Here is a 115343-nt window from a genome sequence, read left to right as displayed (position 1 = left end):
CACACGCGGGGTGTCCGAGCCGTACCGGATGTTCACGAGCCGTGCGGAGTACCGTCTGAGCTTGCGCGAGGACAATGCCGACATGCGGTTGACGGAGATCGGGCGCGAGCTCGGTGTAGTCGATGACGCCCGCTGGGACGCCTTCAGTCGCAAGCGTGACGCTGTTTCACGTGAAACACAGCGCTTGCGTTCAACGTGGGTCAATCCTAAGACTTTATCCGCGGAACAAGCCACCGCATTGCTCGGCAAGCCGATCGACCACGAGTACAGTCTCGCGGACCTGCTGCGTCGTCCGGGTGTCAGCTACGACGGCGTCTGCGCGCTGCGCGATGGTACGTGTGGCGCGCCTGAAGCACTAGCGGAAGACCCCGTGCTGCTCGCGCAGATTAAGGAGCAGATCGAAATCGGCGTCAAATATCAAGGCTATATCGACCGACAGGCCGGTGAGATCGAACGCAACGAGGCGCAAGAGAATACCCGTTTGCCCGAAGGGCTGGACTACACCGAGGTGCGTGGACTGTCGTTCGAAGCCCGCCAGAAGCTGATGCAGTACCGGCCGGAAACGATCGGCCAGGCGTCGCGTATTTCGGGCATCACGCCTGCCGCGATCTCGCTGCTGATGGTCCATCTGAAGCGTGGCCTCGGGCGTCGCCCGTCGAAACCTGCCGAGCCCGGCGCCGACAGCACGCCGGTGGTGCAATGACGGCAGCGCAAAGGGGAATCGACCAGCAGGCGTTGGCGTCATTGCTCGCGGCCGGTGTCCGTGAACTTGGCCTCGAACTCAGCGACGTGCAGCAGCGCAAGCTGCTCGATTACGTCGCGCTGCTCGCGAAGTGGAACAGCGTCTACAACCTGACGGCAATCCGCGATCCGCGGCAGATGCTGATTCAGCACATCCTCGATTCGCTGTCGATCGTGCCGCACCTGGCGCCGCGCGGACCGTCGTCAGTGCTCGACGTGGGTTCGGGCGGTGGCATGCCGGGCATCGTGCTCGCGATTGTGCTGCCCGATTGGACCGTCACGACGAACGACATCGTTCATAAGAAGACGGCATTTCAAGCGCAGGCAAAGGCCGAACTGGGCCTCGCGAACCTGTCGGTCGTGACCGGCCGGGTGGAGACGCTGCAGCCTGGCGCCGAAGTACCGGCAAAGTTCGACGTAATCGTCTCGCGCGCATTCGCAGAACTCGCGGATTTCGTTACACTGGCCCGTCATCTGGTTGCGGAGCAGGGCGCGATCTGGGCGATGAAGGGTGTGCGGCCGGATGCAGAAATCGCGCGTCTACCGGCGGGTGCCCACGTGGAACAGATCATCCGGCTGAACGTGCCGTCGCTCGACGCCGAACGGCACCTGATTGAGGTGCGAGTAGACAGCGAAAGCTAACGGCCGCGCGGCCTCTAGGCACCCCAACGATTTTCACTTCATCCAAGCAGGAAAAGGGACACACCAACGATGGCAAAAATCTTCTGCGTTGCGAACCAGAAGGGCGGTGTCGGCAAGACGACCACCGCAGTCAATCTGGCCGCGAGCCTGGCAGCGCAGGGACAGCGAGTCCTTCTCATCGATCTGGACCCGCAAGGCAACGCCACGATGGGCAGCGGTATCGACAAAGCCGAATGTGCGAACACGGTTTACGAGGTGCTCGTGGACAGCGTGTCGGTGGCCGATGCGCGCGTGCGGCCCGAGGCGATCGGATACGACGTGCTGCCCGCGAACCGTGAGCTCGCGGGCGCCGAGGTCGAGCTCGTCAGCATGCAGAATCGCGAGCGTCAACTTAGGACGGCGCTCGCTGCGATCGAGGGCGAGTACGATTTCGTGCTGATCGATTGCCCGCCGGCTCTGTCGCTGCTGACGCTCAACGGACTATGCGCCGCGCACGGCGTCGTCATTCCGATGCAGTGCGAATACTTCGCGCTCGAAGGGCTGTCCGACCTCGTCAATACGATCAAGCAGGTGCACGCGAACCTGAATCGCGACCTCAAGGTGATCGGTCTGCTGCGCGTGATGTTCGATCCGCGCATCACGTTGCAACAGCAAGTCTCGGATCAATTGAAAGAGCACTTCGGCGACAAGGTGTTCGACGCGGTGATTCCACGCAATGTGCGATTGGCCGAGGCACCCAGCTACGGGCTGCCCGGTGTGGTGTTCGACAGGGCGTCGCGAGGCGCGCAGGCGTACGTGCAGTTCGGCGTCGAAATGATTGAGCGGGTGCGCGCGCTGAATGACGCGCCCCAGGCATCCTAAGCGGATCGAGGAAGCACGATGAACGCAGTAGCAAGAAAGAAGGGACTGGGCCGCGGTCTGGAGGCATTGCTCGGCGGCACCGCGGATATCACCGAAGCAGCGGTGATCGACGGTGCGCCGAACGTACTGCCGCTCGGCAAGATGCAGGCTGGCAAATACCAGCCGCGTACGCGCATGGACGAAGGTGCGCTGCAGGAACTCGCGGCAAGCATCCGCGCGCAAGGGCTGATGCAGCCGATTCTCGTGCGTCCGATCGCGGCGGATCGCTACGAGATCATCGCGGGTGAGCGGCGTTTTCGCGCAGCGCGACTCGCGGGCCTCGATGAGGTGCCGGTGCTCGTGAAGGACGTGCCCGATCAGGCCGCCGCGGCGATGGCGCTGATTGAGAACATCCAGCGCGAGGATCTGAATCCGCTCGAAGAGGCTCAGGGCATCCAGCGCCTGCTGGACGAATTCAATTTCACGCATGAGCAGGCGGCAGAGTCGGTGGGCCGTTCGCGCAGCGCGGTGTCGAACCTCCTGCGGCTGCTGAATCTCGCGACACCGGTACAGACGATGTTGCTCGCCGGCGATCTCGACATGGGTCACGCTCGCGCGCTGCTCGCGGTCGATGCCGCGACGCAGATCACGCTGGCCAATCAGGTCGTCAACAAGCGCCTGTCTGTGCGCGAGACCGAAAAGCTGGTCGCGATGACCACGAAAGTGACGCCGGCGGTCAAGGCGCGCGCGAACCCGGATGGCGGCCGCGACACGCGACGGCTAGAAGAGGAACTGTCGGACCTGTTGTCGGCGACGGTGAAAATCAAGCTCGGTCGACGCGGTCGCGGCCAGGTGCTGGTGGACTTTGGCGATCTCGACGCGTTGGAAGGCATTCTTGTCCGCTTGCGCGGGAACGCGAACGTCTGAGCGCAGAATGGCGCTTAGCAGCGAAGGGTGGTGAGCGGCTGGCGGCGTGTGCGTGAGCATTGCCGCGAGTTGGTTTACCTCAGTGCGAGCAATTATCGTGGATTCCAAACAAACGATGCAAAGATAATCAGGAATCCTAGTTTCAAGCCTTCGACATCGACGCGGTAATCATCCTTACGAGCCGCTATCGCAAAGCGGCTCGATCATCATGAAAATCGCGGCGATTATGGCTCGGTTCAATTGAAGAGCTGTCCCGTTTAGCCCTTAAAAAAGCGGCGTTTGTTGCATTTTCGAGACGTCCGTCGCAGCGTCGAAACGGCCTGCCAAAGAGCTACGATCCACGCGACTACCCCCACGGATTTTGCCGCCCCCCGTCCACCTTACATTTGACGTGATTCGCGTCGTTAGCATATGTTTTACCGCACCGTGAAGGTACGTTGCACCCCATTATAGGTTCGCCTAAAGTCTTGAATTGCCTGCAACTATCGCTTACAATCGCCCGGATTTAATTGCACGGCAACCCCGTAAGCGCTGCGTAAACTCGCGGGCTGAACGAGACTTTCGGAACATTGGGATGGCGGTTAAAACGTCGAATCTGTCGCCGGAAAATGGTGACGACAGACACCGCGCTGAACGCTCCGCACCCGAGACGTCCGCCAGTCGGCAGTTCGATCCGGCCGAAGCGTGGGATGACGCGCAGGAAGATAACAATATCGTTCCGCTCACGCGGGCCGAGGCGGAAAAGCTGTTTGGTCCCGGCGTGGGTCGTCCATCGCGCGTGACGCCGTTCAGGGTCGTCGCAGCGCAAATGGTTTTGTCCCTGGTTGCAACGCTGTTGTGGTGGCTGTTCTACAAGCCGCCGGGCGCTGCTGCGCTGTCAGCGTTCCTGGGGGGGGCGATCTGCTGGGTGCCGGGTGCGTTGTTCGCGGCGCGACTGGAAAAGCTGGGCGGCGCCGAGACCGTGATGAGTTGGATGATCGGCGAAGCATTAAAAATGGGGACAACGATTGCGATGTTTGTCGCAATCGCCTTCTGGTATCACGACGTACGTTGGATTCCGCTGCTGGTGACCTACCTCATCGCGCTGAAGACTTACTGGATCGCCTTGGCGTGGCGCTAAGGTAGCAGCACAAAAAATAGCAGCAAAAAGAATTTATTGCCGGCGCGTAGCGCCGGCACGGGTGTGCGGACGAGACAGGGCCCGCACCCGGCGCGTTCCCGCAATACCGTCTTTGGGTGGAACGGCCTAGAACGATTTTCGACAATTTGGGTGGCTTTAACGATATGGCAGCTAGCGAAGGCACGCGCGCAATGGATCCGTCCGAGTACATCGCGCACCACTTGCAGAACTTTTCCACCGCACACCAGACGTCGATTTTCGACATCCATGTGTGGAATCTCGACACCCTTTTCTGGTCGATCGTGTGCGGTCTCGTCACGATCCTCGTGCTGCATCTGGCAGCCCGCAGGGCGACGTCCGGCGTGCCGGGCCGCTTCCAATGCGCGATCGAAATGCTGGTCGAAATGGTCGAGGATCAATCGAAGGCCATGATCCACGGCTCGCGCACCTTCATCGCGCCGCTCGCGCTGACGGTGTTTGTCTGGGTCGCGCTGATGAACTCGCTCGACTTTATCCCGGTCGACCTGCCGGGCCGCTTGATCGGCTGGCTGGGCCTCTCCGAAGTCATTCCGCACCACCGCCTCGTGCCGACCGCCGACCTGAACGGCACGATCGGCATCGCACTCGGCGTGTTCGTGCTGATGATTTACTACAACTTCAAGATCAAGGGCGCTGGCGGCTTCGTGCATGAACTGCTGTCCGCTCCGTTCGGCGCGCATCCGCTGCTGTGGATCCCGAACCTGGCACTGAACATCATCGAGTTCGTCGCGAAGACGGTGTCGCTCGGCATGCGGCTATTCGGCAACATGTACGCGGGCGAACTGTTGTTCCTGCTGATTGCCCTGCTCGGCAGCATCTGGAGCTTCGGCGCGGACACGACGGTGCTTGGCTTCATCGGCCACGTGGTCGCCGGCACAGTGTGGTCAATCTTCCACATCCTGATCGTTCTGCTGCAGGCGTTCATTTTCATGATGCTGACGCTGGTGTACATCGGCCAGGCACACGACGCGCACTAACCCGCGTTGTCGGCAAAGAATCGTAGTTTTTTAAATCCCAGTTCCAACCAGTTCTAAAAGACTTTTCACAAAGGAGTGATCATGCAAGCTTTCATCGCCAACATCCAGGGTCTGACCGCCATCGGTATCGGCATCATCATCGGCCTGGGTGCTATCGGCGCCTGTATCGGTATCGGTCTGATGGGCGGCAAGTACATCGAAGCATGTGCCCGTCAGCCGGAACTGATGAACCCGCTGCAAACCAAGATGTTCCTGCTGGCTGGTCTGATCGATGCGGCGTTCCTGATTGGCGTTGGTGTGGCAATGCTGTTTGCGTTCGCGAACCCGCTGCTCTCGAAGCTGGCAGGCTGAGGTTCCTCGGAGGTTTGCGCTTGAGCTATAACAAGTAAAGGCGCAGGGCGGAACGGGTACTGGGGCGCTGATCGAGCAGAATCGATGAGCGCCTTGCCGTTTCACTTTCCGAACAAGCAACGTTTAAGGAAACACCGTGAATCTCAACGCAACCCTGTTTGCGCAAATGGTCGTGTTCCTGATCCTCGCGTGGTTCACGATGAAATTCGTGTGGCCGCCGCTGATCAACGCCCTCGACGAGCGCGCGAAGAAGATCGCCGACGGTCTGTCCGCCGCGGAAAAGGGCAAGCAGGAACTCGAAGCCGCTCACAAGCGCGTCGACCAGGAACTGGCCCAGGCTCGCAACGACGGCCAGCAACGCATCGCCGACGCTGAAAAGCGCGCTGTCGCAGTCGCCGACGAAATCAAGGCTCAGGCGCAGGCGGAAGCCGCCCGCATCATCGCGCAGGCGAAGGCCGAAGCGGACCAGCAAGTCGTGAAAGCGCGCGAAGCGCTGCGTGGCGAAGTCGCTGCACTCGCTGTGAAGGGCGCTGAACAGATCCTGAAGCGCGAAGTCGACCAGGCAGCTCACGCTGACCTGCTGAATCAACTGAAAGCCGAGCTCTGATCATGGCCGAACTTGCAACCATCGCCCGTCCGTACGCGGAAGCGCTGTTTGGCGTGGCCGAAGCTGGTGACATCGCCGCCTGGTCCACGCTCGTGCAGGAGCTGGCACAGGTTGCGCGTTTGCCCGATGTGCTGTCGATCGCCTCGAGCCCGAAAGTGAGCCGCGCCCAGGTTAGCGATCTGCTGCTGGCTGCGGTCAAGTCGCCGCTCACGGACAACGCGCAAGCGAAGAATCTGGTGCAGATGCTGGTGGACAACCATCGCCTGCAGCTGCTGCCTGAAATCGCCTCGCAGTTCGAAGAGTTGAAGAACGCCCGCGAAGGCGCGGCAGATGTGCTGATCGTCAGCGCATTCCCGCTCGAAGGTGCGCAGTTGAACGAACTCGTCGCAAGCCTCGAACGCAAGTTCAAGCGCAAGCTGAAGCCGACGGTCGAAATCGATCAGTCGCTGATCGGCGGCGTACGCGTGACGGTCGGCGACGAAGTGCTCGATACCTCGGTCCGCGCGCGGCTCGCCAGGATGCAAACGGCCCTGACGGCCTGAAGCGCTTCGCGCTTTAGCGGCTGGCACGCAACAGAATTGACTATCAGGAGCGAATAATGCAACTCAATCCCTCTGAGATCAGCGAGCTGATCAAGAGCCGGATCCAGGGCCTTGAAGCGAGCGCAGACGTTCGCAACCAGGGCACCGTGATCTCCGTGACCGACGGTATCGTGCGTATCCACGGTCTGTCGGAAGTGATGCAGGGCGAAATGCTCGAATTCCCGGGCAACACCTTCGGTCTGGCGCTGAACCTCGAGCGCGACTCGGTCGGCGCCGTGATTCTGGGTGAATACGAACACATTTCGGAAGGCGACATCGTCAAGACGACGGGCCGCATTCTCGAAGTGCCGGTTGGTCCGGAACTGCTCGGGCGTGTGGTCGACGCGCTCGGCAACCCAATCGATGGCAAGGGCCCGCTCAACGCGAAGATGACCGACGCAATCGAAAAGATTGCACCGGGGGTGATCTGGCGTAAGTCGGTTTCGGAACCGGTCCAAACCGGTCTGAAGTCGATCGACTCGATGGTGCCGATCGGCCGTGGCCAGCGTGAGCTGATCATCGGCGACCGTCAGTGCGGCAAGACCGCAGTCGCAGTCGACGCGATCATCAACCAGAAGGGCAAGAACCTCGTCTGTATCTACGTCGCGATCGGCCAGAAGGCTTCGTCGATCATGAACGTGGTGCGCAAGCTCGAAGAATCGGGCGCGCTCGAATACACGATCGTCGTCGCCGCTTCGGCTTCGGATTCGGCCGCAATGCAATACCTCGCGCCGTACGCCGGTTGCACGATGGGCGAATACTTCCGCGATCGCGGCCAGGACGCGCTGATCGTTTATGACGACTTGACCAAGCAGGCTTGGGCATACCGTCAGATCTCCCTGCTGCTGCGCCGCCCGCCGGGCCGTGAAGCTTACCCGGGTGACGTGTTCTATCTGCACTCGCGTCTGCTCGAGCGTGCTGCTCGCGTCTCGGAAGAGTACGTCGAGAAGTTCACCAACGGTGAAGTGAAGGGCAAGAGCGGTTCGCTGACGGCACTACCGGTCATCGAAACGCAGGCAGGCGACGTGACCGCATTCGTTCCGACGAACGTGATCTCGATTACCGACGGCCAGATCTTCCTTGAAACCGACCTCTTCAACGCAGGTATCCGCCCGGCAATTAACGCTGGCGTGTCGGTGTCGCGCGTGGGTGGTGCGGCTCAGACGAAGGTCGTGAAGAAGCTGTCGGGCGGTATCCGTACCGACCTCGCGCAGTACCGTGAACTCGCTGCGTTCGCGCAGTTCGCATCGGACCTCGACGAAGCGACCCGCAAGCAGCTCGAGCGCGGCCGCCGCGTGACGGAACTGCTGAAGCAGCCGCAGTATCAGCCGCTGCAAGTGTGGGAACTGGCTGTGTCGCTGTTCGCAGCGAACAACGGCTATCTCGACGACCTCGAAGTTGCCCAAGTCCTGCCGTTCGAGAAGGGCCTGCGCGATCACCTGAAGTCGAGCCATGCTGACCTGGTCAAGCGTATCGAAGATACCAAGGAACTCTCGAAGGACGACGAAGGCCTGCTGCACACGGCCGTCAAAGACTTCAAGAAGTCCGGCGCGTATTGATCCGCGAGTGATCCGCAAGGCATAAACGGACCTTGAAGCGGCGCGGGCCGCATGCGAATGCTCCCGCGCCGCTTCGGCCGCTTTGCATGGGACCCGAGTAAGCGCTGAGGCGCTAACTCGGGCCGACAAAGGAGCAAGCAATGGCTGGAATGAAGGAAATTCGCGGCAAGATCAAGAGCGTGCAAAACACGCGCAAGATCACGAAAGCGATGGAGATGGTGGCCGCATCAAAGATGCGCCGCGCTCAGGAGCGCATGCGCGCTGCTCGCCCGTATGCCGACAAGGTCCGCGACATCGCCGCGCACATGAGCCGTGCGAACCCGGAGTATCGTCACCCGTTCATGGTGTCGAACGAAGGCGCAAAGGCGGCCGGTATCATCCTCGTCACGACTGATAAAGGTCTTTGCGGCGGGATGAACACCAACGTGCTGCGCGCGTCGCTGCAGAGGTTCAAGGAACTTGAAGGTCAGGGCAAGACGATCGAGGCAACCGCGATCGGCAGCAAGGGTCTGGGCTTCCTGAACCGTCTGCAGGCGAAGGTCGTGTCGAACGTCGTGCATCTGGGCGATACGCCGCATCTGGAAAAGCTGATCGGCGCCGTGAAGGTGCAACTCGACCTGTTCTCGGAAGGCAAGATTTCGGCGGTGTACCTCGCGTACACGCGCTTCGTCAACACGATGAAGCAGGAGCCGGTGATCGAGCAACTGCTGCCGTTGTCGGCGGACCAGTTCGAGCGCACGGAAGAAGACGGTACGACGCCGAGCACGCAGTGGGACTACATCTACGAGCCGGATGCGCAAGCAGTGGTGGACGAACTCCTGGTGCGTTATGTCGAAGCGCTGGTCTATCAGGCCGTCGCGGAAAACATGGCATCGGAGCAGTCGGCCCGCATGGTCGCGATGAAAGCCGCTTCGGACAACGCGAAGACGGTCATCAGCGATCTGCAGCTCGTGTACAACAAGAGCCGTCAGGCCGCGATCACGAAAGAACTGTCGGAAATCGTCGGTGGAGCGGCGGCCGTCTGACCTCGGTCAGACAGGTCGTTGCGTGTGCGCCCGAGCGGCGCACCCATCGGAGAAACTGCGCCTTTGCGCGAGTGAAGAATTGAGTATCTAAAGGAAAAGCGATGAGTACTACTGCTTTGGTAGAAGGCAAGATCGTACAGTGCATCGGCGCGGTGATCGACGTGGAATTTCCGCGTGAATCCATGCCGAAGATCTACGACGCGCTCATTCTCGAAGGTTCGGAGCTGACGCTCGAAGTCCAGCAGCAGCTGGGCGACGGCGTGGTCCGTACCATCTGTCTGGGTGCTTCGGACGGTCTGCGCCGCGGCACGATCGTGAAGAACACGGGCAACCCGATTAGCGTGCCGGTCGGCAAGCCAACCCTCGGCCGTATCATGGACGTGCTGGGCCGTCCGATCGACGAAGCCGGCCCGATCTCGAGCGAAACCACGCGTGCGATCCACCAGAAGGCTCCGGCGTTCGACCAACTGTCGCCGTCGACCGAACTGCTCGAAACCGGCATCAAGGTTATCGACCTGATCTGCCCGTTCGCAAAGGGCGGTAAGGTGGGTCTGTTCGGTGGCGCCGGTGTGGGCAAAACCGTGAACATGATGGAACTGATCAACAACATCGCGAAGGAACACGGCGGTTACTCCGTGTTCGCCGGTGTGGGCGAGCGTACCCGCGAAGGGAACGACTTCTATCATGAAATGAAGGACTCGAACGTTCTCGACAAAGTCGCGCTGGTGTACGGCCAGATGAACGAGCCGCCGGGCAACCGTCTGCGCGTTGCGCTGACCGGTCTGACGATGGCCGAGCACTTCCGTGACGAAGGCCTCGACGTGCTGTTCTTCGTCGACAACATCTACCGTTTCACGCTGGCCGGTACCGAAGTGTCGGCACTGCTCGGCCGTATGCCGTCGGCAGTGGGCTATCAGCCGACGCTGGCTGAAGAAATGGGTAAGCTGCAAGAGCGGATTACGTCGACCAAGACTGGCTCGATTACGTCGGTGCAGGCCGTGTACGTCCCTGCGGACGACCTGACCGACCCGTCGCCGGCTACGACCTTCGGCCACCTGGACGCAACCGTCGTGCTGTCGCGTGACATCGCTTCGCTCGGTATCTACCCCGCGGTGGACCCGCTCGATTCGACCTCGCGTCAGATCGACCCGCACGTGATCGGCGAAGAGCACTACTCGATCACGCGCGGCGTGCAGCAAACGCTGCAGCGCTACAAGGAACTGCGCGACATCATCGCGATTCTGGGCATGGACGAACTCGCGCCGGAAGACAAGCTCGCCGTCGCGCGTGCTCGTAAGATCCAGCGTTTCCTGTCGCAGCCGTTCCACGTCGCTGAAGTGTTCACGGGTTCGCCGGGCAAGTACGTGCCGCTGAAGGAAACGATCCGCGGCTTCAAGATGATCGTCGAAGGCGAGTGCGATCACCTGCCGGAGCAAGCGTTCTACATGGTCGGCACGATCGACGAAGCCTTCGAAAAGGCCAAGAAGATCCAGTAAAGGTCGGGTGTAACGAAGCGGGCGCGGGCCTCGCGCATCACGACTGCCAAAACGGTAGTGTTGAGCAAAGCCAGCGTCTCTTATTACGCTCAACCCGCCTTGCATGGGACGGGGGTCAGCACAAAGCGCTAACTCTCGTCGACAGGAGTCGACACATATGGCAACCATTAAAGTAGACGTCGTCAGCGCGGAAGAGGAAATCTTCTCGGGCCAGGCGAAGTTCGTCGCGCTGCCAGGCGAAGCGGGTGAACTCGGCATTCTGCCGGGCCACACGCCGCTCATCACACGGATCCGTCCGGGTGCGGTGCGCATCGAAGTTGAAAACGGCGAAGAAGAGTTTGTGTTCGTCGCCGGCGGCATCCTTGAAGTCCAGCCGGGCGCAGTGACGGTTCTCGCCGACACCGCGATTCGTGGCAAGGATCTCGACGAAGCCAAGGCCGAAGACGCACGCAAGCGTGCGGAAGAGGCGCTGCAGAACACGGGTTCGAACCTCGAGTACGCGACCGCACAAGCGGAGCTCGCGTACGCGACCGCACAACTCGCGGCAATCCAGCGTCTGCGCAAGCTGCGCGGCCAGCACTAAAGCAGCACGTAGCAGAAGAAAGCAGCCCACGCGGCTGCTTTTTTTTGATATCTGGTTGACGTTTACGTAAAGGACGGCAAAATCCATGAGGGTGGAGACATAGGCGTCGGTCGGCTCGATGCGGTGCGGGTAAGACTTGATGCCGGCCCGGTACGCGCCGGTGCACAATCGATTTCAAATTCATTTCAATCGAGCGCGCTCGCGCTCACGGAGACAACACCATGGCAACGCATAGCTCGGGCGAAGGTGCGCTCATCGAACCCGCAGATGGACTGTCGTACGTGCGCGGGTCGACTGAAAATCCGTTGAGCGAAGCGACCGTCGGCGAGTTTCTGCGCGACACCGCGGCGCGCTTTCCCGAACGACCGGCCGTGGTGTTTCGCGAGCAGCGCATTCGCTGGACGTGGAGCGAATTCGCGCAAGAAGTGGACGTGCTGGCGTCCGGGCTGCTTGCACTCGGCATCGCCAAGGGCGACCGCGTAGGCATCTGGTCGCCGAACCGCGTCGAGTGGCTGCTGACGCAGTTCGCGACCGCGCGTATCGGCGCGATCCTCGTCAATATCAATCCGGCCTACCGGCTCGCGGAGCTCGAATATGCGCTGAACAAGGTCGGTTGCAAGGCGATCATCACCGCGGAGCGCTTCAAGACGTCGATGTACCTCGAGATGCTGCAGGAGCTTGCGCCCGAACTCGCGACGCAGCCGCCGGGCGAACTGCATGCCGCGCGGCTGCCGGAGCTGCGCTACGTGATCCGCATGTGCGACACGGAGACGCCAGGCATGCTGAGCTTTTCCGATGTGATCGAGCGTGGGCGCGCGTCGTTCGACGTCACCCGGCTCGATGCGATCGGCGCGACGCTGTCGTGCCGTGAACCAATCAACATCCAGTTCACCAGCGGCACAACGGGCAATCCAAAGGGCGCGACGCTGACGCATCGCAACGTCGTGAACAACGCGCGCTATATCGCGATGGCGATGCGGCTCAGTGAGCAGGACGGCCTGTGCATTCCAGTGCCGCTGTACCACTGCTTCGGGATGGTGCTGGCGGTGCTCGCATGCGTGTCGGTCGGGGCGAAGATGGTGTTCCCGGGCGAGGGCTTCGATCCCGCCGCGACGCTCGCCGCGACAGCCGAGGAAAAATGCACCGCGCTGCACGGCGTGCCGACGATGTTCATCGCCGAACTCGACCATCCGACCTTCGCGTCTTACGACTTCTCGCGGCTGCGCACCGGCATCATGGCGGGCTCGCCGTGCCCGATCGAGACGATGAAGAAGGTCGTCTCGAAGATGCACCTGAGCGAGATCACGATCGCCTACGGCATGACGGAAACCAGCCCGGTCTCGTTTCAAAGCTCGACGACCGATCCTCTCGATAAGCGGACGACGACTGTCGGGCGCATCCAGCCGCATCTCGAAGTGAAAATCGTCGATCCACTGGGCAATATCGTCCCGGTTGGCGAAACCGGCGAGCTATGCACGCGCGGCTACTCGGTGATGCTCGGTTACTGGGGCGACGAAGCGAAGACGCACGAGAGCATCGTCGACGGCTGGATGCATACGGGCGACCTTGCGACGCTCGACGGCGAAGGCTATTGCAACATCGTCGGCCGGCTGAAGGACATGCTGATTCGCGGCGGCGAAAACATCTATCCGCGCGAGATCGAGGAGTTTCTGTTCCGCCATCCGAAGATCCAGAGCGTGCAGGTCTTCGGCGTGCCCGATACCAGGTACGGCGAAGAAGTATGCGCGTGGATCGTGCTGCGGACGGGTGAACAGGCAACGGCAGAAGAGATCCAGCAGTTCTGCCACGGACAGATTGCGCACTACAAGGTGCCGCGATATATCCGCTTCGTCGACGAACTACCTATGACCGTGACCGGCAAGGTACAAAAATTCGTGATGCGCGAAAGCATGATCAGCGAATTGAAACTCAGAGAGGACAAGACGGCATGACGCTGCCGCGGCAGGCTCCGCAGCCAAACATGAGCAATGGGCAAGGAGTAGAACCGAAGTTGCGCGGCGGACATTCGTCGCGCGCAAACGTTTGAGCAGACGAAAAAAAAGCGGGCCTGGAGCCCGCTAAAAACCACACGCTACGGGGTTAGCGCGAGGAGACCAATGATGGGACGGTTATGCCGACGACCCTGCGTCGATCACGGCCCCAGCAGGGATGCCCCTTCACAGGGCTTCGGCAACCGCCGACCGGCAAGTGCATCGTATCCGCTCACACCACGCACACAGCCACATCCGTGTTGAAACCGTTGAGGGCATTGTGGGCGAATTAACCTACGAAGGCGGTAACAAAGTGTTTCAGGTTGTAACGCCCGCCAGACAAGGCGTTGCGGGATTTATTGCCAAAATAAAAGCGTATGAAACGTAGTTTTTACCGATGCCTGCGACGCGGTTCCAGAAGCATGATTGACGCCAGCCATGACGCACATCGCAGTATAAATTCGGTCATTCATCAGCGCGAAATAGTTGCATTTGCAGCTTTCGAGCGACGAAGTTCCTGCGGAACAAGCACTGCGACTATGCCCCGAAATATTCGCAAACCGGCGAAAATCCGCGCTGCAATGCAGCGACACGAAGCCGCGTGCGCGACTGATTAAAAAGGGGCGCATGTCTTCCTCATAGAGCTGATCCGGCAGTTATTACAGCTCGAAGACGTCGCCCTTCGTTACATCCTCGCCGATGCGACACCTTCAGGCCCGCGCAAACCGCCCTTGCCGCAATTAGTTAGCAACTGACGGCCCGGCACGGACACGGCCGGCTTACTTCAACCACTTGTCCGAAACAGCCTGATACTCGCCGGTCGCTCGGGCGAGGTGCAGCCACTGATCGACGTATTGCTGGAACGCGACGTCGCCGCGCGGCAGCAGCCATGCCTTCTCGCCGTACTGAAACGGCTTGTCCGGATGCACCGAGCATAGGCCGGGATTGAGCTTCTGCTGTAGCAAGGTCTCCGACGCATCCGTCACCATCACGTCCGCCTTGCCCGCGAGAATCTGTTTGAAGATCGTCACGTTGTCCGGATAAACGGTCACGTTCGCGTGCGTGAAGTATTGCTTCGCGAACTTCTCGTTGGTGCCACCCGGGTTGACGATCACTCGCGTGGACGGTTGATCGATTTGCGCGACCGTCTGATATTTGTTGACGTCGTCGCAACGGACGATCGGCGTCTTGCCGTCGATCATGTAAGCCTGAGTCAAGAACGCATGCTTCTGGCGCTCGAGCGTCGGCGACACACCGCCGATGCCGATGTCGCACTTCGCGACGAAGTCGTTCATCAGGTTCGACCACGACGTCTTGACGAACTCGACCTTCACGCCGAGCGACTTCGCGAGCGACTCGGCCATGTCGATATCGATGCCCTCGAACTGGCCATCGCCTTTGTAGAACGAGTACGGCTTGTAGTCGCCGGTCGTGCAGGCGCGTATCGTGCCGCGGTTGATGATGTCGTCGAGCCTGGACGGCGCGGCCGCGGCGCCTTGGGCGTTGGCCACGCCGACCTGCATCAGGACGCCGGCGAGCGCGCCGAGCATTGCGAGTGCTGCCTTCTTCATCGAGTCTCCTGGTGGTGTGTAGTGTGTAATTCATCGGTAAAGCTGTCGGATAGTAGCTTGGCAGCGCGGGCTTGAACATCGGCCGTTCAGCCAGGGTGACCGGGGCAGCAGAAGACAGCGACCCGAAGCCGTACACGCAGTGGCGGCCGGCAAGTGGCGGAGGTGCGCCCGAGCTGCACTTCGCCCGCTTCCCACGACGCGCCGTCGCAACGTCGATTACCCCGCGATGCGCGATGACCGCGGCCGCCTCCGGTAAAATGCTCTTTTGCCCTCAGCCCTCCAGTCGCACGCAACGTGGCCCATCAACTCCTGAACGACACTTTCCTGCGCGCGCTGCTGCGCCAGCCCACCGACTACACGCCGATCTGGCTGATGCGGCAAGCTGGCCGCTATCTGCCGGAATACAACGCCACGCGCGGCCGCGCGGGCAGTTTCCTCGGTCTCGCGAAGAATCCGGCTTTCGCGACGGAAGTCACGCTGCAGCCGCTCGATCGGTATCCGCTCGACGCCGCGATCCTGTTCTCCGACATCCTAACCGTGCCCGACGCGATGGGCCTCGGCCTCGATTTCGTCAACGGCGAGGGGCCGAAATTTGCCCGTCCGGTGCGCACCGAAGACGACGTCGCGCGCCTCGCGGTGCCGGACATCGACGCGACACTGCGCTACGTGACCGACGCCGTGCGTGAAATCCGCTCGGCGCTAAAGGACGCGCAAGGCCGCCAGCGGGTGCCTTTGATCGGCTTCTCGGGCAGTCCGTGGACGCTCGCGTGCTACATGGTAGAAGGCGGGGGCTCGGCGGACTTTCGCACGATCAAATCGATGCTGTACGCGCGTCCCGATTTGCTGCAGCGGATTCTCGAGATCAACGCGCGCTCGGTCGCGGCGTATCTGAACGCGCAAATCGAAGCCGGCGCGCAAGCAGTGATGATTTTCGACACATGGGGCGGAGCGCTCGCCGATGGCATCTACCAGCGCTTTTCGCTGCGCTACATCGAGCAGGTGGTCAGTCAGCTGAAGCGCGAGCACGACGGCGAAAAAGTGCCCGTGATCGCCTTCACGAAGGGCGGTGGCCTGTGGCTCGACGATATCGCCGCGAGCGGTGTCGACGCGGTGGGCCTCGACTGGACCGTGAATCTCGGTAAGGCGCGCGAGCGTGTCGGTAACAAGGTGGCGCTTCAGGGCAACATCGATCCGTCGGTGCTGTTTGCACCACCCGCCGCTATCCGCATGGAAGCGCGCGCGGTGCTCGACAGCTTCGGCAATCATCCCGGCCACGTTTTCAACCTGGGTCATGGCATTTCGCAGTTCACGCCGCCAGAGCATGTTGCCGAGCTGGTCGACGAAGTGCATCGTCACAGCCGCGCGATTCGTAGTGGTGCACATACGCCCTCGTGAGACTGTAATCGTTACCGTTTCGTGTTGCATTGCAGCGAATTGGGCTCTGGGCCTAAGGACCGTAGTTCCTCGAAGAGGCCGTCAGATGGTGGTCTTACGAAAGTCAAGAGTTGACTTATGCACACTTCGCACGCTGCGGCGCAGTAGAGGCTTTAATCGTGGCAGGACCCTTGCACATAGCCGGCGCATTTAATCTGAGCCTTGTCGGGCAAGGCTTTGCGGCGCGCGGGATGAAATGTGCGGAATCCCACACAAGGCCGTCGCTAGGCCATTTGCGGCCCGCCGAAGCGAAGTTCTCAACAAAGTTATCCACAGGGCCACGCGCCGAGCGGAATTGTTCAGCCGAATCCAAAACTTAGCGGTGAAATTAAGGTTTTACTTTAACTTCGACGGTATCGCCTACCGCGCGAGCCACCGCGCGCCGCGATTTGGCCTCGTGCCGGCTCGTCCTCAGCGCCTCGCCGAGTGAACGAAGTGTTCGTCCGCGTCGCGCTCGATCATCCGCTGCCGACCTTGTTCGACTACCGCTGCGGCACATCCGAGGCGGCTGTCGTGGGCGCGCTCGTCAGCGTTCCGTTCGGTAAACGGCACGTGGTGGGGCTGATCTGCGAGGTGGTCGCTCACAGCGAGGTGCCCGCCGAACGCCTGCGGGATGTGGATAAGGTCTGCGCGTCGTGTCCGCCGGTGTCGGCGCATTGGCTCGCGCTCGCCGGGTTCGCCGCGGACTACTATCAACGCAGTCTCGGCGAAGTGGCGCTGCCCGCGCTGCCGCAGGCGCTGCGCGACGCGTCGCGCTGGTCGCGGCTGTTCGCGCCGGAAGAGCGCTATCGGTTGACGCCTGAGGGCCGCACGGCATTGCCTGACACGTTGCCGGCCCGCGCGACGGCGCTCCGAGCGCTCGCGCAAGCACTCGCGCAAGCCGACTTCCTGCTCGCCGCCGACGCCCGCGCGCTGCATCCGAAAGCGCTGGCGACACTCGACACATGGCAGGCCGCTGGCTGGGTGACGCTCGACGTGATCGACGCCGCCGCGGTGCCCGCCGCCGCTTCGCTGCCGGACGCGCCCGCGCCGGTCCTGCCGACCCTCACCGACGAGCAGGCGAGTGCTGTCGAAGCTATCCGCGCCGCCGACGGCTTCGCGCCGTTCCTGCTGCACGGCGTGACGGGCAGCGGCAAAACCGAGGTGTACCTGCGCGCACTCGCCGCGATTCTGGCCGCCAGGCCGGATGCGCAAGCGCTCGTGCTGGTGCCGGAAATCAACCTGACGCCGCAGTTCGAGGCGGCGTTCCGTGCCCGCTTCGCCGCGCTCGACGCCAGCGCGATCGTCACGCTGCACAGCGGCCTCGCCGAAGGCGAGCGCGCCCGCAACTGGTTCGCCGCCCACACCGGCCGTGCTCGCATCGTGCTCGGCACACGGCTCGCGGTACTCGCGTCGCTGCCGCGGCTGGCGATCATCGTTGTCGACGAAGAGCACGATCCGGCCTACAAGCAGCAGGAGGGCTTGCGCTATTCGGCGCGCGATCTCGCGATTTATCGGGCGAAACAGCTCGGTGTGCCGGTCGTGCTCGGCTCGGCGACGCCATCGCTCGAGAGCTGGTGGCAGGCCGATCAGGGCCGCTACAAGCGGCTCACGCTGTCGCGCCGGGCCGTCGCCGACGCCGCGCTGCCGGCCGTACGCCTGATCGATCTCGAAGACGAGCGCCGCCGCGGGCGGGCGTCGATCGAAGGCTTGTCGGGTCCGTTGATCGCCGCGATCAAGGCGCGGCTCGAACGCGGCGAGCAGAGTCTCGTGTTCCTGAACCGACGTGGCTACGCGCCGCAACTCGCCTGCGACGCGTGCGGCTGGGTGGCCGGTTGTCCACGCTGCAGCGCCTACGTCGTGCTGCACAAGCCCGAGCGCGCGCTGCGCTGCCATCACTGCGGCTGGGAGTCTCGTATCCCGCGTTCGTGCCCGGAGTGCGGCAACGTCGACATCGCACCGCTCGGGCGCGGCACGCAGCGCGTCGAGGAAACGCTCGCCAGCGCGGTTCCGGGCGCCCGCGTGCTGCGTATCGATGCCGATAGCACGCGCCGCAAAGGCAGCGCGCAGGCGTTGTTCTCCGACGTGCACGCGGGCGAGGTCGATATTCTGGTCGGTACACAGATGATCGCGAAAGGGCACGATTTCCAGCGCGTGTCGCTGGTAGGCGTGCTGAATGCCGATACCGCGCTGTTTTCGCATGATTTCCGCGCGAGCGAGCGCCTGTTCGCACAGCTTATGCAGGTGAGCGGCCGCGCGGGCCGCGCTGGTCTGCCGGGTGAAGTGCTGGTGCAGACGCGCTATCCGCGCCACGCGCTGTATCACGCGCTGGGCCGTCACGACTACGTCGGCTTCGCCAACTCGACGCTCGCGGAGCGACGCGACGCGCACCTGCCGCCGTTCGTCTATCAGGCGCTGCTGCGAGCCGAAGGCCGCACGCTCGAAGCGGCGCTCGCGTTCCTGCAGCAGGCCGCCGCCGAGCTTGCGCAGATTCCGGCCGCCGAGCGTGTCACCGTATACGACGCGGTGCCGCTCACGATCGTCAAGGTGATGCACGTTCATCGCGCGCAGCTGCTGATCGAAAGCGCGTCGCGCGCCGCGCTGCAGGCCACGTTGCGTGCATGGCAGCCGCTGTTGCGCGCGCTCAAGGGCGTGCTGCGCTGGAATCTCGAAGTCGATCCGCTCGACATCTGACGCCACGGCCTAGGTGACGCCGGCCTTACTTCTTTGAGTCATATCCATAGAGCGAATGATCGTTTCGCTTTGCGATAGCGCTCGCCTATATTCGCCAAATCGGCGCATTTTGCGGCTAAACGACAATAATTTCGCGCCGATGCCACTCAACTTTCTCGGGGCATCTGCAATGAGCGACACCCATCATCCCGCACCGGCGGGCGCCGCACCGGCTCATCGGCAAGGTACACAAGACGCGCAAACCGCACGAGGCAGCGGCTTTTCGCTGACCGAAGACTGGCTCGCCGCTGGCGTGGGCCTGCTCGTGATCGTGATTGCGTGGGCGCTGTTCGCGTCGGGCAGCAGCATCAAGTGGCTCGCGGTCGCGCCGGCCAAATGGTCGAGCGTCGCGCAGGCCGCGCAGGACATCGGCAAACATCTACCCAACTACGTCGCGCTGTTCGCGACATTCGCGGTGCTGTTCGGAGCGAGCGTCGCTCTGCTCAGGCAGCGCGTCGGCGCGTTTCTCGCGGCGTTCGTCGTCGTATTCGTCAGCTCCGCGCTGATCCTGACGCTCGGCGCGTGGGTCGACGCGTCGAAGTACAACCTCGAGCCGCCGTTGGTTGCGCTCGCGCTCGGGCTGCTCGTGTCGAACCTGTTCACGCTGCCGCAGTGGCTCGGGGCGGGGTTGCGCGTCGAGTTTTACATCAAGGTCGGTATCGTGCTGCTCGGCGCGACGCTGCCGTTCACGTTGCTCGTGTGGGCCGGGCCGGTTGCGGTCGTGCAGGCGAGCATCGTGTCGTTGGTGACGTTCTTCGTGATCTTCTTCGTCGCGCGCGCGTTCGGGCTCGATCGGCGCTTTGCCGCCGTGCTCGGTGTCGGCGGCGCAGTGTGCGGCGTGTCGGCGGCGATCGCGATTGCCGGCGCGGTACGGGCAAAGCGCGAGCAGGCGTCGGTCGCGATCACGCTGGTCGTCCTGTGGGCGATCGTGATGATCTTCGTGCTGCCGTTCGTGTCGCGCTCGCTCGGCCTGTCGACGGCCGTCGCCGGCGCCTGGATCGGCACCTCCGAATTCGCCGACGCCGCGGGCATCGCCGCCGCCCAGGCCTACGGCGATTTCGCGCGGCACGCAGGCGGCGCGATCGCCGGCGCGCCGGAAGCGTCGTTGCAGGCGTTCACGCTGATGAAGGTGGTCGGCCGCGACATCTGGATCGGCATTTGGGCGTTCGTGCTCGCAATCGTCGCGACGACGCGTTGGGAAGCGCAGGACAGCGGCGTCACCGCGCGCGCGAATGCCGGTGAGATCTGGGCGCGTTTCCCGAAGTTCGTGATCGGTTTCGTGATCGCGTCGGCGTTGGTCACGTGGATCGCGAGCCATTATTCGCTCGCCGACTACCGCAAGGTCGTCACGCCGGAGTTCGTCGCGCCGATCACGGTGCTGCGCACGTGGGCGTTCACCTTCTGCTTCCTGAGCATCGGTCTGACGACGCGCTTCCGCTCGCTTGCGACGACCGGTCTGAAGCCGTTCCTCGCGTTCACGGCGGGCGTTGTGGTCAATATCGCGATCGGCTATGCGCTGTCCGCGCACGTGTTCGCGTCGTACTGGAACAGCCTCGGATAATGCCCGTGAAGGTTTCCAAGGATCGTGGCGCGGCGGGCACGCCGTGCTGCGCCGGATGCCGGCATCGCGTGAGGGAACGGGACGCGCTCGAGCAGCGTATTGCAGGGCTTGTCGCGTTTAGTTCGGGGTTCGGCGCGAGCGTCGCCGATAGCAGGCTGTGTCGTCTGCACGACCAGCTGGTTTCCCCCGGCGATGTCTGTACGCAGTTCGAGCCCGTTGCGCCGTCGCTCGGGCCGCGCTGACCCATAAGCGATCTTCAGGCGCCAAGCTCCGCGCACCAATCCAGCTGCACGTTCCCACATCCGCGCGCGTCCGGCTTCATGAGCCGTCGCGCGGGCTCCCCCCGATCTCAGTCGTTCAGCGCGTTTCGCGTATCGCCCGCCGATCCACGCGAGGCCGCGCTTGCCTGTTTGCGCTCGTCTTCGCGCGGATTCGAGCTTCTGGTCGCGCCTCGAATGAAAAACACCGCACAAGCCGCGCACATCATCCAGATGCCCAGTATTACCAGCCACTTTTCCATCACACCAACCCTCGGGAACCCCGTTTATCTTTTCTGCGCGCCCTGAAACCGACGTTTCCGGCCGTCCATCGTCATGCTTCTGTATATCGGCGCGCGAAGTCGTTTGATAAGGCTTATTTCAAAAAGAATCACGCCAGGGAAAGTACCGATCGAAAACACCACGGTCCGACTCGCGCTCGCCGCCCGGAAAGCCCCGTCCCACAAGGCTCGCGGCATGGTGCAACCAATCTGTCGAATTGGTTGCACCTTTTTATTTGTAGGCGTACGATTCGCCCAACTTTTAGTCTTTCGCCAGGCTCGCGCCCGGTATCAAAGAAGGAAACATGGCTAGCACCACCCTTGGCGTCAAGGTCGACGACCTCCTGCGTTCCCGGCTCAAAGATGCCGCCACCCGCCTCGAGCGCACCCCGCACTGGTTGATCAAGCAGGCGATTTTCGCCTACCTCGAAAAGATCGAGCACGGCCAGTTGCCGGCCGAACTGTCGGGCGCAACCGGCACGGCCGATCTCGCCGACGGCGCGGCGGTCGAGAACGAGGAAGATGGCGCGTCGCATCCGTTCCTCGATTTCGCGCAGAACGTGCAGCCGCAGTCGGTGCTGCGCGCGGCGATCACCGCCGCGTATCGCCGCCCTGAACCCGAATGCGTGCCGTTCCTGCTCGGCCAGGCGCGTCTGCCGGCCAACCTCGCGGGCGACGTGCAGGCGATGGCTGACAAGCTCGTCGAAACGCTGCGTACGAAGAGCAAGGGCGGTGGGGTCGAAGGACTGATCCACGAATTTTCGCTGTCGAGCCAGGAAGGCGTCGCGCTGATGTGCCTCGCCGAGGCGCTGCTGCGCATTCCCGATCGCGCGACCCGCGACGCGCTGATCCGCGACAAGATCAGCAAGGGCGACTGGAAATCGCACGTCGGCCAGGCGCCGTCGCTGTTCGTCAACGCGGCGACCTGGGGTCTGATGATCACCGGCAAGCTGGTGACGACCAATAGCGAGACGAGCCTGTCGTCGGCGCTTACGCGGCTGATCGGCAAGGGTGGCGAGCCGCTGATCCGCAAGGGCGTCGACATGGCGATGCGCCTGATGGGCGAGCAGTTCGTCACCGGCGAGAACATTTCCGAAGCGCTCGCGAACAGCCGCAAGTACGAGGCGCGCGGTTTCCGCTATTCGTACGACATGCTCGGCGAAGCGGCCACCACCGAGGCCGACGCGCAGCGCTACTACGCCTCGTACGAACAGGCGATCCACGCGATCGGCAAGGCCGCGGGCGGCCGCGGCATCTACGAAGGCCCGGGCATTTCGATCAAGCTGTCGGCGCTGCATCCGCGCTACTCGCGCGCGCAGCAGGAACGCACGATGAGCGAGCTGCTGCCGCGCGTGCGTTCGCTCGCGATCCTCGCGCGCCGCTACGACATCGGCCTCAATATCGACGCCGAAGAAGCCGACCGCCTCGAACTGTCGCTGGATCTGCTCGAAGCGCTGTGCTTCGATCCGGAACTGCAAGGCTGGAACGGGATCGGCTTCGTCGTGCAGGCGTATCAGAAGCGCTGCCCGTTCGTGATCGACTACATCGTCGATCTGGCACGTCGCAGCCGTCACCGCATCATGGTGCGGCTCGTTAAGGGCGCGTATTGGGATACGGAAATCAAGCGCGCGCAGGTCGATGGCCTCGAGGGCTATCCGGTCTACACGCGCAAGGTCTATACCGACGTGTCGTACCTCGCCTGCGCCAAAAAACTGCTCGGCGCGCCCGATGCCGTCTATCCGCAGTTCGCGACGCACAACGCGCACACGCTGTCGGCGATCTATCACCTCGCCGGCAACAACTACTACCCCGGCCAGTATGAGTTCCAGTGCCTGCACGGCATGGGCGAGCCGCTGTACGAAGAAGTCACCGGCCGCGACAAACTGAACCGCCCGTGCCGCGTGTACGCGCCGGTCGGCACGCATGAGACGCTGCTCGCGTACCTCGTGCGCCGGCTGCTCGAAAACGGCGCGAACACGTCGTTCGTGAATCGCATCGCCGACGAATCCGTCGCGATCAAGGACCTGGTCGCCGATCCGGTCGAGGAAGCGTCGAAGATCGTGCCGCTCGGCGCGCCGCACGCGCGCATTCCGCTGCCGCGCAATCTGTACGGCGCCGAGCGGCTCAATTCGATGGGTCTGGATCTATCGAACGAGCATCGGCTCGCGTCCCTGTCATCGGCGCTGCTCGCGAGCGCGCATCATCCGTGGCGCGCGGCGCCGATGCTCGAAGACAACCAGATCGCCGTCGGCGCTGGGCGTGACGTGCGTAACCCGGCCGACCATCGTGATCTCGTTGGCACGGTCGTCGAAGCGACGCCGGAGCACGTGAGCGCCGCGCTCGGTCATGCGGTGGCCGCCGCGCCGATCTGGCAGGCGACGCCGGTCGAGGCGCGCGCCGATTGCCTCGCGCGTGCCGCCGATCTGCTCGAAGCGCAGATGCACACGCTGATGGGACTCGTGGTGCGCGAAGCGGGCAAGTCGCTCGCCAACGCGGTCGCGGAAATCCGCGAGGCGATCGACTTCCTGCGCTACTACTCGGCGCAGATCCGCGACGAGTTTTCGAACGACACGCATCGGCCGCTCGGTCCGGTGGTCTGTATCAGCCCGTGGAATTTCCCGCTGGCGATTTTCATGGGCCAGGTGGCCGCCGCGCTCGCGGCCGGCAACACGGTGCTCGCGAAGCCGGCCGAGCAGACGCCGCTGATCGCAGCTCAAGCTGTGCGGATTCTGCGCGAAGCGGGCGTGCCGGCGGGCGCGGTGCAACTGCTGCCGGGTAATGGCGAGACGGTCGGCGCCGCGCTGGTCGCCGATCCGCGCACGCGCGCGGTGATGTTCACCGGTTCGACCGAAGTCGCGCGTCTGATCAACAAGACGCTGTCCGGCCGACTCGATCCGGATGGCAAACCGATCCCGCTGATCGCCGAAACCGGCGGCCAGAACGCGATGATCGTCGACTCGTCGGCGCTCGCCGAGCAGGTCGTCGCCGACGTGCTGCAATCGTCTTTCGACTCCGCTGGTCAACGGTGTTCGGCGTTGCGCGTTCTATGTCTGCAGGACGACGTTGCGGACCGCACGCTCGAAATGCTGACCGGCGCGATGCGCGAGCTCGCGCTCGGCAACCCGGACCGGCTGTCGACCGACGTCGGCCCGGTGATCGACCTCGACGCCAAGCGCGGCATCGATGCGCACATCGCGGCGATGCGCGACAAGGGCCACAAGGTGGAGCAACTGCCGCTGCCGGAAGGCGCGACGCAAGGCACTTTCGTGCCGCCGACGCTGATCGAGCTCGACAGCATCGACGAGCTGAAGCGCGAAGTGTTCGGCCCGGTGCTGCACGTGGTGCGCTATCGCCGCAGCCAGCTCGACAAGCTGCTCGAACAGATTCGCGCGACGGGTTACGGTTTGACGCTCGGCATTCACACGCGCATCGACGAAACGATCGCGCACGTGATCAGCCGCGCACACGTGGGCAACATCTACGTGAACCGAAACGTGATCGGCGCGGTGGTCGGGGTGCAGCCGTTCGGCGGCGAAGGGCTGTCGGGTACGGGGCCGAAGGCCGGTGGCGCGCTGTATCTGCAGCGCCTGCTCGCGACCCGTCCGGCTGGTTTGCCGAAGTCGCTCGCGAAGGCGTTGGTGGTCGAAGTGCCGCAGGCGGCGCAGGCAGCAGAAAAGGGCGACAATCCGGCGGCCGCGCTGACTGCGTTGCGCGACTGGCTGATCGCCGAGCGCGAGCCGCAGCTTGCCGCGCGTTGTGACGGCTATCTGTCGCATGTGCCGGCGGGCGCAACCGCGGTACTGTCGGGGCCGACGGGCGAGCGCAATACATACACGCTGGGCCCGCGCGGCACGGTGCTGTGCATCGCATCGACGGCGAGCGGCGCACGCGTGCAGTTCGCGGCGGCGCTGGCTACGGGGAATCGTGCGTTGTTCGAAGGCGCGGCCGGTGAACAATTGGTCTCGCAATTGCCGGCGTCGCTGAAGGCGCATGCGAGCGTGAAGAAGAGCGCCGACGCACCGTTCGACGCCGTGCTGTTCGAAGGCGACAGCGACGAGCTGCTCACGCTCGTGAAAGAGGTCGCGAAGCGCGCGGGGCCGATCGTGTCGGTGCAGGGCGTCGCGGCCCGGGCGCTTGCGAGCGGCGAAGAGGACTACGCGCTCGAGCGTCTGCTGACCGAGCGCTCGGTCAGCGTCAATACCGCGGCGGCAGGCGGTAATGCGAATTTGATGACGATCGGTTGAGCGAACCTCGGCGATTTCTTCAATAGAAAGGAAGCGGGCACGGCGACCCCGACACCGCTTCATCCACACCTGGTATCAAGGAGAAGCTATGCAACACAAAATGAAACAGCTGGCAGGCGCAGCTCTGGTTGCCGCTATGTCGCTGGCGGGGACGGCCAACGCTCAATCGACGGAAGACGTGAAGATCGGCTTCGCTGGTCCGATGACGGGCGCACAGGCGCACTACGGCAAGGACTTCCAGAACGGCATCACGCTCGCGGTCGAAGAGTTCAACGCGACGAAGCCGGTGATCGGCGGCAAGCCGGTTCGCATCGTGCTCGACTCGGCCGACGACCAGGCCGACCCGCGCACCGGCACGACGGTCGCGCAGAAGCTCGTGGATGACGGCATCAAGGGCATGCTCGGCCACTTCAACTCGGGCACGACGATTCCGGCCTCGCGCATCTATGCGAACGCGGGCATTCCGCAGATCGCGATGGCGACCGCGCCGGAATACACGCAGCAGGGCTTCAAGACCACCTTCCGCATGATGACGTCCGACACGCAGCAAGGCTCGGTCGCAGGCACGTTCGCGGTGAAGAACCTCGGCATGAAGAAGATCGCGATCGTCGACGATCGCACCGCTTACGGCCAGGGCCTCGCGGATCAGTTCGAGAAGGCAGCGAAGGCGGCCGGCGCGACGATCGTCGATCGTGAATACACGAACGACAAGGCCGTCGACTTCAAGTCGATCCTGACCAAGCTGAAGTCGTCGAACCCCGATCTGATTTACTACGGCGGCGCGGATTCTCAAGCGGCACCGATGGTCAAGCAGATGAAGCAGCTCGGCGTGAAGGCGCCGCTGATGGGCGGCGAAATGGTCCACACGCCGACCTTCATCAAGCTCGCCGGCGACGCGGCGAACGGCACGGTGGCATCGCTAGCCGGCCTGCCGCTCGATGAAATGCCGGGCGGCAAGGCGTACGTCGAGAAGTACAAGGCGCGCTTCAACGAAGACGTGCAAACGTACTCGCCGTACGCGTTCGATGGCGCGATGGCGATGTTCAACGCGATGAAGAGCGCGAACTCGACCGATCCGGCCAAGTACCTGCCGGTGCTCGCCAAGACGTCGAAGCCGGCCGTCACGACGGCCAACCTCGCGTACGACGAGCGCGGCGATCTGAAGAACGGCGGTATCACGCTGTACAAGGTCGTCGATGGCAAGTGGACGACGCTGCAAAGCGTGGGCGGCAAGTAAGTTTTTTGCTGAACCCGGTTGACCATAAAAAACCCCGCTTCGGCGGGGTTTTTTGATTGACGGCGCGATTCTCACTCCCCCCGCATCTTCCTCCCCTGCTCACGAATCATCTCGAGCGTCGCCGCGGGCGTGCTCGCTTCCTGCGGCATCCGAATCTCGATCACGGCCGGCAGCTGCGATTCGATCGCGCGCTGCAACGCCGGCAGAAAGTCCGCGGTACGTTCAACGGTCTCGCCATGCGCACCGAACGACCGCGCAAATGCCGCGAAGTCCGGATTCGTGAGACCGGTGCCATGCACGCGATGCGGATAGTGCCGCTCCTGATGCATGCGGATCGTGCCGAAATGGCTGTTGTTGACGACGATGAACAGCACGCGCAGGTCATACTGCATCGCTGTTGCCAGTTCCTGCGCGGCCATCATGAAGCAGCCGTCGCCGGCGAGCGCGACCACCGCGCGTTGCGGATACAGCGACTTTGCCGCGAGCGCCGCCGGCACGCCGTAGCCCATCGCGCCGCTCGTCGGTGCGAGCTGCGAACGGAAGTGTCGATATGAGAAATGTCGATGCAGCCACGTCGCGTAATTGCCCGCGCCGTTGGTGACGATCGCGTCTTCGGGCAAGTGCGCGCGCAATTGCTCGACCACTTCCCCCATCTGCACGTCGCCGGGAGTCGGACGCGGCTTGCGCCATTCCAGATACGCGCGATGCGCTTCTTCAGCGGCACCCGCCCAGGCGAGCTTGCCGGACGTCGACGGCTTCAGTTCCGCCAGCATCGCCGTGAGTTCAGGCATGCCGGAGACAATCGGCAGATCGGCCGCATAGACGCGCCCCAGTTCTTCCGCACCCTGATGCACGTGCACCAGCGTCTGTTTCGTCTTCGGGATGTCGAGCAGCGTGTAGCCGTTGGTCGTAGCTTCGCCGAGGCGCGGACCGAGCGTGAGCAGCAGGTCCGCGTCGCGAATGCGCTGAGCGAGCGCGGGATTGACGCCGAGACCGACGTCGCCCGCATAGTTCGGATGCTCGTTGTCGAAGGTGTCCTGGAAGCGGAACGCGAGGCCGATCGGCAACTGCCAGTTTTCGATGAAGCGCCGCAGGTCCGCGCATGCGGCCGCTGTCCAGCCGCTGCCGCCGGCGATTACCATCGGCCGTTGCGCGCCTTCGAGCAACTCGCTTAGTCGCGCGATCTGCGCTGCTGAAGGCGATGCGGCCACGCGGTGATAAGCGGGCGCGCCAGGCACCGCGTCGCAGGCATCGCTCAAGACGTCTTCGGGCAGCGCCAGCACGACCGGCCCCGGCCGTCCCGAGGTGGCCGTATGAAACGCATGGCTCAGATATTCGGGGATGCGCTTAGGGTCGTCGATCTGCGCGACCCACTTAGCCATCTGACCGAACATGCGCCGGTAGTCGATCTCCTGGAACGCCTCGCGATCGAGATGTTCGCGCGCGCACTGGCCGATCAGCAGGATCATCGGCGAGGAGTCCTGAAACGCGGTGTGCACGCCGATCGACGCATGCGTCGCGCCCGGTCCGCGCGTGACCAGCGCGACACCCGGACGGCCGGTCAGCTTGCCGACCGCTTCGGCCATGTTCCCGGCCGCGGCTTCGTGACGACAGACGATCGTCTGGATGCGCTCGGTTTCGTCGTGCAGCGAATCGAGCACGGCGAGAAAGCTTTCGCCGGGAACGCAGAACACACGTTCGACGCCGTGCGTGAGCAACGCATCGACGACGAGGCGCGCGCCGGTCGTGCGTGCGGTATGGGAAGCGGAATGGGCAGCGGGAGCATTCGGCAGCGACATTGCGAAGAAGCCTCCTGGCAGTGCGTGAGTGCGTTGTGATGGAGCCGCATCGGCGGAACCTGCAACAGCGGCCGATGGGCGCTTCGACAGCTTACGCCGAGCACATGGGCGCTGTCATGGCGCAGCGCAACTGTTCGATCGGCGTGGGCGCACGCGGTCGCCCAAATGAAAAACGCGGGCCACAGAGCCCGCGCTTTTCCGATGCGATTGCATGCAATTGAATGCCGCGCTCACCGACTCAACACTCGACGATATTCACCGCGAGTCCGCCGCGCGACGTCTCCTTGTACTTGGTCTTCATGTCCGCGCCGGTTTCGCGCATCGTCTTGATCACCGAATCGAGCGACACATAGTGGCTGCCGTCGCCGCGCAGCGCCATGCGCGCGGCATTGACCGCCTTCACCGATGCCATCGCATTGCGCTCGATGCACGGAATCTGCACCATGCCGCCAACCGGATCGCAGGTGAGCCCGAGGTTGTGCTCCATGCCGATTTCCGCGGCGTTCTCGACCTGCTTCGGCGTGCCGCCCATCACGGCGGCCAGCGCGCCCGCGGCCATCGAGCAGGCGACGCCGACTTCGCCCTGACAGCCCACCTCCGCGCCGGAAATCGACGCGTTCAGCTTGTACAAGATGCCGATCGCGGCGGCCGTCATCAGGAAGTCGATTACGCCCTGCTCGTTCGCGCCCGGCATGAAGCGCGTGTAGTAATGCAGCACCGCCGGAATGATGCCGGCCGCGCCATTGGTCGGCGCGGTGACGACGCGCCCGCCCGCGGCGTTCTCTTCGTTGACGGCGATCGCGTACAGATTGATCCAGTCGACCATCGACAGCGGGTCCTGCAACGCGCGCTCAGGGTTGCCCGTCAACGCGCGATACAGCTGCGGCGCGCGCCGCTTCACCTGGAAGGGGCCGGGCAAGTGACCATCGGCGTCGGGATTGTTGATGCCGCAACCGCGCGCGACGCATGATTGCATCACGTCCCAGATCTTCAACAGACCCGCGCGCGTTTCTTCCTCGCTATGCCAGACACGTTCGTTTTCCCACATCAGCTGCGCGATGCTCTTGCTGCTCGACGCGCACAGCGCGAGCAACTCGTTGGCGGTGCGAAACGAGTGCGGAAGCTGATCGACGGCGCTCAACACCTTCGTGTTCGGTGCGCCAGCCGTCACGACGAAGCCGCCGCCGACCGACAGATAGGTCGACTCGCGCAGCGTCGCGCCTTGCGCATCGAACGCGAACAGCTTCAGGCCGTTCGGATGCTCGGGCAACGCCTGGCGATAAAACGCGATCTGCTCCTTCTGCACGAAAGGCACCTCGTGCGTGCCGAGCAGCGCGAGTTTGCGCGACGTGCGCACCGCTTCCAGCCGTTGCGCGATCGTGTCGGGATTCACGGTGTCGGGCGCATCGCCCATCAGGCCTAGCATCACGCCGCGATCGGTGCCGTGCCCCTTGCCGGTCGCGCCGAGCGAGCCGTACAGCTCCGCTTTCACCGCTGCGGTGGAATCGAGCAGCCCGTCGCGCTCGAGTCCTTGGACGAACATCAGGGCCGCGCGCATCGGCCCGACCGTATGCGAGCTTGACGGACCAATGCCGATTTTGAAGAGATCGAAAACGCTGACTGCCATGTACTGCTCCCTGCCTATAGATAAGAGTTTAGCGCGCCGCCAGCGGCAAGCACACGGCGAGCCACGCGGGCGGCGTCGGTGCGAGCTGCAGCGCGACTGGCGTAAAGCGTCCATCGAGACGCGCCGCCAGGTGAAACATTTCCGCCGCGTTCTTCGGATCCCACCGACCCGAATAGCCGGGCAAGCCGGCCTCGCGACGCTTTGCATCGAACGCGACGTTCGAATGCACGAATTCCTCATGCGTCTGGGTGCCCATCGCAAACGGCACGAGCCAGTTCAGCGCGGCGAGCAGCGTCGCGCCGTTCGCGCCCTTCTCCTGTAGCCAGTTGCGGTTGTGGCGGCGCGCGGCGAGCGCGGCCGTCACCAGAGGTTGCAGATCGTAGGTGACGTAGTGCAGCGCATCGCGCTCGCCGAAGTCGATCGTCGAGCCGTCCGGCGCGATGTTGTCGCCGATATGCTCGACGAACAGCCGTTGCGCGGCGTTGATCATCTTGCGATTGTCGAGCGTGAACGCGGCCATCGAGATCAGCTTGATACGGTGGCTTTGCCAATTGTTACGGAACGTGCCGGTGAGCGGCCGCGGCTGCGCGTCGATCTGTGCGATATAGCCGTTGGCGAACTTCGTCAGAAACGCCATCGCCGCATTGCGCGTTTTGACGGGCAGCGCGCTCGCTGTCATGTCGTAGGCGAGGATCAGCCCTTCGAAACCCGTTTCGTCGATCGGATTGAAGCTCGGCTGATAGGTCGTGACCCATGTATACAGCAGACGATCGACGAGCTTCAGGAAGCGGTCGTCGCTGGTCGCGCGCCACGCGAGCGCGGCATCGCGCAGCAGGTCGAGATCCTTCTGCGCTTCGACGCTCTGATCGTAGATGCCCTCGTGCGGCAGCGTGCCTTCGGTGTGCAGTTTCGCGAGCGCATGGGGCTGCTCGTTCAGATGCGCCTGCACGTTGGCGACGAGCGCCTTGACGCCGGGATCGGCATTGGTGCGCTCGCTCGTTTGCAGCGCCGGCGCCGCGCAGAAATTCATCGCGGCCTGCGCCTCGCGCAGCGGCAGCAGCACGGCCGCGGCGGCCAGCAGCACAGCGTAAGCGGGTCGCCACGGACTGAGACCCGCCGCCTCGTCCCGGCTTTGCATCAATCGCACCTTTCGCGCCATGCGAAACTCCTCGTTAGGCTGATTCGGTGTGTGATGTTAGCCGGTTGCGGCTTTCAACAACAGGATCGCGCGCGGACGCTGACGGACCTTCGCAGCGCCGCGCGTGACTTCCCTTGACTCGCTCTTACTCGTAATCGGCGATCGGCACGCACGAGCAGAACAGGTTGCGGTCGCCGTACACGTTGTCCGCACGACCGACCGGCGGCCAGTACTTGTTCGCGATCAGCGTCTTCAGCGGATACGCAGCGGTCTCGCGCGCATACGCATGCTTCCAGTCGTCGGCGATCACGACCGCCGCGGTGTGCGGCGCGTGCTTCAGCGGATTGTCCTCGCGGTCCGAGCGGCCTTCCTCGACCGCGCGGATTTCCTCGCGGATCGCGATCATCGCCTCGATGAAGCGATCGAGCTCTTCTTTCGACTCCGATTCGGTCGGCTCTACCATCAGCGTGCCCGGCACCGGGAAGCTCATCGTCGGCGCGTGGAAGCCGTAGTCGGCGAGGCGCTTGGCGACGTCGTCGACGGTGATGCCGCTCGTGTCCTTGATCGGACGCAGATCGAGAATGCACTCGTGCGCGACGAGACCGCCGGGGCCCGAGTACAGCACCGGATAGTGCGGCGCGAGCTTGTTCGCGACGTAGTTCGCGTTGAGGATCGCGGTTTCGGTCGCGGCCGTCAGGTTCTTCGCGCCCATCATCGCGATGTACATCCACGAGATCGGCAGGATCGACGCCGAGCCGTACGGCGCGCCCGACACCGCGCCGATGCCGTTCTCCGCGCGCTGATAGCCCGACGAAGTCTGGTTCGGCAGGAACTGCGCGAGGTGCGCGCCGACCGCGACCGGACCGACGCCCGGTCCGCCGCCGCCGTGCGGAATGCAGAAGGTCTTGTGCAGGTTCAGGTGCGAGACGTCGCCGCCGAACTGGCCCGGCGCGCACAGGCCGACCATCGCGTTCATGTTCGCGCCGTCCACGTACACCTGGCCGCCGTGCGCATGCACGATCTCGCAGATTTCGCGGACGTTCTGCTCGAACACGCCGTGCGTCGACGGGTACGTGATCATGATCGCAGCGAGCTTATCGGCGTGCTGCGCGGCCTTCTTCTTCAGATCCTCGATATCGACGTTGCCCTGCGCGTCGCATGCGACGACCACGACCTGCATGCCGGCCATCTGCGCCGACGCCGGGTTCGTGCCGTGCGCCGAAGCGGGAATCAGACAGACGTTGCGATGCGCTTCGCCGCGCGACGCGTGATATGCGTGGATGATCAACAGACCCGCGTACTCGCCCTGCGAGCCCGCGTTCGGTTGCAGCGACACGGCCGCATAGCCGGTTGCGGCGACCAGCATCTCTTCGAGCTGATCGATCATCTCGCGGTAGCCGACGGTCTGTTCGGCCGGTGCGAACGGATGGATCTGGCCGAACTCGGGCCACGTGACCGGCAGCATTTCCGAGGTCGCGTTCAGCTTCATCGTGCACGAGCCGAGCGGGATCATCGAGCGATCGAGTGCGAGGTCCTTGTCCGACAGGCTGCGCAGATAGCGCAGCATTTCCGTTTCCGAATGATGACGGTTGAACACATGATGCGTGAGGTACGCGCTCGTACGTTCGAGCGCGGCCGGCACCGACGCGGTGTTCGATGCGCTCAGCGCGGCGTCGAGCGCGTCGACTTGCGGCACGTCGCTCGCGAAGGCCGCTTGCGCGAACACCGCGAGCAGGTCGGCCAGATCGTGGCGCGTGGTGGTTTCGTCGATCGACAGACCGACTTGCGTCGCGCTCACGCGGCGCAGGTTGATGCGCCTGGCCGTGGCAGCGTCGAGCAGCGCTTGAGTGCGTGCGCCGGTGTCGAACGTAAGCGTGTCGAAGAACGTTTCATTGACGAGCTTATAGCCGAGCTGCTTCGCGCCTGCGGCGAGCAGCGCGGCGACGCGGTTCACGCGCAGCGCGATCGTCTTCAGACCGCGTGGGCCGTGATAGACCGCATACATGCTCGCCATGATCGCGAGCAGCGCCTGTGCGGTACACACGTTCGAGGTCGCCTTCTCGCGGCGGATGTGCTGCTCGCGCGTTTGCAGCGCGAGACGCAGCGCGGGGTTGCCTTGCGCGTCGACGGTCACGCCGACCAGACGTCCCGGCATCTGCCGCTTGAATTCGTCGCGCACCGCGAGGTACGCGGCATGCGGGCCGCCGAAGCCGACCGGCACGCCGAAACGCTGGGTATTGCCGACCGCGACGTCCGCGCCCCATTCGCCCGGCGGCGTCAGCAGAGTCAGCGCGAGCAGGTCGGCGGCGACGACCACATGGCCGCCCGCCGCGTGGATCGCTTCGGTCAGCGCGCGGTAGTCGCGCACGTCGCCGTTCACGCCCGGGTATTGCAGCAGCACGCCGAACGCGTTCGCGTTGGCCGCTTCAGCGGCCGGGCCGACCTTCACTTCGATGCCGACCGGTGTCGCGCGCGTCTTCACCACTTCGATGGTTTGCGGCAATACGTCGTCGGCGACGAAGAACACGTTCGACTTCGGTTTGCCGACGCGTTGCAGCAGCGTCATCGCTTCGGCTGCAGCGGTCGCTTCGTCGAGCAGCGATGCGTTCGAGATCGCGAGGCCGGTCAGGTCGGTGACCATCTGCTGGAAGTTCAGCAGCGCTTCCAGGCGGCCTTGGGAAATTTCAGGCTGGTACGGCGTGTACGCGGTGTACCACGCCGGATTTTCCAGCACGTTGCGCAGGATCACCGTCGGCGTATGGGCGTTGTAATAGCCCTGGCCGATATAGGAGCGGAACACCTGGTTCTTGTCCGCGAGCTCGCGCAAGGCGGCGAGCGCTTCGGCTTCGCTCTTCGGCTGCGCGAAGGGGCCGAGCGGCAGCGCTTCGGTGCGGCGGATCGTCTTCGGAATGACGGCGTCGATCAAGGCCGCGCGCGACGCGAAGCCGAGTGCTTCGAGCATCGCTTGCTGGTCGGCCGCATCCGGGCCGATATGCCGTTCGGCGAAGGCGTCGTGCACTTCGAGCGCGGCGAGCGAGAGAGGAGTGCGGTTCATCAGACGATCCGGGTGTTCGAGCTTCATGGGTGTTCCTGGCGGCGCGGCGCGCGCCGTTGTGCGAGCGCCGCGCCTGACGGTTAAAACGAAAAGTGAATCAGGCAGTAACTCAGGCGCCGATCGACTTCGCGTACGCGTCGGCGTCGAGCAGACGCTCGAGCGACGCGTCGGCGGCCGGCTTGATCTTGAACAGCCAGCTGTCGTACGGCGTGCTGTTGACGGTGTCCGGCGAGTCGCCGACGGCCGTGTTCGCTTCGATGACTTCGCCCGAAACCGGCGCGTAGATATCGGAAGCGGCCTTCACCGATTCGATCACGGCGACGGTGTCGCCGGCGGTCACGGACTTGCCGAGTTCCTGGACTTCGAAGAAGACGATGTCGCCGAGCGCTTCCTGCGCGTGGTCGGTGATGCCGACCGTCAGCGTGCCGTCCGCTTCGGTGCGGACCCATTCGTGCGATTCGGTGTATTTCAGATCGGCCGGGATGCTCATTGGATGCTCCTGAACGGTATGTTCGGTAGTGGTTTGAATGTAGGGGCGTGCGCCGGCCGCTCAGACCGCCAGCACCTTGCCGTTGCGCACGAACGGCAGTTTTACCACGCTTGCGGGGCAGGCTTTGTCGCGAATCTGGACATGCACCGTGTCGCCCGGCTGCACGCCTTTCGGCACGCGCGCGAAGGCGATCGATTCCTGCATGGTCGGCGAGAACGTGCCGCTGGTGATTTCGCCGTCGCCGTGCGGCGTGACGACTTTCTGATGCGCGCGCAGCACGCCGGCAGCCTTGCCGTTGTCCTTCAGCAGGATCAGGCCGACGAACGCGGCGCGCGAGCCGTCGGCTTCGAGGCTGCTCTTGCCGATGAAGTCGCGCGGTGAGGTGAGGTCGACGGTCCATGCGAGACCGGCGTCGAGCGGCGAGATATTGTCGTCCATGTCCTGGCCGTAAAGATTCATGCCGGCTTCGAGGCGCAGCGTGTCGCGTGCGCCGAGACCGGCCGGGCGCACGCCGTGGGCGGCGAGCGCGTTCCACAGCGCTTCGACATGCGCAGCGGGCACGATGATCTCGAAACCGTCTTCGCCGGTGTAGCCGGTGCGCGCGACGGTCAGCTCGCCGAACGGCGTGCCGTCGATGCGCGCGGAGTTGAACGGCTTCAGCGCTTCGGTCGCGGCGCGCGCGGCCGGCACGGTTTGCCAGGCTTTTTCGCGCGCGTTCGGGCCTTGCACCGCGACGATCGCCAGATCGCGGCGCGGCGTGATGGTGAGGCCGAAGCCGCCTTCGGCGTTGAGTTGGCCGAACCAGGCGATGTCTTTGTCGGCGGTGCCGGCGTTGACGACCACGCGGAAGTGATCTTCGCCGAAGTAATAGACGATCAGGTCGTCGATCACGCCGCCGTTCGGATTCAGCATGCAGGAGTAGAGCGCGCGGCCCGGCGTTTGCAGCTTCGCGACATTGTTCGCGAGCGCGTATTCGAAGAACGCGCGGACGCGCTCGCCGGTGAAGTCGACCACGCACATGTGGGACACGTCGAACATGCCGGCGTCGGTGCGCACCGCGCGATGTTCCTCGATCTGCGAGCCGTAGTTGACGGGCATGTCCCAGCCGCCGAAGTCGACCATGCGGGCATTGAGCGCACGGTGAGCGGCGTGGAGCGGGGTGTGTTTGAGTTCGGTCATGGGGCCTCGGGCGTCTCGCGGAACAAAAAAGGCCATGCGGCGCACTGCCTCGCGGCCTTGTGCCTGCGAGCGTGGTTCTGCATGACCCCTCTGTCCTCGATACCTGAGAGATTGCGCCGCCGCGACTGGCTCAATGAGCTCGATTCGTCACGGGGAAACGCGCGCCCCTTCGGTGGGCAGCTTGCCTGCGGTGCACGACGTGCGACGCGGATGGCTACTGCCGCTCTCCAGAGTGCGAAAAAACCGCCGAAAGACGGGTTTTTCGACGCGGTCGGTCCTTTTGCCTGAGAGTTTGCGGGTGTGCCCCTTCGGCGGCGCGGCCTGCGATTTTTCGCTTGCCAGCACGCTCTCCCGACGCGTGCGGCGAATGTACGCGACGGGCCGGGGCTTGTCAAATAAAGGGCCGGGAGCGCTCACTCGCCGATCGCACGAGCCGCATTGTCCAGTTCCTGGTTCAGCACGCGCTGTTCTTCCGCGGACAAACCGCCACCGTGCTGCGTGGCCATGTCACGCGCTTCCTGACGGATCGTCTCGAGGCGGTGATGCAGCGCGGCGCCTTGCGGCGGTGGGTAATAGCCTTGATTCACCCGAGTGTCGATACGGCGCGCGAGATTGTCGATGCGGCCCTCGACCTGATGCAGGCGCTGGTCCGCGATCTGCTGCGGAGTGGGGCTCGGGTGCGGGGCCGGTGGCGGCGTTACCACGCAGGCGGCGACGGAGCCGAGCAGCGCGCATGCAACAAAGGCACGGATGATTCGAGACATGGATTCTCCAGGAGTCGTTGTCGTATCGATTGCTACCTCGCTAGCAACGGATGACGAGGAACGCCCGCTGACTCGGCAGCGGGCGAATTTGTAACGTTATGTTCCTTTCTGGAACGTCAGGAAAGGCCCGCGCCGACGGCCTTTACGGCGCGGAAGGTCATCCTGTTTTCGGTACACAGACCGCGCGAGCACGGTGCCACGCGCAGCGATGCAAGGCTCAGCGAATGCGCTCGAACGGCAGCCGCACGCCTTGCTCGGAGCTGCGCGCGGCCAGTTCGATGATCGTCATTACGTCGACCGCGTCGCGCGTGCTGACCGGAAATGCGACGCCGTTCTGGATCGTGTCGGCCAACGCAATATAGAAGCCTGCGTACTCGCCATTGCGGGTGGGCAATTCACGCTCGACTTCCTGGTCGCCTTCGAGCACGCGCAGCACGCCGGGGGTGTTGCCGGCGCCGAAGCCTGCGTCGCCGGGGCGCAGGCCGGCTTTCAGCTGATCTTCCTGGGTGTCGAGGCCGTGTTTCACATAGCTGCCGCGCGTTCCATGGATCGCAAAGCGCGGTCCCGGCAACGCGGTCAGCGCGCTTGCATGCAGCACGACCTCGAACTCCTCGTAGCCGAGCAGGATGTGCACGTAGTCGGGTGCGCTTGCGTCGTCGCGATGCGTGCGCACCGTCGCCGAGACGGTCTGCGGTGCGCCGAAGAGGGCGAGCGCTTGATCGATCAGATGCGGACCGAGATCGAACAGCAGACCGCCGCCGCGCGTCACGTCTTCGCGCCAGCGCTGACGCACGCTCGGTCGGAAACGGTCGAAATGCGATTCGTAGTGCGTGATGCGGCCCAGTTCCACGCGCGCGAGCAGGTCGCGCACGGTCAGAAAATCGCCGTCCCAGCGGCGGTTGTGAAAGGGTGCGAACAGCTTGCCGCGGGCGAGCGCGATATTGGCAAGGGTGTGGGCGTCGGCGGCGCTCAGCGTGACAGGCTTGTCGACGACCACGTGCTTGCCGGCTTCGAGCGTGCGGCGCGCGAGGTCGAAGTGGGTGTCGTTGGGCGTCGCGATCACGACGCAGTCGATGTCGTCGAGCGCGAGCAGCGCGTCGAGATCGGCGACGATCTTCGCGTGCGGATAGTCGGCGTGCGCGCTCGGATTGTCCGGTCGCAATCGCGGCGACGCTCGCGCGTCCGCAATGTTCGATCACCGGTGCGTGAAACGTCGCGCCGGCGAAGCCGTAGCCCATCAATCCAACCTTCAGCGATGCGGACATGCGATTCTTCCTGGAGGAACGGCGCGCCGCCTTGCCACCGCGGCGGCGGCGCGCAATCTCATCATTGTGGCATTTGTGGGCTGGACCGGGGGCTGAGCATGACCCCCATCGCGCAGTCCATCGCGCTTGTCCATGTTAACATCGCACCTCTCGCGCGCATCGAGCCGCGCAGCATGTCCCGGGCCTTCGGCCGGCGCCTCCCGCCGGTCCGACCTCAGCGGCCCTCAACCGTCTTACCCATCCACAAACGATGTCCGCAGGCCTGAACCCCGCTCAAAGTGAAGCGGTCCGTTATCTCGACGGTCCCTGTCTCGTACTCGCCGGCGCCGGCAGCGGCAAGACGCGCGTGATCACGCAGAAAATCGCTCACCTGATCGAAGCGAAGGGCTTCGAGCCACGCCACATCGCCGCCGTGACGTTCACGAACAAGGCCGCGGCGGAAATGCGCGAGCGCGTCGGCAAGCTGCTCGAAGGCAAGACGCTGACCGCGCCGGGCAAGGAAGGCCGCAAGGTGCCCGTGAACCAGCTGACGGTGTGTACCTTCCATTCGCTCGGCGTGCAGATCCTGCGGCAGGAGGCGGAACACGTCGGCCTGAAGCCGCAATTCTCGATCATGGATTCCGACGACTGCTTCGGCATGATCCAGGAACAGGTCGGCTCGACGGACAAGGGCTTCATCCGCAAGATCCAGTCGATCATCTCGCTGTGGAAGAACGGCCTGATCATGCCCGAGCAGGCGATCGCGACCGCCTCGACCGAGGACGAGCATCAGGCGGCGATCGTCTATCGCAACTACGTGGCGACGCTGCATGCGTACCAGGCGGTCGATTTCGACGATCTGATCCGCCTGCCCGCCGAGCTGTTCGCGAGCAACGAGCAGGTGCGCGATCGCTGGCAGAACAAGCTGCGCTATCTGCTGATCGACGAATATCAGGACACCAATGCGTGCCAGTACGAACTGGTGAAGCTGCTGGCCGGAAAGCGCGCGGCATTCACGGCGGTCGGCGACGACGACCAGGCGATCTACGGCTGGCGCGGCGCGACCCTCGAGAACCTCGGCCAGCTCGGCAAAGATTTTCCGAATCTGCACCTGATCAAGCTCGAACAGAATTACCGCTCGACGGTGCGCATCCTGACCGCCGCGAACAACGTGATCGCGAACAACCCGAAGCTGTTCGAGAAAAAGCTGTGGTCCGAGCACGGCATGGGCGACACGATCACGGTGACGGGCTGCAACGACGAGGAGCACGAGGCGGAGTCGGTCGTGTTTCGGCTGTCCGCGCACAAGTTCGAGCGGCGCGCGAATTTCCGCGACTACGCGATCCTCTATCGCGGCAACTTCCAGGCGCGCATCTTCGAGCAGGTGCTGCGCCGTGAACGGATTCCGTACGTGCTGTCGGGCGGCCAGTCGTTCTTCGACAAGGCCGAGATCAAGGACATCTGCGCGTACCTGCGTCTGATCGCCAATGCGAACGACGACCCCGCGTTCATTCGTGCGATCACGACACCGCGTCGCGGCGTCGGCAACACGACGCTGGAGGCGCTCGGCGCGTTCGCGGGCCAGGCGAAGGTGTCGCTGTTCGAGGCGGTCTACATGGGCGGCATCGAGGCGCGGCTGTCGCCGCGTCAGATCGAGCCGATGCGCGCGTTCTGCGACTTCATGCAGCGCCTGACCGACCGTGCGGAGAAGGACGCGGCGGGCACGCTGCTCGACGAGCTGATGGAAGCGATCCACTACGAAGCGTATCTGTACGACGCGTTCGACGAACGCCAGGCGCAGGCGAAGTGGCAGAACGTGCTCGAATTCGTCGAGTGGTTGAAGCGCAAGGGCACGAAGGAGGAGCCGGCGGGCGGCAGCGAGGCGACCGGCTACGACACCGCCGACGGCCTCGGCGACACCGGCAAGAACCTGCTCGGCCTGATCCAGACGGTCGCGCTGATGTCGATGCTCGAAGGCCGTGAGGAAGATCCGGATGCGGTGCGGCTGTCGACCGTGCATGCGTCGAAGGGGCTCGAGTATCCGCACGTGTTTCTGGTCGGTGTCGAGGAAGGCATCATGCCGCATCGCGGCGGCGCGGACGACGAGCCGATCGACGACGCCCGCATCGAGGAGGAGCGCCGGCTGATGTACGTCGCGATCACGCGCGCGCAGCGCAGCCTGCACCTGAACTGGTGCAAGAAGCGTAAGCGGGCGCGGGAGACGATCGTCTGCGAACCGTCGCGCTTCATCAACGAGATGCTGCTCGACGATGCGCCGCCGCCGACGCCGGAAGAGGCGCCGATGTCGCCGAAGGATCGGCTCGCGAGTCTGAAGGCGCTGTTGCAGAAGGCGTGAGCGGGTGAGGCTTCAAGTGCCGGCCCGGTGCGGTTGCTTGTCGTTGCGCATAAAAAAAATCCCTGCATCGCGTTAGCGCTTGCAGGGATTTTTCGTTTAGCGGCTGATCCCGCCCGTTTTACTTCACAGCGCTGACCATATAGTCGACCGCGGCCTTCACGTCCGCATCCGATGCATTCGAGCCGCCCTTTGGCGGCATCGCGCCCTTGCCGTGCAGCGCGTAGTTGTAGACCGTGTCCATCGAATCCTTCAGACGCGGCGCCCATGCTTCCTTGTCGCCGAACTTCGGCGCGTTCAGCACGCCGGCCGCGTGACAGGCCTGACATACCGACTGATACAGCGCCTTGCCGGCCTGCGAAGCGTCCGCGCTTTGCGCGCCGCCTGCTGCCGGGGCGGGAGTCTGCGGCACGCTGGCCATGGCGGCCATCGCCGCGGCGGCCTGGGCTGCGCCCGCGTCCGATCCGGCTGCCGCACCGGATGCCGCAGCGGCACCCGATGCCGCGGCCGCGCCCGCCGCAGGCTGTGCCGGTTCGGGGAAGCTCGCGCCCGAATTGTTCGCCATATACACGACCGCGCGCGCGATCTCGAAGTCGCTGTAGTCGTCGGGGCTCGTGCCGCCGCGCGGCGGCATCGCGCCCTTGCCGGACAGCGCGGTGTGCCACAGCGTGTCGAAGCCTTGCGCGATGCGGGGCGCCCAGTCGGCGGTGTTGGTGAATTTCGGCGCGCCTGCCGCACCCGACGCGTGACAGGCCGAGCAGACCGCCTTGTAGACTTCCTCGCCGCTCTTGTAGACGCGCGGTGCGTTGGCGTCGCGGACCTCGACATGGGCGAGCGGATGGATGCGGGCGGTGACTTCGGCTTCGGCGAGGGAGTCGGTGCCGGCGCCGGTGCGCGTCGAATTATCGACGTAGACGGCAAGCAGAACGATGATGATGATTGGCACAGCAAACCCGGCGATGACCGCGGCGACGAGCTGTGCTGGGGTTTTGATTGGGGCTCCGTGTGGTGCTTCGCTCATGCTTGTCTCGTCTCCGTGGGTATGTGAGCGGTACAGCGCGACGGCAACTTCTTGTTCTTTATCAGCCACGGACGATTATAGACGCAAGGTTTCGGCGGCGGCGAGGGGGCCTGGATGGTGTTCAGCAGGCGTTTACCCGGATCGATGCGGACGGCGGCGGGGCGCGGGGAAGACCTTGGAGCGGCGTCGGAGGCCGTCCGGTGGACGGTTCGGCCGAAACCGGGTATCCTTGCAGTCTTTCGCGTTGGCGTCGCGTCCGTTGTGGTTGGCGCGCTTTCGTGTTAATTCCCCGCAGTTTGTAGTGATGCGCCCGTAGCTCAATGGATAGAGTACTGCCCTCCGAAGGCAGGGGTTGCTGGTTCGATCCCAGCCGGGCGCGCCAGGATTAGGTATGAGCCGGGTTCGCAGAACGAAGAACCCGAATAAAACAAGGCCCTTTGGCGAAAGCCCGGGGCCTTTTGTTTTTTCTCGTGGCGTCAGAACCAACGTCTTGCGCGCCAACATGGCGTGCTTTCGGCATGAATTGCCGGGATCATCCCACCAGCAACGCTGACGACAAGAAAACATTCTGCGCCAAACCGGAAGCTCACTTCAGCGCAAGCGCGGCGTTGATATCACGCGCCGAACCACGCAGCGCAGGCCTGTCGTACGCGTTCCGCGACTGCGGGCCACGGTTCATCCAGCCCTCGCCTGAACAGCCGAACCGTATCGGGATACCACGGCGAGTCGTCGCGGCCGTGCATCCAGCGCCAGTCCACGTCCCGTTCCGGCAACAACACCCAGCATGGTTTGCCGAGCGAGGCTGCCAGATGTGCTGTCGACGTGTCCACGCAGATCAGCAGATCGAGTTGCGAGATGACCGCAGCCGTGTCGGTGAAGTCTTCGAGATCCGCCCCGAGAGGCAGGATCGGGAGGCTCGCCGGAAATGACAGCGCTTCGTCTTCCCCCGCACCTTTTTGCAGGCTCACGAACTTTACGCCCGGCAGGCTCCAAAGCGGCGCCAAGGTGTTGAGCAACGGTAGCGAACGGTGCACGTCGTTGTGGTGTTTCGGGTTGCCCTTCCAGACGAGACCCACTCGATGTCCCGCGCCCAACGCGGCAAGGCGCGCGCGCCAATGCGCGACGCGCGACCGGGCGAGTGTTAAGCGCAAGGGAGGCGGAATCGTGTCGAGCGTCGTGCCCAGATACAGCGGTGCGCTGAGCACGCTGGTCCAGCAATCGAAATCGCCGGCACGCGCCGAGGCTTCGTCATGACTGAGCACGGCGTCGACTCCATCGACATCGACGAACAGGCGTTGTAGCTGTGCCATACAGGCAAACGCGACGTGCGCGGCGCCCTGAGCCTTCAAGAGGCGCAGATAGCGCCCGAATTGCAGCATGTCGCCGAGTCCATCTTCCTGCCACACGAGGAGTGACTTGCCGGCGAGCGGCTCGCCTCGCCAGCGCGGGCACCGCAGCATCGACTGCGAGGCGTGATGCGCGAACCCAGGCATGTCGTAGCGGCATTCGTAGAGCAGAAAGCCTTCCTCGAAGCGGCCCATACTGATCAGCAGCGTGGCGAGACGGAACTTCGCGTCGCCGTAGTCGGGGCGCAGCGCGAGGGCGTGGCGATAGGCGGCTTCTGCTTGCTCCAGATCGCCGAGTTCTTTCACGATGCTGCCGATGTTGAAGTGCGTTTCGGCGATGTCGGCGCGCAATGTGAGTGCGTGGCGAAACGCCGCGAGGGCCTCGGGCAAGCGCGCTTGCGCCAGCAGCGTACAGCCCAGGTTATTGGCCGCTTCGACACGGTTCGGCGCGAGCCGAAGCGCCTCGCGATACGCGGATTCGGCATCGGCCAGTTTGTCCTGTGCGAGCAGCACGCAACCGAGGTTGTAGTGCGCCTCGGCGAAGGCGGGGCGCAACGCGAGCGTCTGCCGGTAGGCGTTTTCCGCCTCAGGTAGGCGCTTGAGTTCGGTGAGCACGCAGCCGAGATTGTTGAATGCGTCCGCGTAGGCCGGACGGATCTGAAGCGCGAGGCGGCAGGCCAGCTCGGCTTCGCGGAGCCGGCCGCGCGCCCTGTAAAGGGCCCCCAGGTTGTTCAGTGCCTCAGGGTATTGCGGCTGCGCGAGCAGTGCCTGCCGATACGCTTCTTCAGCCTCTTCGATCCGGCCGCGTTCGCACAAAATATTGCCGAGGTTGTTGTTCGCCTTCGCAAATTGAGGATTCGCGGCGAGCGCGGTGCGATAGGCCACCTCCGCCTCGTCGAGGCGGCGCTGTTCCTGAAGGACGATGCCGAAGCTGTAATTCGCATCGACGTGTTCCGGGCGAAGTGCAAGCGCGACGCGGTACGCGGTCTCGGCCGCGTCGTGCCGTCCGAGACGGTGCAGCACGATGCCGTGATTGCTGTGGACGTCGGGGTCATCGGGCCGTATCGCGGCGAGCTGCGCGTAGACCGCTTCCGCTTCGGCAAGCTGGTTGAGGGTCGCGAGCATCGCTCCGAGGCCCAGATACGCGTCGGCGAAATCCGGCTTCGCTCGAATGCAGCGCAACCATAAAGCTTGCGCCTGCGCGGGCTGGCCGGCACCCGTCGCGCACATGGCCGCGAGGTTGAGTGCATCGGCGTGCTCCGCGTCCTCGGGAGTGGCCTCCGTGCCGACGAGAGGTGCAAGCAGCGCCAAGGCGTCGGCGAAGTGCCCGGTCGCGCTGAGGGCGGTGGCTTCGCTCAGAACGTGCTGGCGCGTGGGGGCAAGTGGGCTCGTAGCGGTCACGGTGGTCGTGCAGGGGTGGTGGATTGGCAGCTTAAGGCATGAGCTCGCGCGGTGGCGGCCGGAATTGAGCGGGGAGCGCGGCTCAATTCGAGCGATGACGCGCAGCACGTGCTTTATCTTTCGACGTCGTAAGGCCGGGGGGCATCAGGCGCGATCCGCGACGCATCAGCACTGCGACGCGAAGGAGGTCATCGACGCCCGCGAGCCTCAAACGGCACAACCCGAAGTACGAAGCCCTACGTTCCCCCGATCTCTAATAACGTGTCCCCGCGACGCGCTGGCGCGGGAACGGCGGGAGCGGCATATCAACAAGTGGCTAAAGTTTTTCCAGGTGGGGTCGTAATCACAAACAAGGCGGCCGGCCAACGAACCGCTGCCGTTACTGGGCCAATGGCCACATCAGGAGAATGTCAATGCTTGGAATCAACACCAACATCAACTCGCTCGTCGCGCAACAAAACCTGACCGGCTCGGGTAGCGCACTGTCGCAGGCGATTACGCGCCTGTCGTCGGGCAAGCGCATCAACAGCGCAGCGGACGACGCAGCAGGTCTCGCGATCTCGAACATCATGCAGACCCAGATCAACGGTCTGAATCAGGGTGTGTCGAACTCGAACGATGGTACGTCGATGGTGCAAACCGCATCGTCGGGTCTGTCGTCGCTGACTTCTTCGCTCCAGCGTATCCGCCAGCTTGCTACGCAAGCAGCTAACGGTTCGATGACCGACAACGACCGTGCTGCACTTCAACAAGAAGTGAACCAGCAAGTCTCGGAAATCAACCGTATCGCGTCGCAAACGACGTACAACGGCATGAAAGTCCTCGACGGCACGTTGGGCAATGTGTCGTTCCAGGTCGGCGCAAACGTCGGTCAGTCGATCTCGATGAATCTCTCGCAGTCGATGTCCGCTGCTTCGATTGGCGGCGGCGTTCCGGCAGCGGGCAACACGCTCGGCTCGTTCTCGGTCTCGCTGGATAACACGGGCAAAGCTGCGCCGGCTCCTGGCATCACGTCGATCACGGCTTCGTGGGATACCTCCAAGAACGCGGTCTCGTACACGGACCAAAACGGCAACGCTATCACCGACGCATCCACGATTTCCTACTACAAGGCAACTACGACGGGCACGACCCCGGCTGCAGCGGGCCAGCCTTCGGATACGGTCAAGGTTGCTGCCAACGCCAACGCTACTATCACGCAGATCAACGTGATTGCCGACGGTAAGGGCGGCTTCACCCTCACGGACCAAAATGGCCAGGCCTTGAATGTCACTGCTGCTAAAGCCGTCTTCAAGACCGCAACTACTGCTCCTGCTACGGACGCCAACGGCAATACCGCGATGACTGGCGAAACCGGTGCGCAGATGGTGACCGACATTGAAGCGGTCACGGACGTTGGCGTCACGGCTGACCCGAATGTCGTGGCGGCGGACAAGGTTACAGCCGCAGTGGGCAAGACCATCGACAAGCTGAGCCAGTCGAACACGGTTTCGCAGATCGACATCTCGACCAAGGACGGCGCTTCGGCAGCAATGCTGACCATCGACAACGCGCTGAGCGCTGTCAACAACCTGCAAGCAACGCTCGGCGCGGCACAAAACCGCTTCAGCGCAATCGGCACGACGCAGCAAGCTCAGTCGACCGACCTGTCGAGCGCCCAGGCGTCGATCCAGGACGCCAACTTCGCAGCGGAAACGGCGAACCTCAGCAAGGCCCAGGTCCTGCAACAGGCTGGTATCTCGGTGCTGGCACAGGCTAACTCGCAACCGCAGCAGATCCTGAAGCTCCTCCAGTAAGGCGCTTCCCGCTGCAGGCATCCGGCGCGCGGCTCGATGCGCGTCGGACGCAAACCCGTCGGGAGGCTTGCCTCCCGATTGTCTTTTCCCGCGTTACCCCGCTTGTTAAATCGCTTTAACCGGCATTGCCGACGCACGGAGCCTTCTCATGTCCACCGTAACCGGATCCACCACCAGCGCGATCGCAAGTGCAGTCGCCACCACGACCGCAAGCGCCAACGCCACGGTGCAGGCAGCCGCCCAGTCGATCATTAGCGGCTCGACCAATTCGTCGATGGACACAAATTCGCTCGTCAGCGCGCTCGTCAACGCCAAGACCGCCGGCCAGGCCGCGACCATCGCTGCCGAGCAGACCGCGGACAACACGCTGATCTCGGCATACGGCACGCTATCCGCGGCACTGTCCGCGTTGCAGGCAGCCGCCGGGCCGCTCAGCGACGGCGCGACGCTCAACTCGTTCTCCACCACCCTGAGCGGCAGCGGTGTGACTGCAACCGCCAGCACCGGCGCGGTGGCGGGTTCGTACTCGCTCAATGTGGCGCAGGTCGCCACGTCGCAAGTACTCACCTCGGCGGGCTACGGTTCGTCCACGAACCTGGCTTCCGGCGCGGCCACGATGACCCTGTCGGTCAACGGCAAGAGCAGCACGATTTCCCTGAATAGCTCGAACAGCTCGATCGCCGGCATTGCATCGGCGATCAATTCCGCAAATGACAATCCCGGCGTGGTGGCGACCGTGGTGACGGGCGCGGACGGCGCGCACCTCGTGCTGCAATCGGCCTCGACCGGCGCGTCGAGCGGCATCAGCATCACTGTCAACGATTCGAATAAGGATGCGAGCGGCAACGCCGATGCCCTGAACCAGCTCGCGGTGACGACTACCGCCGGCAAGTCGATCTCCAGTGCGAGCGACCTCACGGGTACCGATAGCAGCGGCAAAGCAATCAACCCAAGCCAGTCGACCATTACCGGCACAGGCTGGACCCAGACGCAGGCCGCCCAGGATGCGTACTTTACGCTCGGCGGTGTCGGCGTAACCAGCTCCTCGAACACCGTGACGGCGGCCGTGTCCGGCGTAACGCTGAACCTCACGGCAGCGGCGGTCGGCACCACGCAGACGCTCACGATCGCGCAGAACACCAGCGCAGAGTCCTCGGCGATCAACAATTTCGTCAGCCTCTACAACACGCTCGTCACGACGATGGGATCGCTGACGGCGTACAACGCGAACTCGACGTCGCAGGGCGTGCTGATCGGCGATTCTACGGTGAACATGATCCAGAATCAGCTCGCCAAGGTCGTGGGCAGCGGCGTGGGCAGCGGCACCTCGAAGACGACGCTCGCCGCGATCGGCATCACGCTCCAGGCGGACGGCACCCTCTCGGTCGACAACACGACGCTCAGCAATGCGCTCCAGAACAACCAGTCGGTCGTAGCCTCGCTGTTCAACCCGACGAACGGCATAGCCGCGCAACTGGACGACAGCATCACGACCTACACCTCGTCCGGCGGCATCATCCAGAACCGCACGGATGCGATCAACAGCGAGCTGACGAGCCTCTCGAATCAGAAGACGACGCTCACGGCGTGGCAGGCCCAGCTCACTAGCATGTACACCGCGCAATTCACGGCGCTCAACACGCTCATGTCGACGATGAGCAACAACTCGCAATACCTCACGCAACTGTTCGGTGGCGCCAACAGCGCAGGCGCGCTCGCCACGAACAAGAAGTGAGCGCAACGAGGAGCGAGTCATGCAGAACGTTGCAACGATCGAGCGCATCTGGCAGATGACAAAAGAGCTCGAACTGGCGGTCGCTGTCGGCGAGTGGGAGCGGGCCGCGCAACTCGCGGACGAGCGCTCGCCGCTCTTGATGGCGCTCGGCGCGCCCCAGCCGCAAGAAGTCATGGCGCGGCTCCAGGCGATCCACGAGATCGACGGCCGCATCGTCGAGGCCGCGCAGGCCGCGCAGCAGGCGCTGGGCGCCGAGTATCAGGCGAGCATGCAAGCGAGCCGCAACGCCGGGCAGTATCTGAGCATGGCCCGGTACTGAAGACGGAACAACGATTCATTGCGTCCTTCGCGACGCAAGCGCGTACCTTGGCCCGCCTTGTGCGGGTTTTTTCTTTTCCGTTTCATTGCCCTGGGAGTGGACAGTTTCCACAATCACTTGTCGACCGCGTTCAGGTGCGATATGTGCCCCGTAGCGTCGTGCCCGGCTGCAACGTAGTGCAAGGCGGCGTATGCTGAACGGTCCCGGCGTCGCCCCGAACAGTTCGCTCACGCCATTCCGCCCACCCTAATCCGGAGCCATCATGGAACTACGCAGGATCGGCACTTCCTCATTGCAGGTCGCCCCGCTGATGTTCGGCGGCAACGTATTCGGCTGGACGGCCGATGAAGCCACCTCCTTCTCGATCCTCGATGCGTTCGTCGAAGCCGGACTCAATTTCATCGACACCGCCGATGTCTACTCGGCCTGGGTGCCCGGCAACCAGGGCGGTGAGTCGGAGACGATCCTCGGCAAGTGGTTCCGGCAGAGCGGCAAACGCGAGCGGATCGTGCTCGCGACCAAGGTGTCGAAGCATCCGCAACGCAAGGGGCTGTCAGCGGCAAATATCCAGGCGGCGGTCGAAGAATCGCTCCGCCGCCTGCAAACCGATTACATCGACGTCTATTTCTCCCACGACGACGACTTCGCGACGCCCCTCGCTGAAACGCTCGGTGTGTATCAGAAGTTGATCGAGGCGGGCAAGGTGCGCGTGATCGGCGCGTCTAACTATAGTGGCGCGCGCGTCGAGAAAGCGCTTGCGGTGTCGCGCGAGAACGGGCTGCCCGAGTATCAGTTGCTGCAACCCGAGTACAACTTGTACGACCGCGCGCAATACGAGAGCGACAACGAACCGGTGGCGCTGGCGAATCATCTCGGCGTGGTGGTTTACTACAGCCTCGCGAGCGGGTTCCTGTCGGGCAAATACCGCAGCGAGGCCGATCTGGCCGGCAAGGTGCGCGGGAGCCGGGTCGAAAAATACCTGAACGGGCGCGGCTTGCGGATTCTCGGCGCGCTCGACCGCGTCGCGCAACGGCACGGCGGCACGCCGGCCGCGATCGCGCTTGCATGGCTGATCGCGCGGCCGAGCGTTACGGCCCCCATTGCGAGCGCGACCTCGGTCGAGCAGCTGAAGAGTCTGGTCGCAGCCGTCCACCTGTCCCTCACCGCCGACGATATTCGTGAACTGGACGAAGCGAGCGCCTGATAGGGCGACCGCCTCGGTGGCCGATCCAGACGCCATCCGCGCCAGGGAAAAGCCTGGCGCAATCGGTAAACCCCTGGTAGGATGGAGAGTTTCCTGATATCATCGGGAGTGAATTGAGATCTTTGCCTGTTTCGTCAGTGTTCTTCATTGATGAAAGGTTGGCGAAACGGCAACAGACGCGGCTTTTGCATTACGTCTGTCCGCGTTCCGCGGTGAACTCCCCACCTCTCTTTTCCGGCCTCCGTGGCCGCTTTGCCTCTCGCTTCATTCGTGGTTTGGCCGGGGTTGTTGATGAGCCTCGCGTTTGCCTGTTACTGGCCATGAATCGAAGCGACCGGAGTGCCGGTGCGTAAGTGGTGACCTGAGCGGTTACTGCCAAGCAATTAAACCCGTATCTAGTGATTGAGTTAGGAATTACATGACGACGATTCTTCTGAAGGAAAACGAGCCGTTCGAAGTGGCAATTCGCCGCTTTCGTCGCGCAATCGAAAAGAACGGCCTGATCGCCGAACTGCGTGAGCGCCAGTCGTACGAAAAGCCGACCACGGCTCGCAAGCGCAAGAAGGCAGCGGCTGTTAAGCGCCTGCACAAGCGTCTGCGCAGCCAGATGCTGCCGAAGAAGCTGCACTAAGCACGCTTTTTACGTACGCCGAACGGCGGTGTGAGCTTCGAAAGAAGCCGCACCGCCGTTTTGCTTTTGCGGCGTCGAATTTGTGCGCCACCGAGCAGCCGTTACGCCGCGTTCCTCAGCAGCTCGGCCGACAGTCCGAATTCGCGCGCAATCGAGCCCAGCCGGTCGTGCCACTCCCATGTGCCGAACACGTCGTGCACGTTTTGCAGGCAACTGAGCAGAGCGATGGTCACCGGGTCATACACGTTGATGCGGGCGCGCAGCAGCGCTTTTTTCAGCGCGGCCACGCCGACATCCATGTAAGCGGGCACTTCTGTCGGTGGTTTGCCGATGAAGCGCACGGGCACGCCTTCCATCGCGGTCACATAGTCGCGCGGCTATCAGGTTGCCGACCGGGCAGCCGCCACAATAGCCGCGGTAAGCGCCGCCGCCCCTCGGCAGCAACGCAGCGCGTTTCTGTTCGAACAGATGCGTGACAGACTGATCGTAAATATCCTGATGGGTCAGGAAGCTAAGAGTTTTCATGGTCGGTCTCCCGCGTCCGAGGCGGTAGTTATTTGTTGTTGAACGCGCATCGGTGAGCGCATGGCGACGAGTATCCACCGTGCGCCGTTCGGCGAAGGACCGACTACGAGCATGAAAGGGCGCCAATTCGCGAGTTTGCGCGTCAGACGGACGCCCCGCCCTCACCCCGCCTTACGACGACGCCCCTTATTGCGCAGCGACGCGCATCGCTCTCGGCACATGCAGGTCGTCTCATGATCGTTGACCATGCCAACCGCCTGCATGAATGCGTAGCAGATCGTCGACCCGACGAATTTGCAGCCGTAACGCTTGAGCGCCTTGCTTAGCGCGTCCGAAACTTCCGTCGACGCAGGCGCATGCTTATACGAAGCCCATTCGTTCTGAATCGGCGTGTCGTCGACGAATGACCACACGAAGTTCGCGAGCGAGCCGTGTTCGGCCTGAATCTGCTGCACTGCGCGCGCGTTCTGGATCGCCGCCTCGATTTTGCCGCGATGCCGCACGATGCTCTCATCGGCGACGAGCGCATCCACCTGCTTCGGCGTAAATGCCGCGACCTTGCCGATGTCGAAGTCGGCGAAAGCACGGCGGTAGCCGGCGCGCTTGTTGAGTATCGTCGACCATGACAAACCGGCCTGCGCGCCTTCGAGCACTAGCATCTCGAACAGGTGCTGGTCGTCGCGCGAGGGTACCCCCCACTCGGTGTCGTGGTACTGTGCGAGCGCTTCGCTCGATACCCAGTTGCATCGTTGTGTCACTGTCGCGCTCCCGCGTGGTCGTATCGATCGCCAGCATAGCGGAAGCGGTGTACGCCGCAAGCTGGCCAATCGGCTAATTGCGCGATTCAAACTGACCTGCCACCCTAAGCGTTATTCACCCACGGAACTGATTCGATTCGATGAACCACGACTTCTTTCTGATCGGCGTCGACGGCGGCGGCACCGGCACGCGCGTCGTGCTCGGCGATGCGCAGGGCCGCGAACTGGCGCAGGCGGCAAGCGGCCCATCGGGCCTCGGGCTCGGCATCCCGCGCGCATGGCAGTCCATTCAGGCCGCCTGCGGCGAAGCGTTCGAGCGAGCCGGAGTCGCGCTGGACTGGTCGCGCTGCGTGCTCGGTTGCGGACTTGCGGGCGTCAACAATCGCGACTGGCTCGCCGAGTTTCGCGAGCAGGCGCCGCGACTGGCCGGACTGGCCGTCGAATCCGACGCCTACACGACCTTGCTCGGCGCGCACGAAGGCGTGCCCGGCGTGATCGTCGCACTCGGCACCGGCAGCGTCGCGGCCTCGCTTGCGAGCGACGGCGAGTTCCGCATGGCCAGCGGCTACGGCTTTCCGTCAGGCGACGAGGCGAGCGGCGCGTGGCTCGGCCTCCGGCTCATCGTGCACGCACAACAGGCGCTAGACGGCCGTGCGCCCGTCGACGATCTCGCGCATGCGTTGCTCGCGCATACCGGCACTCAGGATCGCGACAGCCTGGTCGTATGGCTGTGCGCGGCGAATCAGACTGCCTACGCGCGGCTCGCGCCGATCGCGATCGAACACCGCGCACATCCGTTCGCGGCACGCCTGCTCGGCGAGGCCGGCGTCGAAATCGGCAAGATGATCGCCGCGCTGGACGCGACGGGCGCGCTGCCGGTCGCACTATGCGGAGGCCTCGGCGCGCCGCTGCGCGAGTACGTGCCCCAGGCGTATCAGGCGCGCCTGCGCGAGCCGCGGGCGGATTCGGCGCATGGCGGCTTGCAGCTGGCGCGGCGCGAGGCGCAGCGGCTGGCCGGACGAGACCTGTAAAATATCCGCTTTGACGCTGCCTCGACGGTTCAGCCGCCGGACTCACCATGTATAAAGTCATCGCCACGGATCTCGACGGCACACTGCTCAACGCCGATCACCAGGTAGACCCGTTCACGGTCGCCACGGTGCGCAAGCTCGAAAGCGACGGGCTGCAGTTCGTGATCGCCACGGGGCGGCATTACTGCGACGTCGCGGGCATCCGCGATCTGCTCGGCATCAATCCATACCTGATCACGTCGAACGGCGCGCGGGTTCACGCGCCTGACAACACGGTGATCCACGCCGACGATCTGCAGCCCGCGATCGTCCAGCGTCTCGTGCAGCCAGAAATTGTCGGCGCGCATGGCCGAGTGATCGTCAGTCTGTTTGCAGACGAGGCGTGGCTGATCGATCGCGACGCGCCCCATCTGCTGGAATTTCACCAGGACTCTGGCTTCACGTACGAAGTGACCGACCTGCCGAAGCACGATGGCGTCGACATTGCGAAGGCGCTGTATATCGGCGATCCCGCCGATCTCGCGCAGGTTGCCGCCAATCTGGAACGCGAATTCGGCGAGCGGCTATACGTGACGTATTCGTTGCCGGATTGTCTCGAAGTGATGACCGCGAATGTGTCGAAGGGGCGCGCGCTGCAGATCGTGCTCGAGCGACTCGCTATCGACGCGTCGCAGTGCGTCGCGTTCGGCGACAACATGAACGATATCGATCTGCTCGAGACGGCCGGCCATCCATTCATGATGAACAACGCCAATCCCGATTTGATCACGCGTCTGCCGCATGTGCCGCGCATTGGCAACAATTTCGAGGCCGGCGTTGCGCATCATCTGCGCAAACTGTTTGCTCTCAACGACGAACTGGCGTCCTGAACCGCAATCACTCAAATTGAAGGCCGCCCGCATCCACACTCGCGTGGATGCGGGCCGCAGAAGTTGCTCGCGGAGCGTGATGCACTCCGCTTACGCCCGTCAATCCCGCCAGCCGCGGTGCTCACCGCGATAGTCATGGCCCCAGCGACGATCGTCGTGACCCCAGCCGCGGTCATCGCGGTGATAGTCGCGGTAGTAGTTGCCGCGCGGATAGCGATGATCCCAGCCGCCGTAATACACCGGCTCCGGCGCGGCGTAGACGCGCGCGGGCGCGGCATAAACCGGAGCGCCGAGCGATAGGCCGACGCTCAGATCCGTATGCGCCTGCGCGACACCGCATGCGCCCGCCGCGAGTCCGGCAGCAACCAGCAAGTGAGTGACGATGCGTTTCATGTTGGTCTCTCCTGTGAGGCGACGTAGGTTTGTCGCACAGGACCAATGTACGCACTCGAGCCGGGGCGGACTGCGACCAGATGTTACGGACTGCAAGCATCGTCGAAGTCAGCGAAGGCAGGCATAAAGATCGCGCGGACGTTGCGCGCAGACACCTCACTTCGTTGGCGGCCGCGCCCCACGGGGCTTTGCGGCCGGCCAATTCAAGCAAGCAGGCGGCTCGTCGCCCACGCTTGCCGCTTGATGCACCAGCACACGTAATCGCGGCTTACATCTGTATTACCCTATTAATCCGCCGCAGGCGCCGAAGCGTTCGAACTGGCGGAAGAGGCCGTCCCTGCCGAAGACGCCGGCTCTGCGGGCAACGCCGCACAAGGGCAATCGGTCGCCCGCCCATCGAGCCCTTCGCGATCGTGCTTAAAGCTCGCGCGCGGCGTGCCGTTCTGCCAGTCGAGTCGGACGATGTAAATGCTGTCGAAGTCGTCGCTTTGCCATTTCGGCACGTCGGCCGCGCGACCGCCATGCGCGTTCAACATCTGCCGCAACAGCTTCTCGATCAGCTTGTGCTCCCACGCAATCACAATCAGCTTGCCGCGATTGGCCGGGTCGACGAGCGCGTTGCCGAGCTGGTCGATCTGCGCAAAGCCGTACGGCGTTTGCACCGGCATCTGGAATTGAATCGCGGTCGGCTCGATCGTCGCGAGCGGGCGCACGTAATAGTACGGATGACCGCCGTCGTCTTTTTGCTGGCCGGGGTCGGGCGCGTAGATCGCATCGGGTTTGCCGAATTTGGCGGCGATCACGGCTGGCAACGCGAGCGCACGGTTGAGCCCCTGGCAGTCTAGCTGGCCATAGCCTTGCGCGGGCTTCTCGCCATGGCGAACGAATACGAGGGTTTCGATATTGCCGCCCGCCGCAGCCGTGGCGGGAGCGGCCGCTGCGACGACAGTCGCCGTGCTCGTCGCCGCGTACGCGGCCGGCGACGTCAACGTGCTCGCGCACAAGCCGCCGAGCGACAGGGCGACGCCTTGCAGGAATCCGCGGAAACGGGTCATCGAAAGCACCTGTGCGAGACTGGGAAGTCGCCCGATTCTAGCAGCGGTGCTCTCCGGCACGCGGCCGTCGCGGAATTCATATCGCATTGGCGCTCGCAATGAATAATGGGCGCCGGGGCGCCCATTCATGCGGACTACGCGACCATCACGCTACCGACACGTCGAACCGGCCGTCAGTCGAGCGCCAGCTTGCTCGCATCGTTGCAGCGATCCTCGGCGATCAGCGGATAGACGACTCCCGCGATCACCGCACCGATGATCGGCGCAGCCCAGAACAGCCACAGCTGATCGATCGCCGCGCCGCCGACGAATAGCGCCGGGCCCGTCGAACGCGCCGGATTGACCGACGTGTTGGTGACCGGAATCGAGATCAGGTGGATCAGCGTCAGGCACAGGCCGATCGCGATGGGCGCCAAGCCGGCCGGCGCGCGGCGATCGGTCGAGCCGAGGATCACGAACAGGAAGAAGCCCGTCATCACCACTTCGCAAACGAAGGCGGCGGCGAGCGCGTAGTGCCCCGGCGATTGCTCGCCGTAACCGTTCGTCGCGAAGCCGCTCGCGACCAGATCGAAGCCCGGCTTGCCCGACGCGATCAGCGACAGCACGAATGCACCCAACACCGCGCCGACTACCTGCGCGGCGATATAGGGCAGCAGATCGCGCACCGGAAACCGGCCGGCGACGGTCAGGCCGACGCTCACCGCGGGATTCAAGTGACAGCCCGAAATGTGGCCGATCGCAAAAGCCATCGTCAGCACGGTTAGGCCGAAGGCCAGCGACACGCCGACGAAACCGATGCCCAGACCATGAACGGGCCCGGCGAAGTTAGCGGCGAGGACCGCGCTGCCGCAGCCTCCGAGCACGAGCCAGAAGGTGCCGAACAGTTCGGCAACGAGGCGCTTTGACAACTGCATGTTTGGTGATCCTAAAAAGAATTGGCACTTCAGAAGCACGCATCGAAAAGGGCGAGTACGTACGTTGAGCGCGCAATTCTAGGTAGGCAGCGCCAAATCAGGTGTCAAGGATTGTCAATCTGGACAGAATTTATAAACTATTACGAGATAAAGCGCGTGTTTTACAATTCACACGCTTTAATAATTATCAGAGGAAAATTCGCTAAACCGGTATTAGTGGCCATTGCGAATTTCTATAATTGCAGCTAGTCTGCGGTCGAATGAGTTCTAGAAAGGGGAGAACCGAATGTCTCAATACGCAGACCTCAAGGCGCAGATAGCCAAATTGCAGGCACAGGCAGAAGAAGCGCGACGCACGGAAATCGACAATGTCGTTGCCGACATCCGCCAAAAGATCGCCGAATACGGTCTGACCGCGCAGGATCTTGGTTTCGCGGTCGCCGCCAAGCGCGGCCGCCCGCCCAAGAAGACGCCGCTGCCGGCGAAATATCAGGACCCGAAGTCGGGCAATACGTGGAGCGGGCGCGGCAAGCCGCCCAAATGGATCGTCGGCAAGAATCGCGAGCGCTTTCTGATTGGCTCGGCCTGATGTCCGCCCGAGGTGACGCGGTGCAAGCGGTCTGAAGGGTTTTTGCCGTTTTGGCTTAATCGCCGCGCGCTAATCCGCGGTGGAAGCGCCACCACCGCAGTATTAAAAAAGCCGCCCATACAGGGCGGCTTTTTTTCGCGTCCGGCGGCGAGAATGACTTCGTTTTCCGGTCCCGCAAACGATACCGATGCCGGATTCGTCCGCTATTGGGCGTTATCAGCGAAGGTTCACAGCGCCGCTTCAAAGCGGACCGAAAACGGCCGGCCGTAAAAGCGCCGGCCGTTTTCGAGCGCGCTTAGCCGACCGCGACCTGGCGCAATACCGGGCGCCGCGACGTTTCAATCAAGGCCGAATAGCCGTCGACATAGTTCTGCGCCATCGTTTTCGAACTGAAGCGGCGTTCGAACTGGGCGCGGATTTCGGTGCGCGACAGCTCGTCCAGACGCTGCAGAGCCGCTACCGCGCCTTGCACGTCCTCGACGATATAGCCGGTCACGCCGTGGTCGATCACTTCGGGCACCGAGCCGCGGTTGAATGCGATAACCGGCGTGCCGCAGGCCATCGACTCGATCATCACGAGGCCGAACGGCTCGGACCAGTCGATCGGGAACAGCAGCGCCTTCGCGCCCGACAGAAACTCGGGTTTCTGCGCCTCGTTGATTTCACCGACGAACTCCACATGCGCCATCGACAGCAGCGGCTCGATCTCGCGCTTGAAGTACTCCATGTCGACCTTGTCCACCTTGGCGGCGATCTTCAGCGGCAGACCGCTTTGCGCGGCGATCTTGATGGCTGTATCGACGCGTTTTTCCGGGCAGATGCGGCCGAGGAACGCGAGGTATTCGGGCTTCTTGTGCGGCTGCGGCGTCAGCAGCTGGTCCGGCAGACCGTGATAGACCGTGCTGAGCCAGTTGGCCTGCTGCAGCGGCAGACGCTGCGAATCCGAAATCGACACGACCGGCACATGCGAGAACGCGTCGAACACCGGCTGCAATTCCGGCAGGTCCAGGCGCCCGTGCAGCGTGGTCACGAACGGAGTGTCCATCGTCGTGAAGAGCGGGAACGGCATGTAGTCGAGATGGAAGTGGAGCACGTCGAACTCGTGCGCGACCTTGCGGACCTTTTCCATCATCAGCACGTGCGGCGCCAATGCATCGCGAATCGTCGGATCGAGGCGCAGCGCGCGCGGCCAGCACGCCTCCAGATTGGCGGACGTGACCGAGTCGCCGCTCGCGAACAGCGTGACGTCATGGCCGAGGTCGACGAGCGCCTCGGTCAGATACGACACGACACGTTCGGTGCCGCCATAGAGTTTCGGTGGGACAGCTTCGTAGAGCGGCGCGATTTGTGCGATTCGCATGCGTTTTCTCCTGTATCGATCGGAGTTAGCGCGAGGGGCGCTGACCCGAATCCCATGCAGATTTTTGACACTCACCGGGGCTTCGCACGACGGCGGGATCGCTCGAGGTACGTTGGCCTAACGGGCGCTTGGGCGCGGTTTCTCCCCGCCCGAAGGGTGGTCCGAAATAGGTGTCGGGTAATCCCTTAGCCTCCATTATCGGGATCGACCGCGGTAATTCGAGTTATTTTTCAAACGCTTAATGTTGTTACAGCGCGAAACATGGACCGTTACAGCTTGATAATCGGCAAACGCATTGCGCCGGCTCAATCGAACGGGCAAACACGCGAAATGGACCGTAGCAAGCGGCGGACCCGGGGGCAAATGAAGGGGAAAAGCGGCTGACCGAGCCTGATGGCAGGCGGGTGAAAACGTCTTATAATTCTTTCTCACCGTTTCACGGTGCGGCGGTGAAGTTCTGAAAACTCACCGACCGGTACACGCCGCAACCGTAAAAACTCCCAGCGCGCATCATCAGCCCCGCCCAGCGCCTCAATCCGCCCCAATCTCGGCTTCGGCGCACCCTGCGTTGTAGGAATAATTCCTACACAAATGACGGATTAATCCGTCATCCAGGTGGGGTGTCTCTCCGATTTTCGGGTGTGCCCCCTTTCGAGACAATGCTTGCAAGACCAAAGACGAGGCGAATCGCGCGGGTTCAGCGCGCGCGTTCGAGCAAACGTTTCCGCAAAAAAAATCGGCCTGACCAGCCGGGCATACGAACGGGGGAATCATGAGCACGACTAGCCACATGCTCAGTGAGATCAGGGAAGTCAACCTGTCCTATCTGCTGCTCGCCCAGCGTCTGCTGCGCGAAGACAAGCCGATGGGCATGTTCCGCATGGGTATTTCGGACCAGCTGGCCGACGTGCTCGCCAATCTGTCGTTGGCGCAGACCGTCAAGCTCGCGGCGTCCAACCAGATGCTATGCCGCTTCCGCTTCGACGATCACGCGGTGCTGTCCGCCCTCGCGGACAAGGACAAGCCGAGCGCGATCGCGCAGGCTCATTCGGCGATCCTGATGGCGAGCCAGCCGCTCGAGCAGCTCGGCTGATGGCCAGCAAGAGCGTCGTACTCGAAGCCCGGGAAATCACCCTCGCGATCGAGCTGATCGAACTGGGCGCGCGTCTGCAATTGCTGGAGGCGGAAACCAGCCTGTCGCGCGACCGGCTCATCAAGCTGTACAAGGAACTGAAAGGGGTGTCGCCGCCCAAGGGCATGCTGCCGTTTTCGACCGACTGGTTCATGACCTGGCAGCCGAACTTTCATTCATCGCTGTTCTACAACATCTACCGTTTCATGGCCGGCTACGGCGGCTGCCGCGCGATCGAATCGATCGTGAAGAGCTACCGGCTATATCTGGAACACGTGCAGTTGCACGACGACGAGCCGGTGCTCAGTCTCACGCGCGCGTGGACGCTGGTGCGCTTCTTCGACTCGGGCATGCTGCAACTTAGCGCCTGTCGCCGATGCGGCGGCCACTTCGTCGCGCACGCGCACGATCCGCAGCACGCGTTCGTTTGCGGGCTGTGTCAGCCGCCGTCGCGCGCGGGCAAGACGAAAAAGGCAGCACAAACGCGGGCCGAGCGGCAAACCGCCGTCGCCGGAATCCCGGCCGAGGTGCCGCAAGTGGCCGACACGCGGGCTCACGAGGTCCGCTGCACCGCTCCCACGCTCGACATCCTCGTCACCGCCGAAGTTTGAGCGGCACACGTTGAGGCAGCGCAAGCCTCTGGTTTACACCGGACGCGAGCGCCGTCTTTTTCCCCAAAGTTTTCCGCCTCGGTGCCGTAAACCTGACTAACGACGGTGACCGTCGCATTTTTGTGAGGGCTCGGCAGTGCTGATATTCGTGGGAACACTCGTGACGCTGTTGTCCGTCTTCGGCGGTTACGCGCTGGAAGGGGGCCATCTCGGCGCGCTGCTGCAACCCGTTGAGGTGCTGATGATCGCCGGCGCCGGACTTGGCGCGTTCATTCTCGGTAACGGGATGAAGACGATCCGGGCGACACTGCGCGTCATTCCGACCCTGTTCAAGGGCGCGAAGTACAACAAGGACGTCTACATGGAGCTGATGGGGCTCCTGTACGTGCTGCTCGCGAAAGCGCGCAAGGAAGGCACGCTGACGCTCGAGGCCGACATCGACGATCCGTCGAAGAGCCCGATCTTCACGCAGTACCCGAAGATCCTCGCCGACAAGCACATCATCGAGTTCCTGACCGACTACCTGCGGCTGATGGTCGGCGGCAACATGAATGCGTTCGAGATCGAAAGCCTGATGGACGAGGAGATCGAGACGCACCACCAGGAAGGTGAGGCGCCCGCCCAGGCGCTGAGCAAGGTTGGCGACGCGATGCCGGCGTTCGGTATCGTCGCCGCGGTGATGGGCGTCGTGCACACGATGGCCTCGGCCGACAGGCCGCCCGCGGTGCTGGGCGAGATGATCGCGCAGGCGCTGGTCGGCACCTTCCTCGGCATTCTGCTTTCGTACGGGCTGATCGGACCGCTCGCGAGCGTCGCCGAACAGCGCGTGACCGAGTCCACCAAGATGTTCCAGTGCATCAAGGTGACGATCCTCGCGAGCCTGAACGGCTATGCGCCGGCGATCGCGGTCGAGTTCGGCCGCAAGGTGCTGTTCTCGACCGAGCGCCCGTCGTTCGCCGAGCTCGAAGAGCACGTGCGCCGCGTCAAGGCGAAATAAGGCGGCGACGGGAACCGAATCGATGAGCAGCAAGGACAAAGACCGCGCAATCGTTGTCAAGCGCTCGGCGCCGAAGAAGCATGGTCATCACGGTGGCGCATGGAAGCTCGCCTACGCGGACTTCATGACCGCCATGATGGCGTTCTTCCTGCTGATGTGGCTGCTGAGCTCGGCCTCCACCGTGCAGTTGAAGGGCATCGCCGAGTACTTCAACCAGCCGCTGAAGATCACGCTGTGGGGCGGCGACCGCAGCGCCGAAGACTCGAGCATCCTGAAGGGCGGCGGGCGCGACATCTCGACCGACGCGCAGGGCGTGACCCGCTCGACCGACGGCAGCAGCAACCGCGCCGAGCGCACCGCGTCGCGCAACAACGAGGAAGCGGTGAAGCAGCTGCAGGGCGAGCTCGAGCGCCGCGAGCAGGTGCGCCTGCACGATCTGCAGGTCAAGCTGATGGCCGCGATCGAGGCGAACCCGGTGCTGCGCCAGTTCAAGCAGCAGATCCGTATCGACTCGACCTTGACCGGCCTGCGCATCGAGATCGTCGACTCGCAGAAGCGGCCGATGTTCGCGACCGCGCGCGACGTCGTCGAACCGTACATGCGCGACATTCTGCGCGAGATCGGCCACACGCTGAACGACGTGCCGAACCGCATCATCGTCCAGGGCCACACCGACGCCGTGCCGTACGCGGGCGGCGAGAAGGGCTATAGCAACTGGGAGCTGTCGGCCGACCGCGCGAACGCGTCGCGGCGCGAGCTGGTCGCGGGTGGCATGGACGAAGCGAAGGTGATGCGCGTGCTCGGTCTCGCGTCGACGCAGAACCTGAACAAGGCGGACCCGCTCGATCCGGAGAACCGTCGCATCAGCATCATCGTGTTGAACAAGAAGTCCGAGGCGGCGCTGGATCACGACGATTCGACGACGACCACGCTGTCGGACGACGCAGCCGGCTCGAAGCCGCTGCTGCAAAAACTTGCGCAGCCGGTGACGGTTGCACCGAAGTTGCCGGCGGCGGCGCCGCCGGCAAAGTAACAGACCGCGGCCGCCGGGCTGGGACCCGCGCCCGAGCGGCGCACCCCGGCAGGCGGCCCAGTGTTTAGCGCAGCGAGGTTTTCATGATCAGGCACATCCTGGCAGTCGACGATTCGGCATCGATGCGGCAGATCCTCGCCGCGACGCTGACGGGCGCCGGCTATGAGGTCACGCTCGCGGCGGACGGCAACGAAGGGCTCGAAAACGCGCTCGCGATGGCGTTCGATCTCGTGTTGACCGACCAGCACATGCCCGGCAAGACCGGTCTCGATCTGATCACCGCGCTGCGCGGAAATCCAGCCTATCAGGCGACGCCCATCCTCGTCCTCACGACGGAATCGGGCGAACCCTTCAAAGAGGCGGCGCGCGCAGCGGGCGCGACCGGCTGGATCGAAAAGCCGCTCGACCCGGACATGCTGACCGAGCTGGTGGCGGCGCTGGCCGAACCGGAGCCGGATTGATCCGCGCATCAATACCTTTAGACACAGTACAGATAGCTCTCGACGCGCCTCTCCGGCAACTCACGCCAGACAGGCACTCTCGCGGTGAACCAGGCATGACACTCGACATCACACAGTTCTATCAGACGTTCTTCGACGAAGCGGACGAACTGCTCGCGCAGATGGAGCAATTGCTGCTCAATCTCGACGTGGCCCGCCCGGACCCCGAAGACCTCGCGGCGATCTTTCGCGCCGCGCATTCGATCAAGGGCGGCGCGGCGACGTTCGGCTTCACCGCGCTCACCGAGACCACGCACATTCTCGAGTCGCTGCTCGATCGCGCGCGCAACAACGAGCTGGTGCTGCGCAAGGACATGATCGACACGTTCCTCGAGACCAAGGACGTGCTGTCCGGCCAGCTCGCCGACTACCGCGCGAGCGCCGAGCCCGACGCCGAGGTGGCGCGCGCGATCTGCGCGAAGCTCGAGCAGCTGCACGCGGAAAGCCGCATGGGCGGAGCGCCGGCAGCGGCAGCCGTCCAGACCGCGCCGGTCGTGGCGCAGGCGGCAACCCAAACAACAACAGCAACAACCGCGGTACAGCAGCAAGGCGGCACCCCGCCCGAGCACGTCGTCGAACAGGCGGTGCAAATGGCGGGCGAATGGATGGACGGCGAACCGGCACAGACTGGGCAGGCCGCGGGCACGGACGACAGCGCCGGCCCACATCTGAAAATTACGCTACGGGGCGTGGGAGAGAAAGACCAGGAACTGCTCGCCGAAGAGCTGGGCAACCTGGGCAATATTGTCGGGCAGGTCAAGAGCGGCGGCGATCTAATGCTGTGGCTCTCGAGCGACGTACCCTCCGACGACATCATCGCCGTGTGCTGCTTCGTGATCGACGAAAGTCAGATCACGATCGGCCGTGGCACCGCGCCGGCGGACGACGCGCAGCAGGGCGAACCTGGAACGCCCGCCGCTGCCAGCGCTCCGACACCGGCGCAAAGCGCGCCTGTCGCCCCCGCCGCCCCCGCGGCGCAAGCGCAGGCGCAGCCGGTGGTTCATGCGGAGCAGGCGCCATCGTCGGCTCCGGCGGCTCACGCCGCTGCGCCCGCAAGCGCGGCCAGTCACACCGACAGCATCGAGCCGCCGCCAGCGCCACCCGCGGCGGCTCCGGCGGCAGCCAAACCGGCTTCGGCCGGGTCCGCCGAACCCGACCGCAAGGCGACCCGCCCGGCCGCCGCTGCGGCGGCCGGCGAAGGCAGCTCGATTCGCGTCGGCGTCGAGAAGGTCGATCAGCTGATCAACCTGGTCGGCGAACTGGTAATCACGCAGGCGATGCTCGCGGAGACCACCAGCACGTTCGATCCGGCGCTGCACGACCGGCTCTTCAACGGCATGGCGCAGCTCGAGCGCAACGCGCGCGATCTGCAGGAAGCGGTGATGTCGATCCGCATGATGCCGATGGATTACGTATTCAGCCGCTTCCCGCGTCTGGTGCGCGATCTCGCGGCGAAACTCGGCAAGGAGGTCGAACTCGTCACCTTCGGTCAGGCGACCGAACTCGACAAGAGCCTCATCGAACGGATCATCGATCCGTTGACGCACCTCGTGCGCAACAGTCTCGACCACGGCATCGAAACCGTCGAGGCACGGCGCGCGGCGGGCAAGGATTCGACCGGTCAGCTGGTGCTGTCGGCGGCGCACCACGGCGGCAACATCGTCATTGAGGTCAGCGACGACGGCGCGGGCCTGCGCCGCGACAAGATTCTCGCGAAGGCGATCAAGCAGGGCATGCAGGTCAGCGAAACGATGACCGACGAGGAAGTCTGGAACCTGATCTTCCTGCCGGGCTTCTCGACCGCCGAGCAGGTCACCGACGTGTCCGGCCGCGGCGTCGGCATGGACGTGGTGAAGCGCAACATCCAGTCGATGGGCGGTCACGTCGAGATCACGTCGCACGCGGGCAAGGGCAGCACCACGCGGATCGTGTTGCCGCTCACGCTGGCGATTCTCGACGGCATGTCGGTGAAGGTCGGCAACGAGATCTTCATCCTGCCGCTGAACTTCGTGATGGAGTCGCTGCAGCCGCAAGCCGAAGACATCTACACGGTCGCCAACGGCGAGCGCGTGGTGCGCGTGCGCGGCGAATACCTGCCGCTCGTCGCGTTGCATGAAGTGTTCAACGTGTCGGACGCGAAGCAGGAGCCGACCCAGGGCATCGTCACGATCATGCAGACCGAGGGACGGCGCTTCGCGATGCTGATCGACGAACTCGTCGGCCAGCAGCAGGTGGTCGTGAAGAATCTGGAAACGAATTACCGCAAGGTGCACGGCATTTCCGCGGCGACCATTCTGGGCGACGGCAGCGTCGCGCTGATCGTGGACGTCGCGGCGCTGAACCGCGAAACGCGTCATGCGCATGGGCATGCGCAGGCGATGAGCCTCGCGTGACGCATGCAGCAAACGCCTCAATGACAGACATCGCAACACAACTTCAACTCAATTTATCCCAACCGTTTGGGGGCTAACGTGGCAGAAGTCCAATCCATCAATTCGAGCGTCGCAAATGCGAGCGGTACGAATGGCCGCCGCGACGCGCAGGCGGACGCCGGCGGTCAGGAATTCCTCGTCTTCACGCTGGGCGCGGAAGAGTACGGCATCGACATCCTGAAGGTGCAGGAAATCCGCGGCTACGACAACGTGACGCGCATCGCCAATGCGCCCGAGTTCATCAAGGGCGTGATCAACCTGCGCGGCATCATCGTGCCGATCGTCGACATGCGGATCAAATTCCATCTGGGCCGCGTCGAGTACGACCATCAGACCGTCGTGATCATCCTGAACGTCGCGCATCGCGTGGTCGGGATGGTTGTGGACGGCGTCTCGGACGTGCTGACGCTGGCGGTCGACCAGATCATGCCGGCGCCGGAATTCGGCGCGACGCTGACGACCGAATACCTGACCGGCCTCGGCACGGTCGACGGCCGCATGCTGATCCTGATGGACATCGAGAAGCTGATGACCAGCTCCGAGATGGCGCTGACCGAGACGCTCGGCATCTGACGGCAGGCAGTAACGGAACCCGGCACAAGGAGCATCAACATGCTGAGCAGGTGGTCGATCCGCACATCGCTGACGATGGTGGGGATTCTTCTGGTGACGCTGACCGTGGCGGTCGGCGCGCTCGGGCTGACCGCGCTGAATCGCGCGAGCGGCTCGCTCGATCGCATCGCGCGCGGTGAACTGGTCGCGATTCATGCGCTCGATGACGCATCGGCGTATCTGCTGCGCTCGCGCATCGCGATCGAACGCTTCAACACGCTGACGGCCGCCGGCAACGTGGACGAGGCGAAGAAGGCACTCGATCGTGCGCAGGAGCTGCTCGGCAAGAGCAATCAGAGCTGGCAGGCATATCTGGACGCACCGAAGCACGGCGTCGAGCAGCCCTTGCTCGACGATGTGCTCGCGAGGCATACGACGGTGATGCACGACGGCGTCGACGTCGAATTCGCCGCGTTGAACGCGAACAATCTCGACGCATATCACGCGGTCGCGGACACCAGGATCAGCCCGATGTTCATCGCCTACGATGCCGCCGCCGCCGCGGTGATCCAGGCGCTGCAGCAGAGCGTAGCCGATCAGGAGGCGAGCGCGCAGTCGAACACATCGCTGATGATCACGCTGATCAGCGTGATCACGGCGTTCGCGCTGCTGGTGGTGGTCGGCATCAGCTTCGCGCTGCGCGGGCTCATCGTGCAGCCGCTGAAAGACGCGACTGCGTGCTTCGAGCGGATCGCCGCGGGCGACCTGTCCACCCCGGTCGAGGCATTCAGCAACAACGAAATCGGCCGCCTGTTCGCGGGCATCAAGCGGATGCAGGAAAGCCTCGCGACGATGCTGCGCGCGGTGCGCAGCGGCACCGAATCGATCGACACCGGCGCGCGCGAAATCGCGATGGGCAACACCGATTTGTCGCAGCGCACCGAGCAGCAAGCGGCGTCGCTGCAGGAAACCGCGTCGAGCATGGATCAGCTGACCGGCACCGTGCGGCAGAACACCGAGAACGCGCGCCAGGCGAGCCAGCTCGCCGTCAACGCGTCGGACATCGCCACCCGCGGCGGCGAGGTGGTGAGCCAGGTCGTCACGACGATGCAGGAGATCGCGACCAGTTCGAACAAGGTCGTCGACATCATCGGCGTAATCGAGGGCATCGCGTTCCAGACCAACATCCTCGCGCTGAACGCGGCGGTCGAAGCCGCGCGGGCCGGCGAACAGGGCCGCGGCTTCGCGGTGGTCGCGGGCGAAGTGCGCAGCCTCGCGCAGCGCAGCGCGAGCGCCGCGAAAGAGATCAAGGAGCTGATCGGCGATTCGGCCGACAAGGTGAAGAGCGGCTCCGAGCTGGTCGGCCGCGCCGGCACGACGATGGACGAAATCGTCCAGGCGGTGCGTCGCGTGACCGACATCATGGGCGAGATCAGCGCGGCGTCGGAAGAGCAGTCGAGCGGCATCGAGCAGGTCAATCGCGCGGTCGTGCAAATGGATTCGGTCACGCAGCAGAACGCGGCGCTGGTCGAACAGGCGGCCGCCGCGGCGGCGTCGCTCGAAGATCAGACGCGGCAGTTGCAAGCGGTGCTGAGTGGCTGGAAGGTGGCCGGCGGCACCCCGGCGCGTCAGAGCGCACCGGCGACGCCGCGTTCGCAAGCCTCCGCGCAGTTCGCCAAGGCGGCACCGCAAGCAGCGAGCGCGGCGACTCCGGTGCACCCGGGCGGCGCGAGCAGCGAAGCGAAGGCAACTGCTGCGGCCCCGGCGGCCCCGAGCCAGCACGATGCAGCCGCACGCGTCGAACCGGCCTTGAAGTCCAGGCCGGCCGCGGCAGCGGCTCGCGCGACGACCGACACGCCCGCGCGCGCCGCTCCGGCGAGCACGGCGAAGGCAAGCTCGGACGCGGACTGGGAAACGTTTTAGGCAACGGCAGAGTGATATGTGGTCAACCGGCATCGCGCCCGCGGATGGGCGAAGCATCGAAGCACGCGCAGCACGCGTGTCGCGAGCCGGCCGTATGTCGATGGTACTCGCGGGAGGGCGCGACCCCGCGAAGACAATTCCTACCACCCAGCCAGTGCGGCTGGGCGGCGAGCGTGATGGCTCATATCGCAGACAGGAATTTTGATGATGGCAACGCGCGCAACACAACGCCCCGTGCGGGCGGCACCTGACGGCATGGAGCCGGCCAGGTCCGTCGAGACGGGACGCGATTTCGAATTCACTGCGGCGGATTTCGCCCGCATCCGCGATCTGATTCATCGCGTGGCGGGCATCTCGCTGTCGGACCACAAGCGCGACATGGCGTATAGCCGCCTCGCGCGACGCTTGCGGGCGCGCGGCATCGATACGTTCCGCCAGTATCTCGATCTGCTCGAAGCGGAAAACGATCCGGCCGAGTGGGAAGCGTTCACCAATGCGCTGACCACCAACCTGACCGCGTTCTTCCGCGAAGCCCATCACTTTCCGATCCTCGCCGAGTTCGTGCCGCGCCGTTCGCAACCGGTGTCCGTGTGGTGCTCGGCGGCATCGACCGGCGAGGAGCCGTACTCGATCGCGATGACGCTGATCGAAGCGCTCGGCGAGACCGGCGCGCGCCAGGCATCGGTGCTCGCGACGGACATCGACACCCAGGTGCTCGCGAAGGCCGAGGCCGGCGTCTACCAGTTCGATCAGGTCAAGCACCTGTCGCCCGAGCGCCTGAAGCGCTTCTTCCTGAAGGGCACGGGCGCGCACGCGGGGATGGTCAAGGTGCGTCCCGAGGTGCGCGCCCTCGTGCGCTTCGAGCAACTGAATCTGACCGATCGCGATTACCAGTTGCGCACGCAGTTCGACGCGATCTTCTGCCGCAACGTGATGATCTATTTCGACAAGCCGACGCAGGCGCAGGTGCTGGCGCGCTTCGAGCCGCTGGTGAAGCCGGGCGGCCTGCTGTTCGCCGGCCATTCGGAAAACTTCACGTACGTGACGCAGGCGTTCCGGCTGCGCGGCCAGACCGTCTATGAACTCACGCGCGACGCCAGCGGCGCGCGCGCGCCGTCGCGCGCCCACGCGCATGACGCGCTTCATTCGAGCGGGGTGGCCGCATGAGCAGCACGCTGCCGATCGCTACCAACCTGTACTACGACAACCACTTCCAGCGCCCCGGCGTGAAGCTGTTGCCCAACGAGTTCTACACGACGAGCGAAGACATGGTGCTCGTGACCGTGCTCGGCTCGTGCGTCGCGGCCTGCATCCAGGACCGCACCGCGGGCATCGGCGGCATGAATCACTTCATGCTGCCGGACGACGGCGCCGACCTCGCGCAGGCCGCGTCGGACTCGATGCGCTACGGCGCCTACGCGATGGAAGTGCTGATCAACGAACTGATCAAGGCGGGCGGCCGGCGCGAGCGCTTCGAGGCCAAGGTGTTCGGCGGCGGCGCGGTGCTCGCGGGCATGACGACGATGAACATCGGCGATCGCAATTCGGAGTTCGTGCGCCGCTATCTGGCCACCGAAAAGATCCGCATCGTCGCCGAGGACCTGCAGGGCTCGCATCCGCGCAAGGTCGCGTTCATGCCGCGCACCGGTCAGGTGATGGTGAAGAAATTGCGCTTGCAACAGGAAGCGGGCGTCGCCGAGCGCGAACAGGCGCTCGTGCGGCAGAGCGCCGAAGCGCGCGCCGAGCGGCTCGCCGCGGCGCGCAGCCGGGTCGAGCTGTTCGCGAAGCCGGCCGCCGCGCGGCCGAAAATCGAACTGTTCGGCGCGAGCCCGCGCCCGACTTATTCCAACAACGCCAGAACCACAGAGGAGGCGTGAGCGCTGTGCAAAAGATCAAGGTATTGTGCGTCGACGATTCGGCGCTGATCCGCAGCCTGATGACCGAGATCATCAATGGCCAGCCGGACATGACGGTGGTGGCGACGGCGCCCGATCCGCTCGTCGCGCGCGAGCTCATCAAGCAGCACAACCCGGACGTGCTGACGCTCGACGTCGAAATGCCGCGCATGGACGGCCTCGATTTTCTCGAGAAGCTGATGCGTCTGAGGCCGATGCCGGTCGTGATGGTGTCGTCGCTGACCGAGCGCGGCAACGAAATCACGCTGCGTGCGCTCGAACTCGGCGCGGTCGATTTCGTGACCAAGCCGAAGGTCGGCATTCGCGACGGCATGCTCGACTACGCGGAAAAGCTCGCCGACAAGGTTCGCGCGGCGGCCCGCGCGCGCGTGCGCCAGGCGGCGCCCGCGCAGCAGGCGGCCGCGCAGGCGACGCATGCGCCGGTCGGCGCCGCGCCGCTCTTCAACAACCCGCTGCTCAGTACCGAGAAGCTGATCATCGTCGGTGCGTCGACGGGCGGCACCGAGGCGATTCGCGAAGTGCTGGTGCCGCTGCCGCCCGATGCGCCCGCGGTGCTGATCGCGCAGCACATGCCGCCGGGCTTCACGAAATCTTTTGCGCAACGCCTCAATGGTTTGTGCCGGATTACCGTTAAAGAAGCAGAGCACGGCGAGCGGGTGCTGCCGGGGCACGCATACATCGCGCCGGGCCACGCGCATCTGTTGCTCGCGAGGAGCGGTGCGAACTATATTGCGCATCTGTCCGACGACCCGCCGGTGAACCGGCATCGTCCGTCGGTCGATGTGCTGTTCCGCTCGGCCGCGCAGCATGCGGGCAAGAACGCGGTCGGCATGATTCTGACCGGCATGGGGCGCGACGGCGCGGCCGGTCTGCTGGAGATGAGAAAGGCCGGTGCCTACACGCTGGCGCAGGACGAGGCGAGCTGCATCGTGTTCGGCATGCCGCGCGAGGCGATCGCGCTCGGTGCGGCCGACGAAATCGCCTCGCTGCCGGACATGAGCCGGCGCGTGATGGCGCGTTTGTCGTCGATGGGTGACCGCGTTCAGCGGGTATGATGCGTGCCGGATGGAATGACGCGGTTCAACGCCGCAACATGGATCAAGCAAAGGGAAAGAAATGGACAAGGGAATGAAGATTCTGGTGGTTGACGATTTTCCGACGATGCGCCGGATCGTCCGCAACCTGCTGAAGGAACTGGGCTACTCGAACGTCGACGAAGCGGAAGACGGCCAGGCCGGTCTCGCGCGTCTGCGCAGCGGCAGCTACGAGTTCGTGATCTCGGACTGGAACATGCCGAACCTCGACGGCCTCGCGATGCTGAAGGAAATTCGCGCCGACGCGAGCCTCGCGCATCTGCCGGTGCTGATGGTGACGGCCGAGTCGAAGAAGGAAAACATCATCGCGGCGGCGCAGGCCGGCGCGAGCGGTTACGTCGTGAAGCCGTTCACGGCCGCGACGCTCGACGAGAAGCTCAACAAGATCCTCGAGAAGATGGCGAAAGCCGGGAGCTGACGTGACGCCGCCGACCCAAACGCCTGGCGCCGAAGCGGGCAGCGATAGCGGCGACTTCGCGTCGGACCGCATCCTTGCGCGCATCGGTCAACTGACGCGCACGTTGCGCGATTCGATGCGCGAACTCGGGCTCGACAAGCACGTCGAGCGCGCGGCCGAAGCCGTGCCCGACGCGCGCGACCGGCTGAAGTACATCGCCAACATGACCGAGCAGGCCGCCGAGCGCGTGCTGTCAGCGATCGACATCGCGAAGCCGATCCAGGAGCAGTTGCAGAAAGACGCATGCACGCTCGACGCGCGCTGGGAGCAGTGGTACGCGGCGCCGATCGAACGCGAGGAAGTGCGCGCGCTGATGAACGACACGCGCACCTTCCTGCGCGGCGTGCCCGACTCGACCAGCGCGACCAACTCGCAGCTGATGGAGATTATGCTCGCGCAGGACTTCCAGGATCTGACCGGCCAGGTGATCAAGAAGATCACCGAGGTCGTCTATCTGATCGAGCAGCAGCTGCTCGGCGTGCTGGTCGAGAACATCGCGCTCGAGAGGCGCGAGCAGTTCGCGGCGCACGCGGCGGCTCTGAAGGCCGAGGTGTCGTCGACGGGCAGCCCCGAGCATCTGCTCAACGGTCCGCAGATCAATCCGGAAGGCAAGACGGACGTGGTCCAGGATCAATCGCAGGTCGACGATCTGCTCGCGAGCCTCGGTTTCTGAGCGAACGATTCGGCCCGGCAGGCGCCGGGCTGGTGCTTTCTCCGCGATTTACGCCAAACACGCGGTCAATCGGCACCGACTCCCCATCTTCCTTACGATTTCCTGCTAGTAGTAGTCGGTAAGTCGCACGTGCGGGCGCACCTTGCGCCGGCTGTAAGAATCCGCAGGCATACTACGAGGTCAAAGCGGTACGGCACCCGGCCCGCGCAACGCCGGGCAGTCGCGTGGCGAGGAGATCCCTCGGCATTGCGGCCGCGGTGGCGCCGTATCATCTGCCTATAAGCGGCCGCTTCGTGTAACCGGCGAAGCGTGCCGCGGCCCGGAAGGAGCTTCTCATGTGGAGTCGTATTGGTCGCGCCGGAGTCACGGCGCTCGTGTTGTCATGTTCGTTACTGGCCCTGACGGCCGCGCAATCAGCCCATGCGGCGCTGGGCAGCGCGCCGCTTATCCCCCCGTCCGACGCGTCGGTGTCGTCCCGCGTGGTGCAGCCCGCCAGCGGATCATCGCAAAGTGTGATGCGTTCTCAAGCGAGCGGGGCATCTTCCACCTCTTCCACACCCGCTTCCTACACGGTACGCGAGACCACGTTCGGCAACGGCACCGTGGTGCGCGAATATCTGAGCACGAGCGGCGCGGTATTCGGCATTGCGTGGCGTGGTCCGCAAATGCCCGATCTCAATGATCTGCTCGGCAGTTACTTCCCGCAGTACGTGGCCGGCGTGAAGGCCGCGCGAGCAGCGCGCGGCAACGCGCGGGGGCCGGTCGCCGTGAACGACGGCAACATCGTGGTGCATTCGGGCGGCCACATGGGCGCGTTCAGCGGCGTCGCGTGGCTGCCGTCAGCGCTGCCCGCCGGCGTCAGCGGTTCCGACATCCAGTAACGGCGAGGACGACGATGCGAATCATGCTCACGACCGCGAATCTGAAAGGCTGGATGCAGGCCATGCTTGCCGTGCTGCTGGCGGCGACGCTCGTCGCCTGCGGTGGAGGCGGCGGTGATGACAACTCCAGTTCCAACAATGGCGGCGGCACGTCGAACGGACTGAACGGCGGTTCGCTGCCGCCCAGCCCGACCCAGCAGCCGATTGCCGCGAACGCGTCGAACACGGTGCCGATCACGGTCGGCCGGGGCGTGGCCGGCGTCATCAACATTCCGACCGTCAGCGTGACGATCTGCGCGCCGGGCTCGACCACCAACTGCCAGACCATCAACAACATCCAGCTCGACACCGGCTCGTTCGGCTTGCGCGTGGTCAGCTCGGTGCTCAATTCGACGCTGCTGGGCGCGCTGCCAAACAGCACACTCGGCAGCGGCGGCCCGCAGCTCGCCGAGTGCGCGACGTTCGCGGACGGCTTCACGTGGGGCTCGGTGCGCACCGCGCTCGTGACGATCGGCGGTGAAACGACGACCGGCGCCATCCCGCTGCAGATCATCGGCGACAAGCCCACGAGCACGGTACCCACGAGCGGCTGCGGCAGCGGTTCGCCCCAAAACACGGTCAGCGATCTGGGCGCCAACGGCATTCTCGGCGTCGGCACCGCGCTGACCGATTGCGGCGGGACCTGTGCGAACCCGGCGACCGCGGCGATCTACAGCAACTACTTCGCCTGCCCGAACGGCACGTCGTGCACGCGCACCGCGGTGCCGCTCAACCAACAGGTGGCCAACCCGGTCGCGAACTTCCCGCTCGACAACAACGGCGTGATCGTACAGATGGCGCCCGTGTCGAACTTCGGGCAGGCGTCAGCGACCGGCACGCTGGTGTTCGGCATCGGCACGCAGGGGAACAACCCGCTTGCGGCCGCGCAGGTCTTCACGACCGGCCCATTCGGCGATCTCGACAACAGCAGCTTCAACGGCGCGACGGTCCAGGCGTTCCTCGATTCCGGCTCGAACGGCTATTTCTTCACCGATGGCTCGATCACGCTGTGCGGCAGCCAGTTCCCGGGCTTCTATTGCCCGTCGTCGGCGCAAACCCGCACGGTCACGCTGGTGGGATTGAACAAGGTGTCGGCGGTCGCGAGCATCGGCATTCTGAGTGCGCAGACGCTGTTCGCGAACGGCAGCAACTTCGCGTTCAACAACCTCGCCGGTCAGATCGGCGGCAACGCCAGCTTCGACCTCGGTCTGCCGTTCTTCTACGGCCGCCACGTGTACTACCACCTCGATCAGACCGCGAGCGGCGGTCCTTCCCCGTTCGTCGGCTACTGAAGCCGCACGTCTATCCGATGCCGGACGGCGCGCGTGAAACACGCGCGAGCCGTCCGGTCATCTGTCGAAATACCCCGGTTTCTCCTTCTTTATCCGCCGATCGGCGCTTGCGTCGAGCAGGAATAATCGCTCTCACTGGAAAGAGGCGCCGTGCCTCGGCCGACTGGAGAGCTTTGTGGCAGAGGACAGCGACCTCGAAAAAACCGAATCAGCCACCCCTCGGCGCCTGCAGAAGGCGCGCGAGGAGGGGCAGATCGTGCGTTCTCGGGAGCTGTCGACCTTCGCGCTGCTCGCAGCCGGGTTCTACGGTGTATGGGGCATGTCGGGCAACATAGGCGAGCATTTGCAGAACATGGTGCGTGCGTCGCTGATGTTCAACCACGCGAGCGTGTTCGACACCAACCGCATGCTGATCGGCGCGGGCACTGCGGGTCGCGAAGGGCTGTACGCGCTCGTGCCGGTACTCGGCGTCACCGGACTGGCCGCGCTGCTCGCACCGATGGCGCTGGGCGGCTGGCAGCTGTCGGCGAAGGGGCTCGAACCCAAGTTCAACCGGCTGAACCCGATCGAGGGCTTCGGCCGCATGTTTTCGATCAACGGACCGATCCAGCTCGGCATGTCGCTCGCGAAGACGCTGGTGGTGGGCCTGATCGGCGGCACGGCGATCTGGAATCGCCACGAGGAATTCCTCGCGCTCGCGACGCAGCCGCTCGAAGTCGCGCTCGCCAACTCCATGCATCTGATCGCGGTGTGCTGCGGCATGACGGTGGCCGGCATGTTCGCGGTGGCCGCGCTCGACGTGCCGTATCAGCTGTGGTCGTTCCACAAGAAGCTGCGCATGACGAAGGAAGAAGTGAAGCGTGAGCATCGCGAGAGCGAAGGCGATCCGCACATCAAGGGCAAGATTCGCCAGCAGCAGCGCGCGATCGCGCGGCGCCGCATGATGGCGCAAGTGCCGAAGGCCGACGTGGTCGTGACGAACCCGACGCACTTCGCGGTCGCGCTGCAATACACGGACGGCGAGATGCGCGCGCCGAAGGTGGTCGCCAAGGGCGTGAACCTCGTGGCCGCACGGATTCGCGAGATCGCCACCGAAAACAACGTGCCGCTGCTCGAAGCGCCGCCGCTCGCGCGGGCGCTGTATCACAACGTCGATCTGAATCGCGAAATTCCGGGGCCGCTCTATGGCGCGGTCGCCGAAGTGCTCGCGTGGGTCTATCAGCTGCGCCGCTTCAAGGCCGAAGGCGGCGACGTGCCGCTCGCGCCGACCGAACTCGACGTGCCGCCGGAACTCGACAAGGGCGCCGTGTCGGACGAGGACGCCGCCGAAGAAGCCGCCGACACGCTGAACCCGACCGCCGACAACGCCAACGACGCCACTAGCGGCGACAACAACGGAGCCTCCGCATGAACGCTCGCGCCGGTTTCCTCGCCCGACGGCCGGATGCGCTGAGCAGCACCAACCTGCGCGCCCTCGCCGGGCCGGTGCTGATCTGCATGATCCTCGGCATGATGATTCTGCCGTTGCCGCCGTTCCTGCTGGATCTGCTGTTCACGTTCAACATCGCGCTGTCGGTGATGGTGCTGCTCGTCAGCATGTACACGATGAAGCCGCTCGACTTCGCGGCGTTCCCGAGCGTGCTGCTGTTCTCGACGCTGCTGCGGCTGTCGCTGAACGTCGCCTCGACGCGGATCGTGCTGCTCGAAGGCCATACCGGCCCCGATGCGGCCGGCCAGGTGATCGAGTCGTTCGGCCACTTCCTCGTCGGCGGCAACTTCGCGGTCGGTATCGTCGTGTTCGTGATCCTGATGGTGATCAACTTCATGGTGATCACGAAGGGCGCGGGGCGGATCGCCGAAGTCTCCGCGCGCTTCACGCTCGACGCGATGCCCGGCAAGCAGATGGCGATCGACGCCGATCTGAACGCCGGCCTCATCAACGAAGAGCAGGCGCGCAAGCGTCGCACGGAAATCTCGCAGGAAGCCGAGTTCTACGGCTCGATGGACGGTGCGAGCAAGTTCGTGCGCGGCGATGCGATCGCCGGTCTGCTGATCATGGTGATCAACATCATCGGCGGGCTGATCGTCGGGATGGTCCAGCACGACATGAGCTTTGCCGCGGCGGGCAAGAACTACACCCTGCTGACGATCGGCGACGGCCTCGTCGCGCAGATTCCGTCGCTGGTGATTTCGACGGCGGCCGGCGTGATCGTGTCGCGTGTCGCCACCAACGAGGACATCGGCACGCAGCTGACCGGGCAGCTCTTCACGAACCCGCGCGTGCTGATGATCACGGGCTGCATTCTCGTGCTGATGGGCCTGATCCCGGGCATGCCGCACTTCGCTTTCCTGATTCTGGGCGGCGGCCTGATCCAGCTCGGCCGCACGATGAAGAAGCGCAACGAGGAGCGCAAGAACGCGCCGGCGCTCGTCGACGTCGCGCCGGCCGCGCTCGCGCCGGTCGAAAACGCCGAGGCGAGCTGGGACGACGTGACGATGATCGACACGCTCGGCCTCGAAGTCGGCTACCGGCTGATTCCTCTCGTCGACAAGAACTCGGACGGCGAGCTGCTCAAGCGAATCAAGAGCATCCGCAAGAAGTTCGCGCAGGAAATCGGCTTCTTGCCGCCGGTCATTCATATCCGCGACAACCTCGAATTGCGGCCAAACGGTTATCGGATCGCGTTGAAGGGCGTCGAGGTCGGTTCGGGCGAGGCGTACCCGGGCCAGTGGCTCGCGATCAACCCGGGCCAGGTATCGGCCGCGCTGCCGGGCACGCCGACGCAGGACCCGGCGTTCGGCCTGCCCGCGATCTGGATCGATACGAATCTGCGCGAGCAGGCGCAGGTATACGGCTACACGGTCGTCGATTCGAGCACGGTGGTCGCGACGCACCTGAATCACCTCGTCGTCACGCACGCGTCGGAGCTGCTCGGCCGCCGCGAGGTGCAGTCGCTGGTCGAGCGGATGCAGAAGGACACGGCGTCGCTGGTCGACGATCTGGTGCCGAAGATGCTGCCGCTCACCACGCTGCAAAAGGTGCTGCAGAACCTGCTCGAAGAAGGCGTGCCGATCCGCGACATGCGCACGATCCTCGAAGCGCTCGCCGAGCACGCGACCAAGATCACCGACCCGCACGACCTGACCGCCGCGGTGCGCCTCGCGCTGGGTCGTGCGATCACGCAGCAGTGGTTCCCCGGCACCGCCGACATGCAGGTGATGGGCCTCGACGCGAACCTCGAACGGGTGCTGTCGCAGGCGCTCTCGACCGGACCGAACCCGGGTCTCGAACCGGGTCTCGCGAACACGCTGCTCACCGAAACGCAGAAGGCGATGATGCGTCAGCAGAATCTCGGCCTCGCTCCGGTGCTGCTCGTGCAGCACGCGCTGCGGCCGATGCTCGCGCGCTTCCTGCGCCGCAGCCTGCCGCAGCTGAAGGTGCTGTCGTATGCGGAAGTGCCCGATACCCGCAACGTCAAGGTGGTGAACCTGATCGGCGCACAGGGCTGACGCAGGCCGCTCGCTCGTGACTGTCGATACGACGAAAACCGGCGCTCCAGTGGGGCGCCGGTTTTCGTTTGCACGCGCCTTTCAGCGCTCGTCGAACGATGTGTCTGCCGTCTGTCCATCGCGCGAATTACCCGCCTTTAACGGTCTTTATCCATCGATCGTGGCCCGACGCGTTTCGCAATAATTGATCGCAATGGGAAGCGGTGTATTGCCGGTCCTTCAGTCCGTATACCTCACCGGGGGTCCAGCTTGAACATTCGTAAATTTGTCGGTGCTACCAGTCGCGATGCGTTGCGTCTCGTTCGCGAAGCACTTGGCCCCGATGCGGTCGTGCTGTCGAATCGCACGATGGACGACGGCAGCGTCGAAATCGTCGCGCTCGCGGATAGCGATCTCGCCGCCATCACGCCGAAAGCGCGCGAAGGCGCGGCATCGACGGCGGGGCCGCGCGGCTTGTCCACAGCGCCGATGAATCCCTATGCGAGCGCCATGCCGGACGTGTTTTCGTCGGTGTTCGGCGCGAGCCCGGAAGCGGGCGCCGAAGCGATGCCGGCGATCGTGCCGGCGAATGCGGCCGCGGATTCGATGGCCGGCTCGCCGAACGAGACGGCGCTCGGTTCTGCGGTCGGCCAGGCGGTCGACATGCTGTCCGCGAGTGAAGCAGCGCCGGCCTCGTTGCCCGCCGGTTCGCAAGTTGGTCCGGCGATGCTGGCCGCGAGCGGCGCGTCCGCGCCCATCGCGACAGGCGCCGCACCCATCGCAAGCCAGCCCGCTTCCGCCGCGCCTTCCGGCGCGAGCGCCCGCGCCGCATCCACACGCCTGTCGAAAGACATCCGCGCGGATCTGCTGAAAGCCGCCGGCGTGCCGGTACCGCCGGCCGTCGCATCGAGCGAGGTCGCCGCGCCGCGCACGATGGCCGAATCGAATCCGTGGCTCATCGATCACGCGCGCCGCATCGCGGCCGAGCAGCAGCAACAACAGGACGGCCAATACAGCGCGCGTCCCGCCGCCATGACGCCCGCCGTCGCGACCGCCAAAGGCCTCGGCAACGCGGTCGACGCGCGGCCGGTGATCGACACGCCCGACTGGGCGCGCGAAGCGGCCGAAGTCGCCGCGCGCCGCACCGCGCAGAAGATCGCGCCGGCGTCTTTCAGCGACGAGGGCCGCACGCCGGCCGCCGTCGCCGAAGCGATCAAGGGGCGCATGGAGCAGGTCGTCAAGGACACCGTGATGAACGAGCTGTCGTCGATGCGCGACATGATGGAAGAGCAATTCGCGGGTCTGCTGTGGGGCGATCGACAGCGCCGCAGTCCCGCACGCGCCGCGCTCACCAAGCATCTGTTCGCCGCGGGCTTTTCCGCGCAGCTCGTGCAGATGCTGGTCGACAACATGCCCGAAGCCGTCGACACGATGGACGGCGGCATGAACTGGGTGCGCTCGGTGCTCGAATCGAACCTGCCGGTGATGGAGAACGAAGACGCGCTGATGGAGCGCGGCGGCGTGTTCGCGCTGATGGGGCCGACCGGCGTCGGCAAGACGACGACCACCGCGAAGCTCGCCGCGCGCTGCGTGATGCGCTTCGGCGCGAGCAAGGTGGCGCTGCTGACGACCGACAGCTACCGCATCGGCGGTCATGAACAGCTGCGCATCTTCGGCAAGATTCTCGGTGTTTCGGTGCACGCGGTGAAGGACAGCGCCGATCTGCAACTCGCGCTCTCGGAATTGCGCAACAAGCACATCGTGCTGATCGACACGATCGGCATGAGCCAGCGCGACCGCCTCGTGTCGGAGCAGATCGCGATGCTGAGCCGCGCCGGCCAGCCGGTGCAGCGTCTGTTGCTGCTCAACGCGACGAGCCACGGCGACACGTTGAACGAAGTCGTGCAGGCCTATCAGCGCGCGCCGGACCAGCAGCCGCTCGCCGGCTGCATCCTGACCAAGCTCGACGAAGCGACCAACCTCGGCGGCGTGCTGGATACGGTGATCCGCTACAAGCTGCCGGTGCATTACGTATCGACCGGACAGAAGGTGCCGGAGAACCTGTACGTCGCGACGAAGAAATTCCTGATCAAGAGCACCTTCTGCATTCCGCGCGACAACTCGCCGTTCGTGCCGCACGACGACGACATCCCCGCTTTGCTGTCCTCGCTTTCCGCACGTTCGACGGCCGAGCTGCATGAGGTTCGCTTTGGATAAATTCGGTTCAGATCAAGCCGAAGGGTTACGGCGGCTGCTCGCGCGCGGCGGTGCGCGCGTGATCGCGCTGGCGGGTGCGTCGTCGGGCGTCGGCAATACGACCGCGACGGTCAACCTCGCCGCGGCGCTCGCGCAGCAGGGCAAGGACGTGCTGGTGATCGACGAATGCGTCGGTGAGAACTCGGTGAGCGCGATGCTTGGCGGCTTGCGCGGCGCCGGCAACTTCGCGGCGGTGATGCGCGGCGACACCCCGGTCGACTTCGCCGCCGCGCGTCACGCGCTCGGCTTTTCGGTGCTGGCCGCGTCGCGCAACAACCGCGAGGGGCACACGGAGGCCGAGCTCAGCGTGCTGCTCGGCGGCTCGGCCGACATCGTGCTGATCGACGCGCAGCTCGACGTCGAAGGGCATCTGTCGCCGCTCGCGAAGCAGGCGCACGACGTGATGATCGTTGCGCGCATGTCGGGCGAGGCGATCACCGACGCGTATGCGTGCATCAAGCGCTTGCACTACGCGCACGCGATTGCGCAGTTGCGCGTGCTCGCCAATCACGTGCAAAGCGCCAACGACGCGCAAGCCGCGTTCGCGAAGCTCGCCGGCGTGGCCGGCCGTTACCTGACCGTCGCGTTGGAATGCGCCGGCTGCATCGCGGCCGACGTGCGCATGGCGCGGGCGCTGGAGCTGTCGCGATGTGTGGTCGACGCGTTTCCGTCGACACCGGCCGCGCGCGACTTCCGCCATCTCGCCGCCGAATTGCAGTACTGGCCGATGCGGCCAGCGATGTCGTCGCAAACGCCCTGGCGGGCGCCTGCGACAGTTACAGCGGCGCACCACGCCGACCAACCGTCCGCGCATCACGCTTAAAAGGCGTGCACGAAGGATAAGGGGAGCACGATGTACAACGCTCAGGGAAAGATTTCTCAGGCCGACGTTCTGACCAAGTACGCACCGCTCGTGCGTCGACTCGGCTTGCAGCTCGTCGCGAAAATGCCGGCGAGCGTCGACCTCGACGACCTGATCCAGGCCGGCATGATCGGCTTGCTGGACGCCGCCGGCCGCTACAAGGAAGACCAGGGCGCGCAGTTCGAAACCTACGCCAGCCAGCGGATTCGCGGCGCGATGCTCGACGAGTTGCGCAGCAACGACTGGTTGCCGCGCAGCCTGCGCCGCACCTCGCGCGAAGTGGAAACCGCGGTGCACAAGGTGGAGCAGAACCTCGGCCGCTCGGCGAGCGAGGCGGAGGTCGCCGAGCACCTGCAGATGCCGCTCGACGAATATCAGTCGATGCTGCAGGACCTGCACGGCAGCCAACTGATCTACTACGAAGACTTCGACCGCTCCGCCGACGACGAACCTTTTCTGGACCGCTACTGCGTCGATCATTCCGATCCGCTGTCGGCGCTGCTCGACGACAGCTTGCGCTCGGCGCTCATCGAAGCGATCGACCGCTTGCCGGAGCGTGAGAAGCTGCTGATGTCGCTCTACTACGAGCGCGGCATGAATCTGCGCGAGATCGGCGCGGTGATGGAAGTCAGCGAATCGCGCGTATGCCAGTTGCACAGCCAGGCCGTGGCACGCCTGCGCGCCCGGCTGCGCGAAATGGCCTGGGCGAACGCCGAAACGAACTGACGCCACTGCGGGGCAGGCCGCCGATCGTCAAGCGCTGCCGTTCAGATGCGGCGGTGCGGCGATACCGATGCACGCCGGTGCCGCCCGCCGTTGCTCAATCGTCCGCCATCTCATGCTCGGCGGCGAGCGCGAGAAACGCCGAGCGCGACATGCCGCGCGCCTGTGCATACGCGTCGATCTCCTGCACCAGCACCTCAGGCAGCGAGATATTGATGCGAACCGCCTTCTTCAACGCCGGAATATTGCGCGTTGTCACGAAACCCCATGTGAACCCCTCGAACTCGGGATTGCGCCGATGCTCGCCGAGCGTGAGCGGCTCGGGCAGCGGCAACCCTTCGTCGAGCAAGGTTTCGAGATGCGATTCGATTGCTTCCTTCGCGTTCGCATACGCTTCTTCGAGCGTGTCGCCCGCGGAGTAGCAGCCCGGAATATCGGGCACCACGACGGCGAACGCGTGCATGTTGTCTCCGGGTTCGATGGCGATCGGAAAGATCAGATGCTTCATTTGAGCCCCGCCTGTTTCAGAATGCTGTTCAGGGTGCCGGCCGGCAAATCTTTTTTCGGATGGGGGACGGTGACGAGCCCCGTTTTCCCGCGTGCCTGAAATGATGGTGACTGCCCGCTATGCGGACGAGCTGCCAGCCATTTGCTTGAATCAATTTGACGACCTCGGCACTGTTCATACATCATACCCTCCATTATACACACGCATACACAATCCAGCCAGCAAACAAGATTTCGCCTGTCGATGCGCGGCCCCGTCGAAGTCGCGGCGTCAGTGAAACCTTGAACGAAGTCATCATTTCAACGTGATGAGGTGGATTAGCGCCAGCTAGCCGAACGGCTAACGCGGCGTGGAATGCGGAGGGACGTGGATGAAAAAGCGGTGGCGAAAAATGAAAAGGCCCGTCGTCGACGGGCCCTTTCATTCATTTCGGATATTGCTCGATTGCGGGCCAGACAGGCGGGCCGATCAAAGTCCCGAATAAGCCGGAATTCGTCCGTCCGGCCCATACAGATTCGTCTTGCGCGGCACGTTGACTTGCAGCGCTTTTAGCGCGCGCTGGTTGTAGTCCATCCGCACGCGGATCAGCTCGCCGTTGTTGGTGTTGACGCGCCGAGCGCGATCCGCGGCTTTCTGCAGCAGCTTCCATTGCGTCGCGACGCGCGCGTCGGTGCTCGCCGCGAGTTCCATGCCGGACCAGCCGGTCGGAAAGCCGAGTTCGGTCAGATGTGCATCACGCGCGGCTTCGAGCCTCGCGAGCACGCCGATGAGTTCGGTTTTCTTCTCGACGATCGCTGGCAACTGCTCCATTGGCGAGACCGCCGTCAGTGCTTTGGTTTCGAGAGTGAGGATCGAGGCGAATGCCTCGACGGTCGAATATTCTTCGATCAGGGTAGCAACCAGGGCGTCTTTCATGTCAACAACTCGCTACGCACACCGGCTCGCGCACGACGCGCGAACCGCGTTGGTCGAACGCCGCCCGGCTGGTCACCGCGCGGCGCAATGCCGATCAGTGGCCGGTCGACGAGGTTTTGTTCCGCAACAGATCGCGCGCCGTCTGCAGTACGCCGTCGGCGATCTTGCCGGAGTCGATCTGCAACGTGCCGTCCTTGATCGCCTGCTTGATCGACTCGACGTGCGCGGTGTCGATGTCGGCCGAGCCGGAGGCCGCGAGGCTGCGCAGATGCTGCGACAGACCCGACAGGCTGACGCTCGTGTCGCCCGACGCGCTGCTCGCGGCCGGCGCGGCCGTGGCCGTCGCGCCCTGCGTGGCGCTGGTTGCCGGCGTGGCTTCGTCGCTCTGCTGCGAACGGGACAAAGCGTCTTTCAGCGACGGCAGATTCGAAGAGGTGGTGGGATCGACTTTCACGATTGGCTTCCCTTACGATTTGATCCTGATAACGGCAACTGCTGATCAAAACTTTAGCGCAATCGCTCGACCCCGGCCCGCCAGCGGGCGGCCATCTGCCCCTTTCAATATCCGTTTGTCATTCCGCTCACATCTGGATCTCGACCGTACCGCCGTCCTTGACGATGCCGGAGATGATCTGGCCGTTTGCGGTCTTCACACGCACCTGCTGGCCCGGCGACGCGTTGTTCATCGCGCTGCCCTCGGACGAAATCGAGAACCCGTCGCCGGCCGCGACGACCCGCACGGTCTGGCCGAACACCACCGCCGACGCGCTCTTCAGCATGTCGCGGCGCAGCGGCATGCCGCCCGAGATCCGCACCAGCGAGACTGAACCGACCGCCTGCGACGGGTCGGTGACGATCGCCTGCGGCAGGCCGGTCAGGTCTCCTTCGCGCGCCACAAGGTCGGCGGCCGTGAGCACTTCGCCCGGCGCCATCGCGCGGGCGGCGAGGTAGTAGGTTGCATGCAGCGAGATGCGCGCCTGCAGATAAATGGTCCACGGGCGCTCGCCCGCGCAGCGCACGCCGACGGTGAGCCGCCCCCACAAGCGGCTGCCGCTCGGCATGAACGGTTCGAGCGACGTGCACGCGGCGAGGCCGCGCGGAAACGCGGACGCGACCGTGATGTCCACCTTGCCGGGCAGGCCGACGGCCTGCTGTTTCAGGAACGCGAGCGCGGTTGCGTGAATCGCTTCCGGGTCCTGCTGGCCTGGCAGCGGCGCGGGTTGGGCGGGCGTCGCGGCGGCAGCGGTCTGCGGCGTTCTCTGTGCGACGGCGGTGGCGGTGTTGGCAACTGGTTGGCGCGCGCCGGGCGACGTCGCGGGCGCTTTCACACTGGGCAGACGCGGCTGCGCGGCAGCCGCCGCGAGCGGCTTGCCATTCGCGCCGAACTCGGGCGGCTCGCCGCGTGCCGCGAGGCTGTCGAAGCCATCGCCTTGCGGCGCATTGGCGGCGATTGCGGGCGAATTCGCGGCGCTGGCGGCCGGGCCCGCTTCGACGTTGACGCGCGCGACGCCCGATGCTCCCGTGCTGGCAGCCGGCGGAATCGTGACGACGCCGTTGGCGTCCGGTTTGAAGTTGGTGCGGATGATGGCCGGCGCGGCGGCTGCGGGCTCGCCCGCGCCCGGAATGACGATCGCGCCGCTTGCGCTCGCCGCACGCCCGAAGGTATCGGTGTCGCGCGACGCCGATGCGCGGCCGAGCGACTGCGCGGTCGCCGCCGCGAGCGACGCCGCCGACGCGCTGCGCTGTGCTGGCGTCTGAATCCGCTGCGCAAGATCGTTCAGCGCGGCGGGGTTTTTCTCGGCGGGCCCTGGAATCACGATCGGGCCACCCGCGTCCTGCGCCTTGGTCGTAGCCGGCAGCAACACGATGCCGCCCGCAACCCATACGGCGACGTTGATCACCACCCGCGTCAGGCAACGCGCCACGCACCGCGAGATAGAGCGCGGCAGCGGCTGCGCGAGCGCGCCCTCCGAACCATCGACACGCTCGTCGACCCCGCCGCCACCCACGCGACGCCTCGTCGTGCCGCCCGCAAGCTGCGGCAAGGGGTTGGTGGGCTGGTCCATCGCGGGTCTCCATCGAATGCATCGGTACGCCTTGCATTCTAGTGAGCACCCCTGTCGCGCAAACGTTGAATAGAAGCCCCCTTTCCCGGTTATTCGTCCGATTGCCGCTTGCGCCCGACCCATAAGATGCATCACATGCAAAAAGGCCTTTGCCCCCGCCGCGTGTCTTTCACGATGCGCATACGGGACGGCCTTGGAAACGTTCTCGGGAGATTCCGATGCTGGACAAACTCGATGCCGAATTCGCGTTCGGCCGGCAGGCGATGGATGTGCGCGCATACCGGCAGGAACTGTTGTCGTCGAATATCGCGAACGCCGACACGCCCGGCTATAAGGCGCGCGATATCGACTTCGCGTCGTCGCTCGCCGGCGCGCTGAAGAAGACGGGCGGCAGCACCGCCGGGCAGGGCGCATCGAACAACTCGACGCTCGCGATGGCGCAGCCCGCCGGCGTGACGAGCGGCATGTCGATGAACACGACCGAGGCCGGCCACATGAGCGGCAAGGCCAGGCTGAGCGCGACGGGCGGCAGCCCGGACGACTACGGCAACCTGCAATACCGCATGCCGCTGCAACCGGCGCTCGACGGCAACACGGTCGACGTAGACGTCGAGCGTGTGCAGTTCGCCGACAACACGGTGCACTTCCAGTCGGGTATGACGGTCGTGTCGAGCCAGATCAAGACGATGCTGTCGGCGATCACGTCTGGCTCGTCGTAAGCCGGGCACGAGTACGCCGCGCGAGCAGGGCGCATAGCAGCTGAACACAGGCAGCATGCACGCACGAACAGAAACGCTACGGGACTTAACGTGAAGCCGGTGCGAACCGGCAGGAGAGGTCAGGAAACATGCCATCCCTGATGAATATTTTTGGTGTCGCGGGTTCCGCGATGTCGGCGCAGTCGGAGCGGCTCAACGTGACGGCGTCGAACCTCGCCAACGCGGACAGTACGACGGGCCCCGACGGCCAGCCGTACAAGGCCAAGCAGGTCATATTCGCGGTGAACCCGATCGGCGGCGCGCGCACGCGCTCCGGCCAGCAGGTCGGCGGCGTGCAGGTGACCGGCGTGGTCGACGATCCGTCGCCGATGAAGACCGCGTACGACCCCGGCAATCCGGCCGCCGACGCGAACGGCTACGTGACGCTGCCCAACGTCGACCCGGTGCAGGAAATGGTCAACATGATCTCGGCCTCGCGCTCGTACCAGGCCAACGTCGAAACGCTGAACACTGCCAAAACCCTGATGCTGAAAACGCTCACGATCGGAACCTGAGGAGAGAGTCTTGACCACCAACACCACGATCGGCAGCAACGGCACGACCGTTTCGCAGACGCTGCTCGACACGATGAACGGCACGAGCAGCACGAGCTCGACGAGCGGCACCTCGGGCACTTCGGCTTCGGACCTGCAGAACACCTTCCTGCAACTGCTCGTCGCGCAGCTGAAGAACCAGGACCCGACCAATCCGATGGACAGCTCGCAGATGACCTCGCAGCTTGCCCAGATCAGCACGGTGCAGGGCATCAGCAACCTCAATACGTCGCTGACCTCGCTGTCGACCCAGCTGTCGGCCAGCCAGCAGGCGCAGTCCGCGCTGCTGATCGGCTCGACCGTGCTCGCACCGGGCAACTCGGTCACAGTGTCGAGCGGCAAGGCGAACGAGTTCGGCGTCACGCTAGCGAATGCCGTCAGCGACCTGCAGATCGTCGTGAAGAACTCGGCCGGCACGATCGTCAACACGCTGGATCTCGGCAAGCAGTCGGCCGGCACGATTCCGGTTGGCTGGACGCCGACCGACTCGGCAGGCAACACGCTGCCCGACGGCACCTACACGATTAGCGCGACCGGCACGATCAATGGCCAGCAGGCGACGGCCACCACGCTCACCAGCGCGACGGTCCAAAGCATCGTCCAGCAGAGCAGCGGCACGCCGGGCCTCGTGCTGTCGAACGGCACGACGGTCGGCCTGACCAGCGTCGCCGCGATCCTGTAGTCCGGATCCATCCAGTTACGACTTTCCAGATACGGAGTACGTCATGAGTTATCAAACAGGTTTGAGCGGTCTGTCGGCGTCGTCGAGCGATCTCGACGTGATCGGCAACAACATCGCCAACGCCAACACCGTCGGCTTCAAGAGCGGCACCGCGGAATTCGCCGACATGTACGCCAATTCGGTCGCGACCGCGACGAGCCAGCAGATCGGCATCGGTACGAAACTCTCGGAAGTGCAGCAGCAGTTCTCGCAAGGCACGATCACGACGACGAATCAGGCGCTGAACGTCGCGATCAACGGTAACGGCTTCTACCAGCTGTCGGACAACGGCACGCTCGTGTATTCGCGCAACGGCGTGTTCCAGCTCGACAAGAACGGCTTCATCACGAACGCGCAGGGCTTGCAGCTGATGGGTTATGCGGCCAGTAGCTCGGGCATCATCAACACCGCGCAGACCGTGCCGCTGACCGTGCCGACCGCGAACATCGCGCCGCAGGCGACCACCTCGATCACCGCGGGCCTGAACCTGAACGCGCAGGGCGACATCATGCTCGGCGCGCCGACCGTGAAGAAGGGCGCCACGAACGCCGGTACGCTGAACACGACCGGCGCGACGATCACGGACGCGAGCGCAGGCACCAACACCGACAAGTACACGATCGACTTTACGAGCCCGACCACCTACACGGTCACGGACAACACGCTCGGCACGACCACGGCGTCGCAGACCTACACGGCCGGCACCGCGATCACGCTCGGCAACGGCGAGAGCATCACCTTCAGCGGCGCGCCGATTGCGGGTGACAGCTATACGGTTGCGCCGAACCCAACCGCGTTCAACCAGGCCAGCTCGTCGACCTACAACTACTCGACGAGCACGACGGTCTACGATTCGCTCGGCGGCTCGCAGACCGTCAACATGTATTTCGCGAAGACGGGCGCGGGCACGTGGAACGTGTACGCGGGCCCGTCGAACGGCACCGCGACGCTGATCGGCACGGCGAACTTCAATTCGTCGGGCACGCTGGTCAGCACGACCGACGCGACGACCGGCCTCGCCACCGCGACGCTCGGCGCGTTCACCATGTCGCTGCCGAACACCGACGGTTCGAGCACGCCGCAGAGCGTCACGCTGAACATGGCCGGCACCACGCAGTACGGCGGCAAGAACGGCGTGAACAGCCTGTCCACCAACGGCTACGCGGCGGGCCAGCTGACCAGCTTCACGGTTGGCTCTGACGGCACGCTGACCGGCAACTACTCGAACGGCCAGACCGCGGCGCTCGGCCAGATCGTGCTCGCGAACTTCGCGAACCAGAACGGCCTCGTCAATCTCGGCAACAACGAGTACGGCCAGACGTCGGCCTCCGGCGTCGCGCAGATCTCGACGCCGGGCTCGACCAATCACGGCGTGTTGCAAGGCGGCGCGGTCGAGAACTCGAACGTCGATCTGACGAGCGAGCTGGTCAACCTGATCACCGCGCAGCGCAACTATCAGGCGAACGCGCAGACGATCAAGACCCAGCAGGCCGTCGACCAGACCCTGATCAACCTGTAAGCGAACGGGACCTCTTCATGGATCGGCTGATCTACACCGCGATGTCGGGCAGCGCGCAAGCGCTCGAACAGCAGGCGATCGTCGCGAACAACCTCGCGAACGCGTCGACCACGGGCTTTCGCGCGCAGCTCGAAACCTACCGCGCCGTGCCGATGTCGTTCGGCGACGGCAGCACGATCAACGACAACACGACCCGCACCTTCGTGCTGTCGTCGACGCCGGGCGCCGACTACACGCCGGGGCCGATCCAGCAGACCGGCAATCCGCTCGACGTCGCGATTCAGGGGGCCGGCTGGCTGTCGGTGCAGACCGCCGACGGTAACGAGGCCTACACGCGTGCGGGCAATCTGCACATCGACGAAAACGGCCAGCTCGTGAACGCGACCAATCAGGTCGTGCTCGGCAACGGCGGGCCGGTATCGGTGCCGCCGGGCGCGCAGATCACGATCGGCAAGGACGGCACGGTGTCGGCATTGACGCCCGGCGATCCGCCCACCGCGGTCGTCACCATCGATCAGCTGAAGCTCGTCAATCCCGATCCGCAGTCGATCACGCGCGGCGATGACGGACTGTTTCGCACCGCCGACGGCAACCCCGCCGACGCCGATCCGACCGTGATGCTCGCGCCGGCGTCGCTCGAAGGCAGCAACGTGAATCCGGTCAGCGCGATGGTCTCGATGATCACCAACGCGCGCCAGTTCCAGATGCAGACGCAGTTGCTGCAAAACGCCGACAAGAACGATCAGTCCGCCAACCAGATTCTCAGCTTCAGTTAACGGATTGCCACGGGGCGCCCTACGAGGCTCGCCCCGAGACCAGGAGAACCATAAGTGAACCGCTCACTCTATATCGCCGCCACCGGCATGAATGCGCAACAGGCGCAGATGGACGTGATTTCCAACAACCTCGCGAACGTCAGCACCAACGGCTTCAAGGGCTCGCGCGCGGTGTTCGAGGATCTGCTGTACCAGACCATCCGCCAGCCGGGCGCGAACTCGACGCAGCAGACCGAGCTGCCGTCCGGCATTCAGCTCGGCACCGGCGTGCAACAGGTCGCGACCGAGCGTCTGTACACGCAGGGCAACCTGCAGCAGACCGGCAACTCGAAGGACGTCGCGATCAACGGCGCGGGCTTCTTCCAGGTGCAGATGCCCGACGGCCAGACTGCCTACACGCGCGACGGCTCGTTCCAGACCAATGCGCAGGGCCAGCTCGTCACGTCGAGCGGCTACCAGGTGATTCCGGCGATCACGATCCCGAGCAATGCGACCTCGCTGACGATCGGCAGCGACGGCGCGGTGTCGATCACCGTGGCCGGCTCGAGCAATACGCAGCAGCTCGGCACGATGCAGCTCGCGACCTTCATCAACCCGGCCGGCCTCGACTCGAAGGGCGAGAACCTGTTCGCGGAGACGGCTTCGTCGGGCGCGCCGAACGTGGCGCAACCGGGTCTGAACGGCGCGGGCACGCTCAACCAGGGTTACGTGGAAGCGTCGAACGTGAACGTCGTGCAGGAGCTGGTGAACATGATCCAGACGCAGCGCGCGTACGAAATCAACAGCAAGGCCGTGACGACCTCCGACCAGATGCTGCAGACCTTGAGCCAGATGCCGGTTTGAGGACTGGAAATTTAAGGCGGTAAACGATGATGTCGCATTCCACTCGCACTCCGGTTCATTCGCGCACGGCCGTGGCGCTCGTGCAGCTCACGCTGCTCGCCGCGCTCGGCGGCTGCGCGCTCGTGCCGAAGCAACCGATCATCCAGCAGCCGATGACCGCGCTGCCGCCGGTGCCGCCGCAGGCGCAGGCGCCGGGCTCGATCTACAACCCGGGCTTCGCGGGCCGTCCGCTATTCGAAGATCAGCGGCCGCGCAACGTGGGCGACATCATCACGATCGTGATCGCCGAGAACATCAACGCGACCAAGAACTCGGGCGCGAATGCGAGTCGCAATGGCAGCACGAACTTCAACGTGCCGACCGCGGGCTTCCTCGGCGGACTGTTCGCCAAGACCAACCTGAGCGCGACCGGCACCAACGGCTTTGCCGGCACCGGCGGCGCGAATGCGTCGAATACCTTCAACGGCACGATCACCGTGACCGTGACCGGCGTGCAGGCGAACGGCAACCTGATCGTGAGCGGTGAGAAGCAGATGCTGATCAATCAGGGCAACGAGTTCGTGCGCTTCTCGGGTGTCGTCAATCCCAACACGATTTCCAGCCTGAATGCCGTGTACTCGACCCAGGTCGCCGACGCGAAAATCGAATACTCCGCGAAGGGCTACATCAACGAAGCGGAGACCATGGGCTGGCTGCAGCGGTTCTTCCTCAACGTGGCGCCGTGGTGATCATGGGTACCGTTTTCAACACGCTGTCGCGCGCGGGCCGCGCACTGATGTTCGTCGCGCTCGCCTGCGCGGCGCTGCCGGCCGCGACGCCCGCGCATGCCGAGCGCCTGAAGGACCTCGCGCAGATCCAGGGCGTGCGCGACAACCCGCTGATCGGCTACGGCCTCGTGGTCGGCCTCGACGGCACCGGCGACCAGACCACGCAGACGCCGTTCACGACGCAGACGCTCGCGAACATGCTCGCGAACCTCGGCATCTCGATCAACAACCAGGCGGCGGGCTCGAGCAACTCGCAATCGTCGCTGTCGAACATCCAGCTGAAGAACGTCGCCGCCGTGATGGTGACCGCGGTGCTGCCGCCGTTCGCGCGGCCGGGCGAAGCGATCGACATCACCGTGTCGTCGCTCGGCAATGCGAAGAGCCTGCGCGGCGGCACGCTGCTGCTCACGCCGCTCAAGGGCGCCGACGGCCAGGTGTATGCGCTCGGCCAGGGCAACGTCGCCGTGGGCGGCGCGGGCGCGAGCGCGAACGGCAGCAAGGTGCAGGTCAATCAGCTGGCCGCGGGGCGCGTCACCGGCGGCGCGATCGTCGAGCGCGCGGTGCCGACCGCGGTGTCGCAGGCTGGCATGATGCAGCTCGACCTGAACGACATGGACTACGACACCACGCAGCGCGTCGTCGCGGCGATCGACAACGCGTTCGGCAGCGGCACCGCGACCGCGCTCGACGGCCGCACGATCCAGCTGCGCGCGCCGGCCGATCCGCAGCAGCAGGTCTCGTTCATGGCGCAATTGCAGAACCTCGAAGTGCGCCCCGGGCAGGCGGCCGCGAAGGTGATCCTGAACGCGCGCACCGGCTCGATCGTGATGAACCAGATGGTCACGCTGCAGAGCTGCGCGGTCGCGCACGGCAATCTGTCGGTCGTGATCAATACGCAGCCGGTGGTGAGCCAGCCGGGCGCGTTCTCGAACGGCCGCACCGTGGTCGCGCAGCAGTCGCAGATCCAGATGAAGCAGGACAACGGCGCGCTGAAACTCGTGAATGCCGGAGCGAACCTCGCCGAAGTGGTGAAGGCGCTCAACGCGCTCGGCGCGACGCCCGCGGATCTGATGTCGATCCTGCAAGCCATGAAAGCCGCCGGTGCTTTGCGCGCCGACCTTGAAATCATCTAAGGAGCACACGAGATGAATTCCGATCCGACCAATGGCGTCAACTCCGCCGGCGACCTGACCAGCCGGTTTGCGCTCGACGTCCAGGGCTTCGGCGCACTGAGCGCGCAGGCGAAGGCCTCGCCGCAAGCCGGCATGAAGATGGCCGCGCAGCAGTTCGACGCCGTGTTCACGCAGATGATGTTGAAGAGCATGCGCGATGCGACGCCGCAGGACAGTCCGTTCGATTCGCACGACACGGCGACCTTTACGTCGATGATGGACCAGCAGATGGCGCAACAGCTGTCGAAGCGAGGCATCGGCGTCGCCGACGCGATGCTCAAGCAGTTGATGCGCAACCAGGGCATGCAGGTGGGTGGCGCGAACGGCGCGGGCGCGGCGGGCGGTCTCGCCGGCATGGCCAACGCGCTCGGCGGCGGCAGCGGCGGCGGCGACGAAGGCCAGAGCGCCGCGCTCAACGCGCTCGCGCGCGCCTACGGCAACGCCCAGGCCAACGGCCAGCTCGCGCTGGGCCGCGGCTACTCGGCCAATAGCGCGCTGACGCCGCCGACGCGCGGCGACGGCAGCTCGCCGAAGGTCGATGCGTTCGTCGACAAGCTCGCCGCGCCGGCGCAGGCCGCGAGCGCGGCGACCGGCATTCCGGCGCGCTTCATCATCGGTCAGGCCGCGCTCGAATCGGGCTGGGGCAAGAGCGAGATCAAGAAGGCCGACGGCTCGACCAGTCACAACGTGTTCGGCATCAAGGCGGGCAACGACTGGACCGGCAAGACCGTGTCGACGGTCACGACCGAATACGTGAACGGCAAGCCGCATCGCACGGTCGAGAAATTCCGCGCGTACGACTCGTACGAGGAAGCGATGACCGATTACGCGAGCCTGTTGAAGAACAATCCGCGTTATGCACAGGTGATCAATTCGTCGCGCGACGTGAACGGTTTTGCGAACGGCATGCAGCGCGCCGGTTATGCGACCGACCCGCATTACGCGAAAAAGCTGTTGTCGATCATGCAGAAAATGGGCTGATCGAACGCGGGAAATGGGGCGGATACGCTTTTAACGTTTGCGCGACATTTTCCGGCGAATATTTAAATTGAGCCCCTAAATTTTGGCTCGATGCTGCCGCTAACGAGTTAGACCCGATACCGGAACAGCGCTGCAAGGTCCGGTCGAACGCGTGTGTTGCGGCTTTGCATGAAGACCCTCAGAGTCGATGGCTAGGCCCTGGCACGTGCCCGCAAGAACATGCTTACCGGCAAGCCCATGGATATGAACCAGTCGAACGGCCTGATTGACACGAACGGTCAGCCGCACGTCCCGCAAGACGAGAGCCCTTCCGATTTCGGCCGCCGCAATCCGCTGGAAATCGGCGTGCAGCTGCGCAATATCGTCAATCGCGGCGATTTCCTCACGGTCGAGTATGCGGGCGGGCAGCTCGTCACGCGCCTGCTCGACGTCGACGTGCGCGAGCGCACCTTCACCTTCGACTGGGGCGCGCTCGCCGAGCAGAACAAGGGGCTGCTCAGCGCCCCGCGTTGCCAGTTCCACGCGTCGCCCGACGGTGTGCGCGTCGAGTTCACGACGCCGACGCCGCGCGAGACGCGCTTCGAGGGAATGCCGGCGTTCGAGGCCGACTTCCCCGAGGTGCTGTTCTACGTGCAGCGCCGCGAGTACTTCCGCGTCGCCGCGCCGATTCTCGACCCGTTCATGTGTACGGGCCGGCTGCCCGACGGCGACACGTTCCGCTTCGAGGTGCACGACCTGTCGCTCGGCGGCGTTGGCATGCGTACGACCGACCTGCGTGTCGCCGAGCTGCCGATGGGCGCGCGCCTGATGGACTGCGAGCTCACGCTCGGCGCGCTCGGCCGTCTGTCGCTCGATCTGCAGCTCGTGTCGCATCGCTCGCTCGCGATGCCGAACGGCACGCAGCGCTATCAGCTCGGCTTCCGTTTCTTGTCGCTGCCCGGCAGCGCGGAAAACACGCTGCAGCGGCTTATCACGCAGCTCGAAATGAAGCGCCGCTCGCTGGCGCGCTGAGCCGCGAACCAAACGCGCGGCGGCCGTGCGCAAGACGCTCGGCACCGCGCGAACGTTTTTGGCCGGCGAAGCAAACGTTGCACACGCAGTGGAAGAAATCGCGCGGCAACATCGCGGCGAGCGCAAACGAGGTGGAGTGGCCCTCAATTTTTCGCACCACGGGCCGTTAAAGAGGATGTTCCACTAACACGGTGGCATGTCTGCGATGCCGCCCTTCAGGATGACGCATGTCCAGCAATCTGTTGAATATCGGCCTTAGCGGACTCAACGCGGCCCAATGGGGTTTGACGACGACTGGTGAGAACATCAGCAACGCGTCGACGCCCGGCTATACGATGGAAACTCCGGTGTATTCGGAGGTGGGCGGCAACTATACGGGCTCCGGCTACATGCCGATGGGCGTGTCCACCGACACGATCACGCGCGCGTATAGCCAGTACCTGACGACCGAGCTCAACAACGCGCAGTCGTGGAGCAGCTCGCTCAGCACGTACAACACGATGATCAGCCAGCTCAACAACCTCGTCGGCAGTCCGACTGGGGGGATTGCGAGCGCGATCAGCGGTTACTTCACGGGGCTGCAGAACGTCGCCAACGACGCGTCGAGCGTGGCGACGCGACAAACCGCGATCAGCGACGCACAGACGCTCGCGAACCAGATCAACGCGGCTGGCCAGCAATACGACCAGTTGCGCGCGAGCGTCAACACGCAGATGAGCGACGCGGTCACGAAGATCAACACCTTCACGGCGCAGATCGCGTCGCTGAATACGCAGATCACGCAGGCGAGCAGCCAGGGACAACCGCCGAACCAGCTGCTCGACCAACGCGACCTGGCGGTGTCGAACCTGTCGCAGCTGATTGGCGTGTCGGTCGTGCAGGACAACGGCAGCTATAGCCTGTTCATGTCGAACGGACAGCCGCTCGTGCTGGCCGGCAACAGCTTCAACCTCGGCACGGCGACTTCGTCGGGCGATCCGACCGAGCTGTCGGTCCAGTATCTCGGCCAGGTTGGCGCGAAAGCGACCCCCACTCCGCAGACGCTGTCCGACAGCAGCGTGTCCGGCGGCACGCTGGGCGGCCTGCTGCAATTCCGCTCGCAAACGCTCGATCCGGCCGAGGCGCAACTCGGTGCGATCGCGACCAGCTTCGCCGCGCAGGTCAATGCGCAGAACGAACTCGGCCTGACGCTGAACGGCACCGCGGGCGGCGCGCTGTTCACCGTGGGCTCGCCGACCGTGTACGCGAACTCGCAGAACAGCGGCACCGCGACGCTCGGCGTCTCGTTCGCCGACGCGAGCCAGCCGACCACGGGCGACTACACGCTGTCGTACAACGGCAGCGCCTACACGCTGACCGACAACCAGACCGGCAGCATCGTCGGCTCGGCGGCGGACCTGACCAAGCCGATCGGCGGCCTGCAGTTCTCGGTCGCGAGCGGCACGATGAACGCCGGCGACTCGTTCACTGTCGAGCCGACCCGCGGCGCGCTGAACGGCTTCGCGCTGACCACCACGGCGGGCTCGGCGATCGCGGCCGCAGCGCCGGTGCTCGCGTCGGCGTCGACGTCGAACACCGGCAGCGCGACGATCACGCAAGGCACGGTATCGGCCGGCTATAGCGCGCCGACCAGCGCGTCGAAGATCATCTACACCGCGGGCACCGGGCTCACCGGTTTCCCGATCGGCTCGGTGGTGACGGTCGCCGGCTCGCCGTCCACGTCGTACACGATCAACACGGCGGCGGACGCAGTGCCGTACTCGCCGAATTCGGGCGCGACGCTGACCATCACCAACCCGACCAACTCGACGAACGCCGGCGTGATGAACAACGTGACGGTCACGATCAGCGGCACGCCAGCCAACGGCGACTCGTTCACGATCGGACCGAACACCGGCGCGACCAACGACGGCCGCAACGCGCAGCTGTTGTCGAACCTGACCTCGGCGAAGGTGCTGGCAGGAGGCACCGCGACCCTGACGAGCGCGTACGCGAGCTACGTCAACAACATCGGCAACCAGGCCACGCAGATCCAGGCGATGGCGACGACGCAAAGCTCGCTCGTCACGCAGATCACGTCGGCGCAGCAGTCGGTGTCGGGCGTCAATATCAATGAGGAAGCGGCTAATCTGCTTCAATACCAGCAGCTCTATCAGGCCAACAGCAAGGTTATCCAGACGGCGCAGACGCTGTTCCAGACTTTGCTTGGCATCTTCTCGTAAGGCGTTGAACCATGCGAATTTCTTCCCAGCAGTACTTCAGCATGAACGTCGCGAACATGAGCAATCAGCAGGCTCAGTTGTCGCAGATCTACCAGGAAATCTCGAGCGGCCAGAGCCTCACCACGCCCGCCGACAATCCGCTCGGCGCCGCGCAGGCCGTGCAGCTCAGCTCGACGGCGGCCGCGCTGTCGCAGTACACGACGAACCAGACCGCGGCGCTCACGTCGTTGCAGGCCGAGGACTCAACGCTGTCCACCGTCATTACGACGTTGCAAAGCGCGAACACGCTGGGCCTGCGCGCCGGCAACGGCGGATTGAACGACGCCGACCGCACGGCGATCGCCGCGCAGCTGACCACGCTGCGCGACCAGCTCGTCACCTATGCGAATGCGACCGACGGCTCCGGCAATGCACTATTCGCCGGCTTCCAGAATTCGACCCAGGCTTTCACGACCGATGCGGCCGGCAACGTCACCTACACGGGCGACACCGGCTCGCGCACCGTGCAGGTCACCGATAGCAACGCGGTCGCTACGGGTGACAATGGGCTGGCGGTGTTCATGAGCGTCGGCGCGACCAACGCGCAGTCGATCGCCTCGGGCAATTCGGCCAATACGGGCAGCGGCGTGATCGGCGCGGTGTCGGTCAACGATCCGACCAACGCGGGGAACGCGCACTCGTACCAGATCCAGTTCAGCGGCAGCGGCAGCTCGCTCACGTACACGATCACCGACACGACCACCAACGCCCCGGTTGCTACGGCCCAGCCATACACGTCAGGCTCGGATATCACGATCGCCGGCCAAAAAGTCCAGATCTCGGGCACGCCGGCCGCCAATGACACATTCACGGTACAGCCGGCCAACAAGGCGGGCACCAATGTGTTCGCGAACCTGAACGCGATGATCACCGCGCTCCAGCAGCCGGTGAGCGGCAATCCCGCGGCCGCGGCGACGTTGCAGAACGCGTTGAACACGGGCCTGTCGCAGCTCGGCAACACGCTGGACAACATCACCGCGGTGCAGGCATCGGTGGGCGGTCGCGAGCAGGAAGTCAAGGCGCTGCAAACGGTCACGCAGACCAACTCGCTGCAAACGCAAAGCAATCTCGCGGACCTGACGCAGACCGACATGGTCTCGACGATCAGCAAGTACACGATGCAGCAGGCGGCCTTGCAGGCTTCGCAGCAAGCGTTCGTGAAGATCCAGAACATGTCGCTGTTCCAGTACATCGGCAGCTGATGCCGCTTCGGCGGCGCGATAAAAAAAACCGGCGCGATGAACTCGGGCCGGTTTTTTTATGTCCGCGATTTTCAGCGTTATTTGAGCGCCGCCGCGACCCGTCCCATCTCGTCGATGCCGCTATCGAACAGCCGCACGAAGAACGGGATCATGTTCGGCAGCATCAGTTGCACGAGCAGCAGGCCGACCAGCATAGTCAGCGGAAAGCCGATCTGGAATACGCCGATCTGCGGCGCCGCGCGATTGAGAATGCCGAGCGCCAGATTGGCGATCAGCAGCGCGACGACGACCGGCAACGACAGCAGCAGCCCCGCCGAAAAGATCGAGCTGCCCCAGTTCGCGAGCGTTTGCCAGCCGTGCGGCGCGAGCAGGTTGGCCGACACCGGCACCGACTGGAACGTCGTGACGAGCGCGGCGATCATCTGGAGATGACCATCGACGGCGAGAAACGCCAGCGTCGCGATCGTCGTCATATAGCGCGAGATCACGACGCCCGAGCCGGTCGCCTGCTGGTCGAAGAAGGTCGCGAAGCCGAGACCCATGCCGAGGCCGATGAAATAGCCGGTCGCGTCGATCGCCTGGAATACGATCTGCATCGTCACGCCGAGCGCGATGCCGATCAGGAACTGGTTGGCGAGAATCCACACGCCGTCCGCCGAAAACACGGTGACCTGCGGCAGCGCGCCGATCGTCGGCGCGACGATGATCGTCGTGAACGCTGCGAGGCCGATCTTCACGCGCGAGGGCAGCGACGAATTGCCGAACACCGGCGCGGTCGCGATCAGCGCGGCGATGCGCGCGAACGGCCACAGGAACGCGGTCAGCCAGACGTTCAGTTGCGCGTAGGTGACCGTGAACATGGAGCGGGGAGGGCGGACGTGCGAGCAGCGCTCAGTTGACGAGCGTCGGAATGCTGGTGAGCGTGTGGCGCAGATAGTCGAGCATCGTGGTCAGCATCCACGGCCCGGCGATCACCAGCGTGGCCGCGATCGCGAGCAGCTTCGGGATGAACGACAAGGTGCTCTCGTTGATCTGCGTGGCCGCCTGGAACAGGCTCACGACCAGACCGACGACGAGCGCGACGAGCAGCAGCGGGGCGGCCATCATGAGGCCGACATACATGGCCTGGTGGGCCAGCGTCATGACTGCTTCGGGTGTCATCGTGAGTACCTGAAGAACGAGGAGTCGAAAATAATCAGACGAAGCTCTGCGCGAGCGAGCCGAGCAGCAACTGCCAGCCGTCGACGAGCACGAACAGCATCAGCTTGAACGGCAGCGAAATCGTCGCCGGCGACACCATCATCATACCCATCGACATCAGCACGCTCGCGACCACCATGTCGATGATCAGGAACGGAATGAAGATCGTGAAGCCGATCGTGAAGCCGGTTTTCAACTCGCTCGTCACGAACGACGGAACCAGCAGCGACAGCGGCACGTCTTCGGGCCCCTGCATCGGCGCCGCGTGCGAGATGCGCGCGAACAGTGCCAGGTCGCTTTCGCGGGTCTGACGCAGCATGAAGGTCTTGAACGGCGCGACGCCGCGCGACACCGCCTGATCCATCGGCAGCGTGCCCTCGGAAAACGGCTTGTAGCCTTCGTTATAGGCCTTATCGAGCACCGGCGACATCACGAAGAACGTCAGAAACAGCGCAAGACCGACCAGCACCTGGTTCGGCGGCGTCGTGGTCGTACCGAGCGCCTGACGCAGCAGCGACAACACGATCACGATGCGCGTGAAGCTCGTCATCATCAGCACCATCGCGGGCAGGAACGACAGCATCGTGAGCAGCAGCATCGTCTGCACGCTCAGCGAGTAGGTCGTGCCGCCGTTCGGGCCGGGGCTCGTCGTGAAGGCCGGCAGGCCGGCGGTTTGCGCGAACGACAGCGTCGGCAGCGCGACCAGCAGTGCCGGCAGCGCGAGTCGAAGCACTGCGGGGAGCGAGCGCGCCGCACGGCGCGATAGCGTAAAGAACCAACCTGACTGCCTGAAACTGACCTGCATTACCGATCCCCGCCGCGGTGTGCGTTGAAACGTTTGCCCACTTCGCCCTTCATGGCGTCGCGAAAGCGTTGACCAAAGGTGCCGGAAAGCGGTGCGGGCGAAGCGGCAACCGTATCGGCCGCGACGGAACCCGCCGGCATCGTATGCAGCAGCCGCACGTTGCCGGGCGCAGCGCCGAGCACGAGCCACGTATCGCCGATCTCGACGACCGCGACGCGCTCCTTGCCGCCGAGCGAAGCGCCGCCCACGGTCTTCACGAGGCCGCCGCGCTGGCCCGGTTGCAGGCCGAAGCGTCGCGCGAGCCATGCGCAGCCGAACACGAGGCCGATCACGACCGCGAGCCCGACGAAGGTTTGCAGCACCGCGCCGACGCCGAGCGCCGGCACCGCGCTACCCGCGCCGACCCCCGAGGCGATCTTCGCGGCGTTGTTGACCGCGTTCATGTCGGCGGCGTGACCGACGGTGGAGGCGATGAGCGGCGCGAGCAACACGCCGCGACCTGCCAAACGTTTCATCGATTGAGTTTCCGGATGCGTTCGGACGGCGTGATGATGTCGGTCAGCCGGATACCGAACTTGTCGTTGACGACCACCACTTCGCCCTGCGCGATCAGACAGCCGTTGACGAGCACGTCCATCGGCTCGCCGGCCATGCCGTCGAGTTCGACGACCGAGCCCTGCGCGAGCTGCAGCAGATTGCGGATCGCGATCTTGGTGCGGCCGAGCTCGACCGTCATCTGGACGGGGATGTCCAGGATCATGTCGATGTCGTTGTGCGTCGCGGTCGGCTCGACCTTCGACAGCGGCTGGAACACACCGGCCGCGGCCGGGTTGACCTCGGCGTTGCCGTTCTGTTCGGCGAGCGCGCTCGCCCAGTCGTCCATCGCCGCGTCGTCTTCCGCGGCGGACAGCCCGCCGGCGGCGAGTTGCTCGGCTGCCTCGAGATCGCTCTCGGGCTTTGCGTTCAGGTCACTCATATCCACCTTCCTTCATCGTGTCGGCTGCGCTGATCATCTTCTGGACCCGCAACGCGTACTGACCATTGAAAATTCCGTAGCCGCATTCCATCACCGGCACGCCGTCGACTTTCGCGGTGATGTGCTCTGGGATGTTGATCGGCAGAACATCGCCTTTGCGCATGTTCAGGATCTGTTCGAACGTGACCGGCACCTGCGCGAGGTCGGCGGTCAGCTGCACTTCGGCAGCCTGCACCTGCTGCGACAGCACGCGCACCCAGCGCCGATCGACGTCCATCGCTTCGCCCTGGATCGGCGACGAGAGCACGTCGCGGATCGGCTCGATCATCGAGTACGGCATGCAGATGTGCAGCGTGCCGCCCGTCGAGCCGAACTCGATCGAAAACTGGGTGACGATGACGATTTCGTTCGGCGTCGCGACGTTGGCGAATTGCGTGTGCATTTCCGAGCGCACATATTCGAACTGCAGCGGGCGCACGCTCTTCCACGACGCGGTGTAGTGCTCGAATGTCAGATTGAGCAGCTTCGTGATGATGCGCTGCTCGGTCTGCGTGAAATCGCGTCCTTCGACGCGCGTATGGAAACGCCCGTCGCCGCCGAACAGGTTATCGACCACGAAGAACACGAGGTTCGGATCGAACACGAACAGCGACGTGCCGCGCAGCGGCTTCACATGGACCAGGTTCAGATTGGTCGGGATCGGCAGGTTGCGCGTGAATTCGCTGTACTTCTGCACCTTCACCGGGCCGACGGAGATTTCCGCCGAGCGCCGCATGAAGTTGAAAATGCCGACGCGCAACAGGCGCGCGAAGCGGTCGTTGATGATTTCGAGGCCCGGCATCCGGCCACGGACGATGCGTTCCTGCGTCGCGATGTTGTACGGGCGTACGCCCGTGCGGTCGTTTTGCTCGGATTCCGTGTCGGATTCGCCGGTGACGCCCTTCAGAAGGGCATCGACCTCCTCCTGGGACATGAACTCTTCATGGCTCATTGCTTATTCCTCGTGCGTCCCTTGGCGATTGATGATGGCAGTGCTGGGCAAGGTCACGTCACTGCACGACGAACTCGGTGAACAGCACGTCCTGCACGCGGATCGGTGCGGCGCCCCGCTCGGTCGGCTCGGTGATCAGCGTCTTCAGCTCTTCGGCGAGCGCGCGCTTGCCTTCGAGCGGCGCGAGTTCTTCGGGGTGCTTGTTCGACAGCGCGAGCAGAATGCGGCTGCGCACTTCCGGCATGTGATCGGTGAGCGCCTGCTGGGTGCCGGCGTCGCCGAGCTTCAGCGTGAGGCCGATGCGCAGGAAGTGTTGCTGGCCGTCGTCCGATTGCAGGTTGACGGTCATCGATTCGAGCGGGAAGAACAGCGGCACGGCGGACGGCGCCGGCGCGGCTTCGGCCGATACGGCGACGGGTGCGCGCTTCGACATGAAGAACCACACGCCGGCACCGGCAGCGCCCGCGGCGATCAGCGCAATGAGGCCGATCAGGATGATGCGCTTCATGGGGCCCGGCGAGGCGGGCGCGGCTTGTTGCGGGGCGGTCGTAGTTGCCATTTGGGTTGCCAGCCTGGTGCTGGCGTAGTAAGGGTTAGGGTGATTGTTGTTGATTTGCCTGCGGCGCTATGGGTCGAAAAGAAGGGCTATTTCTGGCTATTTCTGGGTGTTTCCAGTTTTTGGTTGTTTTTTTCTGGTCTTTATTCTTGGCGGTGTTGGCCTTTCCTTGCTTTCTTATCGGTCTATTGGCGTTGCCCCTGTGCGGGGCGGCACCTACTTTCTTTGCTGCTGCAAAGAAAGTAGGCAAAGAAGACAGCTAAAACCGCCAGCTCATAAGCGGGTCCCCTGGCTTGGCAGGGGTAGTGGTGCATCTGGAATCCGTGCCCCCGCACATTACCCGTTCGTGACAAAGCCATCATCCATCCCACTCCGCACTACGTGCGTCGCGGACGGGTCTGCCTGGGAAACCAGCGGGCTTGCCCGCGCAGCGGGAGCCCTCGGCTCCGCCTCGGCGACACGCCGAAATGACCAATGGTTTGAGAACAGTGCTTCGGCGCGCGGAGCGCCGCCGGAAGGATGACTGCCTTGTCACTGAGGCGGAACGTGCGGGAGCACGGATTCCAGATGCACCACTACCTTGTGTGGACCGAGGGACCCGCTTAAGAGTTAGCGGTTTTAGCTGTCTTCTTTGCCTACTTTCTTTGCAGCAGCAAAGAAAGTAGGTGCCGCCCCGCACAGGGGCAACGCTAATAGACCGACAAGTCAGCAAGGAAAGGCCAACAAAGCCAGAACAACGAAAAAAAGGCCCGCCTGGCTCAGGCAAACGTATCGACTAATCCAACCTGCTGCCGCACGGCAACATTAGCGATGGCATCGCTGGAGTCCCCCGAGCTGTCCCCTGCAAGGGAGCCACCATTACCACTGCCGCCGCCCTTCCCATTCGACCCACCCGCGCCAGCGTTCCGCTGTTGCCCGCTCTGCCGGGCAAACCCATCACTCACACTCGCGCTGCCAAGCCCAATCCCATTGGACTCCATCGCCTCGCGAAGCTTCGGCAACGCCGCCTCGACGGCCTCCCGCACCGACTGGTGCTGCGACACGAACAGCGCATGCGCATGGTTATCCGCCACCTGCAACACGACCTGCAATGGTCCCAGATCCTTCGGATTGAGCGTCAGCTCAGCACTCTGCGAATGCGCATTCGACAAAAACACCACTTTCTGGCTCAACGCTTCTTCCCACGCGCTCGTGCCGACTTGCGGCGTCAACGCGTTCGCGGCGGCGGCAGCACTCGCATTGCCGGTGCTCTGCACCGCCGCCGTCGTGCTAGAAGCGTTCGCTGCCGCCTGCGCCGCGGCCAGCGCGCTGTTCGCCGCCTCGGACGCGCTGCGCGCCGATGCGACGGTGTCAGCCTGGCCGCTCGTCGCGGCCGCGGCGCTCATGGCGTCGGCGGCCGACTTCGCTGTCGATGGATCGGCCAGCGCCGTCGCGGCGGTCGTTGCGGTCGTTGCGGTCGTTGCGGTCGTCGGCGTCGTGTGGATGGTCGTGGTGCCCTTGCCGGTGCCGTTGCCGACCGTCTTGTCGTCCGAGGTGCCGTTCAGGTCATTTTTCGTGTTGCTAAGGCCGCGCACCGCGCTCGATACGCTCGCAGCTTTCGCAGCCGCGCCGCTGGCGACCGCGGCCGCAGGCACCGCGCCCTGTCCGCTCGATAGCGCGGACAGCGCACTCTGCAACGCATCCTGCAGCGACTTCGGATCGACCGCGCCTTTCCTGCTCGCCGCGGCGGCCGTGAGCGCGCTCGTGGCGGTGCCGGCCAGCGCGCTCACCGCTTCGGCCGCGGAGCTTGCGGCATCGGTAGCGGTGGTCGCGTTCGCATCGGCGGCGTTATTGACGGCGGCGTGTGCCTGCGCTTGCGCCTGGGCCTGGACGGCAGCCGCCGCGGCGGCGAGCGCGCCAGCGTCGGTTTGCGCCTTGGTGTCTTGCTGCTTCGTCTGCGTCGTGGTCGACTGGCTGTTCGATGCCTGCTGCGTGGGTGTCGTCGGCGCCGTGGACGGCGATGAAGCGCTGTTGCTCGCCGCGTTGCTCGTCGTGCCGCTGGCGTTCTGGCCGCTGCTCGCGCTCTGCTGCGACGGAGCGGGCGCCGGCGCGGGTGCGGGTGCACTGGGCGCGCTCGGTGCCGAGGTTTGGGACGCCTTCGCTGAACCGGTCTGCTGTTGATTCGCGCTGTTCTGCTGGTCGATGCTTTGCTGCAAGGTCTGCGCGAACGGGGTGGGGCTCGCGGCGTTCGCGGCCGCGCTGCTCGAGCCATTGCTGCTCGTGTCGAGCAGCGTGCTCAGTTGCGAGCCGATCTGTGAAAGAAGCGACATAAAGAATCCTGTGAATCGGTCAAACGGGTGTGCCGTCAGGCATTGACCGTGAGGCAAGGCCTCACGCGCCGTCGGCTCGCATGCGCAGACTTCGGGCCGCGAATTCGTCGGCGTCGCGCTGTTCGCGCCGCGCCGCAACCTTCGCCTCGGCCGCCTCGCCGCGCGCCTGCAGCACTTCGTACGAGCCGAGCTTCTGCTTCTGGCGCTGCCAGTCGGGCTTTGCCATCTCGACGCGCGCGCTCGCCGCCGCGAGCAGGTTGCGCTGCTGCTCGATCGCGGCGTCGAGCGTGTCGAGGAACGCCTGGAAGTTGCGCATGTTGCCGGCGGGCATGCCCGACTGAGCGCTCTCCGTGAAGCGTGCGTAGTATTCGTTGCGGTACTGCACGAGTGCGTCGAGTTGCGCCTCTACGTCGTTGCGCTCGCGCTGCGCGCGGCCGAGCCGCTGCGCGGCGGCGTCCACGTCGTCCTGCGCGAGACCGATCAGCGTCTTGATCGGAAAGTGTTTCGACATCGTCAGCCTCCTCGGCCCTAAGCAAACAGCGCGTTGAGCATGTCGATGCTCGGCTGGAAGTTCGCGCACTCGCGAAAGCCTTGCTGCAGGAACGCTTCCATCCGCGGGTACAGCGCGATCGCGCGATCGAGCAGCGCGTCGCGCCCGGCCGAATAGGCGCCGACGTTGATCAGATCGCGGTTGCGCTGGTAGCGCGACAGCATCTGCTTGAACATACGCGTTTTATTCAGATGGTTATCGTCGATCAACGCGGTCATTGCCCGGCTAATCGACGCTTCGATATCGATCGCGGGGTAGTGGCCGGCTTCGGCGAGCGAGCGCGACAGCACGATGTGGCCGTCGAGAATCGCGCGCGCCGAGTCGGCGATCGGGTCCTGCTGGTCGTCGCCTTCGGTGAGCACCGTGTAGAACGCGGTGATCGAGCCGCCGCCCGCCGGTCCGTTGCCGGTGCGCTCGACCAGCGCCGGCAGCTTCGCGAACACAGACGGCGGATAGCCCTTGGTGGCGGGCGGCTCGCCGATCGCCAGCGCGATCTCGCGCTGCGCCATCGCGTAACGGGTCAGCGAATCCATCAGCAGCAGCACGTGCTTGCCCTGGTCGCGGAAGTATTCGGCGAGCGAGGTCGAGTACGCGGCGGCCTGCATCCGCAGCAGCGGCGACACGTCGGCCGGCGCGGCGATCACGACCGAGCGCGCCAGACCTTCCTCGCCGAGAATCTGTTCGATGAATTCCTTCACTTCGCGGCCGCGTTCGCCGATCAGGCCGATCACGATCACCTCGGCGCTGGTGTAGCGCGCCATCGTGCCGAGCAGCACCGATTTACCGACGCCCGAACCCGCGAACAGCCCCATCCGTTGACCACGGCCGACGGTCAGCAGCGAATTGATCGCGCGCACGCCGACATCGAGCACCTTGTGAATCGGCTCGCGATTGAGCGGATTGATGACCGGCGCGGACAGCGGTGCATCGGTTTGCGTGCCGAGCGGGCCGAGCCCGTCGAGCGGACGGCCCGATGCGTCGAGCACGCGGCCGAGCAATTCCCAGCCGACCGGCAGACGCTTCGCGCCGGCGAGCGGATCGGCGATCGGCGCGCTTTCGAGCGGAAAGACGCGCGCGCCGGGCAACAGGCCGATCACTTCGGTGGTCGGCATCAGGAACAGCTTGTCGCCGGAGAAGCCGACCACTTCGGCTTCGGCCATCGGCAGCGAACTGCCGGGCGGCAGCTCGATCATCACTTCGGCGCCGACCGACAGACGCAGCCCGACCGCTTCGAGCACCAGACCGGCCGCGCGCGTCAGACGCCCGCACGCGCGCAGCGGCTTCGCGATCGCGTTGCGCGCGCGCAGCGCGTCGAGCTGGCCGCGCCATGCCTGCACATGCGGATTGATGTCGAGCGCGGGATCGTAGGACGGTGCGTGCGGCGCGTGAGCGGCGTGGTCCTTCGCGGCGGACGGGCGGCTCACCGCCGCGCCTGTCGCCGGAGGCTCACTCGCGAGAGCGTGCGATTCCGCATCCGGGGGCTCCGGAAAACCGGACGACTCGACATCGGCCAGCGCCTCGGCGCCGAACGACGCCAACGCGAGTTCGCGTTCGAGCGGCGTCAGATCGCTCGCGCGGATCTCGTCGAGTGTCGGCTTCACCACGTGCTCACCTTGCCGAGCGCGGCGGCGACGCGCTGCCAGCGCGTGTCGATGCCCGCGTCGACCTCGCCGGTGCCGGCCTGCGCGCGGCAACCGCCACGCTCCACCGATGCATCGGTACGCACGGTCCAGCCGCGGGTTTGTAATTCTTCGAGCAGATACGCCTCGACGACCGGCAGATCGGCGGGACTCACGATCAGCGCGGGCGCCCCGGAGAGCGCGGGCTCAGCCGCAAGCACCTCGCGCGCGGCCGCGATCAGCGCGGTCGGGTCGTGCTGCACGTGCTGGCGCACGACCTGTTGCGCGATGTCGAGCGCGAGTGCGATCAGGGTTTCGGAGATCGCGTGCTGCGCGCCATCGAGCGCGGTCTTGAAGGTTTCGGCCAGCGCGGCGAGCCGCATCGCTTCCTCGCGCGCCTCGGTCTGGCCCTGCGCGAAACCCTGCGCGCGCCCCTGGTCGTAGCCCGCCTGATAGCCGAGCGCCTGGCCGGCCACATGACCGGATGCGACGCCCTGCGCATGCGCGGCTTCGCGGCGGCGCTCGAGTTCGGCTTCGAACGCGCGCTCGTCGAACTCGGGTTCGGCCGGCGGGGGCGGCGGCGGGGCCGGGTCGAACGACGCCATCTCCCAGCGCTGGTAAGCCGAGAGGCCGTCCTTTGCCGGGGCGTTCGAATCAGACATATGCGTCTTCCGCCTTGCCGCCGATCACGATCTGGCCGCTCTCCGCCAGGTTGCGCACGATCTGCAGGATGCGGCGCTGCTGCGTCTCGACTTCGGACACGCGCACCGGGCCGCGTGCGTCGAGGTCTTCGGCGAGCAACTCGGCCGCGCGCTGCGACATGTTCGACAGGAACTTCTGACGCAGCGCGGGCGGCGCGCCCTTCAGCGAGATGATCAGCGCTTCGGATTCGACTTCCTTCAGCAGCAACTGGATCGCGCGGTCTTCGAGGTCGAGCAGGTTCTCGAACACGAACATCTGGTCGATGATCTTTTGCGCGAGCTCGGCGTCGTACTGGCGCACGTTTTCGATCACGCCTTCCTCGTGGTTGCTCGACATGAAGTTCAGAATCTCGGCCGCCGTGCGGATGCCGCCCATCGGGCTGCGCTTCAGGTTGTCGCTGCCCGACAGCAGGCCGGTCAGCACGTCGTCGAGCTCGCGCAGCGCGGCCGGCTGGATGCCGTCGAGCGTCGCGATCCGCAGCAGCACGTCGTTGCGCAGGCGCTCCGCGAAGCACGACACGATCTCCGAGGCCTGATCGCGGTCCAGATGCACGAGGATCGTCGCGATGATCTGCGGATGCTCGTTCTTGATCAGTTCCGCGACCGCCGACGAGTCCATCCACTTCAGGCCTTCGATGCCGCTCGTGTCGCTGCCCTGCAGGATCCGGTCGATGATCGCGCCGGCCTTGTCGTCGCCGAGCGCCTTGGTCAGCACCGAGCGGATGTAATCGCTCGAATCGAGCGACATGCCGGTGTGCTGCTCGGCCTCGCGCACGAACTCCTGCAGCACCTCGTCGATCTGCTCGCGGGTGACGTTTTTCAGCGCGGCCATCGCGACGCCGATTTTCTGAACCTCACGCGGGCCCAGAAACTTGAACACCTGCGCCGCCTCTTCCTCGCCGATCGACATCAGCAGCAGCGCGCTCTTCACTACGCCTTCAGCGCTCATCGGACACCCAGTTCTTGACGACGGTTGCTACGATCTTCGGATCCTGACGCGCGATGTTGCGCGCGAACTCGAGGTTCCGCTCGTACTTGTGCTTCGCGTTTTCGAGCGCGAGCTTCTCGCTATCCGCTTCGATTTCGACCACCGCGCCATCGCGTTCCTCGGCCGGGATGCCGTCGAGCAGCACCGGTTCGTCGGGCGACATCAGCGCGGGCACCGGCTCGGGCGGCGGCGGGAAGGCGCGGCGCAGCGCCGGCTTCACCATCACGAAGTAGAGGAACAGGGCCACTGCGCCGATGCCGAGGTACGTCGCGATCTGCTTGTACAGCGCGAGCATGTCCGGGGTGCGCCACCACGGCAGGTCGGCGTTCGGATCGAGATCGGTGGTGAACGCGCTGTTGACCACGTTGACCGAGTCGCCGCGCGACGCATCGTAGCCCATCGCGTCCTTCACGAGCTGCGTGATCTGCGCGAGCTTGTCGGCGCTGACCGGTTGCATCGTCACATGGCCCTTCGGATCGACGACCCGCAGATAGTTGACGACCACCGCGACCGTCAGCCTGCGGATGCCGCCCATCGGCTGGTCGATGTGGCGCACGGTCTTGTCGAGCTCGTAGTTGGTGGTCGAATCCTTGTGATCGCTGATCGGCGTCGTGCTCACCGAGCTCGCGCCGTTGCCGGCCACGATCGGCGCGGAGGCCGGCTGCGGCGGCTGATTCGACAGCGCGCCCGGCACCCCCGAGGCGCCGCCCTGCGACATTTCGGTGGCACTGCTCGTCTGCTGGCTGCGGATCGCGGCGTCCTGCGGATTGGCGTTCGGGCCGTACTTCTCCGAAGTCTGCTCGCTGTGCGAGAAGTCGATGTCGGCGCTGACCTGCGAGCGCGCGTTGCCGGCGCCGAACAGCGGCGCGAGGATCGTGTCGATGCGCTGCTGCGTGTTGCGTTCGATCTGCTGGCGGAACTTCAGCTGGGTTGCATCGAGGCCGCTGCCGTTGCTTGGCTGCGTGAGCAGGTTGCCGTCCTGGTCGAGGATCGTCACGCCGTGCACCGGCATTTGCGGCACCGCCGACGCCACCATATGCGTAATCGCGACCACTTGCGCTTCGTCGAGCACGCGGCCAGGGTACAGGTTCACGAGCACCGACGCCGACGGCGGTTCCTTGTCGCGCACGAATACGCTCGGCTTCGGAATCGCGAGGTGCACACGCGCCGATTTGACGCTCGAGATCGATCCGATCGTGCGTTCCAGTTCGCCTTCGAGCGCGCGCTGATAGTTGACCTGTTCGTCGAACTGGCTGATGCCGAATTTCTGGTTGTCCATCAGCTCGAAGCCGACCGAGCCGCTCTTCGGCAGTCCCTGCGAGGCGAGGCGCAAGCGGGTCTCGTGGACCTGCTCGGCGGGCACGAGGACCGCGGTGCCGCTTTCGGACAGCTTGTATGGGATATTGGCCTGCTGCAGCGCGGTGATGATCGAGCCGCCGTCGCGGTCGGACAGATTGCTGTAGAGCACCTTGTAGCTAGGCGCGCGCGACCACAGGAACAGACCGGCGACGACCGCCACCAGCAGCGCGACCGCGAACACGAGCGGCGCGCGCGGGTTGCCGCGCATCTGCGCGAGTCCGGACAGACGCTGGCCGAAATTGCCGCCGAGACCTCCGAGGCCGCCGAGGTCGGCCGTGCCGCCGGCCGGGCCGCTCGCGGCCTGAGCGGCCGCGGGCTGCGCGCCGGCGAGCCCCATGCGGGCGTCGGGGTTGATCAAAGAGTTGGCTGACGAATCCATGCGTCGGGTTTCTCCGGGGAATGCTTTGGCGTTCTGCCGTGATGCCGCGCCGGGGCTCGGCGGACGGACAGATACTTTCACCTTTGAAATTATCCGCAGCGCCGCTCAACCCGATTGCTTGAATAGAGCCGGGTTTCCCCCCTAGTTTCGGGACTTTCCGCGTGGGGCCGCTGCTATGCTTTCGTCCAGATCGGTACACCTTCCGGTGCTCCGATCGCCTATCCAACGGAGAAGAAGATGACCATGCCCGTGAACGCGCTATCGTCGGCGCTGCAACAGATGCAGGCGATGGCGGCGCAGGCGGCCGGCGGCTCGACCCCAGTGGCGGAGCAATCCGGCGCGGCGACGCCGACCAACTTCGCGGCGGCGCTGAAGGCCTCGCTCGACAAGATCAGCAGCGACCAGCAGAAGGCGATCGGTGAGTCGCAGGCGTTCGAACTCGGCGCGTCGAACGTGTCGCTGAACGACGTGATGGTCGATATGCAGAAGGCCAACATCGGCTTCCAGTTCGGCCTGCAGGTGCGCAACAAGCTGGTCGCCGCGTACAACGACATCGCGCAGATGTCGATCTGAGAGGGATCGCGCGGGACTGCCTGAAGGACTTGCCCGAAGGTCCGCTGGAGTCCCGTCCGACGATCCGGCAAGCCGCTGCCGGTGCTTGCGCCGGCGGCTCGCGCCGCGTCTTCCGTGCCCGCCCAGCGGCGCTTTCGATCCTCCTGACACCGGACTAAAGCTTTGTCGTCGCGCATCCGATAACCAAAGTACATGTCAGCGATTGGCGCGGCGACGCGCCGCGCGGCTACGCCACGACTTAACCGCAGCCAGTATCAGAGGAGGAGCGCCGATGTTTTCCCAAGGACACGCTGGAGCCAACGCGTATGCGCGTGTCGGTATCGAGACATCCGTGATGGGCGCAAGTCCGCATCGTCTGATCGTGTTGCTGTACCAGGGTGCACGCCAGGCGATCGCGCAAAGCCGCCTGCATTTGCAGCAGGGCAACGTGGCCGAGCGTGGCATGGCGATCAGCAAGGCGATCCGGATCATCGAAAGCGGGCTGCAGGCGTCGCTCAACCTCGAGGTAGGCGGCGAAATCGCCGAACGGCTCAATGCGTTGTACGACTATATGGCGCGTCGGCTGTTGCAGGCCAATATCAATCAGAGCGAGGCGATGCTCGTGGAAGTGGACCGACTGCTCGCGACGCTCGAAGAGGCATGGATCGGGATTGCCCCGGAGATCGCGCGGATGGCGGCACAGCCAGCCGCGGAAAGCCTGAGATGACATCGAACGCAGACTATTTTGCCCGCTATGAAGCGGTCGCCGCGCTGTCCTGCCGCATGCTGATCGCGGCCCGCCGTGCACTGTGGAGCGACCTGGTGCACTTGCAGGAAGAGTATCGGCATCTGGTCGAAGCGCTGCGCGAAGCCGACGTGGGCGTCAAGCTCGACGAGGCCGAGCGCCTGCGCAAGTACGCGCTGATCCGCCAGATCCTCGCCGACGACGCCGCGATCCGCGACCTCGCGAATCCGAGCATGGCGCATCTGTCGGTGCTATTCGCCGGCCGGCCGACGCGTGTGCTCAAGGAGTTGTACGGGGCGCGCTGAGTGCGGGCGGGCGCGCGGGTGAGCTGGCGTCACGCAGTGCGCGTCTGAAGGATCGCAGCAATCAGAGCATCGCGCGCAGTGCCGCCGATGCGACCAAGGAACCGGCATGAACGGAATCGATTCGGCCCTCGCTTCGGTGCTGTCGAGCCGGATCGACAGCCTGCTCAACATTGCGCCGGGAACCGCGACCACCTCGCAGACCGGCGCGGCCGGCGTCGATACCAAGGTTCCCGCGGCGCCTGCGAACGCGACGCCAGCGCCGCAGTCGTCCGCGCAAACCGCGCTATCGGCCGTCGCGCTGACGCTGAGCGCGATCGCGCACTCGGGCGGCGAGGCGACACCGGCGGTGCTCGGCCGCGCGCCGATCTGGGCGGCCGCGCCGGCGCTCGACGTCGCCATCGAGAGCTTGCCGCTGACCAATGCGGGCGCCGCTACTGGCGATTCCGCCGCCTCTGCGAATCTCAATACCAATCCCAACGCTGCTGCCCACGCTACCGCCGCTACCAGCGCGAGCGTGGCGGCGACCGAAGTGCCCGTCGCGGCGCTCGCGGCCGCGCTGCAAAAGACAGTGGCCGACAGCGGCCTGTTCTACGAGGCGCATCTCGCGGCGTGGCTGGTCGGCCAGCGTTCGCCGGCTCAACTGGCGAACGAGGCACAGAACCAGCTCGTCGCAGATTCTCAATTGCGCCCCGGCTGGAGCGCCGACGTTGGCGACGCGAGCACGCGGTCCGCTTCGGCGAACGGAGCCGCCGAGGCGACGCCACGTGGCGCGCCGAACGGTACACCGAATGGCACGCCGGCTGGCACGTCGAACGCCGCCGCCAACAACCCTGCCTCGCACGCGATGCCGTCGATCCTGACCGCGCAGGCCGCGCGCCTCGTCGCGGGCGAGCTGCTGGCCAGTTCGGTGTCCGAGCTGAACGGGCAGTCCACACATGCGGGGCCGCACGGCGCGGCGTCGCAGGCGGCCGATGCGGGTCCATCGCAGAGCGCGCAGGCAATGGCGGCGGCGGTGCATCCGGCGACGGTGCCGCTCGTGCGCCAGCAGCTCGATCTGCTCGCGACCGGACAGTTTCGCTGGACCGGCGAGGCGTGGCCCGGCGCGCGTCTGGACTGGACCATCGAGCAGGATGGCGACGAATGGGACCGCAGCGGCGGCGGCCTCGCGAGCGAGGACGACCAGCCGTGGCGCACGCGCCTGACGCTGTCGCTGCCGACGCTCGGCACCGTCGATGCCGAACTGACGCTGACCGGCAAGCGGCTCAGCGCGCGCGTGCAGGCGAGCCCGCGGGGCGCCGCGCGGCTCGCGAATCAGGGTGACGGTTTCCGTCAGCGGCTCGCGGCGGCGGGGATCGAGCTGCAGGGCTTGACGATTCGGGAGATTGGCGGCGGTGCACCGGCGGCTGCTGTGGCTGGCGCCTCGGCGGCGGGGGCGCAGGCGGCGGGCGCGTATGCACGGTCGGCGTCGGCGGCTGCAACCAAGTTGGCGGCGGCGAGCACCGCGTCGCGCGACGACTTCGATTGGGATATCTGATGAGCCGCACCCATCGTCGCAGCGCGGCTGCGCTCGTTTATGACGCTCATGGCGGGGAACCCGCGCCGCGTGTGGTCGCGAAGGGGTATGGGCTGCTTGCCGACATGATCGTGCAGCGCGCGAAGGAAGCAGGGCTGTATGTGCACGAGGCGCCCGAGATGGTGTCGCTGTTGATGCAGGTCGATCTGGATGCGCGGATTCCTCCCGAGCTTTATCAGGCTGTTGCCGAGTTGCTGGCCTGGTTGCATCGGCTCGAGAGTGGGGCTGATGTTGAGCCGGCTCATGAGGGGGAGAGTGCTGGCGCGCAGGATGTGGTGGATGTTGTTGCTACTGATGTGCCTGGCGGCACGGGGGCTGTGGATCATTGACGGTGCGGGCTTGCCCTTTTGCAGGGCGGAGTTCTTTTTTGTCCTTGTTCTTGCGGTGTTGGTCTTTCCTTGCTTGTCGGTCTAATGGCGTTGACCCTGCGCCATCGCAATCGGTGGATCCTCGCGTGACGTAGAAAAGGCCCCGCTGCGGCGCGGACCTTTTTGCAGGAAAAACCCCGCAAAAGCGGGAATAGCGAGCCGAACTCAGAGATCAACGAAACGTGGCAACAGGTCCTGATCGGCGAGGCGGATTTCGATATCGTTAGCCGCCTTGACGTGCTCCCGGTTGTGCACATCGAAGACTTCATCCGTCACGCTGACGACGATCGTGCCTTGCTGCTTGCCATCGCGCATGACAGGGATAAGGTCGCGCGCTTCGGGCACTTGGGCCTGCATGAGAACGTGCGGAAGGTAGAGCATCCAGCTTACGGCAAGACGATCATCGAAGACCTGTTGATCTTGATAGGCTCGTGGCCCGAACGTTACGTACAACGCCTCGTAGATAATGGCGACTTCGGAGACGAATTCTCCAATCGCGTCATAGAGTCCAAGCCGCGAACTATCGTCACTCTTTTCGCCAAGGGAAATTTCGAAAATATCGGACAATTCATCACTATCGAACGATACCGAAATCAACGCATTGTGACAGACGGACTGTTGACCGTTCCAGCAGAGGACCGATTTCGGATCTTTTTCACGCCCATCATATTCTTTGGAAAGAAGGGCTAGTGCGGTTGCCGAGGGCTCGGAATTTGCAAATATAGGCCGCTGCAGTGACTCAGAAATCGAATCGGCACTCAGATACCAGCTTCCACCTAGCGTTTCGTCCTTGTTTGCGAGCCGCTCGATAATGCGGCGAAGTCTGCGAAGATGGAATTCAAAATCTCCCCGCCGAATGCCCGACTTATCGCGATGCTGTGAAAATAGATGCATGTTGACTCACGGTTGATATACGGAAGGGACGCTGGCGGCTCGAAGAGCTGACATCATGTAAGTTCTTGTTCGAGGTGTTTCGAAATACCACATGAGCTTTGATGGTGGATTTGCACGAACCAGCATACTCTGTTTCCGAATCGTTTCCCCCATCACCTTGAAACCTTGAAACGGGAATATTGGCATATTCTGATGATTCAAAAACTGATCATAGTTTCCCTTGGCTTCCTGCAAGAGGCATTGGGAAGGCTGAAATCCATCAAAGTCTGTGCCAAGCCACGCCCACTCCATATTCCAGCCCTGGCTGGTTTCCCTGCCCTTCGCGTCCGTCACAATTCCATAGTCAAACCCTGTAATACGGGCTTGGTAGCGTCGTGGTTCAGGATTCATGCTGTGATTCCTTTGCACCTTTTCGCCGCCTTTCTCAGGCGGGCACTTGCACGGCCTTTCGCGTTCGCGGGACCGGTCACGCGCTAGTTCGCCCCATCCGCCGTCTGCACGCGCACCCGTGCCGCTGCTGCCCGCAGGACCAGCAGACGGTGCGATAGCAGGGACCGGAACAGGCATAGGCGTTGCCTCCGCCATCGCGTGTGCTGCGCGTGCGAGCGTCGCCGGGAATGGAATAGCCATCAGCGTTTCTCCTTCATTTCCTGTTGTCTTTTTCGCGTTGCCTGCATCAGCATTTCGAATCGCTGTTCGGCCGGAACCCCGGGCTTGTGCAGCCATGCTATGACCTCCGGAATCCAGTAAAACCCCGGCGTGGTTGCTTCCACATACAGGAAATCGACTATCGGCCCGTCATGTGTAAAACGGAGCATCCGTGTCTGTGCAAAGGCCGCATCAAGCCGGTCGCGCAAGGTCGGATCATTGGCCAGCGCGGGATAGTCGCGCACGATATGACCGCGGATAAAGTCCGCGTAGTTGCGGTCTTCATAGACTTTCAGAAGCGCCCATTGTCCTTCGGTAAATTCCATTGTCGTCGATGGTGAACCGTCGTCCTTCGTTGAGGTAGTGCCACGCGTCGGCAGCCCTGAAAAGCTCACGCTCGCTCTTGCCGCGGCATACCGCATCGAGCGCATGCAGCACCCTCGGGTCCCAGAAGCGCAGCAGGGCCGGCCGTCCTTTTGGTATTCGGGTATGCAGGTGCGGGCGCAGCTTTTCGGCCTGCCGCTCAAGGCTCTCCGAGGTGCTCAGCCAGATCACGCCAGGGCGGGCCTGTTCGAGTTCGCGCAGGTCCGCAATAAAATCGCGCGCCATCTTCGGATCAAGCAGCCACGGCCCCGCGTGTGCGAGTGCCATCTCGTGCGTTCCCGCGAACAGCGAAACCGCCCGATCGGTTTCGGCCGTGAGTTGCTGGCCGGTATGCTGCTGGTACTGGATACCGTCCACCAGCGCCAGCACGTGGCCGCTGTAGCGCCGTTGCCCGTACTGGCGAAGCTGTTCATTGACAGAGGCGGGAATCATCAGCGCTCCAGGGTCATCGCACCTTGCCCGGCAGCGCGGATCATGCAATCGAGACAGATAGACGACTGCGGAAGCACCGGCCGGGGCGTTGCGCCATAAACCAATGACGGACCTTTTTTCAGTGGAGTATCCGGGGAGCGTCCGCGACAATTGCACGCCCATGCGTAACCCAGGGCTTCGGCCATCTCATAGCCGGTTGCATACGACTTCAAACTATCGAACGGAAACCATTCGCCGGTTTCAGCGTTCAGCGCCATTGCCGACGGCATTGGCGGGAAGTTTGAGTAGATGGAATAGGTGATGCGGCAAAGTTGGCACTCTTCCATGCCGCGGGTTTCATCCTGCTTCTGTTTTTCCATCTGACCTCTGCTGTCTTTCCAGAATACACCCGACGAATTAACCGTCGAAAACGCAACTTGGTCAACGGCTTTAAATTGAGATAAAACCTTTTTGACAACTATTTACTATCGTGTCGGGTATCTCTATTTCTATTGCATATTCCTGCTCACGCAGGATGACTAAAAAAGGCGGCATTGGGCCCCGCCCTTATCGAAGGAACTGACGCCGGGCAGTACTCCAACTCAAATGCGGCAACCGACCCAGGTCGTGTGGAAACGCGATGGCATAACGATGCGGCGCGTGAACCGGAGCCCAGCGGCGCGTTCGACTGCCTTCGCAGCCATCACGACGCCGACGAGAAGCTAAATCTCTCTGACGCGTT

The 115343-nt window shown here is 64.4% G+C and carries 104 protein-coding genes, 1 tRNA gene, 2 pseudogenes and 2 riboswitches (1 of these 109 running past the window's edge); of the genes and pseudogenes, 67 read left to right on the top strand and 40 right to left on the bottom strand.

The features are described from left to right. From mnmG to AB3X86_RS30280, 14 genes are all read left to right on the top strand, one after another. Positions 1-703: the final stretch of a tRNA uridine-5-carboxymethylaminomethyl(34) synthesis enzyme MnmG gene (gene mnmG, locus AB3X86_RS30345; protein ID WP_368598805.1), read on the top strand. It extends 1256 nt beyond the left edge of the window; only the last 703 of its 1959 coding nucleotides appear in the window; its start codon lies off the left edge, out of view; it ends in the stop codon at positions 701-703. Next, entirely contained in the window at positions 700-1383 is a 684-nt protein-coding gene (rsmG, locus tag AB3X86_RS30340) for a 16S rRNA (guanine(527)-N(7))-methyltransferase RsmG (protein ID WP_368598804.1), read from the top strand. The genes mnmG and rsmG overlap by 4 nt, the downstream gene beginning before the upstream one ends. A gap of 69 nt (positions 1384-1452) precedes the next feature. After that, positions 1453-2244 carry a ParA family protein gene (locus AB3X86_RS30335; protein WP_368598803.1) on the top strand — a complete coding sequence of 264 codons (792 nt, stop codon included), beginning with the start codon at positions 1453-1455 and terminating at the stop codon, positions 2242-2244. 18 nt (positions 2245-2262) lie between these two features. Next, a complete protein-coding gene (locus tag AB3X86_RS30330; protein WP_129956626.1) occupies positions 2263-3150 on the top strand; it encodes a ParB/RepB/Spo0J family partition protein in 888 nt (295 codons plus the stop codon). A gap of 574 nt (positions 3151-3724) precedes the next feature. Then, on the top strand, positions 3725-4270 hold the full coding sequence (locus tag AB3X86_RS30325) for an ATP synthase subunit I (protein ID WP_368588256.1): 546 nt from the start codon (positions 3725-3727) through the stop codon (positions 4268-4270). Positions 4271-4434: 164 nt separating this feature from the next. Further along, entirely contained in the window at positions 4435-5286 is an 852-nt protein-coding gene (gene atpB / locus AB3X86_RS30320; RefSeq protein ID WP_368598802.1) for a F0F1 ATP synthase subunit A, read from the top strand. An 81-nt stretch (positions 5287-5367) separates the two neighbouring features. Next, positions 5368-5637: a F0F1 ATP synthase subunit C gene (gene atpE / locus AB3X86_RS30315; RefSeq protein ID WP_007180033.1), complete on the top strand. Its 270-nt coding sequence runs from the start codon at positions 5368-5370 to the stop codon at positions 5635-5637. A 136-nt stretch (positions 5638-5773) separates the two neighbouring features. Further along, positions 5774-6244 carry a F0F1 ATP synthase subunit B gene (locus AB3X86_RS30310; RefSeq protein WP_176125381.1) on the top strand — a complete coding sequence of 157 codons (471 nt, stop codon included), beginning with the start codon at positions 5774-5776 and terminating at the stop codon, positions 6242-6244. Positions 6245-6246: 2 nt separating this feature from the next. Next, a complete protein-coding gene (locus tag AB3X86_RS30305; RefSeq protein ID WP_368598801.1) occupies positions 6247-6786 on the top strand; it encodes a F0F1 ATP synthase subunit delta in 540 nt (179 codons plus the stop codon). A gap of 56 nt (positions 6787-6842) precedes the next feature. Further along, the gene (gene atpA, locus AB3X86_RS30300; RefSeq protein ID WP_018432453.1) at positions 6843-8384 is read left to right on the top strand and encodes a F0F1 ATP synthase subunit alpha; all 1542 of its coding nucleotides are present in this window, start codon (positions 6843-6845) and stop codon (positions 8382-8384) included. A 140-nt stretch (positions 8385-8524) separates the two neighbouring features. Then, the gene (gene atpG, locus AB3X86_RS30295) at positions 8525-9409 is read left to right on the top strand and encodes a F0F1 ATP synthase subunit gamma (RefSeq protein ID WP_176125383.1); all 885 of its coding nucleotides are present in this window, start codon (positions 8525-8527) and stop codon (positions 9407-9409) included. A gap of 101 nt (positions 9410-9510) precedes the next feature. Then, positions 9511-10905 (top strand): F0F1 ATP synthase subunit beta, encoded by a 1395-nt coding sequence (atpD, locus tag AB3X86_RS30290; RefSeq protein WP_176109931.1) that lies wholly within the window; start codon positions 9511-9513, stop codon positions 10903-10905. Between the two features lie 157 nt (positions 10906-11062). After that, positions 11063-11488, top strand: coding sequence for a F0F1 ATP synthase subunit epsilon (locus tag AB3X86_RS30285; protein WP_008917918.1), 426 nt, complete (start codon positions 11063-11065; stop codon positions 11486-11488). A gap of 221 nt (positions 11489-11709) precedes the next feature. Further along, positions 11710-13440: an AMP-binding protein gene (locus AB3X86_RS30280; protein WP_368598800.1), complete on the top strand. Its 1731-nt coding sequence runs from the start codon at positions 11710-11712 to the stop codon at positions 13438-13440. 818 nt (positions 13441-14258) lie between these two features. Here the strand turns inward: AB3X86_RS30280 and AB3X86_RS30275 are convergent. Further along, positions 14259-15050 (bottom strand): transporter substrate-binding domain-containing protein, encoded by a 792-nt coding sequence (locus AB3X86_RS30275; RefSeq protein ID WP_368598799.1) that lies wholly within the window; start codon positions 15048-15050, stop codon positions 14259-14261. Between the two features lie 294 nt (positions 15051-15344). Between AB3X86_RS30275 and hemE the strand changes: the two genes are divergently transcribed. The 6 genes from hemE to AB3X86_RS30245 all read left to right on the top strand — a co-directional run bounded on the left by hemE (position 15345) and on the right by AB3X86_RS30245 (position 26776). Further along, positions 15345-16445: a uroporphyrinogen decarboxylase gene (gene hemE, locus AB3X86_RS30270; protein ID WP_176380024.1), complete on the top strand. Its 1101-nt coding sequence runs from the start codon at positions 15345-15347 to the stop codon at positions 16443-16445. A 465-nt stretch (positions 16446-16910) separates the two neighbouring features. Then, positions 16911-19157: a primosomal protein N' gene (locus AB3X86_RS30265; protein WP_368598798.1), complete on the top strand. Its 2247-nt coding sequence runs from the start codon at positions 16911-16913 to the stop codon at positions 19155-19157. A gap of 169 nt (positions 19158-19326) precedes the next feature. Next, a complete protein-coding gene (locus AB3X86_RS30260; protein WP_368598797.1) occupies positions 19327-20757 on the top strand; it encodes a YeiH family protein in 1431 nt (476 codons plus the stop codon). Positions 20758-20762: 5 nt separating this feature from the next. Next, a complete protein-coding gene (locus tag AB3X86_RS30255; RefSeq protein WP_368598796.1) occupies positions 20763-20999 on the top strand; it encodes a hypothetical protein in 237 nt (78 codons plus the stop codon). A gap of 601 nt (positions 21000-21600) precedes the next feature. Next, positions 21601-25539 (top strand): trifunctional transcriptional regulator/proline dehydrogenase/L-glutamate gamma-semialdehyde dehydrogenase, encoded by a 3939-nt coding sequence (gene putA, locus AB3X86_RS30250; RefSeq protein ID WP_368598795.1) that lies wholly within the window; start codon positions 21601-21603, stop codon positions 25537-25539. Between the two features lie 88 nt (positions 25540-25627). Next, a complete protein-coding gene (locus AB3X86_RS30245) occupies positions 25628-26776 on the top strand; it encodes a branched-chain amino acid ABC transporter substrate-binding protein (protein ID WP_176109940.1) in 1149 nt (382 codons plus the stop codon). A 71-nt stretch (positions 26777-26847) separates the two neighbouring features. Here the strand turns inward: AB3X86_RS30245 and AB3X86_RS30240 are convergent, their stop codons facing one another. From AB3X86_RS30240 to AB3X86_RS30205, 8 genes and pseudogenes are all read right to left on the bottom strand, one after another. Further along, positions 26848-28575, bottom strand: a complete 1728-nt coding sequence (locus tag AB3X86_RS30240) for a thiamine pyrophosphate-binding protein (RefSeq protein ID WP_368598794.1) — start codon at positions 28573-28575, stop codon at positions 26848-26850. 238 nt (positions 28576-28813) lie between these two features. After that, positions 28814-30202, bottom strand: coding sequence for an L-serine ammonia-lyase (locus AB3X86_RS30235; RefSeq protein ID WP_368598793.1), 1389 nt, complete (start codon positions 30200-30202; stop codon positions 28814-28816). Between the two features lie 28 nt (positions 30203-30230). Beyond that, a complete protein-coding gene (locus AB3X86_RS30230; protein ID WP_368598792.1) occupies positions 30231-31361 on the bottom strand; it encodes an alginate lyase family protein in 1131 nt (376 codons plus the stop codon). Positions 31362-31485: 124 nt separating this feature from the next. After that, entirely contained in the window at positions 31486-34422 is a 2937-nt protein-coding gene (gene gcvP / locus AB3X86_RS30225) for an aminomethyl-transferring glycine dehydrogenase (RefSeq protein WP_368598791.1), read from the bottom strand. An 82-nt stretch (positions 34423-34504) separates the two neighbouring features. Continuing rightward, entirely contained in the window at positions 34505-34885 is a 381-nt protein-coding gene (gene gcvH / locus AB3X86_RS30220) for a glycine cleavage system protein GcvH (protein WP_013090937.1), read from the bottom strand. A 60-nt stretch (positions 34886-34945) separates the two neighbouring features. After that, positions 34946-36064, bottom strand: coding sequence for a glycine cleavage system aminomethyltransferase GcvT (gene gcvT / locus AB3X86_RS30215; protein ID WP_368598790.1), 1119 nt, complete (start codon positions 36062-36064; stop codon positions 34946-34948). An 80-nt stretch (positions 36065-36144) separates the two neighbouring features. Further along, positions 36145-36305: riboswitch (glycine riboswitch) on the bottom strand. A 20-nt stretch (positions 36306-36325) separates the two neighbouring features. Next, positions 36326-36428, bottom strand: a riboswitch (glycine riboswitch). A gap of 49 nt (positions 36429-36477) precedes the next feature. Next, on the bottom strand, positions 36478-36828 hold the full coding sequence (locus AB3X86_RS30210; RefSeq protein ID WP_368598789.1) for a hypothetical protein: 351 nt from the start codon (positions 36826-36828) through the stop codon (positions 36478-36480). A gap of 217 nt (positions 36829-37045) precedes the next feature. Next, positions 37046-38093: pseudogene (locus AB3X86_RS30205) on the bottom strand (oxidoreductase). Between the two features lie 250 nt (positions 38094-38343). On the opposite strand from AB3X86_RS30205, the gene AB3X86_RS30200 reads away from it, so the two are divergent. Further along, positions 38344-40428, top strand: a complete 2085-nt coding sequence (locus AB3X86_RS30200; protein WP_368598788.1) for a UvrD-helicase domain-containing protein — start codon at positions 38344-38346, stop codon at positions 40426-40428. Positions 40429-40546: 118 nt separating this feature from the next. Here the strand turns inward: AB3X86_RS30200 and AB3X86_RS30195 are convergent, their stop codons facing one another. Beyond that, on the bottom strand, positions 40547-41446 hold the full coding sequence (locus AB3X86_RS30195) for a cytochrome c5 family protein (RefSeq protein ID WP_368598787.1): 900 nt from the start codon (positions 41444-41446) through the stop codon (positions 40547-40549). A 306-nt stretch (positions 41447-41752) separates the two neighbouring features. Here AB3X86_RS30195 and AB3X86_RS30190 point away from each other — a divergent pair. Then, positions 41753-41828: transfer RNA gene (locus AB3X86_RS30190), tRNA-Arg, on the top strand. Positions 41829-42060: 232 nt separating this feature from the next. On the opposite strand, the gene AB3X86_RS30185 is transcribed toward AB3X86_RS30190, so the two are convergent. Beyond that, positions 42061-44193, bottom strand: a complete 2133-nt coding sequence (locus AB3X86_RS30185; protein ID WP_368598786.1) for a tetratricopeptide repeat protein — start codon at positions 44191-44193, stop codon at positions 42061-42063. A 413-nt stretch (positions 44194-44606) separates the two neighbouring features. Here AB3X86_RS30185 and AB3X86_RS30180 point away from each other — a divergent pair, with 413 nt between their 5' ends. From AB3X86_RS30180 to rpsU, 5 genes are all read left to right on the top strand, one after another. After that, a complete protein-coding gene (locus AB3X86_RS30180; RefSeq protein WP_176380038.1) occupies positions 44607-45989 on the top strand; it encodes a flagellin in 1383 nt (460 codons plus the stop codon). A 148-nt stretch (positions 45990-46137) separates the two neighbouring features. Beyond that, the gene (gene fliD, locus AB3X86_RS30175; RefSeq protein ID WP_368598785.1) at positions 46138-47724 is read left to right on the top strand and encodes a flagellar filament capping protein FliD; all 1587 of its coding nucleotides are present in this window, start codon (positions 46138-46140) and stop codon (positions 47722-47724) included. Between the two features lie 19 nt (positions 47725-47743). Beyond that, positions 47744-48043, top strand: coding sequence for a flagellar protein FliT (gene fliT / locus AB3X86_RS30170; protein WP_368598784.1), 300 nt, complete (start codon positions 47744-47746; stop codon positions 48041-48043). 262 nt (positions 48044-48305) lie between these two features. Beyond that, complete coding sequence (locus tag AB3X86_RS30165; RefSeq protein WP_368598783.1) at positions 48306-49247, top strand: aldo/keto reductase; 942 nt, start codon at positions 48306-48308, stop codon at positions 49245-49247. Positions 49248-49665: 418 nt separating this feature from the next. Then, positions 49666-49878 carry a 30S ribosomal protein S21 gene (gene rpsU, locus AB3X86_RS30160; RefSeq protein WP_006050883.1) on the top strand — a complete coding sequence of 71 codons (213 nt, stop codon included), beginning with the start codon at positions 49666-49668 and terminating at the stop codon, positions 49876-49878. A 101-nt stretch (positions 49879-49979) separates the two neighbouring features. On the opposite strand, the pseudogene AB3X86_RS30155 reads toward rpsU, so the two are convergent. After that, positions 49980-50403: pseudogene (locus tag AB3X86_RS30155) on the bottom strand (hypothetical protein). A 161-nt stretch (positions 50404-50564) separates the two neighbouring features. After that, complete coding sequence (locus tag AB3X86_RS30150; RefSeq protein WP_368598782.1) at positions 50565-51161, bottom strand: DNA-3-methyladenine glycosylase I; 597 nt, start codon at positions 51159-51161, stop codon at positions 50565-50567. Positions 51162-51301: 140 nt separating this feature from the next. Here AB3X86_RS30150 and AB3X86_RS30145 point away from each other — a divergent pair, with 140 nt between their 5' ends. Together AB3X86_RS30145 and AB3X86_RS30140 are read left to right on the top strand one after the other, a co-directional pair. After that, a complete protein-coding gene (locus AB3X86_RS30145; RefSeq protein ID WP_368598781.1) occupies positions 51302-52192 on the top strand; it encodes a BadF/BadG/BcrA/BcrD ATPase family protein in 891 nt (296 codons plus the stop codon). A 47-nt stretch (positions 52193-52239) separates the two neighbouring features. Further along, a complete protein-coding gene (locus AB3X86_RS30140) occupies positions 52240-53061 on the top strand; it encodes a Cof-type HAD-IIB family hydrolase (protein WP_176380044.1) in 822 nt (273 codons plus the stop codon). 99 nt (positions 53062-53160) lie between these two features. Here the strand turns inward: AB3X86_RS30140 and AB3X86_RS30135 are convergent, their stop codons facing one another. From AB3X86_RS30135 to aqpZ, 3 genes are all read right to left on the bottom strand, one after another. Continuing rightward, on the bottom strand, positions 53161-53454 hold the full coding sequence (locus AB3X86_RS30135; protein WP_368598780.1) for a PXPV repeat protein: 294 nt from the start codon (positions 53452-53454) through the stop codon (positions 53161-53163). A 287-nt stretch (positions 53455-53741) separates the two neighbouring features. Further along, positions 53742-54509, bottom strand: coding sequence for a histidine phosphatase family protein (locus AB3X86_RS30130; protein ID WP_368598779.1), 768 nt, complete (start codon positions 54507-54509; stop codon positions 53742-53744). 173 nt (positions 54510-54682) lie between these two features. Then, positions 54683-55423, bottom strand: a complete 741-nt coding sequence (gene aqpZ, locus AB3X86_RS30125; RefSeq protein ID WP_368598778.1) for an aquaporin Z — start codon at positions 55421-55423, stop codon at positions 54683-54685. 286 nt (positions 55424-55709) lie between these two features. Here aqpZ and AB3X86_RS30120 point away from each other — a divergent pair, with 286 nt between their 5' ends. Next, entirely contained in the window at positions 55710-56012 is a 303-nt protein-coding gene (locus AB3X86_RS30120; RefSeq protein ID WP_013090908.1) for an H-NS family nucleoid-associated regulatory protein, read from the top strand. A 295-nt stretch (positions 56013-56307) separates the two neighbouring features. On the opposite strand, the gene AB3X86_RS30115 is transcribed toward AB3X86_RS30120, so the two are convergent. Then, a complete protein-coding gene (locus AB3X86_RS30115) occupies positions 56308-57372 on the bottom strand; it encodes a glycosyltransferase family 4 protein (RefSeq protein ID WP_176124460.1) in 1065 nt (354 codons plus the stop codon). Positions 57373-58144: 772 nt separating this feature from the next. Between AB3X86_RS30115 and flhD the strand changes: the two genes are divergently transcribed. The 20 genes from flhD to AB3X86_RS30015 all read left to right on the top strand — a co-directional run bounded on the left by flhD (position 58145) and on the right by AB3X86_RS30015 (position 80237). Further along, a complete protein-coding gene (flhD, locus tag AB3X86_RS30110) occupies positions 58145-58465 on the top strand; it encodes a flagellar transcriptional regulator FlhD (RefSeq protein WP_184226236.1) in 321 nt (106 codons plus the stop codon). Then, a complete protein-coding gene (gene flhC / locus AB3X86_RS30105; protein WP_176109965.1) occupies positions 58465-59115 on the top strand; it encodes a flagellar transcriptional regulator FlhC in 651 nt (216 codons plus the stop codon). Before flhD ends, flhC begins: the two co-directional genes overlap by 1 nt. Positions 59116-59251: 136 nt before the next feature. Beyond that, entirely contained in the window at positions 59252-60112 is an 861-nt protein-coding gene (gene motA, locus AB3X86_RS30100; RefSeq protein WP_176109966.1) for a flagellar motor stator protein MotA, read from the top strand. A gap of 22 nt (positions 60113-60134) precedes the next feature. After that, positions 60135-61145: a flagellar motor protein MotB gene (gene motB / locus AB3X86_RS30095; RefSeq protein ID WP_176109967.1), complete on the top strand. Its 1011-nt coding sequence runs from the start codon at positions 60135-60137 to the stop codon at positions 61143-61145. Positions 61146-61228: 83 nt separating this feature from the next. After that, positions 61229-61606, top strand: coding sequence for a response regulator (locus AB3X86_RS30090; protein WP_176380048.1), 378 nt, complete (start codon positions 61229-61231; stop codon positions 61604-61606). A 95-nt stretch (positions 61607-61701) separates the two neighbouring features. Next, a complete protein-coding gene (gene cheA, locus AB3X86_RS30085; RefSeq protein WP_368598777.1) occupies positions 61702-64038 on the top strand; it encodes a chemotaxis protein CheA in 2337 nt (778 codons plus the stop codon). A 78-nt stretch (positions 64039-64116) separates the two neighbouring features. After that, on the top strand, positions 64117-64650 hold the full coding sequence (locus AB3X86_RS30080) for a chemotaxis protein CheW (RefSeq protein WP_176124465.1): 534 nt from the start codon (positions 64117-64119) through the stop codon (positions 64648-64650). 39 nt (positions 64651-64689) lie between these two features. Beyond that, positions 64690-66552 (top strand): methyl-accepting chemotaxis protein, encoded by a 1863-nt coding sequence (locus tag AB3X86_RS30075; RefSeq protein WP_368598776.1) that lies wholly within the window; start codon positions 64690-64692, stop codon positions 66550-66552. 204 nt (positions 66553-66756) lie between these two features. Next, positions 66757-67719 carry a CheR family methyltransferase gene (locus AB3X86_RS30070; RefSeq protein WP_368598775.1) on the top strand — a complete coding sequence of 321 codons (963 nt, stop codon included), beginning with the start codon at positions 66757-66759 and terminating at the stop codon, positions 67717-67719. After that, positions 67716-68429 (top strand): chemoreceptor glutamine deamidase CheD, encoded by a 714-nt coding sequence (gene cheD, locus AB3X86_RS30065; RefSeq protein WP_176367764.1) that lies wholly within the window; start codon positions 67716-67718, stop codon positions 68427-68429. Before AB3X86_RS30070 ends, cheD begins: the two co-directional genes overlap by 4 nt. A 5-nt stretch (positions 68430-68434) precedes the next feature. Further along, positions 68435-69523 (top strand): chemotaxis response regulator protein-glutamate methylesterase, encoded by a 1089-nt coding sequence (locus AB3X86_RS30060; RefSeq protein WP_368598825.1) that lies wholly within the window; start codon positions 68435-68437, stop codon positions 69521-69523. A gap of 61 nt (positions 69524-69584) precedes the next feature. Then, on the top strand, positions 69585-69980 hold the full coding sequence (gene cheY / locus AB3X86_RS30055) for a chemotaxis response regulator CheY (protein ID WP_008923965.1): 396 nt from the start codon (positions 69585-69587) through the stop codon (positions 69978-69980). A 1-nt stretch (position 69981) separates the two neighbouring features. Further along, positions 69982-70692: a protein phosphatase CheZ gene (gene cheZ, locus AB3X86_RS30050; protein ID WP_176109974.1), complete on the top strand. Its 711-nt coding sequence runs from the start codon at positions 69982-69984 to the stop codon at positions 70690-70692. A gap of 335 nt (positions 70693-71027) precedes the next feature. Continuing rightward, on the top strand, positions 71028-71573 hold the full coding sequence (locus AB3X86_RS30045) for a DUF2844 domain-containing protein (protein WP_368598774.1): 546 nt from the start codon (positions 71028-71030) through the stop codon (positions 71571-71573). A gap of 14 nt (positions 71574-71587) precedes the next feature. Next, entirely contained in the window at positions 71588-72904 is a 1317-nt protein-coding gene (locus tag AB3X86_RS30040; RefSeq protein ID WP_368598773.1) for a DUF3443 domain-containing protein, read from the top strand. 175 nt (positions 72905-73079) lie between these two features. Beyond that, positions 73080-74315, top strand: coding sequence for a flagellar biosynthesis protein FlhB (gene flhB / locus AB3X86_RS30035; protein WP_176124472.1), 1236 nt, complete (start codon positions 73080-73082; stop codon positions 74313-74315). Next, the gene (flhA, locus tag AB3X86_RS30030) at positions 74312-76414 is read left to right on the top strand and encodes a flagellar biosynthesis protein FlhA (RefSeq protein ID WP_176109978.1); all 2103 of its coding nucleotides are present in this window, start codon (positions 74312-74314) and stop codon (positions 76412-76414) included. Before flhB ends, flhA begins: the two co-directional genes overlap by 4 nt. Positions 76415-76663: 249 nt before the next feature. Beyond that, positions 76664-78610, top strand: a complete 1947-nt coding sequence (gene flhF / locus AB3X86_RS30025; protein WP_368598772.1) for a flagellar biosynthesis protein FlhF — start codon at positions 76664-76666, stop codon at positions 78608-78610. Then, positions 78603-79472, top strand: coding sequence for a MinD/ParA family protein (locus AB3X86_RS30020; RefSeq protein WP_368598771.1), 870 nt, complete (start codon positions 78603-78605; stop codon positions 79470-79472). The genes flhF and AB3X86_RS30020 overlap by 8 nt, the downstream gene beginning before the upstream one ends. 30 nt (positions 79473-79502) lie before the next feature. Beyond that, on the top strand, positions 79503-80237 hold the full coding sequence (locus tag AB3X86_RS30015) for an RNA polymerase sigma factor FliA (RefSeq protein WP_013090888.1): 735 nt from the start codon (positions 79503-79505) through the stop codon (positions 80235-80237). Positions 80238-80331: 94 nt separating this feature from the next. Here AB3X86_RS30015 and AB3X86_RS30010 read toward each other — a convergent pair whose 3' ends face one another. From AB3X86_RS30010 to flgA, 5 genes are all read right to left on the bottom strand, one after another. Continuing rightward, positions 80332-80742: a type II toxin-antitoxin system HicB family antitoxin gene (locus AB3X86_RS30010; protein WP_368598770.1), complete on the bottom strand. Its 411-nt coding sequence runs from the start codon at positions 80740-80742 to the stop codon at positions 80332-80334. Further along, positions 80739-80927, bottom strand: coding sequence for a type II toxin-antitoxin system HicA family toxin (locus tag AB3X86_RS30005; protein WP_368598769.1), 189 nt, complete (start codon positions 80925-80927; stop codon positions 80739-80741). The genes AB3X86_RS30010 and AB3X86_RS30005 overlap by 4 nt, the downstream gene beginning before the upstream one ends. 283 nt (positions 80928-81210) lie before the next feature. Next, positions 81211-81657 (bottom strand): flagella synthesis protein FlgN, encoded by a 447-nt coding sequence (locus tag AB3X86_RS30000; RefSeq protein ID WP_176109983.1) that lies wholly within the window; start codon positions 81655-81657, stop codon positions 81211-81213. Positions 81658-81751: 94 nt separating this feature from the next. Next, on the bottom strand, positions 81752-82111 hold the full coding sequence (gene flgM / locus AB3X86_RS29995; protein WP_368598768.1) for a flagellar biosynthesis anti-sigma factor FlgM: 360 nt from the start codon (positions 82109-82111) through the stop codon (positions 81752-81754). A gap of 127 nt (positions 82112-82238) precedes the next feature. After that, on the bottom strand, positions 82239-83723 hold the full coding sequence (flgA, locus tag AB3X86_RS29990) for a flagellar basal body P-ring formation chaperone FlgA (protein WP_368598767.1): 1485 nt from the start codon (positions 83721-83723) through the stop codon (positions 82239-82241). 218 nt (positions 83724-83941) lie between these two features. Between flgA and flgB the strand changes: the two genes are divergently transcribed. The 12 genes from flgB (at position 83942) to flgL (ending at position 96288) form a co-directional block, all read left to right on the top strand. Beyond that, a complete protein-coding gene (gene flgB / locus AB3X86_RS29985; protein WP_368598766.1) occupies positions 83942-84442 on the top strand; it encodes a flagellar basal body rod protein FlgB in 501 nt (166 codons plus the stop codon). 128 nt (positions 84443-84570) lie between these two features. Beyond that, the gene (gene flgC / locus AB3X86_RS29980) at positions 84571-84996 is read left to right on the top strand and encodes a flagellar basal body rod protein FlgC (protein ID WP_368598765.1); all 426 of its coding nucleotides are present in this window, start codon (positions 84571-84573) and stop codon (positions 84994-84996) included. A gap of 10 nt (positions 84997-85006) precedes the next feature. Next, on the top strand, positions 85007-85717 hold the full coding sequence (locus AB3X86_RS29975; protein ID WP_176109987.1) for a flagellar hook assembly protein FlgD: 711 nt from the start codon (positions 85007-85009) through the stop codon (positions 85715-85717). Between the two features lie 43 nt (positions 85718-85760). Continuing rightward, the gene (locus AB3X86_RS29970) at positions 85761-87275 is read left to right on the top strand and encodes a flagellar hook protein FlgE (RefSeq protein WP_368598764.1); all 1515 of its coding nucleotides are present in this window, start codon (positions 85761-85763) and stop codon (positions 87273-87275) included. Between the two features lie 17 nt (positions 87276-87292). Continuing rightward, on the top strand, positions 87293-88051 hold the full coding sequence (gene flgF / locus AB3X86_RS29965; RefSeq protein WP_176124484.1) for a flagellar basal-body rod protein FlgF: 759 nt from the start codon (positions 87293-87295) through the stop codon (positions 88049-88051). Between the two features lie 54 nt (positions 88052-88105). Beyond that, the gene (flgG, locus tag AB3X86_RS29960; RefSeq protein ID WP_176109990.1) at positions 88106-88894 is read left to right on the top strand and encodes a flagellar basal-body rod protein FlgG; all 789 of its coding nucleotides are present in this window, start codon (positions 88106-88108) and stop codon (positions 88892-88894) included. A gap of 29 nt (positions 88895-88923) precedes the next feature. Beyond that, entirely contained in the window at positions 88924-89622 is a 699-nt protein-coding gene (gene flgH, locus AB3X86_RS29955) for a flagellar basal body L-ring protein FlgH (protein WP_176124629.1), read from the top strand. Positions 89623-89624: 2 nt separating this feature from the next. After that, complete coding sequence (locus AB3X86_RS29950) at positions 89625-90794, top strand: flagellar basal body P-ring protein FlgI (RefSeq protein WP_281375070.1); 1170 nt, start codon at positions 89625-89627, stop codon at positions 90792-90794. A 12-nt stretch (positions 90795-90806) separates the two neighbouring features. After that, a complete protein-coding gene (flgJ, locus tag AB3X86_RS29945; RefSeq protein ID WP_176124485.1) occupies positions 90807-91814 on the top strand; it encodes a flagellar assembly peptidoglycan hydrolase FlgJ in 1008 nt (335 codons plus the stop codon). A 237-nt stretch (positions 91815-92051) separates the two neighbouring features. Continuing rightward, positions 92052-92825 (top strand): flagellar brake protein, encoded by a 774-nt coding sequence (locus AB3X86_RS29940; RefSeq protein WP_176109992.1) that lies wholly within the window; start codon positions 92052-92054, stop codon positions 92823-92825. 227 nt (positions 92826-93052) lie between these two features. Further along, complete coding sequence (gene flgK, locus AB3X86_RS29935; protein ID WP_368598763.1) at positions 93053-95047, top strand: flagellar hook-associated protein FlgK; 1995 nt, start codon at positions 93053-93055, stop codon at positions 95045-95047. Positions 95048-95058: 11 nt separating this feature from the next. Beyond that, on the top strand, positions 95059-96288 hold the full coding sequence (flgL, locus tag AB3X86_RS29930) for a flagellar hook-associated protein FlgL (protein ID WP_368598762.1): 1230 nt from the start codon (positions 95059-95061) through the stop codon (positions 96286-96288). A gap of 77 nt (positions 96289-96365) precedes the next feature. Here the strand turns inward: flgL and fliR are convergent, their stop codons facing one another. The 13 genes from fliR to fliF form a co-directional block, all read right to left on the bottom strand. Continuing rightward, positions 96366-97148 carry a flagellar biosynthetic protein FliR gene (gene fliR, locus AB3X86_RS29925; RefSeq protein ID WP_176124498.1) on the bottom strand — a complete coding sequence of 261 codons (783 nt, stop codon included), beginning with the start codon at positions 97146-97148 and terminating at the stop codon, positions 96366-96368. Positions 97149-97179: 31 nt separating this feature from the next. Next, positions 97180-97449, bottom strand: coding sequence for a flagellar biosynthesis protein FliQ (fliQ, locus tag AB3X86_RS29920; RefSeq protein ID WP_176109996.1), 270 nt, complete (start codon positions 97447-97449; stop codon positions 97180-97182). Positions 97450-97483: 34 nt separating this feature from the next. Beyond that, positions 97484-98293 (bottom strand): flagellar type III secretion system pore protein FliP, encoded by an 810-nt coding sequence (gene fliP / locus AB3X86_RS29915; RefSeq protein ID WP_013090868.1) that lies wholly within the window; start codon positions 98291-98293, stop codon positions 97484-97486. Then, complete coding sequence (gene fliO / locus AB3X86_RS29910) at positions 98293-98808, bottom strand: flagellar biosynthetic protein FliO (protein WP_368598761.1); 516 nt, start codon at positions 98806-98808, stop codon at positions 98293-98295. Before fliO ends, fliP begins: the two co-directional genes overlap by 1 nt. Then, complete coding sequence (gene fliN, locus AB3X86_RS29905) at positions 98805-99269, bottom strand: flagellar motor switch protein FliN (RefSeq protein WP_368598760.1); 465 nt, start codon at positions 99267-99269, stop codon at positions 98805-98807. Before fliN ends, fliO begins: the two co-directional genes overlap by 4 nt. Then, the gene (gene fliM, locus AB3X86_RS29900) at positions 99262-100260 is read right to left on the bottom strand and encodes a flagellar motor switch protein FliM (RefSeq protein WP_013090865.1); all 999 of its coding nucleotides are present in this window, start codon (positions 100258-100260) and stop codon (positions 99262-99264) included. The genes fliN and fliM overlap by 8 nt, the downstream gene beginning before the upstream one ends. Positions 100261-100318: 58 nt before the next feature. After that, positions 100319-100819 carry a flagellar basal body-associated protein FliL gene (fliL, locus tag AB3X86_RS29895; RefSeq protein ID WP_176124501.1) on the bottom strand — a complete coding sequence of 167 codons (501 nt, stop codon included), beginning with the start codon at positions 100817-100819 and terminating at the stop codon, positions 100319-100321. Positions 100820-101574: 755 nt separating this feature from the next. Beyond that, positions 101575-103125, bottom strand: a complete 1551-nt coding sequence (locus tag AB3X86_RS29890; RefSeq protein ID WP_368598759.1) for a flagellar hook-length control protein FliK — start codon at positions 103123-103125, stop codon at positions 101575-101577. A gap of 61 nt (positions 103126-103186) precedes the next feature. Continuing rightward, entirely contained in the window at positions 103187-103636 is a 450-nt protein-coding gene (fliJ, locus tag AB3X86_RS29885) for a flagellar export protein FliJ (RefSeq protein ID WP_176110002.1), read from the bottom strand. A gap of 17 nt (positions 103637-103653) precedes the next feature. Beyond that, positions 103654-105279 (bottom strand): flagellar protein export ATPase FliI, encoded by a 1626-nt coding sequence (gene fliI / locus AB3X86_RS29880; protein WP_368598758.1) that lies wholly within the window; start codon positions 105277-105279, stop codon positions 103654-103656. Next, positions 105273-105956, bottom strand: coding sequence for a flagellar assembly protein FliH (gene fliH / locus AB3X86_RS29875; RefSeq protein ID WP_176110004.1), 684 nt, complete (start codon positions 105954-105956; stop codon positions 105273-105275). Before fliH ends, fliI begins: the two co-directional genes overlap by 7 nt. Beyond that, entirely contained in the window at positions 105949-106944 is a 996-nt protein-coding gene (gene fliG, locus AB3X86_RS29870) for a flagellar motor switch protein FliG (RefSeq protein ID WP_176124506.1), read from the bottom strand. The genes fliH and fliG overlap by 8 nt, the downstream gene beginning before the upstream one ends. Further along, positions 106934-108721 carry a flagellar basal-body MS-ring/collar protein FliF gene (gene fliF, locus AB3X86_RS29865; RefSeq protein WP_368598757.1) on the bottom strand — a complete coding sequence of 596 codons (1788 nt, stop codon included), beginning with the start codon at positions 108719-108721 and terminating at the stop codon, positions 106934-106936. Before fliF ends, fliG begins: the two co-directional genes overlap by 11 nt. A 237-nt stretch (positions 108722-108958) precedes the next feature. Between fliF and fliE the strand changes: the two genes are divergently transcribed. The 5 genes from fliE (at position 108959) to AB3X86_RS29840 (ending at position 112225) form a co-directional block, all read left to right on the top strand. Further along, entirely contained in the window at positions 108959-109294 is a 336-nt protein-coding gene (gene fliE / locus AB3X86_RS29860; RefSeq protein ID WP_176110007.1) for a flagellar hook-basal body complex protein FliE, read from the top strand. Positions 109295-109565: 271 nt separating this feature from the next. Continuing rightward, entirely contained in the window at positions 109566-110000 is a 435-nt protein-coding gene (gene fliS, locus AB3X86_RS29855; RefSeq protein WP_013090844.1) for a flagellar export chaperone FliS, read from the top strand. Then, positions 109997-110323, top strand: coding sequence for a flagellar protein FliT (locus tag AB3X86_RS29850; RefSeq protein WP_176124510.1), 327 nt, complete (start codon positions 109997-109999; stop codon positions 110321-110323). Before fliS ends, AB3X86_RS29850 begins: the two co-directional genes overlap by 4 nt. A 106-nt stretch (positions 110324-110429) precedes the next feature. After that, a complete protein-coding gene (locus AB3X86_RS29845) occupies positions 110430-111857 on the top strand; it encodes a flagellar hook-length control protein FliK (protein ID WP_368598756.1) in 1428 nt (475 codons plus the stop codon). Further along, entirely contained in the window at positions 111857-112225 is a 369-nt protein-coding gene (locus AB3X86_RS29840) for an EscU/YscU/HrcU family type III secretion system export apparatus switch protein (RefSeq protein WP_176110011.1), read from the top strand. Before AB3X86_RS29845 ends, AB3X86_RS29840 begins: the two co-directional genes overlap by 1 nt. 204 nt (positions 112226-112429) lie before the next feature. Here AB3X86_RS29840 and AB3X86_RS29835 read toward each other — a convergent pair whose 3' ends face one another. The 5 genes from AB3X86_RS29835 to AB3X86_RS29815 all read right to left on the bottom strand — a co-directional run bounded on the left by AB3X86_RS29835 (position 112430) and on the right by AB3X86_RS29815 (position 114981). Continuing rightward, positions 112430-113158: an immunity 52 family protein gene (locus tag AB3X86_RS29835; RefSeq protein WP_368598755.1), complete on the bottom strand. Its 729-nt coding sequence runs from the start codon at positions 113156-113158 to the stop codon at positions 112430-112432. 6 nt (positions 113159-113164) lie between these two features. After that, entirely contained in the window at positions 113165-113548 is a 384-nt protein-coding gene (locus AB3X86_RS29830) for a restriction endonuclease fold toxin 5 domain-containing protein (RefSeq protein ID WP_368598754.1), read from the bottom strand. Positions 113549-113787: 239 nt separating this feature from the next. Then, positions 113788-114132, bottom strand: coding sequence for a hypothetical protein (locus AB3X86_RS29825; RefSeq protein ID WP_368598753.1), 345 nt, complete (start codon positions 114130-114132; stop codon positions 113788-113790). Beyond that, positions 114089-114622: a DUF4123 domain-containing protein gene (locus AB3X86_RS29820; RefSeq protein WP_368598752.1), complete on the bottom strand. Its 534-nt coding sequence runs from the start codon at positions 114620-114622 to the stop codon at positions 114089-114091. The genes AB3X86_RS29825 and AB3X86_RS29820 overlap by 44 nt, the downstream gene beginning before the upstream one ends. Continuing rightward, positions 114622-114981: a hypothetical protein gene (locus AB3X86_RS29815; protein WP_368598751.1), complete on the bottom strand. Its 360-nt coding sequence runs from the start codon at positions 114979-114981 to the stop codon at positions 114622-114624. The genes AB3X86_RS29820 and AB3X86_RS29815 overlap by 1 nt, the downstream gene beginning before the upstream one ends. Between the last annotated feature and the right edge of the window lie 362 nt (positions 114982-115343).

The sequence above is a fragment of the Paraburkholderia sp. BR14374 genome, from assembly GCF_040948685.1.
In the GTDB taxonomy this organism is placed as follows: Bacteria; Pseudomonadota; Gammaproteobacteria; order Burkholderiales; family Burkholderiaceae; genus Paraburkholderia; species Paraburkholderia youngii.
This window is presented reverse-complemented; position numbering and strand designations above follow the sequence as displayed.

Bases quoted from the DNA above. Each gene is read 5' to 3' on its own strand.
- fliT (WP_368598784.1), top strand. From the start codon at position 47,744: ATGCAGAACGTTGCAACGATCGAGCGCATCTGGCAGATGACAAAAGAG.
- AB3X86_RS30045 (WP_368598774.1), top strand. From the start codon at position 71,028: ATGTGGAGTCGTATTGGTCGCGCCGGAGTCACGGCGCTCGTGTTGTCA.
- flhC (WP_176109965.1), top strand. From the start codon at position 58,465: ATGGCCAGCAAGAGCGTCGTACTCGAAGCCCGGGAAATCACCCTCGCG.
- AB3X86_RS29940 (WP_176109992.1), top strand. From the start codon at position 92,052: ATGGATATGAACCAGTCGAACGGCCTGATTGACACGAACGGTCAGCCG.
- AB3X86_RS29840 (WP_176110011.1), top strand. From the start codon at position 111,857: ATGAGCCGCACCCATCGTCGCAGCGCGGCTGCGCTCGTTTATGACGCT.
- fliL (WP_176124501.1), bottom strand. From the start codon at position 100,819: ATGGCAACTACGACCGCCCCGCAACAAGCCGCGCCCGCCTCGCCGGGC.
- AB3X86_RS30015 (WP_013090888.1), top strand. From the start codon at position 79,503: ATGTACAACGCTCAGGGAAAGATTTCTCAGGCCGACGTTCTGACCAAG.
- flgH (WP_176124629.1), top strand. From the start codon at position 88,924: ATGTCGCATTCCACTCGCACTCCGGTTCATTCGCGCACGGCCGTGGCG.
- AB3X86_RS29820 (WP_368598752.1), bottom strand. From the start codon at position 114,622: ATGATTCCCGCCTCTGTCAATGAACAGCTTCGCCAGTACGGGCAACGG.
- AB3X86_RS29850 (WP_176124510.1), top strand. From the start codon at position 109,997: ATGACATCGAACGCAGACTATTTTGCCCGCTATGAAGCGGTCGCCGCG.
- AB3X86_RS30075 (WP_368598776.1), top strand. From the start codon at position 64,690: ATGCTGAGCAGGTGGTCGATCCGCACATCGCTGACGATGGTGGGGATT.
- fliH (WP_176110004.1), bottom strand. From the start codon at position 105,956: ATGTCTGATTCGAACGCCCCGGCAAAGGACGGCCTCTCGGCTTACCAG.
- AB3X86_RS30130 (WP_368598779.1), bottom strand. From the start codon at position 54,509: ATGACCCGTTTCCGCGGATTCCTGCAAGGCGTCGCCCTGTCGCTCGGC.
- AB3X86_RS30165 (WP_368598783.1), top strand. From the start codon at position 48,306: ATGGAACTACGCAGGATCGGCACTTCCTCATTGCAGGTCGCCCCGCTG.
- atpG (WP_176125383.1), top strand. From the start codon at position 8,525: ATGGCTGGAATGAAGGAAATTCGCGGCAAGATCAAGAGCGTGCAAAAC.
- AB3X86_RS30280 (WP_368598800.1), top strand. From the start codon at position 11,710: ATGGCAACGCATAGCTCGGGCGAAGGTGCGCTCATCGAACCCGCAGAT.
- AB3X86_RS29815 (WP_368598751.1), bottom strand. From the start codon at position 114,981: ATGGAAAAACAGAAGCAGGATGAAACCCGCGGCATGGAAGAGTGCCAA.
- gcvH (WP_013090937.1), bottom strand. From the start codon at position 34,885: ATGAGCATCCCGGCCGATCTGAAATACACCGAATCGCACGAATGGGTC.
- aqpZ (WP_368598778.1), bottom strand. From the start codon at position 55,423: ATGCAGTTGTCAAAGCGCCTCGTTGCCGAACTGTTCGGCACCTTCTGG.
- flgA (WP_368598767.1), bottom strand. From the start codon at position 83,723: ATGGACCAGCCCACCAACCCCTTGCCGCAGCTTGCGGGCGGCACGACG.
- fliN (WP_368598760.1), bottom strand. From the start codon at position 99,269: ATGAGTGACCTGAACGCAAAGCCCGAGAGCGATCTCGAGGCAGCCGAG.
- flgB (WP_368598766.1), top strand. From the start codon at position 83,942: ATGCTGGACAAACTCGATGCCGAATTCGCGTTCGGCCGGCAGGCGATG.
- AB3X86_RS30275 (WP_368598799.1), bottom strand. From the start codon at position 15,050: ATGAAGAAGGCAGCACTCGCAATGCTCGGCGCGCTCGCCGGCGTCCTG.
- AB3X86_RS30330 (WP_129956626.1), top strand. From the start codon at position 2,263: ATGAACGCAGTAGCAAGAAAGAAGGGACTGGGCCGCGGTCTGGAGGCA.
- fliO (WP_368598761.1), bottom strand. From the start codon at position 98,808: ATGAAACGTTTGGCAGGTCGCGGCGTGTTGCTCGCGCCGCTCATCGCC.
- cheA (WP_368598777.1), top strand. From the start codon at position 61,702: ATGACACTCGACATCACACAGTTCTATCAGACGTTCTTCGACGAAGCG.
- AB3X86_RS30235 (WP_368598793.1), bottom strand. From the start codon at position 30,202: ATGGCAGTCAGCGTTTTCGATCTCTTCAAAATCGGCATTGGTCCGTCA.
- AB3X86_RS30090 (WP_176380048.1), top strand. From the start codon at position 61,229: ATGATCAGGCACATCCTGGCAGTCGACGATTCGGCATCGATGCGGCAG.
- putA (WP_368598795.1), top strand. From the start codon at position 21,601: ATGGCTAGCACCACCCTTGGCGTCAAGGTCGACGACCTCCTGCGTTCC.
- gcvT (WP_368598790.1), bottom strand. From the start codon at position 36,064: ATGACCGAACTCAAACACACCCCGCTCCACGCCGCTCACCGTGCGCTC.
- AB3X86_RS29835 (WP_368598755.1), bottom strand. From the start codon at position 113,158: ATGCATCTATTTTCACAGCATCGCGATAAGTCGGGCATTCGGCGGGGA.
- fliS (WP_013090844.1), top strand. From the start codon at position 109,566: ATGTTTTCCCAAGGACACGCTGGAGCCAACGCGTATGCGCGTGTCGGT.
- AB3X86_RS29950 (WP_281375070.1), top strand. From the start codon at position 89,625: ATGGGTACCGTTTTCAACACGCTGTCGCGCGCGGGCCGCGCACTGATG.
- fliD (WP_368598785.1), top strand. From the start codon at position 46,138: ATGTCCACCGTAACCGGATCCACCACCAGCGCGATCGCAAGTGCAGTC.
- AB3X86_RS30180 (WP_176380038.1), top strand. From the start codon at position 44,607: ATGCTTGGAATCAACACCAACATCAACTCGCTCGTCGCGCAACAAAAC.
- fliM (WP_013090865.1), bottom strand. From the start codon at position 100,260: ATGAGCCATGAAGAGTTCATGTCCCAGGAGGAGGTCGATGCCCTTCTG.
- atpE (WP_007180033.1), top strand. From the start codon at position 5,368: ATGCAAGCTTTCATCGCCAACATCCAGGGTCTGACCGCCATCGGTATC.
- flgJ (WP_176124485.1), top strand. From the start codon at position 90,807: ATGAATTCCGATCCGACCAATGGCGTCAACTCCGCCGGCGACCTGACC.
- flhA (WP_176109978.1), top strand. From the start codon at position 74,312: ATGAACGCTCGCGCCGGTTTCCTCGCCCGACGGCCGGATGCGCTGAGC.
- fliF (WP_368598757.1), bottom strand. From the start codon at position 108,721: ATGGATTCGTCAGCCAACTCTTTGATCAACCCCGACGCCCGCATGGGG.
- AB3X86_RS29970 (WP_368598764.1), top strand. From the start codon at position 85,761: ATGAGTTATCAAACAGGTTTGAGCGGTCTGTCGGCGTCGTCGAGCGAT.
- fliG (WP_176124506.1), bottom strand. From the start codon at position 106,944: ATGAGCGCTGAAGGCGTAGTGAAGAGCGCGCTGCTGCTGATGTCGATC.
- AB3X86_RS29825 (WP_368598753.1), bottom strand. From the start codon at position 114,132: ATGGAATTTACCGAAGGACAATGGGCGCTTCTGAAAGTCTATGAAGAC.
- AB3X86_RS30210 (WP_368598789.1), bottom strand. From the start codon at position 36,828: ATGTCTCGAATCATCCGTGCCTTTGTTGCATGCGCGCTGCTCGGCTCC.
- AB3X86_RS30000 (WP_176109983.1), bottom strand. From the start codon at position 81,657: ATGAAAGACGCCCTGGTTGCTACCCTGATCGAAGAATATTCGACCGTC.
- AB3X86_RS30325 (WP_368588256.1), top strand. From the start codon at position 3,725: ATGGCGGTTAAAACGTCGAATCTGTCGCCGGAAAATGGTGACGACAGA.
- AB3X86_RS30070 (WP_368598775.1), top strand. From the start codon at position 66,757: ATGATGGCAACGCGCGCAACACAACGCCCCGTGCGGGCGGCACCTGAC.
- flgL (WP_368598762.1), top strand. From the start codon at position 95,059: ATGCGAATTTCTTCCCAGCAGTACTTCAGCATGAACGTCGCGAACATG.
- AB3X86_RS29830 (WP_368598754.1), bottom strand. From the start codon at position 113,548: ATGAATCCTGAACCACGACGCTACCAAGCCCGTATTACAGGGTTTGAC.
- cheD (WP_176367764.1), top strand. From the start codon at position 67,716: ATGAGCAGCACGCTGCCGATCGCTACCAACCTGTACTACGACAACCAC.
- fliE (WP_176110007.1), top strand. From the start codon at position 108,959: ATGACCATGCCCGTGAACGCGCTATCGTCGGCGCTGCAACAGATGCAG.
- flgF (WP_176124484.1), top strand. From the start codon at position 87,293: ATGGATCGGCTGATCTACACCGCGATGTCGGGCAGCGCGCAAGCGCTC.
- atpD (WP_176109931.1), top strand. From the start codon at position 9,511: ATGAGTACTACTGCTTTGGTAGAAGGCAAGATCGTACAGTGCATCGGC.
- AB3X86_RS30260 (WP_368598797.1), top strand. From the start codon at position 19,327: ATGAGCGACACCCATCATCCCGCACCGGCGGGCGCCGCACCGGCTCAT.
- cheY (WP_008923965.1), top strand. From the start codon at position 69,585: ATGGACAAGGGAATGAAGATTCTGGTGGTTGACGATTTTCCGACGATG.
- AB3X86_RS30240 (WP_368598794.1), bottom strand. From the start codon at position 28,575: ATGTCGCTGCCGAATGCTCCCGCTGCCCATTCCGCTTCCCATACCGCA.
- AB3X86_RS30120 (WP_013090908.1), top strand. From the start codon at position 55,710: ATGTCTCAATACGCAGACCTCAAGGCGCAGATAGCCAAATTGCAGGCA.
- AB3X86_RS30140 (WP_176380044.1), top strand. From the start codon at position 52,240: ATGTATAAAGTCATCGCCACGGATCTCGACGGCACACTGCTCAACGCC.
- AB3X86_RS29890 (WP_368598759.1), bottom strand. From the start codon at position 103,125: ATGTCGCTTCTTTCACAGATCGGCTCGCAACTGAGCACGCTGCTCGAC.
- AB3X86_RS30040 (WP_368598773.1), top strand. From the start codon at position 71,588: ATGCGAATCATGCTCACGACCGCGAATCTGAAAGGCTGGATGCAGGCC.
- flgK (WP_368598763.1), top strand. From the start codon at position 93,053: ATGTCCAGCAATCTGTTGAATATCGGCCTTAGCGGACTCAACGCGGCC.
- AB3X86_RS30115 (WP_176124460.1), bottom strand. From the start codon at position 57,372: ATGCGAATCGCACAAATCGCGCCGCTCTACGAAGCTGTCCCACCGAAA.
- AB3X86_RS30305 (WP_368598801.1), top strand. From the start codon at position 6,247: ATGGCCGAACTTGCAACCATCGCCCGTCCGTACGCGGAAGCGCTGTTT.
- AB3X86_RS30135 (WP_368598780.1), bottom strand. From the start codon at position 53,454: ATGAAACGCATCGTCACTCACTTGCTGGTTGCTGCCGGACTCGCGGCG.
- gcvP (WP_368598791.1), bottom strand. From the start codon at position 34,422: ATGAAGCTCGAACACCCGGATCGTCTGATGAACCGCACTCCTCTCTCG.
- AB3X86_RS29845 (WP_368598756.1), top strand. From the start codon at position 110,430: ATGAACGGAATCGATTCGGCCCTCGCTTCGGTGCTGTCGAGCCGGATC.
- flhD (WP_184226236.1), top strand. From the start codon at position 58,145: ATGAGCACGACTAGCCACATGCTCAGTGAGATCAGGGAAGTCAACCTG.
- AB3X86_RS30005 (WP_368598769.1), bottom strand. From the start codon at position 80,927: ATGATGTATGAACAGTGCCGAGGTCGTCAAATTGATTCAAGCAAATGG.
- AB3X86_RS30195 (WP_368598787.1), bottom strand. From the start codon at position 41,446: ATGAGCGAAGCACCACACGGAGCCCCAATCAAAACCCCAGCACAGCTC.
- AB3X86_RS30245 (WP_176109940.1), top strand. From the start codon at position 25,628: ATGCAACACAAAATGAAACAGCTGGCAGGCGCAGCTCTGGTTGCCGCT.
- atpA (WP_018432453.1), top strand. From the start codon at position 6,843: ATGCAACTCAATCCCTCTGAGATCAGCGAGCTGATCAAGAGCCGGATC.
- fliJ (WP_176110002.1), bottom strand. From the start codon at position 103,636: ATGTCGAAACACTTTCCGATCAAGACGCTGATCGGTCTCGCGCAGGAC.
- motB (WP_176109967.1), top strand. From the start codon at position 60,135: ATGAGCAGCAAGGACAAAGACCGCGCAATCGTTGTCAAGCGCTCGGCG.
- fliQ (WP_176109996.1), bottom strand. From the start codon at position 97,449: ATGACACCCGAAGCAGTCATGACGCTGGCCCACCAGGCCATGTATGTC.
- fliP (WP_013090868.1), bottom strand. From the start codon at position 98,293: ATGCAGGTCAGTTTCAGGCAGTCAGGTTGGTTCTTTACGCTATCGCGC.
- fliR (WP_176124498.1), bottom strand. From the start codon at position 97,148: ATGTTCACGGTCACCTACGCGCAACTGAACGTCTGGCTGACCGCGTTC.
- AB3X86_RS30335 (WP_368598803.1), top strand. From the start codon at position 1,453: ATGGCAAAAATCTTCTGCGTTGCGAACCAGAAGGGCGGTGTCGGCAAG.
- AB3X86_RS30145 (WP_368598781.1), top strand. From the start codon at position 51,302: ATGAACCACGACTTCTTTCTGATCGGCGTCGACGGCGGCGGCACCGGC.
- AB3X86_RS30230 (WP_368598792.1), bottom strand. From the start codon at position 31,361: ATGGCGCGAAAGGTGCGATTGATGCAAAGCCGGGACGAGGCGGCGGGT.
- AB3X86_RS30010 (WP_368598770.1), bottom strand. From the start codon at position 80,742: ATGAAGCATCTGATCTTTCCGATCGCCATCGAACCCGGAGACAACATG.
- AB3X86_RS30285 (WP_008917918.1), top strand. From the start codon at position 11,063: ATGGCAACCATTAAAGTAGACGTCGTCAGCGCGGAAGAGGAAATCTTC.
- rsmG (WP_368598804.1), top strand. From the start codon at position 700: ATGACGGCAGCGCAAAGGGGAATCGACCAGCAGGCGTTGGCGTCATTG.
- flgC (WP_368598765.1), top strand. From the start codon at position 84,571: ATGCCATCCCTGATGAATATTTTTGGTGTCGCGGGTTCCGCGATGTCG.
- atpB (WP_368598802.1), top strand. From the start codon at position 4,435: ATGGCAGCTAGCGAAGGCACGCGCGCAATGGATCCGTCCGAGTACATC.
- rpsU (WP_006050883.1), top strand. From the start codon at position 49,666: ATGACGACGATTCTTCTGAAGGAAAACGAGCCGTTCGAAGTGGCAATT.
- AB3X86_RS30200 (WP_368598788.1), top strand. From the start codon at position 38,344: ATGTCCGCAGGCCTGAACCCCGCTCAAAGTGAAGCGGTCCGTTATCTC.